A 115,343-nucleotide genomic window follows, 5' to 3' on the forward strand; every position below is an offset into this window, starting at 1 on the left:
AGATGCAAAGGTTTGTTCTTTTCAACTTGATATTCGCAACCAGCAACGTATTAAAGACGTGTTAGCAGAAGTGCATCGTGACTTAGGTTCCATTGATATTTTAGTTAATAACGCCGGAACATGTTCAAGACTTGATTTAGAAGAAATGACAGAAGAAATGTGGGACCGTGATCTTGATACGAATTTAAAAGCGACATTTTTTCTAACACAAGCTGCCATTTATCCTTATATGAAACAGCAACAATACGGTCGAATTATTAATATAAGCTCCATCTCTGGATTAAATGGAGGGCATATTTCCGGTCTAGAAGAAGGCAGCACAAAAGGACGATCAGGTCCAGGGTACGCAGCTTCCAAGGGAGGCGTCATTGCGTTCACAAAATGGGTCGCCAAAGAAGTTGGTGAACTGGGTATTACATGCAATAGCGTGGCACCTGGTGCAGTAGAAACAGCGATTACAAAAGGTGTGACGTATTCCCTTAACAATCAAGTGGTGAAGAGAATGGGAACACCAGACGATATTGCAGAAGCCGTTTTATATTTAGCATCGAAAGAGTCAGGTTACACAACCGGGCAAGTGTTAAAAGTATGTGGAGGAGCGGTCATTGCATAATCAGAAAAAGAGGGAGGAAGGTCAATGAACCAACGAAATTCTCAGTCAGTGTTTGATTCAAAGCGAGGAATCGTGATGGGGTTTCTTGGGCCAGGAGAAGATTTAATTACTGGATTAAAAAAAGAATTGAAAAAACACGGCATCACAGCTGGAAGTATTTCGTGTATTGGTTCATTGTCTAAACTTTCAATCGTTCAACTTGATTATGATGACAATCAAATGTCCTACTCAAAGCCTATTCGTTGGGATTCTCCAGTAGAGCTTTTATCTGGAAACGGAATCGTTGGAAAAAATGAACAAGAGGAATTAGATATCCACTTTCATGGGGTATTCGTGGATCATAAGAAAAATATATCAGGAGGTCATTTTTTAGAAGGCGGGAACATCGTAGCTATTACGTTAGAATTTACAGTGATAACGTCGGAATTTATTCAGCCAAAGAGAGAAATAGAGGGGTCATTAGGATTCCCGCTCTTTAACTTTTATGAACGTGAAAGTAAATCATATAAATTGTCAGACAAGTAGGCAAAAGGAGGTTATATGATGCAAACTATTGCTCACTTAGCCAAAAAAACATTTAAACAATACCCCAAAAAAATAGCTGTGAAGGATATGAACCGGAGTGTAACGTATGAAGAATTACAAAAAAGGGTGTATCAGTTACACGCTGCGTTGGTTGATGCTGGATTAAAAAAAGGAGATCGCCTTGCTGTTTTAATGTCGAATCGAATGGAACATGTGGAGTTAGATCTAGCTGCAGCTATTGGTGGGTTTGTGAAAGTGCCGTTAAATTATCGGCTTCATCCAAAAGAAATTCAATATATTTTAGATCATGCGGAAGCAAAAATTGTGATCGGTGAACAATCTCTTATCGAACAAGTCGAGCAAACTTGTCAAACCATTTTCATCGGTCAAGATTATGAAGAGTGGATAAGTAGTAAGTCGTTTGCTGAGCCTGTTCTTTTAGTAGAGGAAGATGATCTTTTTACCATCATGTATACGTCAGGAACAACAGGAAAGCCAAAAGGTGTCATGTTGACGCATCGAAACGTCATGTCCAGTGCCATTTCACTAGCACTTGCCTGTGAAATTACACCAGAGGATGTTGTAGGTCATGTCGCTCCATTAACACATGGAAGCAACTTTTTATCTCACATTTCCTGGCTGTTTGGGTTAACGCAAGTGGTTTTTAATACGTTTAACCCAGCGGACTTTTTACACGATGTGGAACAAGAAAAAGTATCAGTTATCTTTATGGTACCAACAATGGTGAATTTAATGATTCAAGATTCACAATTTGATGCAAAGAGACTCCGGTATATTAAATCGATTAATATGGCAGGCTCTCCAATTGCAGCAAGTAAATTAAAGCAAGCAATCGAAAAGGCAGGACCAAAATTCATCGAAACATATGGGCTTGTAGAAGCTCCAATGGCGATTACGATGATGCCACGACTCGAGCTTCCCAGTCGATTAGAATCTTGTGGTGCGACAGGTCCATTTGTCGAGATGAGGCTTGTTGATGATGAGGGGAACGAAGTGAAACAAGGTGACATAGGAGAAGTAACCTGTAAAGGCCCGCTTGTTATGCAGGGGTATTGGCGTAATGAAGAAGCGACCGCTGATACGATTCGAGACGGTTGGCTGTATACCGGAGATTTAGGTTGGATAGACGAATACGGCTATTTACACTTAGTCGATCGGAAAAAAGATGTGATTATTAGTGGTGGTATGAACATTTATCCACGTGAAATTGAAGAAGTTTTAAACAAGCATGAAGGAATAAAAGAAACATCAGTCATTGGAAAGCCAGATGATAAATGGGGTGAAGTAGTCGCTGCGTATTGCGTATTAAATGAAGGTTATCATGTCGATAAAGAAGAGCTTATTACGCTATGTAAAAATTATCTAGCAAGCTATAAAAAACCAAAAGAGGTGTACATTGTACAAGAGCTACCAAAGAGCGGCTATGGGAAAATCTTGAAACGTGAATTAAAAGAGATAAATGGAGGAGTGGTGAAATGAGTCAAGTTGCCGTTTCAGGGATTGGCATGACATCGTTTGGAAAACACGAAGATGCTTCACTTAAAACGTTATTGATGGACGCATGCGTAGAAGCATTACGTGAAGCAAACTTTCCAAAAGTAGATGCAGTTTATATTGGAAACTTTATGTCAGGATCACTTGTCAATCAAGAGATTTTAGGGGCGATTGTGGCAAACGATCTCGGATTAGGGCCCATTCCTACACTTAAAGTAGAAGGTGCATGTGCATCAGGAGGAATCGCATTTCGTCAAGCTTATTTAAATGTACAAATGGGGCTTTACGAGACGGTGTTAGTAGCTGGGGTTGAAAAAATGAAACATGCTTCAACGGAAGATGCGACAAAAGCGATTAACGCTGCGATGGATAATGATTCAAATGAAAAGCATGCGGGTCTTACGTTTCCTGCTTTTTTCGGCACACTTGCGACTCGTTACTTTTATGAAACGGGTGCTTCTAAAAAGCATTTAGCCATGGTGGCACTAAAAAATCGTGAATATGCGATGAATAATCCAAAAGCACAGTTTAGAAAAGCGACGAGTTTAGAAGAAGTGATGAATGCCCGTATCATTACCGATCCGTTAGGGCTATTTGATTGCTCTCCAACAACCGATGGCGCTGTTGCGATCGTGTTATCAAAAGGTGAAAAAGGGGTTGTGGTAAGAGCTTCTTCTCAAGCATCAGGTACGACTCAAATGCAAGAAGCAGAAGAATTATTAAGCATCCCGGCGATTCGTGAATCTGCAACAAAAGCGTATGAACAAGCTGGGATTGGACCTGATGATGTTGATGTGGTCGAATTACACGATTGTTTTTCCATGACCGAAATGTTGGCGATTGAAGAGTTAGGTTTCTTTGAAAAAGGGACCGGATGGGAAGCGCTAGAGAAAGGGTTAACGAAGCATGGAGGAAAGGTGCCAGTGAATACGAGTGGGGGACTGTTATCAAAAGGTCATCCTATTGGTGCAACAGGACTTGCTCAAATCTATGAAATTGTTTCACAACTACGAGGTACAAGTAGTAATCAAGTAGAAAGCGCTCGTATCGGTCTCGCACAAAATTTAGGAGGAACAGGAGCGTATTCAACTGTTCATCTATTCGAAAGGGTGAATAGCTAATGGCAGAGATTTTAGTGTATGAATGTGTAAATTGTGAAAAAAAGTTTGTACAACGAAAATGGGTATGCTCAAATTGTAAGCAGACGGAGTTTCAAACAAAAGAAATAGCCGGAGAAGGAATTGTTTACTCACATACGACTGTCCATATTTCATCGACTGAATTTGCGCACCTTACCCCTTATACGATTGCACCCATCGAACTTGCACCAGGATTGAGGGTGACCGGTCGATTAACCGATTCTGTAAACATTGATGATGAAGTAACGTGTGTGAGCAATGACGAAAACCAATATGTGTTTGTAAGAAAGTAAAAATATACGATCTTATTAGGTAGTAAAGGGAAGAAAAAAGGATTGATAGGTAACATTCTTTGTCTTAGCCATCAATCGTACTAGATTAGAAGACAAGGCATAATAAAGACTGAGTAAAAATGAACGTTACTTATTCATTTTTACTCAGTCTATTTGTTTTCTTCTATCCCTACTTCTTTAAAATCACAAACGATTTCGCGTCTAACAAGTGTGTGTTAGAGACGATGTGATCGTTCCATATGTTAGTGGCACCTACAAAGTCACTAGGAATGGTTGCTTCGTATGGTTCATTTCTATAATTGATTAGAATCAATAACTGTTCATTTTTCGTTGTTTTTGTATAGCTTACAATGGGTTGTTCTGTCGGATAAAACGCGAATTGCCCATTGCCTCCGAATGCCTCGTGTTGTTTACGAAGAGAAATAAGTTTTTGGATAAAAGAGAACAAATCACGGTCTTGTTTCGTTTCATCCCATTCCATGCATTTACGACATAATGGATCATCCCCACCTGTTAAGCCGATTTCATCACCGTAGTAAATACACGGTGTACCTGTAAAGGACAATTGAAATAAATAAAGTAGTTTCAATCGATTGGAATCTTCTTCACACACTGTTAAAATTCGCGGTGTGTCGTGACTACCAAGTAGGTTAAATGCAACCTCATTTACATGTTGAGGGTATGATTGGATGACTTGTGTTAATTCATTTTGAAATTGTTCAAGCGTTATGTGTTCTTTTGCGAAAAAGTCAACCGCTGCATTTGTGAAACGGTAGTTCATGACGGCGTCGAATTGATCACCTTGTAGCCAAGGCATCGAGTCATGCCAGATTTCACCTAGAATATAGACATCTCGTTTAATTGACTTTACGCGCTTACGAAATAGACGCCAAAAATGATGATCGACTTCATTCGCTACATCTAATCGCCAACCATCAATATCAAACTCTTTAATCCAATACTCAGCCACATGAAGCAAGTAATCTTGGACGTCTTTATTTTCCGTGTTTAATTTGGGCATAATCGATTCAAATGCAAATGTAGAGTAGTGTAATCCCTCTTCCGTTTGAAGTGGGAATTTTTCAATGTGAAACCAATCATGGTATGGTGACTTTTCACCATGCTTTATTACATCTTGAAATGGCTTAAATTCATACCCACTATGGTTAAATACAGCATCAAGCATCACTTTAATTCCACGTTTATGACACTCATTCACAAGGCGTTTAAAGGTTTCTTTGTCACCAAACTGAGGATCTATTTCTAAGTAGTCAATCGTATCGTATTTATGATTCGTCGCAGCTTTAAAAATCGGTGTGAAATAAATGCCGTTAATCCCTAAGTTCACAAGATAATCAAGCTGATTGATGATTCCTTCAAAATCTCCACCAAAGAAGTTCGTCTGAGTCGGTAGTTCTCCCCAAGGTTGAGTATTCTTTGGATTTAATCTTTCATTTCCATTTGCAAATCGTTCAGGAAAAATTTGATACCAAACTGTGTCTTTGACCCATGCTGGAGGAGAGAAGACATCGATTTTATTTAAAAATGGAAAACAGAAATAGTAGTGACAATGCGTTGGAACTTCAGTATAAAAGCCTCGTTCTGTGTAGACAAGTGTTTCCATTCCATCATCACAAATAAATCCGTAACGCAAACGAGCATGAGCAGGGGTAATGGATACTTGCCAATAGTCAAAAATGTCGTCTGATCCAACGAGTGTCATAGAAGTCTCTTCAAACACCCATTTTCCATCGTCCCATACATAAGGATCTCCATGAATCAGTGTGACTGTCTGTAAATCTCCTTTTTGAGACTGCAAGCGTATATGTAGAGTTTGTTCATCGTACGCATAAGCAAAATTGTTTTTTGGGCGATGATAAATAGCAGCTTTTAACATGATATTCGTTCCTTTCTAGTCAATTAATAATTTATTAATTTATTTAATTAATATTTGATTCTAGCATTCATGTTAGAGGGATGTGTAACGTTTGTCAATACCATGTTTTTAGTAAAAAAATCTACCTAAGCTTCATTACATGAGGTTTTTAGGTGAAAAAACCTTCTTAGAAAAGTGGTTGCAGTTTTGAAAAAGAGAATCTATAATAGGGGACATAATATAATTGATTAAATTAATTAATAAATTATAATGGTGTTACTAAAGGAGGTTTTCAACTTGAGAAGACATGTAAAACAAATAGTAGCCACACTGTCTATGATGATGATCATAAGTGGCTGTGGCATTGAAGAGAAGCGGGATGCTGAATGGAAGCAACAAGAAGAAGGAAAGCCAAAAAAATTGGTGATCTGGGAAGAAAAGGGGAAGGGTGCAGCGTTAAAACCAGCGATTAAGAGTTTTGAAGAAAAGTATAACATCAATGTTGAGTATAAAGAGTTAGAGTTATCAGCTGAAATGAAAGAGAAAATTCGATTAGATGGACCAGCAGGTACGGGTCCAGATGTTCTCAGTTTGCCACACGATCAAATTGGTCAGCTTGCATTAGAAGGAGTTATTGTACCAATTGAAGTGAAAGAAGAAACAGTCGATACATTTACTGATCAAGCCATTGAAGCACAAATGTACGATGGAAAGTTATATGGACTGCCAAAGGCGATTGAAACACCGATTTTTATCTATAACAAAGCGTTAATGAGTAAGCCACCAGAAACGATGGAAGAGCTCTATGCTTTTTCAAAAGAAAAACGAAATAAAGAAGAGTATGGGTTTTTAGCGCCGTGGGATAACTTTTATTTTGCTAATGCGGTGTTAAGTGGAATGGGCGGATATGTATTTAGTCAAGACGGTGGAAAAGCCGACCCGATGAACATTGGATTACATAATGACGCGTCTATAAGGGGTGCCACATACATTCAAAAATGGTATGAAGAAAAACTATTTCCAAAAGGAATCATCGGTGAAAACGGTGGATCAACATTAGAAGGTCTATTTTCAGAAGGAAAAGTTGCATCTGTTATGAGTGGACCGTGGGCGTTTGAAAGCTATCAAAGCGCAGGTATCGACATCGGTGCATCCGCTATGCCGTTGTTACCAAACGGAAATCCAATGAATACATTTATCGGTGTAAAAGGATTTCATGTGAACAGTTTTTCTCCTTATCAAAAATGGTCGACAAAGCTTGTGGAACATTTAACGAATGAGCAAAATGCAAAAATTCGATATGAACAGACTGAAGAAGTTCCTCCAGTAAACAATTTACTAGACGATCCAATGATTAAAGAGAATGAAAAAGCATCTGCCATCGTAGAGCAAGCAAAAACTGGAGAGCCAATGCCAAATATTCCGGAAATGACTGAAATATGGGGTCCGATGGTTACAGCTATGCAATTAGTAGCGAATGGGAAAGAAGAACCAAAGCAAGCACTAGAAGAAGCAGTTCGAACCATTAAAAGTCAAATTGAAGCCAATCATGGTAGCTAACGAGAAAGGAGCATCAGAGTATGAGTAGACTTAATAACGAAGCCACACCGACACCGATGAACACACACCGGAAAAAAGCATTACGATGGTCTATTATTCCTGGATTAGGGCAATTTTATAACCGACAATTTGTAAAAGGAATAGGGCTCTTTCTTTTGAGCTTTGCATTTGTTATCACGTTTAAAGACTTATTAAATGAAGGGATATGGGGGCTTGTTACACTTGGAACAAAGCCATTTCGTGATCATTCTATTTTTCTATTAGTACAAGGAATTATCGCATTGCTTGTATTAATAGGAGGAATCGCCATCTATAGTTTTAATTTGTATGACGCCTATCAAAATGGAAAGAAAAAAGATGAAGGACAGCACGTACACTCATTAAAAGAACAATATCACAACTTAATGGATAACGGTTTTCCGTATTTGATGATTTCACCAGGTTTTTTCTTGCTCATTTTAGTCGTCGTGTTTCCCATTATCTTTATGGTGCTGTTATCATTTACAAACTATAACCTTTATCATTCTCCGCCAGCTAGATTAGTAGAATGGAATGGATTTAACAACTTTATTGATTTGATTAAAATGGATATTTGGCGCGATACGTTTGTTTCTGTCTTCTCATGGACGATTGTTTGGACTTTTTTTGCCACTACTGGACAAATTGCAATTGGAATGTTACTAGCGATTGGGGTCAATCAAAAAGAAGTGAAGTTCAAGCGTGTGTTTCGAACCATTTTTATCTTACCATGGGCGGTACCTGCTTTTATTTCCATCCTTATTTTTAGTGGCATGTTTAACGAAACGTTTGGCGCAATTAACAATGATATTTTAGCATTCTTTGGTATTGATCCAATCCCTTGGTTAACAGAACCCGTTTGGACAAAAGTAGCTCTTGTCTTTATTCAATGGTGGATTGGTTTTCCGTTTGTATTTGCGATGATTACAGGAGTTTTACAATCGATTCCAGAAGAGTTATATGAAGCAGCGACAATTGATGGGGCATCGATGTGGGAGAAGTTTCGCTACATCACATTCCCGATAATTTTGTTTACAACAGCCCCCATTATGATTACACAGTTCACAAGTAACTTTAACAACTTTAACGTTATTTACTTATTTAATGGTGGAGGTCCAGCTGTAGCGGGACAAACAGCTGGCAGTACAGACATTTTAATTTCATGGATTTATGAGCTTACACTTTCTTCCGCTCAATATGGAAAAGCAGCAGCGATTACGATGCTTTTATCACTTATTGTCATTAGTGTAGCACTTTGGCAGTTTAAGCGAACAAAATCATTTCAAGAGGAGGATATGATGTAAGATGAATGCAAAATGGCAAAAGAGTATTCGAGTCACAATTACGTATATTGGTCTACTTACAGCGAGTGCGATTATTATTTATCCTATTTTATGGATCATTGGTTCGTCGTTAAATCCAGGAAATAGTTTATCAAACTCGTCTATGTTTCCCCAAAATGCAACGCTTGTTCATTATAAAACATTGTTTATAGGAGAAGGAACACAGTATCTCCAATGGTACTGGAATACATTGAAAATTAGTGTCATTACAATGGTACTTGCGGTCGTTCTTGTTGGATTAATGGCCTACTCTTTTTCACGCTATCGATTTGTTGGTAGAAAGAATGGCCTGATGTTGTTTTTAATTTTACAAATGGTTCCGCAATTCTCAGCGCTGATTGCCATTTACGTTTTAGCCTATTTAAGTGGTTTATTAGATACACATTTAGCTCTTATTTTGATTTACGTCGGTGGGTTGTTGCCAATGAATACATGGTTGGCAAAAGGGTACTTTGATACGATTCCAAAAGAACTCGATGAATCAGCAAGGATGGATGGAGCGGGGCATTTTCGGATTTTTTATCAAATTGTGTTGCCACTAGCTAAGCCTATTTTAGCTGTTATTGCTTTATTTAGTTTTATCACACCATTTACCGATTTTATTTTAGCAACAATTTTACTTCGTTCAGAAGAGAACTACACACTTGCGGTTGGACTATACCGAATGATTAGTGGTCAGTTTGGAAATTCCTTTACGCAGTTTGCAGCTGGATCAGTGTTAATTGCGATTCCGATAAGCTTACTCTTTTTATCACTACAAAAATATTTCGTATCAGGCTTAACAGCAGGAGGAACAAAGGGATAACCTATAATTTCGTCGTATGCATGGTATAATGATAATAAAAGTAAATACGAACGAAAATAGGAGAATAGTTGAAATGGTGTTAAAAGGTCAAAATACAACGCGAACAAAACAATTAAATCAATCGTTAGTTATGAGAGTATTGCTACAACATGGTCCATTATCTCGTCAAAAAATTGCAGAAATGACCGAGCTGACACCAGCAACGATTACATATATTACCGCTGAACTTATCCAAGAAGGTTTTATTATGGAGCGCGGTGATGTTCAAGAAAGCAAAAAGAGAGCAGGGCGAAAATCAATTGCCCTTGATTTGCAAGAGAATAGTTACTGGGTACTTGGTGTGCACATTAGTATGGAATCGCTTCAATTAGGGTTAGTCAATTTAAAAGGAACAACACGTCATCTTCAAACGATTACAGTTCCTGCATCTTTTAATCAAGAACAATATGTAGAATTTGTCGCCAGTGAACTTATTCAATACATCGAGTCACAAGACGTTAATGTTCAAAGTATTGGAATTGGAGCCCTTGGTGTTGTAGATATTGAAAATGGCCAGCTGATTGGTAACGATCGATTAGGATGGCCAGACGTTCCACTTCTTGCATATTTAAAAAAGAAGATTAATCTTCCTATTTTTTTAGATAACAATGTTAGTGCGATGGCGTTAGCTGAAAAAATGTTTGGACATGGACGAAATGTAGCGGATTTCATGTGCTTGTATGTTGGTTACCGAATTGGAGCGAGTCTTGTATTAAACGGTGAACTACATCGTAGTGGTTTAACAGGTGCAGGAGAGTTTGGTCATATGACGTATTTGCCTGACGGAAAGCCTTGTTGGTGTGGAAATAGTGGCTGTTTAAATCAATATGCCTCTGAACAAGCCATTGTAGAAGAATTACAACAAAACGATATACAATCGATTCTTCAACAGGTTAGAGATAGAGAGCCTAAAACGATTAGAGTGATTGACAAAGCAGCAGAGAGAATAGGTGTTGTATTAGCTTCTTTCGTTAATATGATTCATGTACAAAAAGTAGTTATTTGTGGAACGCTTTCACATAAAGAATTTTCGGTCACACCAACGATCGAACGAGAAGTAAATGAACGGTCTTTTTTAGCGAGAAAAGAAGCGATTGATGTGGTTCCTTCGGAATTAGGTGAACACGTTGAAATTATTGGAGCTGGTGGTCTAGCACTTTGGTACGGATTGTATCAAAAGCAAGCATAAAGGGCTTAATCAACAGCTCTTTTTTACAGAAAGAATGATTAATTAATTGAATTAATGCAAAGGAGATAAAGATAGTGAAACAGCATACGATTGTAACGATTCCAAGCTTTCAATCTACTTATTTACAGAACGAGCGAAACCTTTATATTTATTTACCTCCAAGTTATCAAGAAGAAACGAAAAAGACATATCCCGTTTTATATATGCATGACGGTCAAAATATTTTTCATTCGGCTTTTAATGGTCAATCGTGGAACATACATAAAGTAATTGATCAACTTATTAGCGAAAATAAAATGGAAGAAATTATTGTAGTGGGCATTCCAAATATGGAGGAAGAACGGCCAAACGAATATAGCTTTCATACGTTAGATGTAAAAGACTTATCCATTCCACATGCGCTATCTTGCTCGAACCCAAAAGGAGAATTGTACGAGTGCTTTCTTGTTGAGGAAGTAAAGCCCTTTATTGATGCAACGTTTCGTACGAAAAAAGAAGCAGAACATACAGCTCTCATGGGCTCTTCTCGAGGAGGAGCAATCACTTATCACATTGGATTTAGGCGACCTGACGTGTTTAGTATGTTAGGGATTTTATGTCCTTATTTTTATTATGTAGACCCTAAATCATTGCGAGAATTTCCTCAACTTACGCAACCTAACCAAAAGAAAGCGCACCGTAAAATATGGATGGATGTGGGGGAATATGAAGGGTTATTAATTCGGGTCAATCACGTAAAAGAGGCAGCCAAACATCTTCTTAAAATTGGGTATACATATGAAGAAGAATTAGTTTATTATCAAGATCCATTTGCTTCTCATACAGAGAAAGATTGGGAGGAACGCGTCCATGCACCGCTTTTATATTTCTTTGGCCAAAAAAGTGACGTGTCTTCAATTAAACTAACAGGCCGTTCTTTTTTTGGCTTGAATGAAAAAATAGCAGCATTAAATGCTATTAAAACATATAAAAATGGCATGGTTATGAATGAATTACGAGGATCGTATATCGTGAAAGACGAAGGGATTTTAGAAGTTTTAGAAGACGGTACTGTTGTTCCAAAGTCAGTCGGTCAAACGACAGTTACTTTACAAGTAGGTGAGTTAACAATCTCAAAAGATATTGAAATTGTTAACTATGTATCTGATAAAATGCTCGTTTCAATTCAAGTAGAAACAAAAGAAGCGATGAGAGGTACTTCTACTTTGTACGCAGATTTACCCCTAAAAAAGGTAAATGACCATCACTTTTACAATATGTTTATCCTTCCCATTGATACAGGGTTTCGCTTTCAAATTCATACCGATGATGGACGTGGTGAAATTGATCCATATAAGAAGAAAGTTTATCACCAAATCAAAATTGAAAAACCACTTGAGTTTACATTTGTTGTAAATGATTGGGGGTAAAAAAGGCTTGTTGCGTTTGATGAACGTAACAGGCCTTTTTTATTATTGAGCAAGGGTGCTTTTTGATGTTTTCCACTTTTTAATAATATCCTGCTCAATGTTTGTATACGTTTCTTCGTCAATCACTTTATAGATTAAAAGAGACTGTAGTGAGCTAATAAGGTGATCAGCTACTTTTGCATCAATAATAATTTCTTTTGATTGTGTAAGATCTTGAATATTTTCAACTAGATGGATGTTAAATAAATTAATACGTTCTTCTAGTGCGAGTTCTTCTGCGTACTGGATAATTTTATCTCGCTTGACTTGATACATACGTGTTCCAAAGCGTTTTGCACCCAATAATCCGGCTTTTGCATGATTTAATAACAATTGATAGTGAGCTTGTGCTTCGGCTTTATTCTCGACTTTTAGCATCTTAACGACAATACTTGCCGCTTCAGGTAGCGTAATGTAGCCTTTATCTGTTTGATACATTCGTTTCATCTATTTTGTATTCCCCTTAATGACTTGATACGTTTATTATACCAGATCTCTCCTAAAAAGGCCGATTGAGAAGTTTTTAAATGTTTGTGTATTATTTTTACAGTTTTACCATTTTTGGATGTGATAATGCTGTATGATGAAATAGGTAAGAAGTTACATAGAGAAGGAGGTAAATCATTAGCTATTAATAGAACGAGAATAGGGGGAAATGAATAATGATATTCATGAAAAAATGCACCCAGCTACTTTTGGCAAGTATTGTAAGTGTGGCGCTTGTCTTTTCACAGATTAGTCCCGCCTCGGCCGCAAGTTTTAAAGATGTACCAACGACTCATTGGGCAAATAAAGAGATGACGTACCTCGTTTCACAGGGGGTCATAAAGGGCTATTCGGATAAAACGTTTCGACCAAACCACTCCGTAACGAACGCACAAGTCGCTGTGATGATGGCTCGTGCGTTAAAATTAAATTTAAATGGCAGGGCAAACCCAGGATTTAAAGATATTCCTACTACGCATCATGCTTATAAAGAAATTGCGGCTGTGGTGGAACAAGGGATTTTTCCAAAGGGAAGTTACTTTAATCCGAACAGCCCTGTCTCAAGGGAATCAATGGCTCGAGCGCTAGCGAACGGATTCAAATTAAGCGGACAGCATCATATGAACTTTTTAGATGTTCAACCTACTTATTGGGCGTATCCTTATGTTACAAAAGTAGCAGCCAATAAAATTACAACAGGTTATGTAGATAGTACATTCAGACCGAAAGAGCGAGTGACACGTGCACAGTTTTCCGCTTTTATGGCTCGTGCGTTAAATCCACATTATCGTCAGCAAACGACAGTAACCAGAAATGTGGCATGGGGAATGAATAAGCAATGGGTTAAAAACGTTGAAAATGGTTATAGCAAGCTCATTGGTGAAACAGCAGATACGTTAGTGTTTAAGAGTAGGAAGTTTGATATCGATGTTTACATTCTTTATATGTTTGAAAGAGGTAGTGTTTCATCGATCATCGTGGATTACGCACCAGAAGATACGTATTATTATGAGGATTGGCAAAAGCAAGATATTTTTGATGGATTAATAGGCATGACGGCTCTAGAGCTTGGTTTTCCGGATGATTATGTAGAGAATTACGATGAATACGCAGCCTTTTGGGATAAAGGACACTACCATGCGATGGTATTTGTAGCGGATTATCAAGGAATGGATACAAAAGCTTCCGTTGGCTATTTTAAACCTGAAACGAGTACGTACGAAGCTAAGAAAATTGAAAGTAAGAGTCAGAGAGTGTTACGAGAAGTTTACGGAGAAGTAGAAAAGAAAGAGACTGAAGAGAAAGAAGATAAAAAGCAAGTTCAACTTCTTCGCTTACTAGAAGAATAAATTAATAGTCGGTCAAAAGAGGTGAAAAACCACACCTGTTTGGCTCGGCCCGCCACAACTCCTGCCTACAACATCCATGTTTCAACGGATAGAGAGGCAAGGGGTGTGGCATATTTACGCTTTTTTGTTTCAATGACAGATGGTCCTCATCATAGTTATTGGAAAACAAGCAGGAATGTGAAGCTATGATGGAGAATTGTACAAAATCTATTTTCTACATAGGAGATGTTCACATGAATCCATTACTATTAGACTTTCCAACTGAATTTGAAACAGATCGACTACTCATACGTATGCCGAAACCAGGTGATGAACATGGGATGTATAAAGCAATAAAAGACTCACAAGCAGATTTAAAAGAATGGATGATCTTTGCACAAAAAGAGCAAACACTTGAAGACGTTACGCTTGATATTCGTGAAGCACATATTGCTTTTTTGAAGCGAGAGGACTTACGTTTAGTGGTGTTTTTGAAAGAAACAGGGGAATTAGTCGCCTCTTCTGGTTTGCATCGCATTGATTGGTCCATTCCACGCTTTGAAATTGGCTACTGGATTAACTCAGCGTTTCGCGGGAAAGGGTATATGACAGAAGCCGTTCAAGGGATTACTGATTTTGCGATTCGTGAATTAAAGGCACGCCGAATTGAAATTCGCTGTGACTCACGCAATGTAAAAAGTCGAGGAGTAGCAGAGCGCCTCAATTTTACATTAGAAGGGATTTTAAGACAGAACGGCAAATGTGTGAAAACAGGAGAACTAATTGATACGTGTGTATATGCGAAGGTGATGGATTAAATCATCGTAAAGAAACTTCTTTACTGCATAAAAAACGCTTGGATCAAGCGTTTTTTATGTTACTTTGCAAAGTTTTTTTTGAAAATAACAACGTTTACGGCGATGAAAAAGCTAATGGTTGCGACAATAAAGACTTCATCGTATCCATTTCTTCCAATTTGATAAAAAGTTAGAAAGGGAACCGTTCCAGCGATACTTAAACTTACGATTGGTCGTTTTTTGACTAATTGAAGAGCTAATAAGATTGCAGCGACAGTTAGAAAGAAAAAAATCCAGCTCATTTGTATACCTCCAACATTTTTATGACTTTTAACATATAAACTTGCTTCATTGGCTCATTCCATTAAATTTTTATAGTAAGAGTGTGTTCTCTCCCAAATAAATTCTTTGAAATAGAAACGAAACTCCTCGATAACTTGCTCATCTAGCATATGTAGAGCATTCTGTATATGATCTGAGACACCACTTCTATTGAACTCCATGTAAAATCCTTTTTCAACTATACTCTAGTTTAACTAAATCTCTCCTCATTCTTTATGTTCATCTATTATTTTAACAAATAATGAGAATAATGAGAATATTAAACTTGAGAATTGTTAACATGAAAGGTGATAGAATTTGTATATGAACATAAAAGCAAGTCGCTCTACGTACGACTTGCTTTTACTTTAGGTTTACTCATGGCTTTATTCATTACTTCAAAAAAATAGGGCTGACCGTTCGGGTTTTGGTAAGTGAGAAGTTGAAGTGTTGCTTTCACATCGTCCATTGCTCGGTGAGCTTGTTCACGGCCAATATTGTGTGCATCAAGAAGAGTTGTTAACTTTTTAGTGAAAAACCCATACTCTTTCCATTTCACCGCTCTCATTGAGCAATGCCACTTTTTCTCAAACAGTTCTGGATAGCGTTTAATTAAAAATCCTCGATCAAACGATGCATTATGAGCAATAATCATATCGGCCTTTCTAAAAAGACTCACAACTTTTTCATCATCTAACACTTCGTTTTGCACCATGTTATTTGTAATTCCTGTTAATCTTGTAATATAAGAAGGAATAGGAGTAGCTGGCATATGAAAGCCTGCGTATTCATCCACCATCTCTAGTACTTTTCCTGTATGTGAGTCATAAGAACACAAAACAATGGCTAACTCAATAATCTCGCATTCGTAAGGGCTTAAGCCCGTTGTTTCGATATCCACAATCGCTGCAAGTTTTCTTTCTTCGTTCATTTATTTATCGCCCTCTCCATTTGCTATTATTGTAACGATATCATATTTTTCTAAGCTGTGTCTTATTTTTTGCCAATGTGCATATAAACAAAGAAAGCACGTCAAAAAACATGATGAACACACCTTTGCATCTACCCATGTATCTTTTCGGAGGAAGCGATGACCCTGTAAGTGAGTATGGAAAAGGGATCGTACATTTATCGAATACGTATCAGTCGATAGGGGTTGAAAATATCACATATAAACTGTATGAAGGCGGACGACATGAAATGTTAAATGAACGAAATCGTGATGAAGTGATTGAAGATATTATGAAGTGGATTTATCAAAACGTCAACGTGTAGAAAGCTGGCTATCTCTTTAAATAGTGTAACTTAACAGCAAATTTTTATAAGAAAGCAATTTCCTAGATCAAAAGGAAATTTAACTTACGATGTGTAATAGTATATTGAAAGCGTTATCAAAATAAAGGCATTCATCAGTCACTAAATGCTAAAAAAGTAAATGTAGATGCACTATCCCGTTCCTCTCTATCTGTTGATAGTAGTGGATTTTTTGAAAAAGGGTTGGTGTCAGCTGAGCCAAACAAGGGTGTTTTTTCCTCCATTTTGTCTTAGCCCCAAATCTCTCATCGTAGGAAAGTGTGCTAGAAGTTTTGACAAACAAGCGGTGTTACGTCATGGTTTCTGTCATAGTTATGAAAATAGCACCAAGACATGCATAACGAATCTGAACTAGTTGAGAAGGAGTGGATGAAATGCAACGACAAAAGTTATTAATCAATGGTGAACGATTAAAACAGGAGTTAGAACGATTTGCTGATTTTGGCCGCACGGAAAACAATGGAGTCACAAGGTTGGCGTTGTCACAGGAAGATCGTTTAGCGCGTGACCACTTTCGAGCTTGTTGTGAAGAGTTAGGGATGTCAGTCAATATTGATGACATGGGCTGTATGTATGCGACATTAGAAGGAACAGAGGATGTACCACCGATTGTTATGGGTTCACACATTGACTCTGTAAAAAAGGGTGGACGATTTGATGGGATTTTAGGAGTTGTAGCTGGCCTAGAAGTTGTGCGTACACTTGTTGAAAATAATGTGAAGCCTCGCATTCCAATTACAATTGTAAATATTACCAATGAAGAAGGAGCGCGTTTTGAACCGTCAATGATGGCATCTGGTGTGTTATCTGGAAAGTTTGAAAAAGAAGTCATGATGAAAAAGATAGATATAGAAGGTATTACATTTGAGGATGCGTTAAAGAAAATTGGGTATGATGGAGATAGTGAAAATCGCTTAACAGAAGCGACAGCATTTCTAGAACTACATATCGAGCAAGGTCCTGTTCTAGAGCAAGAGAAGCTTTCAATTGGGGTTGTTGAATGTGTGTTAGGTATGGTGTGCTATGACATTGAAGTAAGTGGCTTTTCAAATCATGCAGGAACAACACCTATGCCGATGCGTAAGGATGCTCTATTTGTTACCACTGATTTAATTACCGAAGCGCGTAAAAAATTAAGTGCGTTAGATGAAAAGCTTGTTTATACAATGGGTCGCATGAACGTATTACCAAATATTCATACGGTCATTCCAAATAAAGTGGTATTTTCACTTGAAGCGAGACACCAAGATGAAAAGGTGATTGAAGAGGTAGAGAACATCATTCAGTCTTTAACACAATCACCGTCTATTACAGATGGATGTAGTGTCAAAGCAACAAAGCTTTGGAATCGTGATACCGTTTGGTTTGACAAAGGTGTAGTTGAACAAGTAGAAGAAGCAACAAAGTCGCTCGGATATTCCTATAAACGAATGGTAAGCGGTGCAGGGCATGATGCGCAATTCCTACAAAGTTATATTCCAAGCGCAATGATTTTTATTCCAAGTCAAAACGGGCAAAGTCATTGTGAAGAAGAATATTCAACGTGGGAAGAATGTGAATGCGGTGTGAATGTTCTATTAGAAACTGTGATGGGATTGTTAGCAAAAGCGTAATGAACGAAAGGGAGTAGGGACGAGCCTGCTTCCTTTTTCTCTCTTCTTGTGATAGCAAGCCCTCATCTTAATGAATGTAAGCCGCATATCTCAAGAATAGGGGAGAAGTAAATCAGTATTGTTTAAAAGAATAATAAGATGAAAAAAGAGTAACACACTAATAACAAAGCTCGTTATTTTAAACAAAAAGGAGAATATGAGATGTTTCATTATACAAAAGAAGTAACAATGTCAGTTGAAGAGACGATTTTAAAACTAGAATCATCTTTAAAAACTGAACAATTTGGGGTGCTTTGGCAATTCAACATAAAAGACAAGCTCCAAGAAAAAGGATTAGAGTTTGATAAGGAATTTATCGTGTTAGAAGTGTGTAACCCAGGAGAAGCAAAGCGAGTGTTAGAAGAAGAAAGTTTAGTGAGTTATTTCTTACCTTGTAAAATAGTTGTATACAAAGATGGAAATCAAACGAAAGTCGGAATGCCAAGACCGACTGTTTTAATGGAGATGTTTGAAAATGATAAGCTTCAACAGCTCGGAGCAGATATTGAAAATCGTTTAGTTCACTGTATAGATCAGCTTTCGTAAGTAAAAATCACACTTATCTTATGAAGCGACGGTTTTTCAGACTGTTGAGAAGTTTTTTCTCAACAGTCTGAAAAGAAACAAAACGACGCTGTTTTTAAAATCTTATCATCATAGCGTTCCAAGCCTTTTAACAACTCACAGTGATTGTATGCTCGTAAAAAGCTTGCAATCGCGCATAAACGGTACTTGTTCTTCCACTTTGCGTTTTTGAAGTTCAATGAAGAGTTGTTTGTATTCGGACTTCGTTACATCTCCTTGTGTATAACAAGTTTGAAGATAACGTAATAACTCATTTGTATGAAGTGGACTTCGTTTTTTCATTAAAATAAATCGAAAAATAAAATCTTCCATTAACATCATAATCCCTCCAGTATAATTCGTATTCCGGTCGCGTTTGAAAGCGTTTACAAAATCATACCATAAAAAGATAAAAGAACAACAATAAACATTTAGACAATTTCTAACAAATATGCTAAATTTGTCAAATCATTAGTTTAGAGTATGAAGCAAGTATCTTTTTGATTGGGCATCTTGGAAATTTTTTAACGAGAGGTAGTCTTACTTTGTACGTATAAACAAGCGTATACGTGCTAAAAGAGTTACGGAAGAGGGGTGGAATGAAAAGGGTTGGTTGTTACACGTTACGTTAAGAAAGAGTGGTTCAGCTTGACGAAGATTTGATACGTTCTCATCAAGCTGAACCAACAGTCATCATCTAGTTAATGTCCGTTGAAGTTAGTTTCCACTCATAATTTCGCTCACAATCTCAAATGAACGTAGGCGAGCATCATGGTCATAAATTTGACCGTGAATCATGAATTCATCTGCTTTTGTTTCTTCAGCAAATGCTTCTAACTTACGTTTAACCGTTTCTTTGCTTCCGATAATCGATGTGCTTAATTGTTTGTGCAAAATAGCTTCTTCGTAAGGTGACATGAGGCCATCCATACTGTCAACAGGAGGCTTGAGTAAGCCAGGTGTATTTCGAATAAGATTTAGAAACTGTTGTTGTAAAGAAGTAGCTAGTCGGTTTGCTTCTTCATCTGTATCCGCTGCAACGACATTGACACCAACCATCGCATAAGACTTTTCTAAATGATCAGAAGGACGGAAATGATTGCGATAAAGTTCAAGAGCCGGCAACGTATTCTCAGGAGAGAAGTGACTGGCGAATGCAAATGGTAAACCAAGTTGTGCCGATAATCTTGCGCTAAATCCACTCGAGCCGAGCAGCCAAATCGGTACGTTTAATCCTTCACCTGGAATCGCACGAACTCGTCGGTTTTCCCCTTCTGCTAATGGTGTAAAATACGTCTGTAATTCTTCAAGTTGTTCTGGGAAATCATCCGCACCGCTTTGTAATGTACGACGCAATGCATGAGCCGTTAGTTGATCCGTTCCTGGTGCACGCCCTAACCCAAGGTCAATCCGTCCTGGAAATAACGTTTCAAGTGTTCCAAATTGCTCGGCAATAACGAGTGGAGCATGGTTTGGAAGCATAATGCCACCAGATCCCACACGAATCTTAGATGTACCAGCAGCGATATGCCCAATCACAACAGAAGTTGCTGAACTAGCGATGCCAGCCATGTTGTGATGTTCAGCTACCCAATATCGATTGTAGCCCCAATTTTCAGCATGTTGCGCTAGATCAAGGGTGTTTCGTAATGCATCAGAAGGTGCAGATCCTTCAATGACAGGCGCTAAATCTAAAATAGAAAATGCAATGTTCGTCAAGTTTGTTTCGTTTGTTGGCATAAATTCATCTTCCTTTTATCGTATAGTTCATAAACAGTACATTTTTAAATTACAGTTTTATTGTATCAAGGATCTTTCGAGGCTCAAAATGATTTGCTTTCTTTCACTCGTAACTATGTCTTAAATGTGAATATTGCAAGAAGTATAGATATTTTCCCCTACTTTATTGATTGTGAGACTTGTAACATGAGTCTAAATATCTATAAAATAAACATGTGAACAAGTCGAGAGGAGAAAAGCTTTGTGAAAACCATTAAACAAAGATTATTATTGAGCTTTTTTAGTATTGTTATGCTAATGCTATTACTAGGGGGATTTAATTACTTTGTACTTCAGAAAATAACAAATCAAACGAAAGATGTGGTGTCAGAACAACTGCCACTTCTTATTAAAGATCAACAGCTTGCATTTAATCTATCTCAGCGTATTGCCGTATCAAGAGCCTATCTTTTATTTGATGATAAAAGCTACAAAGAAGACTTTATAAGGTATACAGAAGAAAGTAAAAACATTCAAGAAGATCTTTTACAAATGGCACATTCACCAGAAGCAGAAGTATTAATTAATAAAAGTATTCAATGGAGAGAAATGATTGAAAAAGAAGTATTTGCAGCATATGAAAATGGAGATAAAGAAGCTGCGATTACGATTTTAAACGAAAAAGCCACTCCTTTAGTTAGAGAAATTATGAGAGGCTTTGAAGAAGCATCATTAAACCGAGAAACGATCATTGTAAAAGACAGTGACCGAGTGATAAAAGATAGCGAAATGATGGCTAATGTAGGTACTGGTATGTCTATCTTTATTTTAATAGTAGGTATCGTTGTGTCATTAATCGCTGCATCCCGTATTTCTCATCCATTAATAAAAGTAAAAGAGCGGCTACAATCCATTGCATCGGGAGATTTAACAACTGAGGCCGTTCAATTACACACAAAAGATGAAATTGGTCAATTAGCTAAAGCAGCTCAACAAATGCAAATAAACTTACGTACGATGATGAATAAACTGACAATTGCGTCCTTAGAACTTTCAAGGCAAAGTGACGAGTTAAAACAATCAGCTCACGAAGTAAAAGAAGGAGGAGAACAGATCGCATCTACAATGGTTGATCTGTCTATTGGTACGGAATCTCAAGCCAACCATGCAAGTGAATTAACGGAACAAACAAATCAATTCATTAAGCGAATTGAACAAACTCAGCATGACGGAGAACAAATTGCAGATGCATCAACTAACGTTTTAACCATGACTAATAAAGGAGAAACGTTAATGGGTGAGTCAATTAATCAAATGGCTACGATTCACCAAATTGTAGAAAGTGCCGTTGAATCTGTCAAGTTACTTGATAAACAATCAAATGAAATCTCAAGTCTAGTTTATGTGATTAAAGACATTGCTGAACAAACCAATTTACTAGCGTTAAATGCAGCGATTGAAGCCGCACGTGCAGGCGAACACGGAAAAGGTTTCGCTGTCGTAGCTGCAGAGGTAAGAAAGTTAGCTGAACAAGTATCTAGTTCAATTGGGAATATTACAGATATTGTGAATACGATTCAGAGTGAATCAAAAGCTGTCGTTTATTCTCTTGAAAAGGGTTATAGTGCAGTGAATGTTGGTTCTCAAAAAATTGAAACGACAGGAGAAACGTTTAAAGAAATCAACCAAGCCGTGTCTCAAATGACGGAAAGCGTTAAGAACATTTCAAAAAATATTCGTGACATTACGAATCAAAGTCATCAAATGAATCAATTTATTCAAGAAGTCTCAGCAATATCAGAAGAATCTGCAGCTGGAGTTGAAGAAGTGACAGCATCCACTCAACAAGTGAGCGCAAGTATGGAGGGAGTCTCAAAGAGTTCAGACCAACTTTCGCAACTAGCTGATCAACTAACCGAACAAGTAAAACAATTTCGAGTATAAGAGCTCGTAAAAATTGGATGGATAGTCAGAGCCATTCACTCATATAAGAGAATCAAAACATCCTTTTTCTGTACCATACCTGATAAGATATGTAGGTCGTATGGAAAGAGGATGTCATTTTAAAAACCACCAATCTATCATTTAGTAAAACACCTTGTTATCGTGCCGTTTCGGCTCCAATAATTAATTAAAGGTCCTTCTGATCCATATACAGGATCTGTACTTGGCATCATCACCTGTTTAATTTCTTGTAACACCTCTGGCCTTTCTGTTGGTTCTCCAGTTTTAATATTATAATTCATTCCATTTGGATAAGCTCCGACTACTCGGAAATCAGAAGTTGCATGTAATCGTTTATGGCCGGTTCCGGCGGGTAATACAAAGACATCTCCTCGTGATACTTCTATTCGTTCTCCTCGTTCACCGCCAAGTTGAATGGTTGAAGTTCCACTGATTACACCGAGTACTTCATGTACGTTGCTATGATAATGATGGTAATCAAAAACCCCATTTATCCAACTGTTTCGCCAATTATGAGTATTGAATATGTATTCAATTTCTTTTGGACAGTGAGCAAGCACTTGGTGATACACTAGTACAGGAAGCTCGTCGTTATTTGGGATAGTACCATCATCATTAAAATAGTAAGTCGTTATGTCACATACTTTCATCGTATCTCTCCTCTCTCATTTTACTCACTTTAACAAATAATTCCCAAATTTCTCTATTTATAAACAGCGCTTTGTCACTTCTGATAATAGTAAACCTATAAAAATGAAAGGTTGACAGAAGTTTACCTTATCTGATAATTTAGAATAAAATAACATGTTGTAAGAGGGGTAAGGAAAAATGAAACTAAAAGACATGATGTACGTATCACTATTTGCTGCCTTAGTTGCTGCACTTGGATTACTACCACCGATTGCCCTTCCATTTACACCTGTACCGATTACTGCACAAACGTTTGGTGTTATGTTAGCAGGTGCGGTATTGGGAGCGCGCCTAGGGGGAATGAGCTTAGGTCTCTTTGTTTTACTAGTTGCAATCGGTGCACCTATGTTATCAGGTGGACGAGGTGGATTAGGTGCATTACTTGGGCCGAGCGGCGGCTACGTTTTAAGCTGGCCAATTGGTGCATTTGTAATTGGATATTTAGTGGAAAAGTTATGGAATCAATTAAAGCTTTGGAAAATGATTGCCTGTAACATTATCGGAGGAGTATTAGTGGTTTATGCTGGAGGAATTACCTATTTGTCATTCGTTGCCGATTTAACATGGATGCAAGCGGCTATTTCAGCACTTGTATACATTCCAGGTGACATCGCAAAAGCAGTTTTATGTAGTGTCATTGCATTGCGAATTCAAAAAACGTATCCACTGATCAAGCCGAAATCCAAACCAACTAATTCTTACACAAAAGTGGCATAAGAATGTGAAAGGCGTATCAATCGTGATGCGTCTTTTTAACTATCTAAAAATAAATCCTTTTATAAAGGGGCTAGGACCATGATTATTGGACAAACGTTAACCATACATAAAAAGAATCGAAGTCATCATCCTGCGATTGTTACGGAACATCAAGTTATTTCCTATGCCGAGTTATATGATAGGATTCACGATATTCAGCGAAATCTTGTATTTCGGTTTGGTACAGGAAAGCAACGTAAAATCGGCATCGCTCTTGGGAATTCTTCTTCATTTATAGAGTTGTTTTTTGCTGTTACCACACTCGGTTGGGTAGCCATTCCTTTTGACCCAAAATGGAGTCACCGTGAGCGTGAACTCGTTGAAGAAGAATGTCAGGTCGATCTCATTGTCGATAACATTGAACCGATAAAAGATCAGGAAAAAGGCGAGTTCATACAATGGACGACGGAAGACGAAACGTTATTTTATATAGGCTATACATCAGGATCAACAGGGAAGCCCAAAGGATTTATGCGTCATCACCGTTCGTGGGTATCGAGTTTTCAGTCAGTAGAAGAAGCCTTTAACTTAACCATGAATGACGTGTTTTATGTTCCAGGACCACTTTGTCATTCCTTGTCTTTATTTGCAGCTGTCCATGCCATTCATATGGGTGCCACTCTTTATCTAACCTCTACGTTTGAACCAAAGCGTGTAGCGAGTTTGTTAGAGGACAAGCCAATTACAACAATGTATGTCGTCCCTACGATGATTCAAGCTCTGGTCACATTATTTCGTGAGCATGATAAGCAACTAAAGAAGCCGCTAACACTTATTTCATCAGGAGCCAAATGTTCACCCGAATTAAAAGATCGTGTAAAGAAGCAATGGCCATCTACAAATCTCATTGAATTTTATGGAGCATCAGAGCTTAGCTTTATGACCTATCTTACGAGTGAAGAGGGAGAAAAGAAGCCAAACAGTGTAGGAAAACCGTTTCCTCGTGTCGAACTCTATTTATTAGACGAAAATCAACAGGAAGTGACAACGAAGCAAGCAGGAACTCTCTATGTGAGGAGTCCATTTGTATTTAAAGGATATGTCAATGAACCGCTTGCGACAAAAGAAGTATTTCGAGGTGAATTCGCAACAGTGGGAGATGTGGCTTATCGAGATGAAGAAGGATTTATTACGTTAGTCGGGCGAGAAAAAAACATGATCATTAGTGGTGGTCTAAATATTTATCCTGAAGAAGTAGAAGAAGTAATCAAAAGGATAGAAGAGATTGATGAAGTGGTTGTGACAAGTGAACGTGACGTCTATTGGGGAGAGAAGGTAGTGGCTCTTATCAAGTGGAAAGAAGGTCAATCGCTATCAATCGATGTGTTGAAAAACCATTGTCGCAATGAATTGTCATCTTTTAAGTGTCCGAAAGCCTTTATTGAAGTGACCGAACTTCCGTACACATCAAGTGGGAAAATCGCGCGTAAAGAAGTTCAGAAACAAATCAGAGGTGAGAAGGTATGAGAGAAGCTGTTATTGTTGCAGCAAAACGAACGGCGGTCGGAAAAATAGGGGGAATGTTTAAAGACGTGCCACCAGAAGAACTAGCAGCTACGCTTATTAGACAAATCATCTTAGATTATCAGCTTCATCCTAGCTCTATTGATGAAGTAGTACTAGGGAATGCAGTTGGACCTGGCGGAAACATAGCGAGGCTCTCAGCACTTCAAGCTGGACTGCCAGTGACGGTTCCTGGTGTAACGATTGACCGTCAATGTGGATCGGGTTTAGAAGCGATTAACATCGCGATGCGTTTCGTTCAATCAGGTGCAATCGATGTTGTGTTAGCGGGAGGTGTGGAAAGTAGTAGTCTAGCACCTTGGAAACTAGCAAAACCGACATCGTTGTATCACCCAGGTGGACCGAATTTAGTGACTCGAGCTCGCTTTTCACCTGATTGTATTGGAGACCCTGATATGGGTGTGGCCGCTGAGAACGTAGCCAAACAGTTTCATATTTCACGAGATGACCAAGATACATACGCTCTTCATAGTCATCAAAAAGCCATTCATGCGCAACAAACGAGGCGATTTGAAATGGAAATAGTATCTGTTAACGGAATGATAAGAGATGAATGTCCACGTGAGCAAACAAGTAAAGAAAAGTTAGCAAAGCTCCAGCCTGTTTTTCAACAAGGGGGAACGGTTACAGCGGGAAATGCCTGTCCAATTAATGATGGAGCAGCTCTTGTACTCATCATGTCAGCGGAGAAATGCATCGAGTTAAACTTAACACCAATTGCAACACTTGTTGATGCGACAAGTGCAGGAGTCGATCCCAATATACTGGGTGTTGGTCCCATTCCAGCTGTTCAAAAATTGTTAGAGCGTACCAACCTCTCTATTTCTGATATCGATGTATTCGAATTTAATGAAGCATTTGCATCACAAGTTCTTGCATCAATTCGCGCACTACATATCCCTGAGGAAAAGTTGAACTTAGGTGGAGGGGCACTTGCGATTGGTCATCCATACGGGGCATCGGGAGCTATTTTAATCACACGATTATGTACAGAAATGCAACGAACAGGAGCAAAAAGAGGATTAGCAACACTAGGAATTGGTGGCGGATTGGGAGTTGCGACGTTACTTGAGCGAAAATGAGGGGGAGAAAAGATGACACAATTGCTAGAAGGTAGAAGGTCAGAGGTTGTAGATATAACCGTTACAGAACAAATGGTGCGCGATTATTTAGAAGTAATTGGTGCAGACATGGAACAGTTGCATATTCCAGTGACAATGCCGTTTATTTTTTGGCACAAGCTTGAGACACCTTGGCTTCATAATGCGGGAACACTTGTTCATGGCGAGCAAGCATTTATGACACACGTACCTCTTTCCATTGGTTCTACATATCAATGTCACGTAGAAGTAAAAAGAGCGCGTACAAAAGGCTCCATGCAATTTCTAGAGCATGTGTTAGAAGTAAAAGATGGTGACCAATTAATGTGTGAGAGTATTTCAACAATCATCGTGATAGGAGGCGGCTCGAAATGATGACATTCCGAGTGAATGAAGAGCTATCAACCAATTTCTCGGTAGAAGTAACAAAACAAATGGTCGAGCAATATGCACGCGTATCAGGTGATTATAATCCTATTCATCTGAAACAAGAAGCAGCCATGAAAGCCGGATTTCCTAATACAATTGCGCATGGTATGTTAGGAATGGGTATTAGTACGAGACTACTTGCGCCATATTTAAGTGAGAATAGCATCATCACCTCTTATCAAACACGCTTTACTTCGCCGCTAATTGTTGGTGAAACATTGCATGTAAGTGGAACAGTATATGAAAAATCAGACGATCATGCTGTCATTAAGTTTACCGGCAGTACAAATCAAAACGTATTTCAAGGAACGTGCATCATTCGCTTTTTAGCTTAAGGAGAGGGTACGATGAACAATCGTGTTGTCATCATTACAGGTTCGACAAGAGGAATCGGAAAAAGTATCGCTGAATTGTTAGCCTTTGAAGGTTCATCTATCGTAATCAATGGAAGAAGTGAGGAGGCTGTTCAAGATACAGTAAAAGAAATTCAATCACGTGGTGGAAAAGCAGTTGGTGTTTCTGGGGCAGTGGAGGAGTTAGCGACAGGAAAGCAGCTTGTCTCAGAAGCAGTTCATCACTTTGGAAAAGTAGACGTACTCATAAATAATGCAGGTGTTGTACATGACCGTATGACGCATAAAATGAGTGAACGAGAGTGGGATGAGGTGATGAATAGTCATCTAAAAGGAACATTTGCATCCACGCAACCGTTCATTAAACAAGTGAAGCAACAAAAAAGCGGTGGCTACTTGGTGAACATGACATCCACTGCCGGACTTGAAGGAACAGTTGGGCAAGTAAATTACAGTGCTGCAAAAGCAGGTATTCTAGGAATGACGTGGACACTTGCGAAAGAATTAGTACGAGATCATATCATTGTAAATGCGATTGCACCAGCAGCATTAACTGATATGACAAGACCGTTTGTTGAAGTCGCAAAACAAAAAGCGAAGGAAAAAGAAACCGAACTTGAAGATTATTGGGATATTGGCAGTGCAGAGGATGTGGCCGTCTTTGTTCGGGATCTTTTATGCCTTCAGGATTCCACTCTTACTGGTCAAGTTTTTAGTGTGAACGGAAAAACAATTGGACGCTGGCAAGCACCACGTTACGAATCATTTAATCTAGCAGATTATTCTCTTTAAATAAAATGAATTCCATTATTTACAACTCGTTATCCGAGATGATAATATAGTGAAAATACATGCGATGAAGAGAAGAGTACGTGAATAAGGTTTTTCATAGAGAACTCCGGTTGCTGAAAAGGAGTAAAAACCATTCACCGAACCAAGACTCAGAGCAGCACATAGGAACCGCTTTAGGGGATTGTGTGACAGAAGCTCCTGTTATCGAGCGAAGGTATAAGCCGGATAGGTCGTACCTAATAAGATTAATATGGTGACATATTAATAAACTGGGGTGGCACCGCGATTTCAAAAGCTCTCGTCCCCAAGACATTTGTCTTGGAGGTGAGAGTTTTTTTATTGTTCAAAAGCAGCAACGATTTAAAAAGGAGGACATTGAACATGAAATCGTGGAAATATCCGTTACTTCTACTAGGAAGTGTGGGCATCTCAAATCTTGGAGAATGGATTTATCTATTGGCGTTAAACGTCATGATTTTAGACATAACAGGTTCACCATCGGCAGTGGTAATCCTTTATTTGATTAAGCCTTTCGCTACGTTATGTACAAATGGATGGGCTGGTAGCTTTATTGATCGGTCACCTAAACGTCATATGATGGTAAGTTTAGATTTTGCAAGAGCAATCATGATGGCCTTACTACCTTTCTTATCATCTCTTTGGATTATCTACTTTCTTGTTTTTTTCATTAGTATGGCGAGTGCAATGTTTCGTTCAACATCTATGGTTTATGTGACAAAGTTGATTCCCAATTCAAAAAAGAAACGATTTAACTCATTTTACAGCTTTATAAACTCAAGCGGCTTTTTAATGGGACCCGCGATTGCTGGGGTACTATTTCTTATTGGCACGCCCTTACTTGCTATTTTCGTCAATGCAATCGCTCTTTTTCTATCAGGTGTTATTACGTTGTTTATGCCAAACGTGGAAGAAAGCACTCCACGAAATCACCCGACATTTTCGTTTACACTTATTAAAGAAGATTGGCATGTTGTACGTATGTTTAGTCGTTCTGCTGTTCAAGTGATGGTTAGTTATTTTTTATTTAGCTGGATTGTAATGATAATGGCAAGTGCACTTGACTCCTTAGAAGTGGCTTTTGCGAAAGAAGTATTGCACCTATCAAACAGTGAGTACGGCTTTCTTGTCAGCATTGCAGGAGCAGGGATGATGGTGGGGGCCCTTGTTAACACTTTGATTGTCACTAAATTCTCTACTTCTGTTTTAATGGCCGGGGGGACAGTGGGAGTAGCGGCAGGGTATTTGCTATTTGCCTGTTCAACGACATTTATGATGGGGAGTATAGGTTTCTTTTTATTAGCTTTTGCTCTTGCATTTGCCAATACAGGCTTTCTTACATTCTATCAAACAAACATTCCTGCTCATGTAATGGGCAGAATCGGAAGTATATATGGATTCATTGAAGCAGCTTGTATGATCGTGATGACTACGTTAGCAGGAATTATCGTATATTTTATACCGTTACAGTTCGTTGTGATGAGTGGGTCCATTTTTATGATGATAGCGGCAATTGCTCTTTGTTTCTTTCAACTACAACCGATAAAAGCTGTCAAAACAAAAGGGTCTGCCACCTAAATCATAGGTTTACATGAAACGTCACCAGTCTATCTATCTCATTAGTAGTACTGTATGTTAAGAGAAAGAAATGTTGAGGCGTGAGACAAACAGATGGATTTTTCACTCTATCTCTTGTTGGTTTAAAATAGTTATATATTACCATATGTTTTGTGGAGAATTAGATAGTTCTGGTAAACAGTTGGAGGTAAAATATAGATATGAAGTAAAATTATTTATTTACAGAACATTTGTTCGTTATTATAATAAAAGTATGAAAATAGGAAAAGATTGTGAGAGTGAAAATGATGATCACATTAACTGAAGAATATATTGATTCCGTTGCGCCTAACGCCTCAGCTGTTAAAAATGGTTGGGGGTTAGTCAAAAAGAAAAAATTTGAAAAGTTACATCAATCAGGCGATCAAATGCTTTTATTTGGAGAGTGTACAGGAAGTGGTAAGAAACCGTATATTACATCTGTTGATTTTATTAACAAAGAGCAACCTACATATCGCTGTACATGTCCAAGTCGTCAATTTCCGTGTAAACATGCACTCGGCCTTTTATATGCTTATATTGATGGTCAAGCTTTTACAGAAGCAGACATACCTAAAGACGTAATTGAAAAACGTGAAAAAATGATAAAGCGAGCAGAAAAAAAGCAAGCAGAAGCTGTAGTGCCAAAGAAAAAGAAAGTAAACAAAGCAGCGCTTCGTAAAAAGTTACAAGCACAACTAGAAGGACTTGAAATGATTGAAACGTTGTTGCATAACCTTGTTCGTGGTGGGCTAGGTGCTATCGATGCAAAGACGCTCAAGCAAGTTGAAGCGGCAGCAAAAGAAGCAGGTAATCATTATTTAAAAGAACTTCAACACGCTTTGCGCGAACTTGTGCAATTATGGAAAGCAAAGCTTCCAGAAGAACAATTGTATGGAAGAGCCATTCATGAAATTCAACGATTATCAGTTATTTGTAAAAAAGGGAAAAGCCATTTAGAAAATCGGTTAAACGATGAAGAGCTTACACTTGATACAACAACTTCTATTGAAGAGTGGATTGGTCATACGTGGCAACTAGCAGAGCTGCGAGAGTTAGGAAAGGTAAAATATGATGTGAAACTTGTTCAACTTTCGTATGCATCTTATCAAAATGATGCTAGAAAAGAATTTGTTGATGAAGGAATTTGGTTATCATTACAAGATCAACATCTGTATTATACAAGACAATATCGGCCGTTTCGAGCAGCTAAACAGCTCAAACAAGAAGATTCTACATGTTCAGTTTTACACACAGATGAGTTTGTCATCTATCCAAGTGAAGGGAATGCACGAGTTCGCTGGGAAACTTCGAAACTTGAAGAACTGTCTGAGGAGACGTATTTGTGCATTCAGCAAGCAGCGAAGCACAGTCTGTCAGATGTGGTAAAACACGTGAAGAATCAACTAAAACAACCGCTAGCCGATAAGCATCCGCTTGCGCTTATTGCCTATGACAAAATTGGCAAAGTAAATGAAAAGTGGATACTTGAAGATCAACAAGGTGAACGTCTTACACTAGCAGATGAGGATGGAGATACAATACCACTTTTAACGTTACTAAGAGCGGATCAATTATCTAATCAAGTATTGCTCGTTCAATTTCACCACAACTTACAAAGCAATGAACTAACTGCAAAGCCATTATCACTTATTACACACGAACAAATCATTCGGTTTAAATAGAAGGAGTATGAAACATGATACCTATTTTATCGAGTTTACATGATGAAACAAAACGCTTAATGATTGCTGGTAGTGATTTAGCAGTCAACGATCCAAAACTACAAAAGCTCATTCCAACCCTAAAAACAATGGGAGAAAAAGCTCCGATATTTGCTAAGCTTGCAGCACTTACAGAAGAACTAATTCAAACGAAAGAAGAAACAGCTACGAAGCTAATCGAGCTTTCCCAACTACTTACTTCTATTTTATACACACAAGGGAAAACAGGAGAAGAAGGGACACTTGTACAAAATGAAGTGTCTGTTACGTATGAAACAACGCTTTCTCACCGTCGTATCCATCCCTTGATAGAGGCTTTAACAACAACCGGTTCAGGGCGCTTGCAAATTATCCAAGAAGCTGTTGAATCAGGCTTATACAAAGATTTACGACTTGTTTTACCGTTTATTTCAGCATTAGAAGATTCGTACGCAGAAATTGGAGATTATGTGGCAACGAATGTATTACCAACACTTGACCCATCCATTTTGCCTCTCATTCAAGCACAATTTAACTTGAAAGGATCAAAAGCAGACGCTCGACGTTTAAAGGTAATTAGCTCCTTTTTAGGAAAAGAAGGCATGTCACTTTATTTAGAAGCAATCGAAAGCGGTTCAAAACAAGTAAAAATCGAAGCGATTAAATGCTTAGCATCATTCGATGAAGCAGAAGAGTGGCTTTTAACGTATGCAAAAGATAAAAAGGTAGAGGTGCGAACAGCTGCCTATGAAGCTCTTGCGAGTCGAGAATCAGAAAAGGCAGCAGCGTGTGTAGCTGATGCACTTCGCGGAAAAGACAATTATCATGTCATGTATATTGTGCAAAATAGTCAGTCCAAACGATTAGGTGAACATGTACAATCCTATGTGAAACAAGCGTACGATACCTATCTTGAAACGAAAAAAATTGATGACAAAGATCGTTTTGCAGAGAGTTTGCGTTTATTAGAAGGAAAGAAACAAGAAGATGTAAAGGCGCTTTTAACAGACATTATTTACAACGTAGAAGTTCAAGCTGCGATTGCAAGAGAAGCGTTACACCTATTAATTGAAACATACGGAATGGAGATTTTGAAAGAGTTTCCAAATGTTCATCAGCTTAGAAATCGAGCAAGCTTAGTTGATTTTTCCTTTCGGTATGGGCTCTTACACTCGTCAAAAGAAGATGTGTTTGAGCAATTTTCTCGTTATGTAAAAAGAGGTCGAAACGATTACGGAGCCCGCCTCATTCTTGAGATGATGGATCGAGGAATTTTCTTTAAAGGAAATTTACAATCGTTTGATCGAGAGTATGAAAAACAGAGCTATTATTACGATTATTATGAGGAAGAACGAGAAAATCCTTGTTTAGCAGTAGAATGGGATGCACGCTGGATTGATTTATTCATGAGCATGGAAGAAGAAAAGCTCGTATTCCGATTGGTAACAGATGGAACAAACGAAAAGCACGTACAGTATGTAATAAATAAACTCGCACTTAATCCGTACTTCTCTAGCTCGCGTGGTGTAAATGCGATGACAGCATTGCTGCAAATGAACATTGAAAACGTATTTGATGTATTAGTAGACACGTTGAAAAAAACCGACAAGTATAGCAACTCAATTAAATTTCACTTAACAACAGTGTTAGAAAATATGAGACTATTTACGGTTTTACAGACAAGGTATGCACCACAATTAGAAAGAATCGCCGTAGAAGAGATTGAAACAGAAAAAATCAAAAATCGTTTATTAACCATTGCATATGATTTACAAAAAAGTGAGGAGAGCCAATATGTCTAATCTTTTACGATTGCCAGCTGAACAGTTGTATCAAGAAGAAATTGAAGCGTTAAAAAAAGCAGAAAGAAATACAGTACCTCCCGGTTGGCAGCTCTCTCCTCGTTCTGTTTATACGTTTATCGCAGGTGGGCAGTGTGGAAAGATGGAGATTACACCAAAATACATTGGAAACAAACGACTTGTTGAAATGGCCATTGCGACATTGGTAACAGATCGTGCGCTACTGTTAATAGGGGAACCTGGTACAGCGAAGTCGACATTGTCAGAGTTACTAACAGCTGCTATTCACGGAGACTCTTCAAAAGTCATTCAAGGAACGGCTGGGACGACAGAAGAACAAGTGCGCTATTCGTGGAACTATGCGATGCTGTTAGCGAAAGGTCCTTCATTCGACGCTCTTGTTAAGAGTCCGATTTATCGTGCGATGGAGCAAGGTGGTATTGCTCGATTTGAAGAAATTTCACGTTGTTCATCAGAAGTCCAAGATGCACTGATTTCGATTTTGTCAGAAAAAAACATGTCAATTCCCGAGCTTGGTGAAGAGGTATCCGCTGTTCGTGGATTTTCAGTCATTGCAACGGCAAATACACGTGACCGCGGGGTGAACGAAATGTCATCTGCTTTAAAGCGTCGTTTTAATATTCTTGTATTGCCAACACCTGCAACGATTGAAACAGAAATAGAAATCGTAACAAAACGCGTAAATGAACTTTCCGCTCAATTTGATCTTCAAGCAGAACTGCCTTCAGAAGAGTTAGTGCGCCGTGTTGTGACTATTTTCCGCGAGCTAAGAAGTGGTATGACTCTTGATCGCAAAGAGAAAGTAAAAGCGCCAAGTGGAGTGATTTCAACAGCAGAAGCCATTTCGCTTTTAACCAATAGTATGGCTCTGTCTGGCAGCTTCGGAAGCGGTCAGCTAACTGAAGAAGATGTGGCAGCTGGTTTACAAGGAGCCATTGTAAAAGATGAGCAAAAAGATGCGATTGTATGGAAAGAGTATGTAGAAAACGTGATGAAGAAAAAAGGCTCAGCATGGCGCGAGTTGTATCACGCGTGTTGTGAGTTGAACGGACGATGATTCCCCATATTTTCGGTGTGCGTCATTTGTCACCTGCATCGGCTTATCATGTAGAAAAGTGGTTAGACGATGTGAAACCAACAGCCGTTTTAATTGAAGGTCCAGCGGATGCGACTCCACTGATTGCACATATCGCGAGAAAAGAAGTGAAACCACCACTTGCTATTATGGCATACACACAAGAAGTGCCAGTTCAAACAGTTGTGTATCCTCTAGCTTCCTATTCACCGGAGTATCGAGCCATTATATGGGCAATTCAACATGATGTTCATGTTTCGTTTATTGATTTGCCGAGTTCTATTACTCTTGCAAGAGAGAAGGAAACAGAGCGATATGAAGGGGAATCAATCTATGAAAGAATGGCTTCCATTGCTGGGGAACTAGATTATGAATCTTATTGGGAGCGTTCATATGAACACATTCAGTCATCTCAATCGTTTCAGCAAGCGATTCATACATTTTCCTCGCATTTGCGAGAGCTTGAAAGAGAAGATGATGAGAATATGCACCGTGAAGCGTTCATGAAACAGCAAATTCGACAAAAAATAGAAGAAGGTTATGATCCGAATAAGATTGCGGTGATTACAGGTGCTTTTCATGTAAAAGGGTTACAAGAAGCTCAAAATCAAGAAGTGCCAGTTGTTCAACCCGTTGCGACGAACCTAACGTTAATGCCTTATTCAAACTTCAAATTGTCTGCAAGATCTGGTTACGGAGCAGGGAATGATGCGCCAGCTTATTTCGAGATGATGTGGGAATGTATGCAAAGAGGAAAGTTACATGAACTTCCTTCCTATTATATGACATCCGTTGCTTCAGCTTTAAGAGAATCGGGTACGTTTCGTTCATCTGCTGAAGTGATTGAGGGTGTAAGACTAGCTCACTCGCTTGCTTTATTTCGGGATGGCTTTTTGCCAACGTTGCGCGATTTGCGAGATGCAGCAACTGTAAACTTAGGGCAAGGTGAGTTTTCGGTCATTGCTGAAGCCTGTGCACAAGTTGAAACAGGAATCAATATCGGATTTCTACCAGAAGGAGTTAGTCAAACCCCCATTCAAGACGATTTTTATCGTGAAGTAAAGAAGTTGAAGCTTGAAAAGTATAGGACCACTGTTAAACAAACGGTTCAACTTGACTTGCGAGAGAATCGACGAGTAAAGAGAAAGGAAGCTGCATTTTTAGATTTAAATCGTTCCTCTTTCTTTCATAAATTACAAGTGTTACAGCTTCCATTTGCGTTACCTGTCTTCTATGAACAAGATGACGCAACATGGGCAGAGCGTTGGGACATACAATGGACACCTGAAGTAGAGATGCAACTTGTTGAAACAACTTTACTCGGTGAAAGTATCGATTTAGCCGTTGCTTTTCGATTAAAAGAGCGACTTGAAAGTAGTAAGCGTGTATCTCAAGCTGCTGAAGTCGTTCATACAGCCTTTCAATGTGGCATGCTTACGATGATGAAAGTCGCTCAAGTCACAGTTCAACATTTGACAGTCGATGAAGGAGACTTCATTGAAACTGCTAGTGCAGCAACGAATATTGCACAAGTCGTTCAGTACGGAGATGTTCGTAAAGTGGATAGCACGTCGTTACAGCCTATTGTGAAGCAACTCTTTTTACGCAGCACACTGTTACTAGTCGATAGTACTCGATGTAATAACGATGCTGCGCGACTTATTATGGACGCGATGAATGAAGTGAACGCTATCGCTCTTCAACTCTACGAATTAATAGACGAAGGAGAGTGGTTACGAGTATTAAAAGAAGTAGCATTTCGAGACGATCTTAATCCTTTGCTATCAGGTTATGCTTGTACGCTTTTACTTGAACGGAATCAAATCGATGCAAAGACACTGTCAGAAGAAGTAGCGAGACGATTATCACCAGGGGTGCCAGTGGATTTAGGAGCAGGTTGGTTTGAAGGATTATGTGTTCGGAATAAATATGCGCTTTTATCACGTCCGTTCTTATGGGAACAAATTGATGACTACGTCTCCTCACTTTCAAATGAGCAGTTTTATCGTGCACTCGTCTTTTTGCGACGTGCGTTTACATCGTTTACCTCAGTTGATCGAGCAAAAGTAGCAGAGTTACTTGGTGATTTATGGGGAGGCGATTCACTGATGATAAGCGAACAATTACATGAATCGTTAACAGAGGAAGAAGAAGCGGCAATCAATGAATTAAACGACTTTGAGTTTGGAGACTTTTAATGATGACAAATTATCAAAACATGCCAAGGTGGCGTCTGATTTTAGGTGAAGGGTCAAGAGAAACATTCACATCGTATGATGAACAAATGGTTCAATTAACAGATGAACAGCAGTTAATGGATGAAGCGTTAGCTGCCATTTATGACAATACAGATGGAAGTTCAGCAAGTATGGGCTCCTCTTTAAAACTTGCAAAATGGCTTGGGGATGTTCGAACCTTTTTTCCGCAGGATGTTGTCTCCGTTATTCAACGTGACGCCATTGAACGTAAAGGCTTAACACAACTTTTATTTGAACCTGAAACGATGAAACATGTAAAGCCGAGCATTGAAATGGTTGCCACGCTGTTATCGTTAAAAGGCAAAATCCCTGAACGAACAAAAGATACTGCGCGAGAACTTGTTCAAGCTGTTGTTGAGGATATTCGGAAGCGCCTCGAGCAAGATATTCGTCAAGCGGTAAAAGGAGCTTTAAACCGTCAAAAACATTCTCCGTTATCAAGCGGATTACAGAGTGTCGATTGGCAGTCAACCATTAGGCGAAACTTGAGGCATTACAATAAAGAATATCAGATGGTTATCCCAGAAAGATTTTATTTTTTTGAACGAGCACGTCAATCCAATCATTGGACTGTTATTGTAGATATTGATCAAAGTGCATCGATGGGTGAATCGATTATTTATGCTTCAATTGTGAGTTCCATTTTCGCAAGCATACCTGCTTTAAAAACACACGTTGTGGCATTTGATACAGATGTGGTCGATTTAACAGAACAATGTGAACAAGACCCAGTTGATATGTTGTTTGGCATTCAACTAGGAGGTGGAACGGATATTAATAAATCCATTGGATATTGTGAATCGTTTATTACAGATCCAGCTAAGACGCTGTTTATATTAATTTCAGATTTAGAAGAGGGAGGAAATCGGGCAGGTATGATTCGGCGTTTACGAGAGATGCATGAAGCAGGAGTAAAGGTTATTAGCTTACTAGCACTTTCTGATGAGGGGGTTCCTTATTATGATCAATCGAACGCGAACCAACTTGCAAAAATCGGTATCCCTTGTTTTGGGTGTACACCGTCACTGCTTCCTGATTTACTTGAAGATGCTCTAAAGGGGAAAGATTTACGTGAGTGGGCGACGAAGTCGTATCACTCGTTGCGTTCATAAAGAAATCTAGATTCAAACTTAGTTGTTATGAGCTGTAGAGGGTTATTCCTCTATTGTTTATCATTTCAGTCGAGAAGACCCCCACCTCAAGGAATGAGAAGGGCCAAGCCCAATGAGTAGGTGGGGGATGAATCGTCTTCGGACAAGGGATGGCTTACTTGCCCTCTCGATTGTCCGACTGTTCGAGTGCGAGTTGCAGTAAATGAAAAATAGCTTGTGTACGAGTACCAAAACCACTTTGTATATGTCGACTCTATCTAAAAAAGTCTTGGGAAATCTTAAGACAACGGATTGTGTTTCCATATCTTCACCTCTAAATGAAATGTGATATATATCCAATATGGTATAATATGTATATCTCAACGCGCCAGGAGGTGAAAGTCATGTTAGTCAATAAAGCCTATAAGTTTCGGATCTATCCTAATAAGGAACAAGAAATCTTAATCGCTAAAACAATCGGTTGTTCTCGCTAAACGGGCTCGTCTGTTGGTGTGGATGTTGGTCTGAAAGATGTTGCGATTCTTTCAACAGGTGAAGTATTTAGTAATCCTAAATGGTTTCGGAAGCTGGAAGAAACATTAGCGAAAGCACAGTGTGTTCTTTCGAGACGACAGGAATTAGCATTCAAACGAAACTGTCAACTGGAGGAAGCAAAAAACGATCAAAAGCAAAAACGCAAAGTAGCTCGCCTCCATGAGAAAATCACGAATGCAAGAACAGACTATTTGCAAAAAATCTCTACTGAAATCATCAAAAACCACGATGTAATCGGTATTGAAGATTTGCAAGTGTCAAATCTGTTGAAGAATCATAAGTTAGCGAAAGCAATTAGTGAAGTATCGTGGTCACAATTTAGAACGATGTTAGCGTACAAAGCAAAGTGGTATGGAAAACAGGTAGTCATTGTGTCTAAAACCTTTGCAAGTTCTCAATTATGTTCAATTTGTGGCTACCAAAACAAAGCCGTTTCAAGCAATGGCGAACTTAACAGGTATGAAGTATTTGCCGACTTATACAGTACAAGGAGTGCGAACATTAACAAGGGAACAGCTACAAGAAAGTGCAGAAGAATTAGTTAGAGCCGTAACAAAGTAAAAAAGCAGGGGTTTTTGAACTGCACCCTAATTGTTAGACACTGATCTAACAATTGGAGGTGCAGTTCATTCTATTCCTGCTTTTTTACGTATAGCACGTTCATCTTTGTACGAATAAAGCCGTCTTGTAAACTATCTATATGGTGGAATTTACATTCAATAAATTTCTTTTATACCAGATAAACGAACAGAGAAAACGTTTTCATTTTCATCTTTTAGTGAAAGCGTTTGCTCACTTAAGTTTAAATGATGAACACGACCTTTAATCGTTTGAAGTAAGCCATCTTTGTAATAGTTAACCGTAATCAAACCCTCTTTACGTAATGCTTTTAAAATCATCTTATAGTCTCCTCTCTGCAGGTTATTTATAATCAAGGTTGTTTAATAAGATTTCTTATAGTAAGTATATGTTCATTATATATGAAAATAGAAAGCGTTTTCATTAACTTTTTGAACAAATTGTGAAAAATGTTCAAAGTCTCTTATTTAAACGTTCACAATAAAAAAACTCCTACCGTGAGGAGCTTTTATTACTTGGGGAGTAGACAGAGCAAGGTGTTACTCAACACTTTTTCATATTTAGCTAACCAATCTATCATCTCAACCGCTTTGTTAATTTGTTTTTTCACTGTTTCTTCATCATTAATCCCATCTAAGTAACGACCAAGAAAATGAATAAATACATCGAGACGTCGCAGTGAAATTAAAAGAGGAAGAACATCAATTTCTGCTTTTGTTAGTGTTAATATGCTTCCATAACCAGATAAGAATGCAGTAGTCTTGTTCATGATTGTGTCGATGTCTGAAGCCGGATGTATAAACTCTGATAAACATACAGCTACTTCCATTACACGAAGATCATATGTGACAAATTCAAAATCTAGCACAGCCGTAACGAACGCATCTTTATTAATTAAGATATTTGATGCATTTAAGTCTCCATGTATAAGTTGGTGTGGAAGGCTCTTTAACGTAGACACGACATCTTGAAACGATTGTATGGATCTTTGAATTTTTGTAAGGTCGGATGCTTCATTAGTAAAGATATCAGACGGATCTGCACAAAAGCAAAGAACGTCTTCTAATGAACAGCTAGGATGTGTTTGGTCAAGATTGTAGTAAGGTTGATAAACAGGCTGTCGAGATACATCTAAAAGTCGAAGAGCCTTTGTTAATTGAGCCGTTACGACTCCATAAGAGTAATAATAGTTTTCGTTTTTTTGTGGATTTTGTCCATCTGCGAAATAAAACAATGCGGCTAGCTGTCCATTTGATAATACCACGATTGATTCATCTGTAATGGTTTTGTAAGGCTCAGGCGTTTTAAATGGTAGTAATAGCGCTTTTAACCTCAATAGAACATCATGTTCAAATTGAATCTTTGCGTAGTCACGATGAGATTCGTAAATTCGCAACACATAGCCCACACCATTAAGTTCAATGAAGCGCGTTGTATTATTTGCTCCGCTTTCACTTTTCCATACTTTAGGACTTTGAAAAGGAAAGAAAAACGTAAGTGCTTCTGTAATTAATTGTTGTTTATTATGCACTGTTATCCCTCCTCCCTCGGCGATTTACATATTATTTTACTTTAATGGAAACCTAATTAGCAAAGAATAAAGGTGTCGAGAAATGAAGAAAAGTGAGGTGAGTATGGTGAGTGAAAGTAATCTGTCTATTAGCATTCCTGCAACAACGAGTCTCGAAGCGAATAAACAAGAAATTACAGCCTATTTAGATAACACAGATGATTTAGGTGAGCGCAATGTCATGTATATGGGGACGAAAGGTGTATTGTTATATTTTGTGCCACTGATGGATTCAGATAAGCTAAATCAGCATATTTTAAAACCTCTACAGGTAGCCGCAAAACAACAAATCGAAGAAGCAGTGAATATTGCGTCGATTACGAAAACGAGTAATTTATATGAAGCGATTTACATGATGTGTAAAGGAGCAGCTGTTTTAATTCTTGAAGGTAATAACATTGTCTATGCAATCGATGCTGCTGCACCAGCTTCGCGACAAATTGGTCAAGCGTTGAATGAAAAAGTCGTGCGAGGTCCGCAAGAAGGATTTATCGAAAATCTAGATAAAAACGTCAATTTGATTCGACAACGCTTTTTAGATGGCAGTTTAGTAGTAAAATACATTGAAATTGGAACCATCTCAAAAACGAAAATTGCTTTGTTGTATGTGAAAGGAATTACAAATAAACAGTTAGTTGAAGAAGTAATGAAGCGATTACAACTAATGGATGTTGATGCTGTAGATTCAGAAGGAATGATTGAAGAAGCATTAGAAGAATCACCTTACTCACCGTTCCCGCAACTACTTAGTACAGAGCGACCAGACCGAGTAATTGGAAATTTATTAGAAGGAAGAGTTGCGATAATTATGACAGGAAGCTCGTCAGCTATTATTGCGCCTGTAAACTTTTTTTCCTTTTATCAATCACCTGAAGACTATAACACAAGATCCATTTACGGATCATTTTTTCGGTTAATTCGCGTTTTTAGCTTTTTTGTCGCGATGAGTTTACCAGCTCTTTATATCGCAACCATTTCATTTCATTACGAACTCATTCCAGTCGACTTGATTTCAACCGTTAAAGGCTCTCTTGAAAACGTACCATTTCCGCCACTCATTGAAGCTTTCATCATGGTTATTATTCTTGAACTATTAAAAGAAGCTTCCCTACGGTTACCATCATCCATTGCTCAAACAATTGGTGTAGTAGGAGGGTTAGTGATTGGGACGGCTATTGTAGAAGCAAGTCTTGTTTCAAACATGATGATTATTGTCATTGCACTAACAGCCATTTCGTCATTTGTTGTGCCATCAAATGAGATGAGTACAGCATTACGGTTGTTAAGTTTTCCAATGATGCTAGGTGCAGCTTTGTTTGGGTATTTAGGAATTGTATTAGTGCTTGTTCTAATTACGATGCATCTTATCACGCTAAAATCAATTTTCACTCCTTATTTAATTCCTCTTGCACCAATGAGGCTTTCAAATTTAAAAGATGTATTCATTCGCATTCATGAGATGTATATGAATAAGCGACCATTAGGTTCGAGGCCTCAAAAACTTCGAAGACAAATGGCGATAAGGGATTGGAAACAGAATGAACCAGACAACTAATCTAATTAATAAAAGTCAATTGTTTTTCTTAATTTTACAAACGCAAATCGGTATTGGAATTCTAGCTCTTCCTTACAACATGTTTAAAATTGCAAAAACAGATGGATGGCTTTCAATTATCGTAGCAGGGGGAATTGTACAAATCCTAGCAATTACTCATTGGTTATTAACACATCGTCTGCCAAAGAAGACATTATTTGAAATGAATGTAGTATTACTTGGGCGATATGTTGGGAATGCGTTAAATGTAGGGTATGTTTTTTATTATGTGATTGTATCGAGTGTCATTACAAGTCTATATGTGAACGTACTAAAAAGGTGGGTTTATCACGTAACACCTGTCTTTATCCTTGTTTTATTATTAGCGATTGTTGCGTTGTACTTCTCAAAAGAAAATGTTCGCAATATTGCACGTTTTTTTGTATTAGTGTCTGTTTTACTTGTCATCATTTTTATCTTACTGTTAAGTGCTTATACAACAGCTGATATTCGTTATTTATTCCCACTTGGTCAGCAAGGGCTAAAGTCAATTGTGTTAGCGTCCAAAGATGGTGTCATTGCCATGCTCGGGTTTGAAATCATTTTAATTATCGCTCCGTTTGTTCAAGCAAAATCGAAAGATACATTAAAGATGGTTTCGTTAAGCAATATAGTTGTTACACTTTTATATGTCTATATTATTGTCACATGCTATTTCTTCTTTAGCCCTGATGAAATGCCCATCGTTCCAGAACCAGTTCTATATGTATTAAAAGCATCTACATTTTCATTTGTTGAGCGTGTCGATCTCGTATTTTTAACTTTATGGATTGTGTCCGTTATTACCTCTTTAATTATGTACGTGTTCATTGCGGGAATGGGTATGAAAACTTTATTAAAAAAGAAAACTCATCGTCCCTTTATTCCTTTAGTCGTGATTGGTGTCATTCTTTTATCAAATTACTTTGCTAGCACCGATGATTTGCTTGCTTTATTATCAAAGGTTGCTACAACATGTGCATATTTCTTTATTGGCGTTATACCTATTCTTTTATTGCTTGTTTCATTTATTCGAAAAGGAGTCACAAAACATGAAACAAACAAGAGTTAGTTGCCTACTTATTGTATTGTTTTTAACAGGTTGCTGGGATCAAAGGGTATTAAAAGACACCGTTTTTATGTCAACAGTAGCATATGAGAAGACGGGGGATAATCAAATTCAAGAGACCGTCTCTGTTCATTCATATGTGACAAAGGAAAACCAGCCCATTAACAAAGTGTTTACCGTTACGGGTGGTTCTCCAAGGCAAGGAAGGATGGAATTGAATCAACAAATATCCGGATCACTAATGTCAGCGAAAGTACGGGTCATTTTAGTACAAGATGAATTGGCAAGAGAGGGAATGTTAGAGATTTCAGATGTGTTATATCGGACACCAGAAAGTCCATTAAGCGCAAAGTATGCAATTGTTCAAGGAAGTCCTAGTGAGATTATTAACCTGCAAAGAGTAGGAGAAGAATTGATTGGAGAGTATTTATCTGGTATCGTTCGCACGGCTGAGCAATCTTCTGCTGTTCCAATTGAAACCATTCAAACCATTTGTACGGTTTTATTTGATCCGGGAAAAGGACTAGCACTTCCTTATCTACGCTTAAATGAGCAAAATCAATCGGCTGATATTATCGGAACGGCATTATTTGATGGCGATCAATTTTCTGGTGTTACGTTAAATACGGTTCAGTCAGCAATGCTTCTGCTTCTTGCTGATCGGAAAGCAAAATATATGATGATGAGTGATTATGTGACGGTTGATGGTCAAAAAAATGTCGTTTCTTACGATATTATAGGTTCAAAGTCGAAATTAAAAATAAAAATGGACTCAGTTAATATTATATCTGTGACGGTTCCTACAAAGGTAAAAGTTGAAATAAGTGAATTTACGCATAATCAGCTAACACAAAAAAAAGTAAAAAAAGTAGAAAAGAAATTAGAAGCCATTTTACAGAAGCGAGCTGAAAACGTAGTCAACAAACTTCAAGAAGCGAATTGTGATTTTTTAGAAATTGGTCGAGAGTTAATGGCTTACTATCCGAAGGAATGGAAACAGCTTGATTGGAAGAAAGATTACGGAGAAATATCGATTAAGCCTGAAGTGTCAGTGGAGATTATCCATAAAGGTGTGATTAATTAAACTTATGTTTATGTATCTTCAAAAGTAAATAAGAGGTTAAATCAAAAGGAATAACCTCTTGACTCAACCTCTTATTAAGAGAATGATTGATTATTTTGCATTACTTGGTGTAGCTTTTGTATATGGAGCGGTATTTGGTAGGTTATTAATGAAGCGAGTGCCGCTTTTCATGTCACTTTTGCAGAAAGGACATTGAACAGAATCCCCGATTGAGAAATTTTTTCTCATCCATCCGTTACAATCATCTTTCGTACATTCCAATGTGTCAATATGTTCTTCTGGTAAAGGTTCTACGCGTTTATTATAGTAAGACAATGCGTCACTTCCTTGTTCGGATTTATCATTCCTTTCTATTATCTCATACTTTGTGACTTTTTCCTAAGGTTATCTTTTAAAAGAGCGTATTAAATTTAATACAAAGGAATTGAATAATAATGATAATTATTATCAATAATAGTAAATGAAAAGACCACCATGTCAGTGGTGGCCTTAAGTAGAATATTAAAGTCCGCTTGGTTCAAATGTTTTGCAATCTGTTTCTTGACTTGTTTCAGCTTTATTTCCACGGTGGCTGACAACAAAAATTTCAGAAGCTCCACATTGTTTTCCATTTTTGTTATGAACGCAGTTTGCTACTTCGCATAATACATCTTGTGCCATTGTCTATTCCTCCTTTAAAAGTTGTGTGCCACTCCCTATTTACAAGAGGGCAGTTTCACTCTATTAGAATAGACAAAAATCCACTTATTCATTCACATTGACCGCACTTCTTACAGAAGACGTACGAGTAGACACAAGGATTGACAGCAAGGCTCCTAAAATAAGCGCGGAACCAGCCCAACTATTATAAAGCACGGAGCTGTTATGAATAATGATCCCTCCGATATAAGAACCGAGAGCAATTCCTAGGTGGCTAATCGATGAATTAGTACTAATTAAGATATCGGATGTGTTAGGTGCACTTTGGATAATATAATTATTTAAAGCTGGGGAAATGGCCCAGCTAAGTGAACTCCATATAACCATTACGATTAAAAATAAAAAGAATGGGAGCTTTACGCTAAATGGAATTGAGATCATGATGAGAAAGAACGCACTTGTCATCATTGTAATCGATGACTGTGGTGTCCACTTGTCAGAAGCCCAACCTCCAACACCTCCTCCAATGACTGCAGCCACTCCAAAAATAGCGTACACAATGGTAATCGTTGTTGAACTTAGCCCTAACGTTGTTTTTAGAAACGGTGTAAAGTATGCATAAAGTGTTAAGTGTCCTGCTAGTATAAAGAAAGTCGTCAAATGAATCGCGATTATTTTTGTATTTCTTAATGCTTGTAATTGTTTTTTTAGTGGAACAACAGGAGCAGGAGCTAATCGTTCCATTGAAATGATAACAGCGAGTAGAATACATGCTGTTAAGACCGCAATTACCACAAACACTTCTCGCCAGCCGAACGTGTTGCCAACATAAATCCCCATGGGTATCCCTAAAACAAGCGAAGCACTAATACCCATAAATACAATTCCAAGTGCTCGCCCTTGATATTCAGGCTTTACAATGCGAGCGGCTATCGTTGTTGACAAAACAATTAAAAACGAACCACTAATGGCAGCAAATACACGAGAAAGTAAAAGCATAGAATAAGACATACTGAATGCAGAGAGCACATTACTTAACAAAAAGAAAGTAAGTGTCCAACTATATACTTTTTTACGTTCTATTTTTGCGGTTATATTTAATAAAATTGGAGCAGCGATTGCGAATACAATCGAATAAATCGAAATCAGATAGCCTGCTTGTGAAATCGATACATCAAATGCACTTGCAATGACATCCAAAATCCCTCCGAGAATGAGTTCAACCGTTCCAACGACAAAGGAAGCAACTGCAAGTATGTATACTTTTTTATTCATATTTTAACCCCCTTTATCAAAGTTACAACTGTGATAGTAACCTATAATTATTTTCTTGACAAGGTCCTTTTTTATAAAAAGAGGGTGGTAACCTTTTCATTTTTTGTTTTATACAAAAAATAGAACATGTAACACTCTATCTAAAGAATAGATAGGGCTGTTACGTGTTCTATTTAATAACGCAAGCGCGTTAACAACCGTTTCGTTTTTTCATCTTGAAGTAGCTGTTTTTGATGTTTTTCGGTAATATGAGTCAAGGCAACATCATGGTAAAAGAAATCTGTGAAAAATTTGACGAATGGCTGTGATTCGGTTTTAATCGCTTTCCACGTATGGTTGTCAATACCTGCAAATAAAATGATGCGCTCGTCTACACTAATAAGTTGAGATGGCTCTAACTGCTTATGATCTTGATGAGGATGCAACGTATGAACGTTCTTAAGGACGGGGTGGATGTCTCCAATCACAAGTGCTTCCACATCAACACCTTCTTTTTCTTTCTGTTGTAAAAGTGGCAAAAGCCTCTCAATCTCTTCTTGCCATAAAGAGATGATAATAGATTGTTTAGCTTCGTGTATAAGTGCTTCTATTTCCGAAATAATGGATTGATAATCTTTTAATGACCAAATACGATCATCTGTTGTGACGCTTTTAGGAGTAAATGATTTGAGCTCCTCGATATCTTGTTTAAATTCAGTAGTTAATTTTTGAATAATTGTATCAAGTGGTACAGCTTTATATAATTTTTTCTTACCTGACATCGTTGTCAGTATAATCCCTTTATCGCCTAGTCGGTTCAACACTTCGTAGATTTTTGCTTTCGGCACGTTAGATGTGTGAACGATTGAACTAGCATCGAGTGGCTGAGCACTTGATAACAGCGCTTCATATACTTGACTTTCATATTGTGAAAATCCAAACTTTTGTAACATAAAACCTCCTCAAAAAGACTTAATTTGAACAAAAATGTTTAAAATCATGTACGTTGTATATATATAGTTATTATAACACGGTCAAAGTAGGGGTGTTTATTAAAGGAGAGAACGATGATTCAAATTGTAAAAATCATTACACAACGCTTTTTTGTAGAGCGCTTTTTTGACCAAGCTGCTCAAATGGCTTATTACTTTCTATTATCATTTGTTCCATTTTTAATTTTTCTTTTTTCATTACTAAGTTTTTTTCCAGTTGATACAACGCAAGTGCTGACAGTTATTGAACCATTCGCTCCAGCTAGTGCGTATCGACTCATTGAGAATTCCATTGGTTCTATTTTAAATCAAGAAGGAAAAACGGTTTTATCATTCAGCTTACTCGCAACGTTTTGGTTAGCATCTATGGCGATTCAATCACTGGTGAGGTCAATGAATGATGCGTATCAAATAAAAAGAAGCAAACCATTTTTTTATATTGTAATAAATGATCTTATTTTAACATTCGGCTTTATGGTTATTGTTGCTCTTTCACTACTTGTTCCGATTGGAGAAGAAGTGATTCGTCATTTTGTCATGGATAAAATTGATCTTCCTTCATCATGGTATCAAACATGGTTTCTTGTAAAGTGGGGGATGGGGACATTATTTTTACTACTATTTTTTATGCTCTTATATATGTTAGTACCGAGCGCTACTTTAAAATGGAGAGAGGTTATTCCGGGTGCTATTTTTGCAACGATTGGGTGGCAAGGAATCTCAACGGGCTTTTCGTATTATGTTCAGTTTGGAAGTTACTCTGAAATCTATGGACAACTTGGAAGTATCATTATCTTGATGGTTTGGTTTTATTTAACAGCCACCGTATTGTTAATTGGTGGGTTATTAAATGCTAGTGTTTATATTCAACGGCACCGTGTATCACGTTCCTAGTACGAGATGAATAAAATGACGGAATTTAATTGAATAACATGTATCGAAACTCTTGCTTACTTCTACTAGTGGTTCGTAGATGTCTAGCAAGAGTTTTATTTTCGAGAAAAATCTATCTCTAGTAGGATGGAAATTGTAGACAAAATGAGAGATTTGTTCTAGTACCAACTAAGGATCTTCTGTATATATTGATAGAGTGGCTAGAAAGAGTCATGACTAAGAAAAAGGAGATCAAGATATGTTTTATTGTTGGTACAAATCGTTGTTACATCGTATTGAACAACTGCTTTTTTCAGCAAAATTTGGAAAATGGATTCAAAAAAGAGTAAAACGGGTGGTTGAAGAGGTTTTATTTTCAGATGAATTTCGATCCTATTTAATAACAATCATTCAAGAAGCTAAGAAATCTCCATTTAAGGACATTGCAGAGCAGTACATTGGAGAGCAAGTAGAGATTAATACAACCGCTGGATTGGTACGTGGAATGATTTTAACAGTCGATGATGACTACTTAACAGTGAATGAATCAGTGAATACAACCGTCATTATTCCATTTAGAAGTATCGTCAGCATTCGAAGAGATTAAATGAAAGGAGAAGAAGAGATGTTTCAAGAAGAATTAAGGCACAATATAGGCTTGTTTACGCAAGTCGTTACACCACTAGAAATTGTAGCAGGGATTTTATTAGCTGTTACTCAAAGTGCCGTTATTGTCAGAGCATCAAGTACACCATCCTATGGACCAACTGAAGATATTACAATCGCCATTGACGCGATTTCTTACGTTCGAGTTATTGAAAATGAAGGAGAATAAAGGCATGAAAGTATCAATTATTATCCCTGCTTGCAATGAGGAGAAGGTGTTACCTTTGATTTTAGAAGAAGTGAAAAAGCTTCAACCTTACGAGATAATCGTAATCGTAAACGGCTCAACGGATCAAACGAAAGAGATTGCAGAGAAATTTGGGTGTCGCGTCATTAACTACGTAGAGCCTCTTGGGTTAAACGTTGGACGAGCCATCGGTGCAAAAGCAGCAAAAGGAGATATTCTATTATTTACTGATGGTGACATTCCTATTGCGCACACCGAATTATTGCCTTTTATACAATCAATTGAAGAGGGGAACGATCTCGCTTTAAATGATTTAACATGGACACTTCAACGGAAAATTCGCCCTCACCCTGTGGCTGTTGCGAAATATGCAATGAATCTATTTTGTAAAAGAGAAGACTTGTGTGTACAAGCATTAACGGCTATTCCCCATGCTATGAAAAAGTCAGCAGCCCAAGCCATTGGATACGAGTATTTAGTCAATCCACCACTTGCACAGATGGTAGCCATGCTTCAAGGTATGTCTATTATCGCTCCTTGTTCAGTAGATGTTATTTACACAAATCGTATTCGTAACACTCACAAAGAAATTCCTTCAAACTCTCCATTCCCTCTATCAACGACTAGTATTCTTGGTGATCATCTTGAAGCAATTGGCTATCTTGTTCAACAAAACGGTTCTCGTGGTGGTTTAACAGATGGAGCAAGAGACCGATCATTTTTACCAAGAATTCAGCCAATCATTCCTGCTAAAAAGAATATTCATTACAGCGCGGTTATTCCGTTATACAACGAAAAAGAAACAATCGAAGCCGTTATTAAAGAAGTAAAAAAAGCGGGAGTAGAAGAAATTATTGTAGTGGCAAATGGTGCTGATGAAGATACCATTAACGTAGTAAAGAAAGCAAATGCCATTCTTTTGCAGTTTCCAGATAAGCTTGGTCATAATGTACCAAGGGCACTTGGCGCGATGTATAGTTCAGGTGAGGTATGCTTATTTGTTGATGCAGACATTGTGATTGTAGCTGAGCAGCTTTTACCATTTTTACAAGCCGTAGATAATGGCGTAGATGTAGCTTTAAACGATTTAGAGGGGTTGCTAGATCAGGTTCATCCACTTCACTCCGTCAGTGCAGCGAAATACTTGTTAAATATAGCGACAAAGCGGCCAGGTTTAACGATTAACACACTAACCGCCATTCCACACGCAATGAGTCGTCGTGTTATGGAATCGGTTGGATATGACTCACTTATTGTTCCTCCACTTGCTCAAGTAAAAGCTACCTTAGAGAAGTTTACTGTCCAACCTATTCAATTTGTTGATGTCATTAAAACAAACCGAATTCGGAAGGAGCATAAAAAAGTAAATGGGTTAGCACCTTCTACAGAACGAATTTTAGGAGATTACGTAGAGGCAATTGCTTATTTAATTGAGCAAACAAATGCGCGTGGAGACTTTACAGAAAAAGAGAAAAGAATGGACATCCTTCATCAATTTCTTGCAGGTGAGCAACATGGGAATTAAAAAGAAACAAGTGACTGTGATTGGACTGGGGTATGTTGGATTACCACTAGCTCTCCTTTTTGCGAAAAAAGGGTACGATGTGATTGGAATTGATACAGATGATGAAAAGGTGACAAGTCTTCAAAACGCCATTAGCTACATTCCGGATGTTTCAACATCAGAGTTAACCACAACTACAACATTTCAAGCCGTGGTTCCATATAAAGGAATTGGTGCATTAAAAGAAAGTGAATATATCATCGTAACCGTGCCAACTCCAATCATTAACGAAGATGAACCAGACTTACGTGCGTTGATCGCAGCTTCTCATTACATTAAAAAGCACCTTCAACCAGGTCAAACTGTTATTTATGAAAGTTCAACTTACCCAGGGACATTAGAGGAGGTGGTTATGCCTATTTTAGCTCAAGGGCGATTTACTGTTGGAGTTGATTTTCACCTATCATACTCTCCTGAGAGAATTGATCCTGCAAATAAACAGTTTAACATTGAGGTAATTCCAAAAGTAGTAAGTGGTCAAACAGTTCACTGTTTAGAAAAAGTTGTTCACTTTTATGGGTCTGTTTTTCAAAAAGTAGTTCCTGTTTCATCTCCTAAAATCGCAGAGATGTGCAAGTTATTTGAAAATATTCAGCGTCTTGTCAATATCTCACTAGTAAACGAAACTTCTATATTGTGTAAAAAGATGAATATTGACTTTTATGAGGTGTTAAAAGCGGCAGAGACAAAACCGTTTGGCTTTACCGCTTATTGGCCGGGCCCTGGAATCGGGGGTCACTGCATACCTGTTGATCCTATCTATTTCTTATGGAAACTGAAACAACATGGATTAACAAGTGAGTTGATTGAAGTTGCTCATTCTATTAACAAGCAGATGCCTCATGAAATTGTCGATGAAGTAAAAGCGAAAATCATAAAAGGAAAAGTGTTAGTAATTGGCTTGACGTATAAAAAAGATGTAAACGACATTCGGGAGTCTCCAGCGATCGAAATTTGTGAACAACTCATTCATGAAGGTTACTTCCTTACGTATCACGATCCGCTTGTTAACTATGCAAAGTTAAACAATAAAACGTATCATTCAGTCGACTTAACAGAAGAAGTAATCAAACAACACGATCTTGTGTTGATTTTAACCGATCATACATCAGTCGATTGGGACCTTGTTAAATTATCTCCTGTAACAATTGACCCTCGAAATGTGTTGAAGCAGTAATGAAAAAACTATCTGTTCTTCTTTTCGCTCCGAACGAACATATCTCTCAAGAGTTGCTTCTCCATGTACGTGCATTACATTCAGTTGAAGTAAAGGTGATAACGAATGATAGTCGTCTTACTTTTGTAGATGAAGATGAAATGGTTAGAAAGGACGGACTGAGTGAGCATGAAGCGTTCATGCAAACCATTTCCACAACTAGCGGAGAAGTGCTTTTATTCCTAGATGCAACTATGTATATGTCATTGTCTCAGCTTCAACAATTTCTAAATCCAGTGTTGTATGGTGGAAGTGATGTAGCATTGAATAAGTGGTCTCAAAAAGTCGATGATTCATTAAAAGTCGAGTATGTATGGAGTTATGTTTTTCATGACATGATGAAACGACCTGTTCATGAAACAAATGCTTATTTGTCCGTTCCCTTTGCATGTAAGCGAGATGTATTAGTCTCCTTGCCTCATTATGTTCTCTGTAACCCTGTCGCTGTTTATCACTCTTTTTACGAAAAGAAGTGGAAAGTGAGTTGTTATCTTTCAATCGATCCTTGTTCTTCTTTGTGCTATAAAAAACATGGAGAACACCGTTTTAAGCAATCTAGTTATGAACAGCAAATGGTAACGGATTATTTTCGTTTTCTCCAACCTCAATTTTTCACTGGCGGTGCCCGTCTTCACTATCAACATCCAAACAGAAAGATGCAGTTATTAGAGGATGAACAAAAATTCACTGTTCATTATGGGTGGGGGAAGCGTACTACTCGATACGGAGGAAAACAAGTTTCTGTGATTATTCCAGCTAAAAACGAAGAAAAACTCATTTCATCACTCATACAAGAATTACGCAGACTCGAACCGCTTGAAATTATTGTCGTGGTAAATGGTTCAAGAGATCAAACAGAGCTATATGCAAAAGAAGGTGGCGCAACCACTGTTGTATTCGAAGAAGCACTAGGTCATGATGTAGGTAGAGCGATAGGAGCGCAGCATGCCAAAGGTGATATTTTGTTATTTGTAGATGGCGATCTGTTTTTATATGCACAACAATTACTTCCTTTTATTAAAGCAATAGAGTCTGGAGTAGATGTAGCGCTTAACGACTTAAATGATTTAATGGACACGTCCATTCAAGATCATATTGTTAGCGCTTGGAAGTATGCATTAAATAGTGCATTAAATAGAAAAGATTTAAAGATGAGTTCATTAACAGCCGTTCCTCACGCAATAAGTCGAACGTGTCTTGAAAAGATAGGCTGGAAAACACTTGCTATACCTTGTGTTGCGTATGCAAAAGCTGTACAGCAAGGTTTTGACGTTGAAGTAGTGAGACGTATTGATGTTGATCGCATGAATAAAATACGGCCTCATCTTCATTTTTCTCAAACAGGGCACGCGCCGCTTACTGAGCTCATTATTGGAGATCATCTTGAGGCAATTCATTATCTTATGCACTCCGTTTCGCTGTTTATTGAATGAGCAATTTAGTATTCAGTCTCATCTTTGCTATGCTACACTGAGACATATCTACTAACATAAATGAGGTGTCGAAGTGAAAATTGAAATTTGGTCTGACTATGCTTGTCCGTTTTGTTACATTGGAAAGCGTCGATTAGAAGAAGCATTGTCTCAGTTTCCGCATAAGGAAGATGTAGAAGTGGTATTTAAAGCATTTGAACTAGATCCCAATGCACCAAGAGATACAGATCTAACTATCCACGAATTATTAGCAAAAAAATATGGTACCTCCGTTGAAGAGGCAAAAAAAATGAGTGAAAGTGTTGGTGCACAAGCAACATCAGTCGGCTTAGATTTTAAGTTTGACACGGTTGTGCCAACTAATACGTTAGATGCTCATCGCCTTGCTAAGTTTTCTGAAACAAAAGGAAAAGAGAAAGAAACGACTGAGCGACTATTGAGAGCTTATTTTACAGAATCAAAACATATTGGAGACCGCGAGACACTTGCTGATTTAGCGGTAGAAGCAGGACTTAACCGAAATGAAGTCTTAGACCTATTAAATAGCGATGCTTTTACAGAAGAAGTACGTGTAGATGAGAGTGAAGCACAAGCAATTGGTGTACAAGGTGTACCGTTTTTTGTTGTTAATCGCAAATATGCTATTTCAGGAGCCCAACCAGCGGATGTGTTTGCGGGTGCATTACAAAAAGTTTGGGAAGAAGAGAAAGCTGAATCTGTGTTGCAGCCGTTAGGAGAACAAGGTACAACATGTACCGATGAGCAATGTGACATTCCAGAGTCTAAGTGAAAACTTATAAAGGAAACCATCCATCTTCTCTTAGTGGACGGTTTCTTTTTTTTGTGACTAAAGAGGGTTAGACAGTGTAGTCAACCGCTTTTTTTATAGATAACCTAATTAATAATTGTTATTATATGGAATGTATTCGTGAGTATCTTCCTCTTTTTTTAGAACTTTCATTTATTTACAAAAAATTAAAATAATAGATACATTTTTACGATATGATGAAGCGGAAAGAAGCGATCATGAAAGTCGCTTCGACAAACGGATGAAGATCCTAACAACTCTAACAATGTACTGTTGTTATACACAGGTCGTTCTCAAAGTAAGTTTACAAATGGTGGCACGGTGAATGATTGGAATCGCGAACATGTTTGGGCAAAATCACACGGTGATTTCGGAACAGTACGTGGTCCAGGAACAGATCTTCATCATTTGCGCCCAACAGATGTATCTGTAAACAGTTCAAGAGGGAATTTAGATTTTGACAATGGTGGAACTCAGCATACAGAAGCGTTGGGAATTTATTATGATTCTGATTCTTGGGAGCCTCGTGACGAAGTAAAAGGCGACGTTGCACGTATGTTGTTTTACATGGCTGTTCGTTATGAAGGAGACGGTGGTGAAGTAGATTTAGAACTTAATAACTACGTGAATAACGGTACGGCTCCTTATCATGGGAAGTTATCCGTTTTACTTGAATGGCATCGCCAAGACCCTGTCGATAACTTTGAACGTCGACGAAATGACATTATTTATCAACAGTATCAATTCAACCGTAATCCATTTATTGATCATCCTGAGTGGGTAGAAGCAATCTGGCAATAAGAAATGATAAAATAAGTAAATGGATATCTATTCATTACTATTACTATTACTATTACTAGATTTTGTAGACAAGGAATCATAGTCTCTGAGTCAAAGAGAGGCTAGGATATAAGTGTTTCAGTTGATAAGATATCCGAACTATTTTGAGTTATATACTCTTGATAATTTAGATATTTATGGTTAATAAACCAAGCTTAAAAGAATAGTGGAATGGAGCGTAGGACACTCGACTCCTGCGGGAAATAGAGGAAAGGATGAAGCCCTGCAAGTACGAGGAGACTCAGGTTCCTCTCCGCGGAAAGCAAGTGGCTGGAGCACAATGGAGTGAACTTGTTGTTGTAACTTAACGATTATAGAAATGGCATTGTTCGTTTTTGAGAAGGAATCATTTCGTTATGTCCCATCCTCTTTTGTCTCAGTATCGTTGCATTGTATCACTTATAGAAAAAATATCCAAATATGACTTGTATCTAAATGAATCATCGATTACTATAATAGTAAGCTTTTCCTCTCATTTTTCTCTGCGGTTCGATCCCCATTCTAATCCACAAAGGAGCTTGTTAAATGACCGGTACCACTACTTCCACACAAACCGATATCCACATTCAAGTAACGAAAGAACAATATTACAACCTTCTTAATCTCATTCATTTAGGAAATTGGATGGTGAATGCATTATCAGATACGGTTGATCAAGAGCAAGTCGCAAAATATGAAGAATTAGAACAGAAATTATTTTCTTATGCTCGTCCATTTCTCAAGGATTCCCGCTTTTACTCATTAAGTCCATTTATTGTGTTTAGTGCTAAGTATGAAAAAGTGCTGCAAGAGATGATTATGGAATATGATAATGAAGTGTTTTGGGAGAGTTTAGCTCTTAGTTTAGCAAAACGAGATGTGATGAACGGAATAGGTCCTGTTTCAAAGATGACAGATGATCACGTCGCAAGTATTTTAAAGAAAGAATCATTTTATTTAGACGAATTTGAAAAATATGGCGTAAGTCGTTTAGTCATTCGTAAGTAAACGTGAAAAAGAGAGGGAAAGTAAATGAAAAAGGTGATTCATGTAGAGGCTATCTCTCTTATGAATCACCTTTTCTTTAGTGGGTTTGTTTTTTGAATTGTTGAACTTTTCTATACGTCATCGTTCTCCATAGCCATTCGAATGGACCAAAACGGTACATTTGGAGCCACTTCCTACTAATGAATACTTGTAAACTATAAATAATGAAGCAAAGAATCGTTCCTGTTGTCAGACTAATTTGACCATATAAATTAAAACCAAGAAATAAAATGACGCAAAGAATGGTTTGAAGTAAATAGTTTGTCAACGCCATTTGACCAACATAACCAAGTGGGCGAAGCCTTTTTTGCCAGTTTTCTGCTTGTAATAATAAGGTCAATGTAGAGATATAGAAGAAGCATAACCCCACTCCACTTAAGCTCGTAAATAGCTGAATAACGCTATCTTCATATGCGCCTACATTCCATCCTTTTGTTTTGACTAGTCCGAGTAAAATCGCAAAGATAACCCCGATTAGAAAAGAGAACACTTGAACTTTTCTTAAAAGATTTCGCTGTTCTTCTACTCGTTCAAACAGGCCAATTTTCCCTGCATATAACCCAAACAAGAATAGTGATAAAACAGGCATTAATGTAATGGGCAAGTTAGCTAAGATTGACGGAATTTCTATGTCGATTCGATATAAAACCCAATCGATGTAACTAGCTTGTTCATAAACAGCTACATAATTATTTAGTTTCTCGTCGTAACCTTCTTGCATATCCGCTTGCATGTCTTCTAACATGGTTTCTGGCACTAAAAAAGTTAAACTTATCAGTGCGTGGAATAAGAAGAGAATGCTAAATGCCCATATGAGAATCGTTTTTGGTTTCCGTTTATAAAAGAATAAAAGGAGAAAGCCTGTAATGGCATACAAGTGTAAAATGTCACCAAACCATAAAAAGATGAGGTGAAGAGCACCAAACAATAGTAAACCTAACAATCTTCGACTAAATAAACGTTTAACGTTAAATCCTTTTTGTTCAGCACGACTCATGAAAATATAAAAGCCTAATCCAAATAAAAATGAAAAGATCGTAAAAAATTTCATCTGCACAAACATTTGGAGAAATAAATCAACCCAGTAATCTATTCCTGTATATTCTACATGCATGCCGCTTATTTGAACTTTAAAATCAGGTGAATGAAATGCAGGCATGTTGACAAGGAAGATCCCAAAAAGGGCAAAACCACGAATAATGTCAATCGTGACAATCCTGTCTCTTGTAGATATGGGTGATACATTCATAAAAACGCTCCTCTCTCGTTCCAAACTCTTCATATTAAAGTATAAATGTGCATACATAGTGATAATATCATATATATTCCTAAAAATTCCTATATTTATAAAATATAGCTTTTTATATGTGATTGTATTAATGTTATAGATAATAGTAAAGGAGGAGTGTCTCATGAAAACGGCTTTAGTTTTAGGAGGAACACGCTTTTTTGGTGTGAATTTAGTCGAATCGTTGTTAGCAAAAGGTATACAAGTGACCATTGGAACGCGAGGAGAAACACAAGATCCTTTTGGTGATCAAGTACAGCGCATTAAATTAAATCGCTTTGACAAGATGTCTCTTATTGAAAAAACGTATGGAAAAACGTGGGACGTTGTCTTTGATCAAATTTGCTACGCCTCTCATGATGCATCCATTGCCATTGAAGCATTTAAAGATAAAGTGAAGCACTATGTGTTTACCTCAACGTTATCGGTATACGGATTTCTTGATCATACGTGTCGAGAAGAAGATTTCGACCCGTACACGTATCCAATCTCGTACGTTAATAGAGAAAACCTATCGTATCAAGAAGGCAAGCGACAAGCCGAAGCGGTCTTTTTCCAACACGCTCCTTTTTCGGTAACTGCTGTTCGGATTCCAATTGTATTAGGAGAGCAAGATTATACAAATCGATTGCTTTTTCATGTTGATAAAATTCTGCACGAAGAAAGCATTGGTTTACAAAACAAAGAAGCTGAAATGAATTTCATTTCTCAGCAAGAAGCAGGGGACTTTCTAACTTGGTGTGGTGAAAATCAATTAAAAGGTCCTGTAAATGCTTGTGCAAATGGTTCCATTTCTCTTCAAGAGCTTATTCAAACAATCGAAAAAGAAACAGAGAAAACAGCAAACATCACTACCACAATTACGGATGAAAACGGATCTCCATATGGAGTCGAACAATCATGGACAATGAGTAATGAACGAGCAACGGCATGGGGATATCCATTTACAGATTTACGTAGTTGGTTACCATCTTTAATCAACCATTTTGTACATGAAAAAAACACGACATCTAAGTAAGAAAAAGATTCACCGAGTAATCCGTTACTCGGTGAGTCTTTTTCTTGTGAATACTACTGTAATATTATTATGTAAACAGAAATAGAAAAGTTGGCTTTATTCGTTGCACTCGTTAAAATAAAATACACATAGTAAATGAAAGGAAGGATTAACGTGGCAAAACATCACTTTCACTTAAAAGCAGACTGGCCAGGAGGACGAAACGATGTTGGCAACATTGAATCCGGACAACTGCGTACATCCATTTCAATTCCAAAAGAAATGGACGGCCCGGGTATTGGAACAAATCCAGATGAAATGTTACTAGGAGCCGCAGCAACGTGCTACATTATAACACTTGCGGCGATGTTAGAAAGAAGTGGAATAAACACGATATTGTTAACCATGGATTCAGAAGCAATCGTTGATGTAACAAAAGGGGTGTTTACATACGAAAGAATCATTCATCGTCCACACATAGTGTTAGAGGAGTGGTCTGAACAACTCAATAAAAAAGCTGCAAGAATTGCAGAGAAAGCCGAATCTACATGTATGATTTCAAAAGCGGTGAAAGGGAATGTTAACATTGAAGTAGAAGCAAGAATTGAAAGTGAATAGAAAACATAAAAAGGGCCAAGACAAAAGGGGGAGAATCCCCCTGGTTGACCTATCGAGCAACCGCTTTTGCCTTAGAATTTAGTTATAGCAATAGATAAAGAGGTAAGAGCGTGTAAACTTACTTTTTTACGTTTATTTACTCATGTTCTACCCTCATTGAAAAAAAGAACACTATTTAATATGAAGAAAAGAGAAGAAAAGCTTAAAATCTGACATTGTCAAAATGAAAATACTATCCAATGTATAATGGAATTTTTTTGAAACTGATGATAGTGCCTCATTCTGTTAGAACAACTCTTAAACAGCTTGATAACAATAATTTAACACTATTTTGCTAGAGTCATTCACTTTTCTTATGAAGCGCTTCCAAAATATAGTTTGACTATTAAAAAAATAAAAAAATTTATAGAAATATAGCGATTTCATTTTGAATGAAACGCAAAAGAGTGGTAAAATGAAAACAAGGATAATTTTACAAGGTAAAGCACATAAGTAACTTGTAAACATGTCTGATAAGTAGGTTGTAACAACAAGTCTTCTTAATTCTAGAAATCTCATATGATTTCAAGTATTATGAATCGTTGGGGGTTTTTAAATGGGTAATCAAACGTCAAACAAAGGTGAACCATGGCAAGGGTTTTTAGGACCAAACTATGGTTACGTATTAGAACAGTATGAATTGTATGAACAAAATCCAGAAGAAGTTGATTCAGAATTAAAAGAACTATTTGATGTATGGGGAGCTCCACCGAGTTCGGAGGAGTTATCAGATGATCGTGTGTTATCAAAAGGGGACAACCGCACGTCTGTTGCACCGGTGAGCACCGCGAAAATTGCAGCTGCGATTAAATTTGCTGAAAACATTCGTACGTATGGTCATTTATATGCATCTATTAATCCACTAGAAGATCAGAAAAAGGATATGGTCCTTTTACATCTAGAAGACTACAACTTGACTGAGGAAGACTTAAAAGGAATTCCTGTAGAAATTTTATGTCCAGACGCACCTACCTATGTAAAAAACGGATTAGATGCGATTAACTATTTAACAGAGCTTTATACAAAAACAATTTCATTCGAGTTTCATCATGTACATAATCTTGAAGAAAACAAATGGCTTACGCAAATGGTGGAAAAAGGCGATATCTTCCGTTCGCTATCAAAAGAAAAGCGTACGAGTGTATTAAAGCGCTTAACGGAAGTAGAAGGATTTGAACAATTTTTACACCGTACATTCGTCGGTCAGAAGCGATTCTCAATTGAAGGTGTGGACATGCTTGTTCCATTATTAGATGAGATTATCGGCTGTTCTGTTCAAGATGGTCCGAAAACGGTTAACATTGGAATGGCACACCGTGGTCGCTTAAATGTATTAGCACATGTGCTAGGTAAGCCATATGAAATGATTTTCTCAGAGTTTCAACACTCACCAAATAAAGATCTCGTTCCATCAGAAGGTTCAACAGGAATCAACTATGGATGGACTGGAGATGTAAAGTACCATTTAGGTGCCGATACACAAATTAAAGATGAAAGCACAGTTCGTGCACGTTTAACATTGGCAAACAATCCGAGTCATTTAGAATTTGTGAACCCAGTTGTGGAAGGGTTTACAAGAGCAGCGCAAGATGACCGTGAAGCAATTGGCTATCCAACACAAGATGTAACAAAATCATTTGCTATTTTAATTCATGGTGATGCAGCGTTCCCTGGTGAAGGTATTGTACAAGAAACCTTAAACTTAAACCAGTTAACTGGATATCAAACAGGTGGAACGATTCATATTATCGCCAATAATATGATTGGATTTACAACCGAAAGTGTTGACTCACGTTCAACAAAATATGCGAGTGATTTAGCAAAAGGATTTGAAATCCCGATTGTCCATGTAAATGCGGATGATCCTGATGCATGTTTAGCGGCAGCGTATTTTGCTTATGAATATCGCAAGCGCTTTAATAAGGATTTCTTAATTGATTTAATTGGATACCGTCGATTTGGACATAACGAAATGGATGAGCCAATGGTGACACAACCTAAAACGTACGAAATTATCGGGAAGCGTCCGACAGTTCGTGCTTTATATGCAAAAACGTTGCAAGAACAACAAGTGTTGTCTAATGAAGAAGTCGATAGCATCCAAGAGCAAATTCAACAAAAACTAAAAGCAGCGTATGACAAAGTACCGCCAAAGGCAGATAAAAAGCATCACTTAATGGAATTGCCAGAAGCTGTGATTAATGGATTACCAAACTTAGACACATCTGTATCTAAAGATGTCCTATACGATCTAAATACTGAAATCGTTACGTGGCCTGAAAACTTTAATGTGTTCCCGAAACTTGCGCGTATTTTAGAGCGTCGTGCAAAAGCGTTAGAAGACAACGGGAAAGTAGATTGGTCATTAGGTGAAGCACTTGCATTTGCGACAATCTTACGTGATGGCACACCTATTCGTATTACAGGACAAGATTCAGAGCGTGGAACGTTTGCACATCGTCATATTGTGTTACATGATCACGTAACGGGAGATGTGTATTCACCGTTACACACATTATCTGACGTAAGCGCTTCCTTTGATATTCATAACAGTCCATTATCAGAAGGGTCTGTCATTGGATTTGAATATGGTTATAACGTATTCGCGCCAGAAACACTAGTTATTTGGGAAGCACAATTCGGTGACTTTGCAAATGCGGGTCAAGTTATTTTTGATCAATTTATCTCTGCAGGTCGCGCAAAGTGGGGACAAAAATCAGGTATGGTTCTATTGCTTCCACATGGACACGAAGGGCAAGGACCAGAGCATTCAAGTGCAAGACTAGAGCGTTTCTTACAATTAGGTGCTGAAAACAACTGGACAGTTGCCAATGTAACAAGTGCAGCTCAATATTTCCATCTGTTAAGAAGGCAGGCAGCAATCTTAAAACGTGAAGAAGTTCGTCCACTTGTGGTGATGACACCAAAGAGTTTGTTGCGTAACCCATTTAGTGTGTCGGAGATTACTGAACTAACAGAAGGGTCATTTAAACGTGTTGTTGAACAACCTGAACTAGGTCAAAATACAGATGCAGTTGAACGTATTGTTCTATGCACTGGTAAAGTATCAAGCGACTTAACTGAAAAACTTCAAAAACAAGAAGGTAACATGGATTGGTTACATGTATTACGTGTGGAAGAAATCTATCCATTCCCACGACGTATTATTGCTGAAATCTTTGCTCGATATAAAAACTTAAAAGAAATTGTGTGGATGCAAGAAGAGCCTGAAAATATGGGAGCTTGGAGCTACATTGATCCAAAACTTCGCTCTGTTGCTCCAGAAGGCGTAGCTGTGAAATATGTAGGACGCAGAAGACGTTCAAGTCCAGCTGAAGGGGACCCAACAAGCCATAAGCAAGAACAAGAACGTATTTTACAAGACGCAATCACAAATGAACATATTGCAAACGATGCAGTAACACGATAGGAAGGGGATTTAACAATGGGAGAAATCAAAGTACCGGAATTAGCAGAATCAATTACAGAAGGAACAGTTGCGCAGTGGTTGAAACAAGTTGGGGACTACGTAGAAAAAGGTGACTACGTTGTTGAACTTGAAACAGATAAAGTAAACGTCGAAATTACAGCAGAAGAGTCTGGTGTGTTAGCAGAGCTACTTGTCGGAGAAGGAGATACCGTTCAAGTAGGTGAAACAATCGCTCGCTTAAATGAGCAAGGTGCAGCAGCAAGTACTCCAGTAGAGAAGCCAAAAGCGGCACAACCTGCAAAACAAGAAGAGCCAGTACAAGCGGCTCAAGAAGCAGCGCCTGCTTTAGAAGAAAAAGCAGCAGAAGGTCAACAAAAGCAGTGGATCATTGCCTCTCCATCTGCACGTAAAGCAGCAAGAGAGCGTGGCATCAAATTAGATGAAGTTCCAACAGCTGATCCACTAGGTCGTGTACGTAAGCAAGACATCGAAGTTTACGCTGAAAACAAAGCAACTGTTCAAAAAGAAGAAGCAAAGCCAGCATCAGCCCCAGCACCGCGTGCAGCGAAACCGGTACAACCTGAAGTGACAAACGAAGGTGGCGAGAAGCCTGTACAACGTATTCGAATGTCACGTCGTCGCCAAACAATTGCAAATCGTCTTGTTCAAGTGCAACAAACAGCGGCAATGTTAACAACATTTAATGAAGTAGATATGACAGCAGTTATGGCACTACGTAAGCGTCGCAAAGATAAATTCTTTGAACAGCACGATGTTCGTCTTGGCTTTATGTCATTCTTTACAAAAGCGGTTGTAGCGGCACTTCGTAAATACCCATTATTAAACGCTGAAATTCAAGGCGACGAAATTGTGTTAAAGAAATTCTATGATATCGGAATTGCTGTTTCTGCTCCAGACGGACTTGTGGTACCTGTTGTTCGTGATGCAGACCGTAAAACATTCGCTGAAATCGAGGGGAATATCGGTGAATTAGCGAAAAAAGCACGTGATAACAAGTTAGCATTAAAAGATTTACAAGGTGGCACATTCACAATTACAAATGGTGGTGTATTCGGTTCGTTAATGTCTACACCAATCCTAAACGGTCCTCAAGTGGGAATTTTAGGGATGCATAAAGTACAACTTCGTCCAGTTGCAATCGACGAAGAACGTTCAGAAAACCGCCCAATGATGTACATTGCTCTTTCTTATGATCACCGTATTATTGATGGAAAAGAGGCAGTAAGCTTCCTTGCAACGGTTAAAGAACTGTTAGAAGATCCAGAAACACTATTATTAGAAGGATAAATCCTTCATCAAACACCAGGTAGACGTGATTGTCTACTTGGTGTTTGTATTTGTTTTGACTAAGCTTACAGAGCATTGTTGACTTAGGATGCTCTTAATACCTACTTGACAAATAGGAATAACAGGTATTAATCTTTAAGTAAGAGTAAAATAATTTGCTGATCAGACAGACTGAAGGCATTTGTATTCCATAATAAGAAACAAATGCTTTTTTTGTTTTTGAATGTAAGGTGAAGCAGTAATGGTTACATAACGAACACGATCATAAGGTTTAAAAAGTATTCGCAAAATGATTGTAAGGAGGCGTAGGGGTGAATTTTTAACAGTATGGCGTCAAACAATGCAAGGAGAACATGTTGACTTTCATGGTAAACACATTGATGTGACCGGAGCAAAAGTCCCAACGTTACCTGTTCAAAAACCTTATCCTCCTCTTTATTTTGGAGGTTCATCACCAGCTGGTAAAGAAGTAGGTGCCAAACATGCAGATGTATACCTATTATGGGGAGAGCCTCCAGCGATTATTGAAAAGAAAATAAGTGAGATGAAAGAAAAAGCAGCAGTCCAAGGAAGACAGCTAAAGTTCGGTATTCGTCTTCATGTCATTGTGCGTGATACTGAATTAGAAGCATGGAACGCTGCAGAGGAACTTATTCAATACGTTAGACCATACGTGGATTCCAAGAAAGGTTTGCTAAATTTGATTCTACAACAGCTCAAAAAACACAAACGAGCTTGCATCAAGGTTCAAAAGAGCGAAATACACTTGAAATTTCTCCTAATCTTTGGGCTGGTATTGGTTTAGCACGTGAAGGAGCTGGCACAGCAATTGTAGGAAACCCAGAAATTGTCGCAGAGCGTATTCGTGAATATAAAGCAATTGGTGTTGATACATTCATCTTATCTGGTTATCCACATTTAGAAGAGGCTTATCAGTTTGGAGAACTGGTATTACATTTGTTGAAAAATCAAAAATCAGCAGGAGTTACGTATTCATAATAAAGTAACTTATTTGATAACACGTTGTATTGTGTTTCATAGGTTTATAGTGTTGTAAAGATGAAGAGCTCAGCAGGTGGTACCGCACCTCAGAAGTTAGAGTGAAAAATCTAACTTTGTGGGGACAGTACTAACAACAGAGCTCTTTTTAAAATTCAAACGAATGGTCATGCGCTATTTTTAATAAGAACGAATAGGTAAAAAGGATGATAGAAAGAATGGGATAGTATTTAAAAACCTAGTTGACTCATAGGATTTATTGGTATATGATATTTATAATATTTAATCAGAAAATTCGAATAAGAGAGGGGAATAACGAATGGAAAACTACCCTGTTATGAGTGGAGCGGAATCTTTTTTTATTCAAGGAAATGAAATTGGGGTACTTGTATCACACGGGTTTATCGGTACACCACAAAGCATGAAGTATGTCGGGGAAGGATTAGCGAAGAATGGGTATACGGTATATGGACTTCGATTAAAAGGGCACGGAACGCATTATGAAGATTTAGAGGGATCAACATATGAAGATTGGAAACAAGATTTTTTAAATGGCTATAACAAACTAAAAGAAACATGTAAGCATGTATTTATTGTAGGACAGTCAATGGGCGGGACATTGACATTACGTACGGCGAGTGAGTTAAGAGATTTAACAGGTATCATGCTAATTAATCCTGCCATCTCTTCTATTCCATCGATGGAGCCATATCGTCATTCGTTTACCCCTCGTTATTTACCAGAAGGAGCACCAGACATTAAAGCTAGTGATGTACACGAAATTACTTATGAAAAAGCACCGATAAAATCCATCCAGCAACTTTTGTCATTGATGGATGAAACAAAAGCGCGTTTGTCACGGGTGTTGTGTCCAACGTTACTTCTCACTTCAACGGTTGACAATGTTGTTCCACCTAGCAATTCGACGAACATTTTGAATCATGTTCGTTCAGTAGATAAGCGACAACTATTCCTTCAGAATTCTTATCATGTTGCTTCTATGGACCATGACAAAGATCAAATTGTCGCAGAATGTACAACGTTTATAACGGAACAATTAGAAAAAAGAAGCTGTTTACGTGCACAATAATCCCTTTCAAGAGTTTTCTTTTAGAAGAAAGTAAGCTAAAATGAATCTATATGAGCTAAAGGAGTGTACATACATGATTCATTTAGAATGGAATGATCGTCCAACGATTAAACAAGTAAAATGTATTCATACGAATGCAGCGAAGTATATGGTAGAAAACGTATTAACGGCAGGAAAAGTATACGATGTGAAAAACGAGACAGAAGAATTTTATTTTGTAGTTGACAACACAGGTCAAGTTGGCGGGTTTTACAAAGAATACTTCGAAAACTAAGAAGAAAGAGGCTGAGACATAAGCCTTTCAGTTGATGATATACCCGAGCTATTGTGAGTTCTATACTCTTGATGGTTCGGGTATTTTTATTTGTTTGGAAAGTCTGTTCAAAGGGATAGTTGTAGCGCAATAGAACGAATTGGTTTGATAACCGAACGATGATCGAAAAGTCATTGTTTAGCTTTTAGAAGGAATCATTACATTATATCCCAGCATATTTTTTTAAAAATATATAAACCAATTAAACTATGTTCTAAGTAATCACTATAAATGTAGATGGCCATTTAGAACAAAATTAAAACGAAACTGCTTGTAATTAAGTCAGCACGAACATGATATAAATAAAAAAACAAGTAGAAAGCTTCAAAAAATGTTTATTATTCACAACCAATTTCTGTATAATAAGTGTAGGAAAAAGCTTGATGTATATACGGGGCTTGATAAAAAGATGGGAGAGAACGATAACATGTCTAATGATCAGGAAGTTTTATTTGATAAAGGCAAACAAAATGATGCAAAAGTGAAAGTAGAAAGAAAAGAAGGGGAACCTACGTCAGCGTTTAAAGGAGCTTCTTGGGCTGCGTTGCTAGTAGGCGTAGCGGCTTACCTTATTGGCTTATTTAACGCCACGATGGAATTGAATGAAAAAGGATATTATTTTGCCGTATTAGTTTTTGGACTATATGCAGCAGTTTCATTACAAAAAGCTGTACGAGATAAAGAAGAGGGAATACCTGTTACCAATATTTATTATGGTCTAAGCTGGTTTGCTTTAATTGTAGCGATTTCATTAATGGCGATTGGTTTGTACAATGCAGGGAGTATCGTTTTAAGTGAAAAAGGATTTTATGGGATGGCATTTGTGCTTAGCTTATTTGCAGCGATCACGGTTCAAAAGAATATTCGAGATACGCAGATAGCAAGAGAGAAAGATTAAGAATAATTAGTGAAAGATAAAAAGTATAAAAAAGAAGCGTGCAAGTTAGTACCAGGAACTTGTGCGCTTCTTTTTTATAGGGAATAAAAATAATCTCACCTTAAACTATGTTCTAAATAAACAATAAAAATGATATTAGCTGCTTAAGAAAAATTTCTTTTTCGTTTATTGGTCAAATTCAAAAAGCTGACGATATCATCAACTTTTTGAATTCATCTCTTTTATTAATTGTTTAAGCTCCGCCATTTCTTCTCTCATTGCAGCCATTTCTTTTTGCATTTTTGCTTCATCAGATTCTTCATCATCAAAGTTTGCTTTTTCCATATTATTAACGATGACACCAATAAAAAGATTAATAATAATGAATGTCCCTATTAAGATGAATAATACAAAGTAAATCCAAGACCATGGGTGCACAGCAAAGATAGGTCGCATAACACCACTAGCCCATGATTCAAGTGTAACTACTTGAAAAAGCGTTAAAAGAGACAACTGCAAGTTTCCGAAATACTCAGGTGCTGTGTTTGCAAACAACATCGTACCTGATACACCAAATATATAAAAGAAAATACCCATTAAAAATAAAATATTCCCCATCGCTGGAATCGTCATTAACAGTGCGTCTACTAATTTACGTAAAGATGGAATAACCGAAATTGCGCGAAGTACACGCAACACGCGTAAAACACGTAGCAAGGTGATAAAATAGGCACCAGCAAATAAATGACCACTTAAGACAATTAAAAAATCAAACCAATTCCAACTGCTTTTAAAGAAACGATACATGGGTTTCTCAGCAAACAATCGAATCACAATTTCAATCGTAAACACCCAAAGTAAAATGCGATCGGCATAATGAAAAATGTTAGCGTAAGATGTGTACAAAGAAGGGTACGTTTCAAGCCCAACTAAGATGGCATTGAGAATAATGAGGGTAAGTACAACTTGTGTAAAGCGCCTATGCGCAACAAGCTTTCGACAATAAGAATAAATAGTGGTCATGATCGCCTCCAAAAATAGTATTCATACTCGACACTCCATTCCTTATTGTACAAGAAGTACGGAGTGGATAAAAGAAAAAACATTGTGAACGTGTTACAGGTGAAAGCGTAATAGAAAAAGAAGGATAAAAGGTAGACAAAATTTTATGTTGACCAATTTTTTCATTGTAGTACAATCGGTAAAGTGTCAACTTAGTAGACAAGTTGATGTATCTTATATAAAGGAGGGTACATATGGGTTCATTTAAGTCATACCGTTTTCCATTGATTCTATTAGCTTCGATTGCATTAGGGGCGATCATTGGATTTGTGGTAGGAGAAAAAGCGGAAGTGTTAAAGCCGCTTGGCGATATGTATTTAAACTTAATGTTTATGGTCGTTGTACCACTTGTATTCTTTAGCATTTCGTCAGCTGTTGCGAATACATCAAATATGCAGCGATTTGGTAAAATCATCGGTTCGATGTTTGGTTTCTTTATTTTTACTGGTATTATTGCATCTGTTCTTATGCTTGTTGCCGTAAAAGCATTCATTCCTGTCGGCGACTCACCGATTGATATTGCTAAACCAGACGAAGTCGAAAAAGTAAACATTGCTGATCAGTTTGTACAAGCGTTTACAGCACCCGATTTTGTTGACTTATTGTCACGTCAAAATATGCTTGCACTCATCGTGTTTGCTGTGCTATTAGGTCTTTCTACAACGTTAATTGGTGAAAAAGGAAAGCCGTTTGCAACATTCTTAAAAGCAGGTTCACTTGTATTTATGAAAATGGTAACCCTTGTCATGTATGTTGCACCGATTGGACTTGCAGCTTATTTTGCGACGCTTATTGGCGTATTCGGCCCTGAATTACTCGGTACGTATGCGCGAGCTGTCGCAGTCTACTATCCAGTATCGATTCTTTATTTCTTTATTGGATTTACACTTTATGCGTTTATTGGTGGTGGAAAAGTAGGCGTCAAGAAATTTTGGAAAAACATTTTAGCACCTGCTGTCACAGCACTAGGAACGGGAAGTAGTGTGGCGAGTGTGCCTGCGAATTTAGAAGCAGCGAAGAGGACTGGTGTACCTAAAGATATTCGTGAAACGGTAATCCCAATTGGAGCAACGATTCATATGGATGGTTCTTGCTTAGCTGCGATCTTAAAGATTTCATTTGCATTTACACTATTTGGAATGGAGTTTAGTGGAGTAGAAACCTTTATTAAGGCAATTGCAGTTTCAATTTTATGTGGTGTGGTCATTGCTGGATTACCAAGTGGTGGAGCAGTTGGAGAATTATTAATCTTAACTATGTTTGGTTTGCCTGTTGAAGCACTACCAATCATGACAGCACTAGGAATGATTGTTGATCCACCAGCAACGATGGTCAACGTGACAGGTGACAATGTATCTTCAATGATGGTTGCTCGTTCTGTGGAAGGGAAAGATTGGATTCATCAATCACAAGAAGAACCAGAAGACACAGTCGCATCGTAACGATAGCCAAGAACGTAGGGAGACCCTCCTTACGTTCTTTTTATATGCCTCAGCACTAACGTTCCTCTTTGTGTAAATAGATATTATTCTTAGATAATAATAGTTTGTTCATGAGTGACGCCCGTGAAAAAGAAAAAATCTCTATTTATCAATGGTTATATTTATTATAGTGAAAACGCTTAATAAAAAAATAAATAAAAAAAGCTATTTACATTCTTTTTTATGATGCTATAATACGAATTATCAATTAAAAAACCTTCATATATGTTCGGAAATATGGTCCGAATGTTTCTACTTAATCACCGTAAACGATTAAACTATGAAGGAAGCGGCAGAAGTTTTTTCTATGTAAATATAGAAGAAAATAGATCTTTTATGTGCAGCTTTCTTCGATAGAGTAGAAACCTGTATATGGAAGATCTTTTTTTATTTTACATAAAGAACACCTAGGAGGAAAACAGATGGATATTGTATGGGGAATTTTCGGAATTATCGTAATTTTATCAATTGCATTTAGTTTATCGAAAAATCGTAAAGCGATAAATATACAGACAGTAGTAGGGGCACTAGGTTTACAGGTCTTTTTTGCTGTAATTGTTTTATACTGGGAACCAGGAAAAAGAGCGCTTGAAGCCATTTCTTCAGTTGTACTCGCTTTTTTAGGCGCATCTTCAGCAGGAATTGAATTTGTATTTGGTGAGATGATTCCAAAAGGTGCATTTACCGTAGCAGTTAACCTTTTACCAATATTAATTTACATTGCTGCTGTTACATCACTTTTATATTACCTGGGTGTTTTGCAATTGGTTGTAAAAGTAATTGGTGGTGCAATGCAAAAACTATTAAAAACGAGTAAAGCAGAATCGATGTCTGCGACAGCTAATATTTTTGTCGGCTTAACAGAAGCACCGCTTGTGATTCGTCCGTATTTAAATAAAATGACAACTTCTGAATTGTTTGCCGTCATGGTTGGGGGACTGGCAACTGTAGCTGGAACTGTTTTATCAGGGTACTATATGTTAGGCGCTAAAATTGAATATTTAATTGCAGCAAGCTTTATGGCTGCACCTGCAGGATTGTTAATTGCTAAAATAATTGTACCTGAAACAGAAGAGTCCGAAACAGGAATTGGAAAAGATACAAAAACAAGTGAGACTGAAGAAGAAGACAAACCGAAAAACATGATTGATGCTATTGCACGCGGGGCATCAGAGGGGTTAAAGTTAGCATTAAATGTGGGGGCGATGTTAATTGCTTTCATTTCCATTATTCAGTTAGCCAACTTAATCCTTGGTAAAGTTGGCACATGGATTGGGGTTGAAAATTTAACATTTGAACTGATCTTAGGATACGTATTTGCGCCAGTTATGTTTGTTATTGGTGTTCCTTGGCCAGAAGCGACAGCAGCGGGATCATACTTAGGTCAAAAAATGATTTTAAATGAATTTGTTGCATTTGCTAATTTTGCACCAATCGCTGAATCATTTACACCAAAAACAGAAGCCATTATTACATTTACGTTAACTGGGTTTGCAGGACTTGGATCATTGGCCATATTATTAGGAGGACTCGGTGCACTTATTCCCTCGCGACGAGGAGATATTGCTCAATTTGGTTTGCTAGCCATTATTGGAGGGACACTTGCAAACTTATTAAGTGCAGCGATTGCAGGGATGCTGATTGGTTAATGGATTGAAACGCAACACTCTTTGCTATTTTATCTATTGACACTACTGAGTTTTAAAATAAAAATGTTTCAGGCCGAGCCAATCAGTGGAAGTTTCCCGCTATTGTCTCGGCTTTTTTTCTTTTTACTTGATTGCTGAGCAGAATTCACTAATAATGTAGACATAGCTATATTTTTGTAACGAATATGTTTCAACTCAGAGGAGCGATAAACATGAGTGATAAATGGAGAGTTCATATTATAAAAGGTGATTGTGAACCATGGTTGTTTTTAGATGGTTGGGAACGTGATATTAAGGAAACGCTTGAATTCGATAATAAAGAAGAGGCATTGCGTCAATATGCAGCGTTAATTCATCATTATCATCAAACGTATGAAAGTGTACGAAGCAATGAATTAGCTCTTTTTAGTTTTTGGAATGAAGGAGAGAAAGAGTATTGTGAAGCCTGTGACGACGACCTACAAGTGTTTCACGGTGTACTATTTGCCAAAAACGATGAAGTGTACGATTTAGAAGAAGATGCAGAAGGCCTAAAATTTCTTCGTTCTGATTCATAAAAAACGCGGATGACCAAAAGTCATCCGCGTTTTTCTGTCTGTATTAGTTATGAAACCCTATGTTTTGTACAATTTCCTTACTTTTTTCGTAATCGAGTTCTCGTCTTTTTTCTACTCGTAATTGTTGTTCAAGTTTACGACTATACTCAGCATAACCAATTCCATGAGCTTGAAACATCGCTTTTTCCATTTCTGCTGTGTAATTCAAATCGAGATTATTGATACAAAATCAATCCTTTCAAAAAAATTTACATCATTATCCTACCATGTTAAAAGTTCTGACACAAAAAGGCTATAAGTAGCTATAGAGCTCTATTTTACGGTCACGTATTGTATACCCGTTGTAGCGCATACTAAACGTAAAATTTCTCTTGTTTTCGTATGATTATACATTGTCCTATTCATCAAGACTGATAATTCGATATAAATCGACGATCAATTTTCTGTTTCATCCTCCATGGCAGTTTTCCTTTCTTTCTGTCACTATTTCCGTTATAATGACACCAATTACAAAGAAATAGAGGGGAATACAATGAACAATAAAAATAGAGTATGGATGGACTTATTATTTTATATTGTCATTCCATACCTGATTTGGAATCAAGGAAAAGATATTATTGGAGATTATTACGCTATTCTATTGTCAACAGCACCAGCATTCTTTTATACGATTTTTACATTTGTGAAAGAAAAACAATTTAACGTAACCGGATTATTTCTAGTTATCACATTACTATTAAAAACAATTGTTGATTTGATCTCTGGCAATGCAGAGACGATGTTAATGAACCAAGTCTATTTCATGATTGCATCTGGTCTCTTTTTAATTATGACAATCTTCATCAATAAGCCTCTAACATTATACTTTTTTGTGGACACAGCGTATTTAATGGGCTATAAACGAGAAGATTCAAGAAAGTTGTTTCACGAAAAAGACATCTTTCCAATGTTTAAGTGGCTGACGCTGTTATTTGCGGCTCGTTATTTCGCACTAGCAGTCGTGAAATATTGGCTTTTACAAAAGTATGGAGTGGAAGGATACGGAACGATGATTGTGTTTCGTCAAGGTGTCACATGGGCATTCTCACTTGTTATTGGGATTGGAACTTATATGGTCTTTAAAAAGATTCAAGATAAAACAGGATTCGGGGATGCAACTGATACACCGATGGACAAGCAGTAGAAGCAGTGGATTTTTCCACTGCTTTTTTGTCACTGTATTGTCACAGAAAAAAGCCGACATTCCTTTGACAAATAATCGTGTGCTAGTAGAAAATAAACTCATAGGATAAAAAAAAGGAAGGGTGTCTAAGCTGAAACTGTTAGTATGTAAAAAGCAACCGTACGTTGCATTTGAAATGATTTTAGTTTTTTTCTCTCTCGTTTTCGTCATTTTATCATTCTTTGATTTGAGACAAATATTCTTTTTGGTTTTCACGCTCGGGTTATTATTTGGGATGAGAGGACTTGAGATGCAGGAAAGCGATCGAAAACCAGCAGGAACAAAATGGTTACTAGGAGGAGTAGGGCTGATTTTCTTAAATATCGTTCTATTCGTTGTGTACTCCATTATGAGATAAAACTCTAGTCAAACATCGATTGTCGGTGTTTTTTTATTAGAATAAAAAAGATGCTAGATAAGGGCTAAAATGGTAAAATAAAAGTCTGTAAAACTATCAGTAAAGGGGAAAGATTATGACAACTTTTGAACAAAATTTAGATAAGTACGCAGAACTTGCAGTGAAAGTTGGCGTAAATATTCAGCCAGGCCAAGTTTTACGCATTAATGCAGCCATTTCATCTGCTGACTTTGTACGTAAAGTGGCAAAGAAAGCGTATGATGCAGGAGCTAAAGATGTGTATGTGGACTGGAGTGATGATGAACTAACACGAATGAAATACGACTTGGCACCAGAAGAAGCTTTTAATGAGTTTCCACAGTGGAAAGCGAAAAGCTTAGAAGAATTAGTTGAAAGTGGCGGAGCTGTCTTATCTGTCATTTCAAGTAATCCAGATTTATTAAAGGGAGTTGATTCCACTCGAATTGCAGCGATGCAAAAAGCAAGTGGTCAAGCGTTAAAAAACTTCCGCCAAGCGATTCAATCGGATAAAATAAGCTGGTCGATTGTCGCTGTTCCTTCAAAAGACTGGGCGTCTAAAGTATTTCCAGATGTACCTGAGAACGAACAAGAAGAAAAACTTTGGGATGCCATTTTCAAATCAGTGCGTGTAGATGTCGAAAACCCAGTTCAAGCTTGGAAAGAACACGATGCATCACTACATAAAAAATCAGATTACTTAAATGAGAAAAAATATAAAAAGCTACACTATAAAGCAAGCGGAACAGACTTAACAATTGAATTACCTGAAAAACATATTTGGGTAGCTGCAAGCAGTGTAAGCGAGAGCGGCCATGAATTTATGGCAAATATGCCAACGGAAGAAGTATTTACTGTACCACATAAAACAGGTGTAAATGGTTATGTGACAAGTACAAAGCCGCTTAGTTATGGTGGAAACTTAATTGAGAATTTCACATTAACGTTTGAAAACGGAAAAATTGTAGATGTGAAAGCAGAAAAGGGCTTTGAAACATTAAAGAACCTAGTTGAAAAAGATGAAGGCTCTCACTATTTAGGTGAAGTAGCACTCGTTCCACACAACTCGCCAATTTCAAATTCAAATGTCATTTTCTACAATACGCTATTCGATGAAAATGCCTCTAATCACTTAGCGATTGGAAGTGCATATGCATTTTGTCTTGAAGGTGGCAAAGCAATGTCAAAAGAAGAGCTATCATTAAATGGAGCGAACGACAGTATCACGCACGTTGACTTCATGATTGGTGCAGCAGATATGGACATTGATGGAATTCTAGAAGATGGTACAGCAGAACCTGTATTCCGAAAAGGAAATTGGGCGTTTTAATCTACGCCTTAATGTGACGGGCTTTCTAGGACGTTAAATTTATTGTTTTGCCTTGTTGGTCACAGAATGATCATACGATTGTTTCAATATTAAAAAGATTGTCTAGTTTATCAGCCACGTCCTGTTGCATACTTGGCAAGACGTGGCTCATCTTTCCTCACACATTCGCTCATAGAGTCATTCTAAATGGGGGGAACGTATTGACCTTATAGAAAATCCTTCGACATGAGGATCTCACTATGGTATAATCCTTTGAACAATATGAATAGAGGGTAATTTAAAAAGAAGCAGGATTTCTGCTTCTTTTTTAGGCTCTGTTGTTGATTACCTTATAAAACTGATATGTCCGTTAAGTTACTGATGGCAGTCAACGATAGTTAGCTCAACGTAGAAGAATAATGGAGTGATAATATGAGTAAAGCTAAGGGTAAAGGCGGAACAGGTAGAGGAACAGGCAAGAAGGGGTGGACTCGTTGGAAAGCGAGTGCCAACAAAGCAAAAAGTGCAAAACCTTATACAAGCAAAGGTAAAAAACGGGATAGTGCAAAGGCGACCAACAGTAATAAAGGTGATACATCCCAGATGTAGGGACTACTGAAAAAATACCATTTCTTTAATGAGATTCATCGAAACGGATTATTATCAGTATGATGGTTTATATAAACGATATTTAGATGCATATAAAAAGAAGTTCCGTTCATATTTTAGGAACTTCTTTTTGCTATTAGGACGAAAAAAACATTAGGAACCTTTATTTACAAGCTTTTAAATCGTTATCTTCTATGTTTAAGCAGACGAAAAGGTGGTATACACTCATTAAGCAATAAATACAAAAATAGGAGTGATTTTCCATGAGTAACGAAAAAGTTGAGAAAAAAGTAGATGAAAAGTTAAGCAATATGGGAGACGAAAAGAAAGATGAGATTCTAACAAACTTTGATCGCTTTAAACATTATTTAGGAGACAAAGTTCATAAGGGAGAGAAACTTGGTTTAAATGAAGAACAATTAGCCAAAGGCGCAGAGAAAATTGGTGACTATTTAGCAAAATATGAAGAACCGAGAAATCGTGAAGAAAAACTACTACAAGAGCTTTGGAAAGCCGGAAATCAAGAAGAGCGTCATAAACTAGCCCATATTTTAGTCAAACTTGTTGGATAACAAACAAAAGCGGACCAAAATCGGGTCCGTTTTTACTTGTTTTTATCGTCTTTTTTTAACATATTATAATAAGTGAATCCTAAACAAATCACACCGAGAAACGTAAAGACGTACTGAAGGATGCGCATTGTATCCATAGACAAACCTCCTTTTTCTTACTGTTATTTTTCCATAATGAGACATATTTATGTGAAATAAACCCAGTGAACTACCCACCACTTACCACCCTTACGGGTTGCTTGAAGTGGGGGCTTCTTGGGTAATCGCCACTTTTACCAGCTGACGAAATGGACCAAGCTAACCCTCTTGTTCCAAGAGTTTATATTTTATGATTAGGCAATCACTAATAAGCGAATGCCTTCTTTTTTGATGTTGATTGCCGCATTGACATCTCTATCGAGATGAAGTCCACAAAAACAAACATAAGTTCGAAAGTTCATCGGCATTGGCTGCGTGTTTCCGCAGTCTGAGCAAGTTTTAGAAGATGGAAACCATTTGTCGATTTTAACAAGTTTCTTCCCTTGCTCGTTTAGTTTGTATTTCAAGAAAGAAGTGAACATTCCCCAACCGTTATCCGCAACACTCTTACCAAACTTCAAGGCCTGGGACATTCCTTTCATATCCAAATCCTCGATGATGACGGCATCATAATTCGATACCAATTCTTTTGACTTATGGTGAAGAAAGTTTTTGCGTTGATTGGCGATTTTCTCTTGAATTTTGGCAACTCGAATACGCTGTTTATTCCAATTTGAAGAACCCTTCTTCTTCCGAGAAAGTTTACGTTGTTCAGACGCTAACTTGGCGAGCATTTGACGATAAAACTTTGGATAATTGGCTTTCTTACCCTCGCTATCGACAAACAATCCATCCATCGCAAAATCTAACCCTACAACGTTTTCAATTTTTTTGCTTTCAATCTCCTTCTCGTACTCTGTCAGAATGGAAATGTAGTATTTTCCTGATGCAGTCATTGATACGGTGCAAGATTTGATGACATATTCCGTAGGAATGGCTCGATGTTGTTTAATCTTAACCATCTTTAATTTTGGCAATTTGATATGACCATCAAACAGTTGAATGTTTCCATTCACAACATTGGTTGTATAACTTTGCTTGTGCTGTTTGCTTTTGAACTTCGGAAACTGGGCGTTGCCTCTGAAAAAGGCTTTATATGCTTTATCCAAGTTTAGTTGAGCGTTCGCTAACGCTAATGAGTCTACTTCCTTCAACCACTCAAACTTACTCTTGTACTTGGCAGGAGTGGGATGTTTCACTTTCTTCAATTTTTCTTTATCATCCTTCAACAACTCATAGGTCTCTTTTCGTTCCGCTAACATTTTGTTGTACACAAAACGAACACAACCGAAGGTTTTGCGGATAATCAACGCCTGTTCATCTGTTGGATACAAACGGAATTTATATGCTTTGTTTTGTTTAGCCATATCAAATCACCTCATTTCATCCCTTGATTTTCGATATATTTTTTTGCGACTTCAATAGGCGAACCACCAGTCGTCAATAAACAAAAACTTCTTGACCAAAACATCTCTTTCCATAACTTCTTTCGGACGAGAGGAAACTCTTTTTTGATAAGCCTTGAACTAGCACTTTTGTAAGCGTTGATGAACTTGGATAATTCTGTATTTGGATGAGCTTTGAAGAGGATATGAACGTGGTCGATGTCGTGGTTCCACTCGACCAATTCAATATTATAGTTTTTGCTCAATGAGATAAATTTATTTTTCGCATAGTCTGAAATCGTGTCATCGATTGCGTTTCTTCTGTATTTTACAACCAAAACAAGATGATAATACATTAAGAACACTGAATGGTTATTACTATCTAATTTCATTGATATATCAATCCTTATTTGTTATAAGACTGATTATACCATATAGCATACAAAAACAAAAGCCTTTGGGCTGTCGCCCAACCGAAATTCATCTCCCCCTTACCGTTGGTGCTGCCGCACCTTCACACGCTTGAAGAGGGAGACTTCTTTCGGAAGTAATAGTTTTTGCTCAATGAGATAAATTTATTTTTCGCATAGTCTGAAATCGTGTCATCAATTGCGTTTCTTCTGTATTTTACAACCAAAACAAGATGATAATACATTAAGAACACTGAATGGTTATTACTATCTAATTTCATTGATATATCAATCCTTATTTGTTATAAGACTGATTATACCATATAGCATACAAAAACAAAAGCCTTTGGGCTGTCGCCCAACCGAAATTCATCTCCCCCTTACCGTTGGTGCTGCCGCACCTTCACACGCTTGAAGAGGGAGACTTCTTTCGGAAGTGCGTTAAAACAAAAAGTACCTTTGTCCAAGTGGCACAGAACTGACTGGCTGACAAGAGATTTCTTTCCCGTCTGCGAACACTTGATACGTTTTCGGATTTACTTCGATTTGTGGAAGAGCATTGTTTAATTTCATATCAAACTTGCTTAAATTTCGGATGTTGCGCACAGGTGAGATGATTTTTGATAAACCTAGCTTGTCTGCCACACCAAGGTCGATGCTTCGCTGAGACATAAATGTAATTGAAGTAGAACGATTGGCTTTGCCGTATGATGCATACATTCTACGCATAAACACTGGTTCAGGTGTTGGGATGGACGCATTTGGATCTCCCATTTGCGCTCTCGCAATCATGCCGCCTTTTAAGACAAGTTCAGGCTTCACTCCAAAGAACATCGGGTCCCATAGGACAAGGTCGGCAAGCTTGCCTTTTTCAATCGAACCCACTTCATGACTAATGCCATGCGTAATCGCTGGGTTAATTGTATATTTCGCGACATATCGTTTCACGCGTTCATTGTCGTTTCCTTGTTCACCAGGTAAATGACCTCGTTGATGTTTCATTTTATGAGCGGCTTGCCATGTGCGGATGATTACCTCTCCAACACGTCCCATCGCTTGTGAGTCAGATGACATCATACTGATGGCTCCGATGTCATGTAAAATATCTTCCGCCGCAATGGTCGCAGCTCGAATGCGCGATTGACTAAACGCTACATCTTCTGGCACATTCGCATCAAGATGATGACAAACCATCATCATATCTAAATGTTCATCCATTGTATTCGTGGTGTAAGGCATTGTTGGAGTCGTTGAAGAAGGTAAGATATTTGAGTAAGATGCTAGTTTCATAATGTCTGGAGCGTGCCCACCACCTGCGCCTTCAATGTGGTATGTATGAATGACACGGTCTCCAATTGCTTCTAATGTATTTTCTAAAAAGCCCGCTTCGTTTAACGTATCGGTATGGATGGCCACTTGAATATCAGCATCCTCTACCACTTGCATGCACGTTTCAATAGCTCGAGGTGTGGATCCCCAATCTTCATGAAGCTTTAAGCCAACTGCCCCCGCTTCTACTTGTTCGATTAAAGGAGCAGCATGCGAAGCATTTCCCTTTCCTAAAAAGCCAACATTCACAGGAAATTCTTCCGCTGCTTCAAGCATACGCGCCATGTACCAAGCGCCGGACGTACACGTTGTTGCTTTACTACCTGTAGCAGGACCTGTTCCTCCACCAATCATTGTTGTCACACCTGAAGATAGCGCGACTTCCATTTGTTGTGGACAAATAAAGTGAATATGTGTGTCGACACCACCTGCTGTTAAAATCTTTCCTTCACCTGAAATGACTTCGGTACCGGCACCAATGACTAAGTGCGGATCAACGTTATCCATAATGTCTGGGTTTCCACTTTTGCCAACGCCGACAATTCTTCCATCTTTCACTCCGACATCCGCTTTTACAATTCCAGTATGATCAATAACAATCACATTTGTAATCACTAAATCAAGCGCGCCTGTTTTACCAGTGATGCGACCATTTTGAGCCATCCCGTCACGAATGGTTTTCCCACCACCGAAAATGACTTCTTCTCCGTACACAGTAAAATCTTTTTCAATTTCAATCCATAAATCGGTATCTGCTAGACGGACTTGATCCCCTGTCGTCGGGCCAAAAAGCTCTGCGTAGTGCTGCCTTGTCATCCTCATGATAAAACCTCCTCTGTCACCAATCCCGCTTCTTTTAACTGTTTCAACGCTCGTTCTTTTCCACGTTCATCAACAAATCCTTCTGTCATCCCATTTAAACCATACACTGTTTTACGACCACCTAATTCTGCTAAACTCACCGTCTTTTCTTCCCCTGGCTCGATTCGAACAGCGGTACCAGCAGGGATATCAAGGCGCATACCAAGTGCTTGTTTACGATCAAATGAAAGGGCAGGATTGACCTCTGCAAAATGAAAGTGTGAACCTACTTGAATGGAACGAGAACCGTTATTTTTGATCACCATTTCACAAGTTTGTTTATCTTGATTAATGTCAATAAATCCTTCTTTAATTTTAAATGCACCTGGTTTCATGCTTTCACCTCCGTTGATATAGGATCGTGAATCGTCACAAGCTTTACACCATCAGGGAATGTCGCTTCTACTTGAATGCTATCTAACATGTCTGGTACACCTTCCATTAACTCATCTGCTGTTAACACATGCTTCCCTAACTCCATTACCTCTGCGACGCTTTTCCCGTCACGCGCTCTTTCCATCACAAAACACGTAATGTACGCAATCGCTTCAGGGTAATTAAGCAACACCCCACGTTCTTTTCGTTCTTTCGCTAAATTTCCAGCTACCACAATTAACAACTTCTCTTTTTCCATTTCTGTTAGCTTCAAATGATAACCTCCCTTTCATCCATGTTATAAAAACTAACATGTTATGTGACTAATTATATCTAATTTTCAAACTATTTCAACTATAAATTTTACCTAAATGATGGAAAATACTAAAATAACCTATTCTAACCTAGAAGAAAAACACCGAAAAACCTCATAATATCAATGTTTATTTGCTTATATAACCAATCTAAACTTTTTATTCCCTTCCATTTTATATCCTTTTATTTTCCAAAATAAGTTATTGTCAATAACTTGGAATCATGCTACAGTACATTTATGTTAAATTTAATAACATTTATTGTAAGATAATCTAACATTTAGTGAATGGAGGAATAAGATGTTATCAACTAGTACAGGTTATATCATGTTATTAAGCTTTGGGGTCTTTTTTACTCTTCTTACTGTGGTGATGCAACGTAAACAACGAACAACGATGACAGCGGAGCAATTCAGTACAGCTGGACGAAGTGTTGGGGTTGGATTAGCCAGCGCATCCATTATCGCCGCTTGGACGTGGGCCGCTACTCTGATGATGTCATCTTCGACTGGGTATCAGTACGGAATAAGCGGTCCTTATTGGTATGCAGCAGGCGCTTGTATTCAAGTTTTACTATTTGCCATCGTCGCAATCCATTTAAAACGAAAAGCACCAAACGCTCACACTTTTTTAGAGTTCATCGGACAACGCTTTGATAAAAAGAACCACCGACTCATGCTTGGATTTGCTTTAATGACAAACATTATCGTGACCTCTATGGTTATTCTCGGGGGAGCCATAGCATTAAACTCTCTCACAGGTATGAACATCTTCGTCGCAGCTTTTTTAATTCCATTAACGTTCACTATTTATACGATGATTGGTGGTTTAAAAGCTTCTTTTATCGCAGACTACTTCAATACTGTCATGATCTTCATTATTCTAACCATCTTTGCTGTCGCCGTTTATTACAAATTCGGCGTCACAACCATCTATGAAGGATTACAAAGTTTACCTCAATCTCAATACATGTTAACAATGGCATCCTTACCAGGTTTATTTTTCGGAATGATTAATATCATCGGGAACTTCGGAACAGTGTTTGTCGATCAATCATATTGGCAGCGTGCGATTGCAAGTACAGACAAAGCGGCATCAAGAGCCTACATTTATGGAGGCATTGCATGGTTTTCGATTCCATTTGCGATTGCAACCTTTTTAGGTGTAAGCGCAGCTGGATTAGGTATCCCTGTCCCATCTCCTGATTCAGTAGCCCCTGTCATGGCAGCTCATTTACTCGGCACAATCGGTTCTGTTTTATTTTTAGTCATGTTGTTTATGGCCGTTATTTCAACTGGAGCCGCTGAGCTTACAGCGGTCACAAACATTATTGTCACGGATATTTATCGTCACTCAATCAATCCAAACGCAACGAGCAAACAGTTACTAAGCATTTCGCGTAAAGTGATGCTCGCATTCGGTTTATCAATGGGTGTCTTCTCTATCCTTCTCTTTTACGTTGGCATTGGACTTGGTTTTGTGTATATGGCAATGGGGATTTTCGTTAGTGGAGCGGTTATTCCATTAACACTCGGCTTATTATGGAAGCGCGCGACGAATGAAGGAGCATTTTACGGAGCTTTGTGCGGCATGATTGGTGGGGTAACAGTATGGCTGACGTCTGCTTACGTGATGTATGGACAAATCAATGTAGCATCACTCGGTCAATTACAACCGATGCTGTTTGGAAATGTAACAGTCTTCGTCATTAGTGGTGTCATTTCAATTGGTCATGGCTTGCTCGCAAAACAAGAGTTCGATTTCGATTCGTTAAAAGATAAGTTTAAAAGTTTTGATGAAGAAGATCATGTTCAACCAGCAACAAATAAGGAGGCGATACCATATGGAACGACAACAGCAATTAAATAAAGATGCAAAACTGTGTACACGTTGGGCATTAGGATTAACACTTGTGTTCATTATTCTTTGGCCAGGGGTTATGTTTCTAACAGGTTATCAATATAGTTTATCTTTTTTCACAGGATGGACCTATGTTGCATTTGGGTGGTTAGTCATTGCAGGTTTAATCATCACCATTCGGCCAATTGTCGAACTGTTGAAATCTAAATAACGGAATAAGCTGAGTTGAAAAGAGCCACGAGCTCCCTACAACTCAGCTTATTTTTTGTCACAGTATAATCATTTCGTTCTAACGAATAATCGTCCAACCCAATTCACAACACGGTATACACTAATGGCCGAAAGATAGAATGCGAAACCTAAACAACCCAACATTCATTCCTCCTACTTTTCAACAAAACAATTTTATTATATAAAACCGTTCCATATATTAGTAGAACAAAAAGGAAAAATGAGTCAATCTAACTATCAAAAAAACAAAAAGCTCTCCTCTCTTTTAAAGGGAAAGCTTTTATGATGTTTGCTTAGGTGGAAATAATAGGTCCATGATCCACCAGCCGATTGCGTATAAGAGCGAAAGAATGAACATATCAAGAAATGTTCGATTTACCCAGTTAAACAAGTACATAAGCATGACATTAACAACAAAGAAAATCATAAATATGATGTAACGAGAGTGTATACATGTTATACGATTATGTTTGGAAAAAGATTCATCTTTTCAAACACTACCTTCTAAGTTGTCTTCACTCATAACTCTATCATGTTAAAGACTACTTATTGTGAAACGCGTTTAAAGTAAACAATCTCAGGATCACCTTCATCTAGATTCTCCACTACACCACTACGAACATAACCATTCGATGCAAATACGTGATGCATCGTTTCATTCGATTCATTTGTTGACGAAAACACTTTTTCAGTTGAGGCAATCTTTTCAACCTGTTGAATAAGTGCCGTCGCGTAACCGTTTCTCCGCTCATGAGGTGATACCATCACTAGAGAAATAAAGGAACAATCAAAAAAATGAGTATGGAAAAGTAAAAAGCCCACTACCTTTTCACCTTTTAATGCAACGAAGCATTTCTCTTGTTGAATGGCTTTTTCAATCTCTATCTTTCTCCCATCATGACCAATGACTTGTTTATCGACCGCAACTACTGCTTCTAAATCATGAAGATGTGCTTTTCTAATCATATTCTCTTCCCCTTTTGTATACGTTCTCCCTTTACCCTTCAGGACAAAATTGATTGATTTTCAAATTGACTCGTTTTCCTTCCACCAACTCTATCCCTTCACTCTCAAGTGATAACTTTTGAATCTGGAACAATTCGTCGTCGCGTAATGCGATTTCTCCTTTTGCATTCACGACACGATGCCACGGAAGCTTGTACTTTTCACTCATTGAATGAAGAATACGCACAACTTGTCTCGCCCCTCTTGGACTGCCGGCTAAAGCAGCAATTTGTCCATACGTCATCACTTTCCCTTCAGGAATACGCTGGATTACTTGTATCGCTCGTTCTGTAAAACGCTCCATTTTCACAGTCCTTTCACTTTTGTCTTATGTAAAATTTTGTCTCTTCTATTACCATCGTAACATATCCCAAATTGTGATACGATATCTCTTTGCAGACTCTTCTTATGAATATGAAGATGTGCTCTTGCTGTTGTAAACCCTACTACTACTACTATTCATCAACAATGATCATTGGTTAAAATAGAGATCATCTGTTAAAAATGAGTAAGGTTTTTCACACTTACTTTGAAAGTTTTACGATTTTAATCGGAGGTGATTGTTTGAATCGTGCACTAAATAGCTTAAAGAACATACGTAAAAAGCACTTGTTATTTTACATACTCGTTACCTGCTGTTTTATTAGCTCTATCTTATTTGTAAACAACAATTATGACTTTTACGAGCAGCCAATTGCTAAAGTGACGGAAGCAAAAGTAGCAAAAACAAATGAAGTTGTAGATATGTACGACAATAAAGATCAGATTTTCACTCAACACCTTATCGCTCAACTAAAAAATGGTGAAAAGAAAGGACAACTTGTTCGTTTAACAAATGACTATTCAACCTCTAAAGCTTATGACCAAGAATATCAAATCGGAGATGAACTATTTATAAGCCTTGAGTCAACTTCTAAAAAAGGTGAACAATGGACTGGCAGCATTAAAGATGTCAAACGTGATAAATATGTCTTAATGGTCTCATGGATTTTCATTTTTATCTTATTACTTGTTGGTAGAAAGCAAGGCTTATTTTCAATTGTTAGCTTAGCGATTAATGCGACGTTGCTTTCCTATGCACTAGATGTGTATTTAAAAACGGCTTCGATCAGCTTGTTAGTCGCTTGTAGCATTAGCGCTATTTTATTTACTGCGATTTCCTTGTTAATGGTGAATGGCTTTAACGAAAAAACATACGCGGCGATTATTGCGACTTTACTTGGAACCTTCGCATCTCTGTTGATTACATATGTCGTCATGTTGTTAACAAACGAAAAAGGACTTCAATATGAAGAAATGCAGTTTCTCACTCGTCCTGCTCAAGTGGTGTTTATGGCGGGAATTTTAATAGGGTCGTTAGGAGCGGTTATGGACGTGGCCATTACGATGTCTTCTTCCATTTTTGGTTTGTATGAAAAGAATAAAAATATCTCATTAAAAGCACTGAAAACATCAGGAATGGATATCGGCAAAGATATTATGGGGACGATGACGAATATTTTGTTTTTCGTCTATATAAGTGGTTCGATTCCGATGCTTCTTTTATATTTAAAAAACGGTTCTCCACTTATGTTCACTCTTTCTATGAATTTATCACTTGAAATGGCGCGTGCACTCGCTGGTGGTATCGGAATTGTGTTAACCATTCCAATTGGAGTATATACGTCTATTTTTTTCATTAATCGAAAGAGGGCGAGATCATGAATGTATTTGTATGTTTAGCAGCTATTTTATTTTTCTTCATGGTTTTAGTTGGTGGACAAAAAGGGATGCGCTCGTTTATCGCTTTATTTTTAAATTTCGGGGTGCTTTTTCTGACCATTTTTGTGATGGGAGATCCTACGACAAATCCCATCATCGTTACACTCATTGCATGTGCAGTCATTAGCTGTATCAGTTTATTTTATATTAGTGAACTGAACATAAAAACGATCTCAGCTTTCATTTCGACGATCATCTCTTTTGCGATTTTGCTATTTTTTATCCTTGTTGTAACGGACATTGCGAGTATTCAAGGATTTGGTGAAGAAGAAATCGAAGAACTAAGTATTTTCTCACCTTACATCGGAATTGATTTCGTTAAAATAGGAGCGTCCGTCATCATTATGAGCACGATTGGTGCCATTGTGGATTTAGCCATCTCCATTTCTTCTCCTATGAAAGAGATGATGCTTCACTATCCAACAAGTAGCAGAAAAGATTTAGTTAAATTCGGAATAAGCATTGGTAGAGACATACTAGGCACGAGTACCAATACTTTATTTTTCGCCTTTTTTGGGAGTTATTTAGGATTACTGATTTGGTTTAAAGACTTGTCTTATACAACCGGTGAAATTATGAATTCAAAAGTATTTAGTGCTGAAATGATTACTCTCCTTTGTTCAGGTATTGGGGTAGCGTTGACCATTCCCATTACCGCTTGGGTTACAGCTTATGTATTAGTAAAGGACCGAGCCAAACAGCAACACGTACACGATAAAACAAATTAATTTCACAATTATGCCTTGCTTGTTCCATTCCATCATACGGATGAGCAGCAAGGCATGGTTGTTTATCAACTATACTTATTTGTTACTACGCTTTATTCACGTACACAATCCAACCGTACATATGACGAAGCTTTTGTGCAGCTGCTTCAGCGTCATTTTTTTCAGCAAATGTACCCGTTATCATACGGTAACGTGTACCTCCGTCTGTTTGTTCTTCTTTTTTATATACAATCCATTGAAATTGATTTTTCACTCTGTTCATTGCTGCCGTTACCTCTTGGATTGTCTCAAATGTCCCTGTCATCAGTCGATATAACTCGACTTCAGATTGAACAGGTTGTGTAGGTGCTGGCGTTGGGGTTGGATTGTACGGAATGGCACCGGGTGGTTTCACACCTGCGCGAAGCTTAGCAGTCGTTAGTCCGAATGTATATTGAAAATGAGGTTTATCAACAAAGCTTTTCCATGCTCCCCCCCACTCTAATCCTAATGCTTGTCCTAGGCGTCCCACAATATCATAACTTGACCCGCTCCAAATCGGTTTACGATCTACATTAAAGACCGCGATATCAAACGCTAATCCGTAATTGTGCATCGAGTAACCAGGTTGAGCATTTGTAACCCGTTGAGCTTTTAGATCTCCATACTCCACTCCATTATACTTATAACTTGCACGACCTTGTCCATATAGCTTCGCTTGTTCTGTTAGTGAGCGATATCCACTCGTAACCGCAATGTAAATATCATTGGCATATGCTTGATTGACTAATTGAATCGCCTTTGACGCCACATACGGATGAACACCTTCTAATGCTTTTTTTGACCTTTCTAGTAAATAAACTAATAGTGTACTCAAAGATAAATCCCTCCTATTCTAGTATATGAAAAGAAGAGAGAAAGGTTTGGGGAAATTGCCTATAGTGCTTAACTACTTGTTCGTTTTAATCACCCTTCTTGCACTATCTTTGCTTCGCGATGCCATTTTAATAAGTCGAGTGTGAAATCTTGATGATGTTTATATGTGTTTTTTACGACCTTCACTACGTGTCCACTATCTAAAAACAATACACGACTAGCAAGTTCAGCCGCTACATCCATCATATGAGTAGAGAAAATGACAATGCTTCCTTCCCTTTTAATTTGTTGGATAATTTCTATAAATCTTGTAATCCAATACGGATCTAATCCATTTGTTGGCTCATCTAATAAGATTACGTTAGATTTTGGTAAAAGAGCTTGTCCTAAAAGCAACCTTTGCTTCATCCCTTTAGAAAGCTGGTGCACAAGCACGTCTTGTTTATCTTTAAGACCGACAATATGCAACACTTCTTCTACCCTTTCCTTTGATATTTTTCGAATTTTTGCATAAAAAGATAAAAATTCTTTTACCTTTAAATAGCCCTGAGCATGAAAATCATCTGGCATAAACGAAACGCGTTGTAAATACTGATGACGATTTTTCTCTAGTGAAATATCATCTAACCTAATCTGACCGCTAGACAACGATGCACTCCCCGACAGCAAACTTAGCAATGTGCTTTTACCTGCGCCGTTTCCTCCACAAAGAACGATACACTCTCCACTAGTTGCGGTAAATGTTAAAGGAGTTAACGCGTGATGATGCTTATAGCTTTTTGATACAGAATCGACAACATACATTACTTTAGCCTCCTTTTCGTTAATTGTTTATCAGCTACTAACACACTAATGAATAACGCAACAATCATATAATAAAGAAGACTAAATGAGGAAAGAATGGGCTGCTGAAATTGTTCTACTAAACCGTCGTATGCTTGTCCAAATACAGCCCCTCCACCTAACTGTACCACAAACATTAGGCGCAAAAATTCCGCTGGATTTATAAATAAAAGAGCCTTTACTATGACACCTAACCAGGAGTATGGAACAAAATTTAACGTGCTGACTAATACAGTCGGCCAAAGCATAATGAGAAAGAACCAAACAAAAACGCAAAAGGAAAGCGCCTGCCACTTTGAAGAAACAAATGTTCCAATCACAATCCCTATGAGTAAAAAGAACAGCAATAAGCCAATCGAAAACAAATACAGCATGATCATCCATTTAACTGAAAGAGATATCCCCATTACTAATCCAATCAATAAGCTCAATCCATAGCTAAATGTAAATATAAGCGTTTGAGCAAGGATTTGACCCATGATTTTTCCTACAACATAAAAAATCGGCGAAAGAGGATACGTGCTTACTAATCGAAACTGTCCATTTTCCATTTCATTCGCAATAGAGAAAGCCCCGTTAATGAGCATAAATAATGGGATAATGTAAAGAAGTAGATTCATAACAGTCCCTGTGATATGCGTATATCCACTTATTGAAGGAGATGTACTCTGTAGTAAAAATAGAAAAAACGTAATAACCGTCCACATACTGATAAAAGCATAATAGGTTCGTTGCCTAAGCACTAAACGAATTTCTGCTTGTGCTATATTCCACATAACGCGCCTCCCATTAAACTTCATTTCTGGAACTGCTCCCACTTAACACTGTTATGAGCTGTTTGAAGTGGGAGCTTCCTAAGAACACCAACCTAAACAGTTAGGTATAGATTAGGCGATTCATCCCCCGCCTACTCATTCGGCTTGATCTTTCTCATTCCTTGAGCTAAGGGGTCTTCTCGCCTAAAATGATAAAAAAGCAAGCACCCAATATTGGATTGGGCACTTCTGCTTTTTATTATTTATGGCTATGACTATCTTCTTCTTTGTCTTTATGTTCATGACTATGTTTATGATCTCCATGAGCTTTGTTCATTTTCCATTCATGATCATGTAAATCGTCAAATGATAATACCTTTGTATCATATTTCTCAGCAAAATCCTCTGCTTCTTTTTTATTTTTAAACGAAACAACATGGTAAGACATTGGTGTTTCAATCTTTTCATCGTAAACATACATTGCTTTTTCTCGTTCAATCCATTCTTTGTCATGGTAATCTCGCACAAAGCTACCAGCTATTTTTTCATCTTTGTTTTCATTTATCCATCTATACATGCAACCAATATCGTCAAAGACAAGAGATTGTTTGTTTTCTAACACAATTTGTGTAGCAAATTGATTATCCATCACAGCCATGTTACACACTTCACATACATCTGTTTTCTCATTAATCGCTCTCGGCTTCACAGTCGATCCGCATGCACTTACAACCAATAACATCAGGCTTACCATCATCATTATCACTATTTTTTTCACAGTTAATTCCTCCATTTCCTGAAACCAATCATACTAACAGCCATCATACTCAAGCTTACAAATAAAATAGTAAGAAGATGCTGTTTAGAATGGCTGTCTTTATTTGTTGTCATTGTAGTCATTAAAGGCTCATCATCTGATAGCACAAGGTGATCAGGGCTCTTTAACATCGATTGTAAAATTGTCATACCAGGAGATTGAAAGAACAGTTGATATTCAGGAACTCGATTCGTCAGCAAAAGAAAAAAAGGATCTGCTTTAAATGCCAAATCATTCATACCATCCTGATTCAAGTCTACCTTTGCCCCTTCATCCCAATAGTTTCTCTTTAAATCATTGCCGTTACTATTAATCTCTTGAACACCGCTTACATTTCCTAAAAAAGTATTCATATGAATCTCATTGTCCACCGCATTTTGCAGCTGTAGACCTATAAAATTAGACGTAACTACATTATTAGACATGTAATTATGGTTGGATTTTTCAATCTTTATACCAATTCGATTACTTGAAAATACATTGTGTTGAACAGTGGTATCATCTGCATTGAATAACTGTAAACCATAAGAATGAACATGACTTTTATTATCATCAAACGTATTATCCGTTACAGTCGTACCTTTAGTCTCCATAATCATCGCTCCAATAACGTTATGAGTTGAATGATTACCTTTTAACGTTAAATTCTCAGAGAACATAAGATGGAAGCCATATCTAGATTGTCGAACTGTATTGTTCCTGAACATATTTTGATGACTATTTTCAATATAAAAACCATCTAACACATGAGAAATCGTATGATGCTCTAGGTGATTTGAAGAAGAGTTCGTCAGTAACACGCCATGATGTGATTCTTCCCCCTTAATCGAAACGGAAGATAACTTGTTCTCACTCGCATCGTTAAGATGAATACCTAAAGATTTAGTCTCGATGTTTACATTTTTAATACGGTGATTTATTCCCTCAACTAATATAGCTGTATCTTTCACCGCCTCTGCTTTTTGCTGTACATGTATTCCCTTTAAAGTTACACCTTGTCCTGTTACTTTTATGACATATGGACCGTTCCCTTGTATCTTTGTTCCTTCTTTACCGCGAAGTGTAATTGGTTTTGAGATTAACACAGGACCTTTATAAATTCTTCCTTTTAGTTCTATCGTTTCTCCTTCATCAGCTTGATCAATTACTTCTTGCAACTCTGTAGCTGCTTGAGCATGAAAAACAAAAAAACTCCAACATAAAGAAGTTAATATGAATACATATGTACACTTTTTCATCTATTTAAAGTTGTCATTTGCTTCATGACAATGCACCCTCCCTATCCTCGTAAATGTCATTTTATGAACCCTTCATCTCTACCGATTTGACTATAACGTCCAATTGTGAAATAAAAATGAGATTTTCTTGAAGTTTTTTAAAACATTTCTTCGCTTGTATGACAAAAAAGAGGGTAGGACGTAACGGAATGATTTCTTCCTAAAAACGAACAATGACTTTTTGATGATCGTTCGATTACAGAACAAGTTTCTTTCATTCCACTATTCTCTTAAACTTACTTTTCAAACAAATAAAAACACCCGAACGATTAAGAGTATAAAACTCACGCTCGGGTAGATGATCAACCGAAAGACTTATGACTCAGCCTCTTCCTTCAATCAATTAAAACTTCTTTCTTATAAGAAAAACCTAACGAATAGTAGTGAATCGTCACTTGATGAATTTTTTCATGATGCTGCACAGTGATTGCATATGAAGGCTCACTTTCGGTCGCGGTGTTGTTGTTAAATTTTTCTAATTGTGTAGAAGGTGCTGTCTCTGTTTTAATTGCCACATTTTGCACTTCTTGAATGCGATAAGCTTTTGCTTCTTCTTCTCCATACTCCTGTGCAATCATAAAGCCTTCTAATGGATTGCTTACTTGCATATAGAGATGCTTTGGCTCTTCATGATTATTGACAAACACATCGACCACTTGAATCTCACCAAATCGATTTTCATTTCCGACCTCAATGGCAACAACAGTTCGATCGGTATTGCTCATAATAGCTCCACTCACAAGCGGATGGTTTCCTTTTACATAAACAGCAAAACAACCTAATACACCTAAAAACACAACGATGATAATAAGGACCCACTTTTTCATGTCGTCTTCTCTTCTTTTAAAATGAAGACGATGCCAATTCCAGCTAATGCGATACTCACAAACATTGGAATAAGACTCATTTCTAAAAGAGCAGTCCCAAACTTTCCGTATCGTGAATCCCACTCATATAGCTGCGATGAGTAAGTGGCTGTTGCGACAAATGTGAAGCAGAATAAGATGATACCTCCAATTATACTAATGCCTCCAATTAGCATATTTCTCATCATTTCACTCCTTTTCGTAACGACGTTCATCCTTTACTTTCTTTGTCTTGATATTGAATCATTTGTTTTAATCGATCTACATCTTCTTCTCCAATGACTCGCACATCATATTGATGTTTCTCAAATGAAAAGCCTGTTCCCACTAGAAAAAGGGCACTATCATACTTACACTTCCCTTTCGCTATTTCTTCATGTTTACGGCCTTCACTGTTAAACTATTCCATTTGTAAATAAAGGGTTTTACCTGTTTCTCTACAACTTCTACAAAACTTTTCAAAAACTTCATTCATTTTTCACAGCTTCCTATTACGATTCATTCTTGAAAACGCTCTAATTTATACATAAAGGAGACAGCAAAATGGAAGCTTTAAACATTGACCAAGAACGACGCACTACAAAAAAACAAACGCAAACTTCTCTTTATCAGTCAGTTTGGCGCTGGCATTTTTACGCTGGTATCATATTTGCACCGTTTCTGATCATTTTAGCATTTAGCGGTGCGGTGTATCTGTTTAAACCACAAATCGAAGCAACGATGTACAAAGATTTATATTACGTAGACGAAGTGAAAACAACCATTCACTCTCCATCTAATCAAGTCGCAAATGTAAAGGCAGTATATCCAGAAGCTGTCGTGATGGCGTTGAAAGCATACGATGATCCAACGCGTACGACGGAAATAAGTATTTTAAATCAAGGAGAAATGATGTCAACATACGTCAATCCTTATAATGGTGAAGTCGTTGGCTCTTTGAAAAATAATGAAAAGTTCACAGAAATCTTTAAAAAGCTTCATAGCGAGCTACTCATTGGCGGAACGTTTGCCAATCGCTTAGTTGAATTAGCAGCATGCTGGGCAGTTATTTTAGTCGTGACAGGCCTATACATTTGGTTTCCTCGAACTAAAGCATCCATATGGGGAACGATTTTGCCAAGATTAAACGTAAAAAGCCGTACATTTTGGCGTGACATGCATGCGGTTCCTGCATTTTGGCTTTCGTTATCGATTTTAGTATTGATAGCAACAGGACTTCCGTGGTCAGGTGTTATGGGAGAACAGATCAATAAAATCGCTACCTCAACAAACACAGGATATCCTGCATTTGCATTTAGTTTTGGAGAAAAGCCAGAGTCTGTTATAAAAGCAAAAGATGTCGCAGAAGATGTACCATGGGCTTCAGAGAACGTGCCTGTTCCTGCATCAAGCACAAATGGATACGTACCAATTTCATTAGAAGATGTTACGCACATTGCTGAAACAAATCGCATTAAAAAGCCTTATACCATTTCCATGCCTCAAGGTGAAACAGGTGTATATACCATCGCTACATCACACACACGTCCTGGAGAAAATGCCACGTTGCACGTCGATCAATATTCTGGTTCAATTTTAACGGATGTACGATTTGGTGATTACGGCATCACAGCAAAAGCCATTACTATAGGGATTGCCTTGCATGAAGGTCGCTTATTTGGCCTTGCTAATCAGATTGTTGGACTTCTAGTTTGTATCGGACTTATTTTTATTACGGTTAGCTCCTTTTTCATGTGGCGAAAACGCAAACCGAATGGAAAAATAGGGGCTCCACCTAAAGCAAAAGATAAAACAGCTACAAAAGTAGTCTTTTTCATTATGATTGGGATGGGAATTGTAATGCCACTCGTTGGTCTATCCATTGTGATGGTCTTTTTGCTTGACCGTTATATCCTTCGCAATATTACACCTATTAACACGTGGCTACATTAACGATAGAAAGTCGGTGAATAAACTTTATTATTTTAGAGTGAACTAATAATTTTTTTACTCCCACATAAAGCGAAACTTTTCAAGCACAGAATCGTATGTATAGAAAGCAGACACTTACCTACGACATCTAAGACTAACCGCTGCTTCTATATATGAGTACACGTCAAGGAGGTCTCCTATTATGAACCTTGTTTTAGTATTGTCTATTCTACTCGCCTCAGGATGTGCCATTGTCGCAACTGTTGTTTTACAAGACAAAGGATTACGAAATTTCTTTCATCATCGTAAAGGCATCAATCAGGTCTCTTTGATGGTAACCTGTCCAAAGTGTGGACTTGAAAATAAAAGACAACGAATGAGCCAAATATGCAAAAAATGTTATTCGTCATTTTAATTACACATCACTAAAGCACTTATTTTATTAACATCTTCTAAAATAAAACGCAGTCTAGCCCCGAACCGTCATAGTTTGGATACACTTAATTGAATTAAAGGGGAGGATAACTCTGGGTAAAGGATTTTTTTATCCCATTCTTCAAGTTATAAGTATAGTTGGTATTTTAATTTTCACCTATTATTTTGTTTGGGATGAGCAATTGGTTAAATTTGTGACATTTACTGTTATAGTATTAGCAATACCACTTCTGGGCTATTATTTAAATAAAAAATTTAAACGAGACAATAAAAAGATATAAAGATAAAGCAGTGACTTGTGTTTGCCCTAAACACAAGTCACTACTTTATCTCGTTAACGCTGGTGAACTGAAATCAAATAATGACGTCATTTTAGAGGTAATCAATTTGCGAATTTTTATTATTTTATTTGAACAAAAAGGTTAAGGATACATCTTTATTGTAAAAAATCAAAACCCTCACCTTTGCAATCTCACTCCATAATACCAGCCTGGATAATTTTTACAGATACAGAGACTTTAATAGGTAGTTCTTTGTATTGGCTTTTCCATGACGATTCTGTAAAAATTCCCTTTTGCCTTGCTTTATCACCAATACCTAACGGATCGACATTTAGAGCTTTAAATTTGTTTAGTAATGCTTCTGCTTGTTTAGTTATTTCTTTTTCTGTTGCCTCTTCAATAATTCGAATGTTTTTCTTTTTCGTTAAATCAAGACCGCCACTTTCTGCTACACGTCCATCTAAATCGATCGTAAACTTTGCTTCGTACTTTCCTCCACGTTTTCGAATTTCATAGTCAGAATCAGAATCTAAATTTTGAATACTAACATATCGGCCCTTCCATTTCGTTTCAAGCTGCCCTTGACGAATATCTTCAGATAATATTTTAAAGATATACGAATCTTTTAACGAAATCTTATCGACGTATTTATCACCGTTAAATAAAGCAATGCCTTGAACATGAATTTGATCCTTTACTTTTTTTATAATGGGCATAAATGGATCATATCCTTTTGACTCATATTGAAATAAAAAGCGGTGTAAATCAACTTTCGGGATGGTTCGATCCATATTTTGGTCGACAATGTCCGTGATGTACTGTGGAGCAGACTCCCCTTCTAAATAGTCTGAATTTAATATTTCGTATGCACTACCTTCTGAAACAACAAGAAAGATATCACGCCCAATGTTTGGATCTCGTTGAAAGTTATCAACGATGTTTATCACGCCACCTTTGGCTAATTCCCGATTAAAAATCAGAAGACCGACACGTCCAATTTCAATAGGTTTTGAAGAGCGACTTTGTAGCTTTTGACGAATTTGTTTATTCGTATGACCAACAGCTGAAAACACAATGTTTCGAGGCATATCTCCTTCTACAGGAGGAATATAAGCAGAACCTGCTGTACCACGAAACCCTCCCTCTGCAAGGTCATACCCTGCTGCTTGAACAATTTGAATTTCTTCTATAATTTTATTTGACGGTACACATCCAGTGATGAAAATAAAGCTAAGGACAATCAATGCTTTTAACTTTTTCAACGTTTTCTCACCCTTGTCACAATAAATTGAACGATAAATAAAAACGGAATGTAAAAGTAAATCGCATAAAAGCCAGTCTTCGACATCCAATCATTCGCAAGGTCTACTTTTTGACGATCGTTCAAAAAAATAGCTGCGAAAATAATAAGGACACAGATGACCCTCAAGCTGGTTTTTTGCCTAATCGAAAACAACCGGTGCACACCGCGACTTGCGCACCATAACCCTATACAAATATTCGGCAACACTACAAAAAACCAAATGCATATCCCCACATATTCGAATCGTTCAATAAATGACAAATCGACAATTTTCCACAGAGTGAGTGTCGACCAAATGGTTGTTTTTAATTGTTCTTGGCTGAAGTAGGCGAATGACACAAAAATGGTTAATAAATAAATAACCATACTAAACAATACGCCAAACTGCGCCCATTTCTCTGATTTTGGCGCATCTTTTACAAAAGGATAAAACATAAATAATACTTCAAATCCTAAATAGTTTAGCGTCATCGCTTTTGTTGCTTCATATAACTGAGGAAAGGTAATATCAAATAGCGGAAGTAAGTTACCTACGTTTCCTTCTTTGATGGGAAAATATTTCACTAACAAAAGTGGGAACCCATAAATGACACCTAAAAAACTAATTCCTGTGACAACTCTAAATCCTCCAACGGTATAGTAATAAGCAATAAGGACAATGAGGACAATAAACACCCACGCATACACATCTGAAAATACCCACACATTAATAACTTCAACGTACGTTCGCAAAATAACGAGGACGAGCGCTGTATAATAGATCACAAATATAAAGCTAAGCGTTCCGCCAATCCACTTTCCAAATAAATCATGTTGAATAGCGACGATATCGTTATTTCCTTTATTTAAAATCCGATAAGAAATCCAGATTAAAATGAGAATGGATAATCCTGACGTGATAACGGCCATCCATGCACTATGTCCAGCTGATTTTGCGATATAACGTTCAAATCCTAAAATCCCAACTCCGACTTGCATCGTGTGAATTAAATAAAACACTAAATACGGAGAAATTTGACGATCTTTTTTTGGTAGTGGATACATGAACAGCCCTCCTTTTTAATCTTCGATGTCATGATCTCTCCATTTGTGAGACTTAAGATTAAAACGTTTAGAAACGTCCGACCTTAATTGAGTTGGTCGGTTTTTTTGCAAGTAATTCGGCAATCTAAATAGAGAATCTTTTAAGTCAACAAGTCGCAGTGGATACACCGGTGCAATATACGGACGCCCTAGCGACGTTAGTTTTAAAATATGTCCAATAAATAACGCAAAACAAAATGTCACACCCACTAATCCCCACAATTGTGCAAACAATAAAAACGGAAAGCGAATTAAACGAATGACGTTACCCATTTGATAAACAGGAGTTGTAAATGATGCAAGGGCTGCAAGGGCTACAAGAATAAGTAATACGTTACTCGTCAAACCAGCTTGAACCGCTGCTGTTCCAATTACGATACCACCCACGATACCAATTGTCTGACCAATCTTTGTCGGTAATCGTGCTCCTGCCTCTCTTAATAATTCAATCGTTAATTCTAAAATACACGCTTCAATAATAGGAGGAAACGGAATCCCACTACGTGAAGCAATAAGTGGACTTAATAAGTTTTGTGGAATCATTTCATAATGGTACGTCAATACTGCAACATAAAGCGGAGTTGAAATCACCGAGAAGAAAACGGCAAATAAACGAATAAGACGAAAAGCAGACGCAAAATGCCATGGTAAATAGTAATCTTCAAAAGCAGAGAAAAATTCTTCTAACGGTGTTGGACCTGTTAATACGTGCGGAGAACCATCGACAATAAGAGCAATCTTTCCTTCGGTTAAAACACCTACTACACGATCAGGACGCTCCGTATCAATCATTTGTGGAAATGGCGAACTACTATTATCGGAAATAAGCTGTGCTAGTATCGAACTATCAATGACTTTATCGTAGTCAAAATCTTCAATGCGTTGCATTACTGTATTTACATTTTCTTCGTTCGCAATTTTATCCATATACACAATGGCTACACGTGTTTTTGTTAATCTTCCCACCTTTAATTCTTGGACAATTAACTCGGGAACTGGAAGCCTTTTTCGCACAAGGTTTAAGTTCGCATCGATTGATTCTACAAATGCCTCTTTTGGCCCTACTACGCTATATTCAACTTCAGGTAATGAAACTGCTCGCTTTTCAATGGATACAGCCGGAACTGTAAGTACCTCTTTTAAATTCCCTTTCGTTTGAATTAGAACAGCGCCTGACATAACGGCTTCACTTATTTTCTCAACGTCCTTCACAACTTGAGTACCATCAATAGGCAATACACATTGTAAACCAAATAACGTACCTACTCGTTTTTCACCGTTCACGTAAGGCAAGATATATCTGTGTAAAACATCTGGATCAACCATACTTTTATAATAATGAATGTAGTAACCACTTTCTTCCGAATACCGAAACGATACAAAATCAGCTGACTTTTTACATAGTTGAAGAAATTCATCTAGCTGACGATCTTCAGGAGTTAGCGCATCTGTTTGGCTATTTGTCTTTTGTTCGGTTTGTTGGTCACTATTTTGTTTCTTTTTTTCACGTTTACGATGAATTTTAAAACCATCCAAATGACATACCTCCTACCTGATTTTTGTTATTCTTACCTTTTCCTATTTTTAGTATTTAATGATAACTTCACTAAAAATTTACATAAAAAAGCTACCGACATTTGTCAGTAGCTTACACTCATCAATCACTTCTACTTTTTTAGTAAAATAATGGTATGAAGATGAGTTGCATCGATATATGTGTCATTGCATGGGCGATAATCGCGTACTGCAAACCATGTTTCCAATACAAATAACCAAATGCGATTCCGCCCACTCCATTTAGTAATAAAGCCCGAACAATTACAACGGTTGTCAGTTCGCCAAAAATAGCTACATTTGCTCCAAAGTGACCAATTCCAAATAAAATACTTGTAAAAAGAATGGCAAACCAATAATAACCGCTCTGAATATTTGTTTGTTTTTTCACTTTCACGACAATGTAGATAACAAGCGTCATTAAAAACAAACGCAGCATTACTTCTTCCACAACACCGCCGTAAAATATCCCCATCAACAGACCGATAAATGAAAAAGCAGGTTCATTTTCTGTCAGTTGCGGAAGAAACGAACGAAAAATAAAATAATCACTACCTATAATAATAAGTCCAATTAGCACACCTAACGCTACCGCTAATGCAAATCCTTTTTGTTCATTCTCACTTTTACGTAGCATCAAATCTGTTCTTTTCATCAACTTTAAGCCAATTAAGCTTAAAACAAACGTGATGACACCGACTTGAATCGTACTAGCAAGTACCACAAGGTTCTCTTGCCCTTTAGGAACAACTTCTTTTAACGTCTCTAGCTGTGCGAATGTTAAAAAGAATCCACCAAGTAACCCAAACACACTAAACATAAGTGCTTTCTTTACATCTGTTTTCATCTGACTCCCCCTAGTTTCACTTTTTGTATTAATTCATTTTTTGGTACCATTAATTCAAAAAAAGAGCATGCCTCATTTCGGCATTACGATAGTCGTAAATGCTCTTCCTTTTGCATCAGGTGAAGGCTGTTTTGTCATATAGTTCATGACCACTTCGCTTAACTCCATTCCTAATTGCTGCATCTCTTCGTCATTCAGTTGCAACATCACTTGACGATAACCAACACCATCTTTTTCTAAAGATACGTTCTCACGTTCTAAATATGCATGAAAATCTTTGTACAATGTAAAAAGAAAAGTAAAAAACAAATGAAGGTGCTCTTCTTTTCCGTACGATTGAAATTCCTCAGGCGATACGTTCATGGAAGCCATATCAAGTTGATAAAACTTTTCAACCGTTCCTCTTACTGGCTGCTCTCTGACGACTTTAATCATTTCAGCTTCATGTAAAATACCGATTTGACGATAAATGCTCGTACGTGGAGTGTCTTTAATCAACTCCGACAACTCTTGAGGAGATCGCTCTTTGCCATCAAGTAAAAATTGAACGATACGCATTCGAACAGGATGCAACAGGACTTCCATCTTTTTTAATTCATCCATTCAGTTTCTCCTTTTTATCATTAATTTTATTTTTGGTATTAATACAAATAATAGTATTATAAATCAAGTGGAAAGTAAACACCTTTTACATGATTTGATAACAAAAAGGACTTTATACAAAATTGAAAATAAAAAGGCCCTTTCCTCATTGAGCCAAACTCTTCACGCTGTCTCATATATAAGCGTGCTCAGAAGATAGACGGTATACAAACAACACCCCTTGCCTCTCTATCTATCGTGGGCAAAGGGGTGTGATGGACTCTTGGTTTAGCTCTCTTGTCTGTAGTTAATGAGAAGAAAGCATTGGATAAGAGCCTGCTTCTCCTGTAATTTTCGCTATCTTTTTAACTTCATAATTTTCAAGTAAATGTTTTAATAGTGGTACATAAGAGTTAGTAGCATACTCAGTGTCTCGTTGCGTTAAGTTCTCTACACAATTTATCTCATGCATAAAACAAAATAATGGTGGAACAGTAGCTTTTTCATCAGATAAATAGGCTTCTGTATAAGCTACTTTCACATCTTTATTAGTTGTCATCTTTGTTATGAGATTTTGAAGGTGATTAGAGTACAAAACATCTCCTTCTATTAAATAAGTTACGAAGTCCCCATTGGCTAAAAAGTAAGCTGCTTTCAATCCCTTCCAAATGCTTTCGTTTCCAATTGAAATCATCTTTGTTGGATACGGAATTTTATCTAAGCATCGTTCAATCCCTTTCAACGTATTTGATTTATTAATCACAACTACTTCTACCCTTTGATACACTTGCTTGCTCAATGATTGAACTGTTTCTTGTAATAACGCTTCTTCTCCTTCTGTCACTGTTACAACAACTGTCACAAGTGGATTTCTATAAGGAACAAACAAGTCTTGAAGCGAATAGTTATTCGTTAACAGTTCTTTAATTTGTAGTTTTTGATTCACTTGCACCGCTTCAGGTAGCTGCCATTTTTGTTTGAATTTCGTCCAATTTTCATAAAAGACTTTATCGTATTCAATCTTTTCATTTTTAAACGTCATATGCCCAAAATGATGTACATACGATCCTCGTGCAACGTGACATGTAAATCCAGCTAAACGTGCACGTAAACAATAATCATCATCTTCAAAGTTCCCAATCCCAAAACGTGTATCAAAGCCGCCGATTTTCTGAATCACTTCTTGCTTAATAAGCATACAGAATCCAGACAATAGTGTCGCTTCTTCTGAACGATTCCAGTGATTCATCGCGTTTACTTTTCCGTAATTTGCAATTTCCTCTTTGGATTGTAAATTCACATTTGGTAGGCATTGTGTACTTCCTGCATAATTTGTCACTGGTCCGACTAACCCAATTGTTGAATTCGACTCTGCAATATAAAGAAGCTCCGTTAACCACGCTTCTGTTACAAACGTATCGTTATTTAACAACAGAACATACTCTCCAGTCGATACCTCTAATCCTTGATTACAAGCATATGCAAATCCTTTGTTTTCTTTATTTTCAACAACAGTTACGTACGGAAGTGTGTACAAATAGTCAATTGTCCCATCTGTAGATCCGTTATCTACAACAATTAATTCAATCTCTTCACTTGTAAATTGAAGAATCGATTGCATACATAGCTTTGTATAGTTCAATTGGTTATACGTAATAAGAATAATGGACGTTTTTTTATTCGTTTGACAAATTGGTCGTTTTTGACAAGATAAAATAAACTGTACACTTTCGTACTCTAAAATATCTTGTTCACTTAAATTTTTTAACGTAAAATCCGGCGTATCTAGATTGATGAGTGAATGACCATCTTTATTGCTAATTAAAAAGTTTGGATCTTTATTAGCTGTTACATGTCGTTGTATGTAGCCAGCATCAAACAGCATCTTTTGCATTTCTTTTAATGTAAAGAAACGAATATGTGTGTTATCAAGAATGCCAGCATATTCGTATGCCCAGTTCCCTCTCAATAACTCATTTACCGTGGAGATGTGGCGAATATTCGGAATGCTTGTGATAAGGGTGCCACCTTCTTTTAAATATTTAGATAAGATTGCAAGCACTCGGTAAGGGTTGTATAAATGTTCTAATACATCCGCACAAATAATCACATCAAATGAATAGTGAGGGATAGGCAAGTCTTCTAAATGATCTAGATTCATCACAAACACTTCATCATAATATTGCTTGGCATTTATGACAGCTAATTCATCAACTTCAATTCCATACACCTTACAGGATGGATTTTTCACTTTTACATATTTTCCGATTCCTCCGGCTGCACACCCTACATCTAAAATCATTTCACTTTCTAACGGAATTTGATCAATAATCTCTTTTCTCATGTGATTAAAATAACTTTGTGGTTTCGGAAAAGAAGTAAAAGAATGAATAGACCTTTCTGACCACATAGACAGCTCCATCGTTGTTTCATCTGTTAAATGGTCATAGTAACCTTTTTCAGCTTGAATTGGATCGTGATTGGTATAAAACGCTTTTTTCTTTTCTCGTAAAGGTGCATCTACATAACCAAAATGCTTAATTTTCACATCAATCATTTTTGATTTCCCAGTAATATTTCCGGGTATACTTCCACAGTGGAAGTTCCCTCCATGATCAGTTTTAAAAATGGCTAGTTGCTCAACATTTTGCCCCCATGTTGTAAAAAGACGATTCTCCCAAAAATGAGCATACAAGCTATTTTCCGTTCTGTAGGTGTTCTCTCCATTCCAAAAGTACAAAATGTGCAAAATGAAACTTGTATATTGAGGGTTTTGAGGATCGATTGCTGAAATTTCATGTAAAATTCGATCTCCCGCCGTCTTTTCAATCACTTCATCTCCATCTAAACATAAAATCCAGTCTGGTTTTAATGCGAGTGTCCACTTTAATAATTGGTCTCGATCACGCGACTCATCTAACGGTTTATCTTGATAATAGTATGTTACTTTCTCAAATGATTGGCAAATTTCTTTCGTTCGATCCGTTGAACCGTCGTCTAAAATGACAATGTGATCAACAATTTGACTCGTTACACTCAATGATTGCTCAAGCCATTTCTCCTCGTTTTTCACTCTCATCATGCATGCAAGTATCGGCTTCTTCACTACATCTTCATCTCCCTCTACTTCCTTCTTTTCACTAAATATATGAGCGGATGAATTAAATAATCTTTCTTTTCATAAACGCGATAGCAAAACAGGTTGTCCCCTCATATCATGAGCAGTATCAGCATTATACAGATTAGATAGAAAGGAATCATCAGAACATGCCTAACTTCGCAACCTTTAACCTAGATCCTAATGATTTGCGTACGCTTATTTTCGGATTAGATAATACAGGCACAGCAAGAGCTGTTTCAGTCGATACACTCGGTCGTTTAAATATAGGGTCTATCGATTCCGTAGCCACTCTTGAAGGTGGGACTCTGGATACACTTCTTGGCGGGACGTTGAACACCTTACTTGGTGGCACACTTACGACTCAGCTTGGTGGAACTCTTAACACCTTACTCGGCGGGACGATTACTACCCTTTTAGGCGGGACGATCAGTAGTGTTGGAACTCTAGGTGGTGGCACGATTACCACTATCGAAGGTGGAACATTAGATACACTTCTTGGCGGGACGTTGAACACCTTACTTGGTGGCACACTTACGACTCAGCTTGGCGGGACGTTGAACACCTTACTTGGTGGCACACTTACGACTCAGCTTGGTGGGACTCTTAACACCCTACTCGGTGGGACAATTACCACCCTTTTAGGCGGGACGATCAGTAGTGTTGGCACATTGGGTGGTGGCACGATTACCACTATCGAAGGCGGAACTCTAAACGTTGTTGAAACGCTTGAAGGTGGAACATTGGATACACTTCTTGGCGGGACGTTGAACACCTTACTTGGTGGCACACTTACGACTCAGCTTGGTGGGACTCTTAACACCTTACTCGGCGGGACGATTACTACCCTTTTAGGCGGGACGATCAGTAGTGTTGGAACTCTAGGTGGTGGCACGATTACCACTATCGAAGGTGGAACATTAGATACACTTCTTGGCGGGACGTTGAACACCTTACTTGGTGGCACACTTACGACTCAGCTTGGCGGGACGTTGAACACCTTACTTGGTGGCACACTTACGACTCAGCTTGGGGGGACTCTTAACACCCTACTCGGTGGGACCATTACCACCCTTTTAGGCGGGACGATCAGTAGTGTTGGCACATTGGGTGGTGGCACGATTACCACTATCGAAGGCGGAACTCTAAACGTTGTTGAAACGCTTGAAGGCGGAACATTAGATACGCTTCTTGGCGGGACGTTGAACACGTTACTTGGCGGAACACTTACGACTCAGCTTGGCGGGACGTTGAATACCTTACTTGGTGGCACACTTACGACTCAGCTTGGGGGGACTCTTAACACCCTACTCGGTGGGACCATTACCACCCTTTTAGGCGGGACGATCAGTAGTGTTGGCACATTGGGTGGTGGCACGATTACCACTATCGAAGGCGGAACTCTAAACGTTGTTGAAACGCTTGAAGGTGGAACATTGGATACACTTCTTGGCGGGACGTTGAACACCTTACTTGGTGGCACACTTACGACTCAGCTTGGTGGGACTCTTAACACCCTACTCGGTGGGACAATTACTACCCTTTTAGGCGGGACGATCAGTAGTGTTGGCACATTGGGTGGTGGCACGATTACCACTATCGAAGGCGGAACTCTAAACGTTGTTGAAACGCTTGAAGGTGGAACATTGGATACACTTCTTGGCGGGACGTTGAACACCTTACTTGGTGGCACACTTACGACTCAGCTTGGTGGGACTCTTAACACCCTACTCGGTGGGACAATTACTACCCTTTTAGGCGGGACGATCAGTAGTGTTGGCACATTGGGTGGTGGCACGATTACCACTATCGAAGGCGGAACTCTAAACGTTGTTGAAACGCTTGAAGGTGGAACATTGGATACACTTCTTGGCGGGACGTTGAACACCTTACTTGGTGGCACACTTACGACTCAGCTTGGTGGGACTCTTAACACCCTACTCGGTGGGACAATTACTACCCTTTTAGGCGGGACGATCAGTAGTGTTGGCACATTGGGTGGTGGCACGATTACCACTATCGAAGGCGGAACTCTAAACGTTGTTGAAACGCTTGAAGGTGGAACATTGGATACACTTCTTGGCGGGACGTTGAACACCTTACTTGGTGGCACACTTACGACTCAGCTTGGTGGGACATTAAACACTTTACTCGGTGGAACCATCACCACTCTTTTAGGTGGGACTGTCAATATTGCATCAGGCTCTTTAACAACTGTCGTCTCTATTTCACAACAAAACTTTGTTGAGAGCTCTGTTTTAAACGTACCTGTTACAACAGCCTATACTCCACTTGCCAACCTTCGTCGAGATACAGAGCTATTTGACACATACTCTTACTTCGTTAAAAATAACACTGCTGCTGCTTCTGTTGACATCATTATCGAAATTAGTCCAAACTCTACGGATTGGTTTGTTGATACAACCGTCACAAACATCGGGCAAACAGTTGAAGCCATTATTCCAAAAAGATTCATGAAATATACGCGCGTTTCTTATAAACTAACGAATGCCGGTACAGTCGCAACGATTGATGTTTACTTCAACGCCCAAGGATAATTCACCTTAAAAGAACAAGAGGAGGTACTAGGACAGTGCCTCCTTTTCATATTACATAAAAATAAGGAGGTGTTAGAAGTGGCCTCACCAACGATTAGTGCAAATATTATTGTCCGCAATGCCGAGCGTACCATTGAGCGCTGCCTTAATAGCATTCAAAAAGTAGTCGATGAGATTGTAATTGTTGACACAGGGTCAACCGATCAAACTCTAGAACTCTTAAAAAAGTATCACGTTAAGCTCATTCAAACCAATTGGAATGATAGCTTTAGTGAAGCACGTAATGTAGCAAAATCTCATTCTTCAAGCGAATGGATTTTAACCATTGACGCTGATGAATACCTTGCTAATCAAGAACCTCCACTGCGTGAAATGCTTGTCTCAACATGTGAAGCAGGTTGGATCACCGTGAAGAACTTTTTATCTGATGACTTTCTTCATTCTAACCAACAGCGAGCTTTACGATTATTTAAAAATAACGAGCTTTATTCATTCTCTGGACGTATTCACGAGCAAATTTTACCATCAATTCTTCAACAGCATCATAAAGTAGAAGTTCTTGAGATTCCTCTTGAAATTCATCATACTGGTTATTTACAATCTGAAGTGCTTACTCATCAAAAGTCGTTACGCAACTTATCTTTATTAAAAAAAGAGTTATCTGAACAACAATACCCTTTTCATCATTACAATATTGCAGTTGAATACGTACGTATGAATGAACATGAACAAGCACTTGAACACCTTATTACCTGCTTTCAACTTGAAAAAGAAGCAGCATCTTATTTATCATCTGCTACCTATTTAAAAGCTGTGATCTTACTAGTATTAAAAAGATACAAAGAAGCACAAGATTGGCTACTTACTTCTCTTGATCGATATAAAGATTATGCAGATCTTTATTATCTACTTGGAGAAGCTTATATGAAACAGCATTACTATGAGCAAGCAGCAAATGCTTATTTAACTGCCACAAAACAAAACGTAAACAATCAATATATGACGAATGAAGGTACAAATAGCTTTGGAGCTTACTATAAAATAGGCCGCTGCTTTCAACAAACAAAGCGGTTTAAAGACGCGTTACTTCACTTTTTACCCGTTATATCCTTACGCCCTAATGATCGTGAAGCTTACTTACGCACGGCGGAATGTTTACATGCACTTGACATACCTGTCCACCAAATCAAAGGTTACTTTGAAGATGTTATGACCCATCATCATGGACAGCCCTTACTAATTGTTCACGCTTTGTTCCATATTGGAGTCTATCAGCTTACTAAACCTTTTATAGAAATGATCAACGAAAAACAGTTAACGGCATCCTTACAAAATGAAGTTTATATGAATGAACGGCTATTATCTGACGCGATTACGATACAAAAATCTCTTCTAAGAGACTTACCTGAAGCTGAACAGTTACCGATTATAAGAGACCATTGTCTCGCTTTTTTAATAGAAGGTGTACGTTTACCACAATTTCTAAAGCGACACCTTCACACTACATTTCCACAGTTATACGAAGTTATTTACGAGAAAAAGTTAAATGAAGAGGCATGTCAACTAATTGATCGTGCGCTATCGCTTCATTATCCTGAGCTCATCAATTATTTTGCATCTATTCATTCTTCAACAGATGCACTTCTATTCTATGGAAAACAACTATTTAAGCATGGATATTTAAATCGAGCTGCGGATTACTTCATTTCCTTGCTTGAACAACAGTCTCTGTCAACGGAGGTTGCCACTTATTTAGGCGAAATTCTTTATCATAAAAATCACTTAGAAGAAGCCATTTCACTACTCGAATCTGTAGATGAATCAGCGTTAACAGATTCGCTTCGTCTTCTTTTATCTGCTTGCTACTTAAAGGAAGCAAAGCAGTGGCTAGTTCGTCTATTAGAAGAACGGCCAAATGAACGGCTACAACTTCACCTACACGATACGGAAAAAAGCTTACATCGAATTGAATTGTCCTTGTCATCAGCTGCATGGACAGTTAAACAAAGGAGGAATGGTGAAAAATGAAGCGACGCCTTTCCTTTTGTATGATTTGTAAAAATGAAGAGAAGCACCTGCCACGCTGCTTGCAAAGTGTTGCCTCAATTGCTGATGAACTGATTGTTGTGGATACAGGTTCAACTGATAAAACGATTGCAATTGCCGAACAGTTTGGTGCGTTAGTTCTTCATCACCAGTGGAATCATGATTTTGCGGAAGCTAGAAACATAGGACTATGTGCTGCTACAGGAGATTATGTATTGTTTTTAGATGCTGATGAGGAACTTCACCCTGACGATCAACTAACTCTACGAAACGTTGTTGATACAACAAACGATGAGGCCATTTTCTTAAAAATTCATAACTATGTAGGGAAAATAGAAACTGAACAAAATCGTGACATCAGTCCTGTCTTGCGACTTTTTAAACGTCATCCACATATTCAATTTGAAGGGCGTGTGCATGAACAAATCGGTTTTAGTATTTCGCGCACTTATGAGAATCCCTCCTACGCGTTCACAGATATTCGCATTTTACATTACGGATACTTAGACGAAGTTGTACAAGAAAAAGAGAAGTCAAAGCGAAATATGACGTTATTGAAAAAAGCCGTGGAAGAAGATGATAGCAATCCGTTTCATTATTATAATTTAGCGGGTGAATATATTCGCATTCATAAATACGAACCAGCCCTTCATCTTCTACGAAAAGCAAAGCAACTATGTCAAATCGAAACGATGGCGTTTGGACACCTTGTCATAAAAAAAGAAGTTTTCTGCCTTGTCATGCTAGGAAACGTGACAGAAGCCATTGAAACATGCAGAGCAGAGATTTGCAAGTTTCCTGACTACATTGACTTATATTTTTTATGGGGAAAATGTGCCATTTTATTAGGCCACATAACTGAAGCAAAAGAAGTGTTTACAAAAGGTTACGTTATTACAAGTGTCCCGTCTTATTACTCGATTGATGCTGCAAACCAAACCGCACATATTCCTTTTCACCTAGCTGTTCTTGAAGAACATGACGGAAACGTTTATAAAGCAAAACAGTGGTACGAGATACTACTCTTACATCACCCTACTTATCCACACGCCTTTTTTCGTTACATTCGCCTTTGTAAAACTTATCAATTAGACAACTGGCAACCCTTTTTACGCAACTTACAAATATGGAAGGAGAATGAACAAACGAAGACCTTTCTTCATATGTTAATGTTAGGTGGGCACTTTCAGTTCGTCCAATCCATCGTGAAAGAACATCAGCTAAAGGAAGCCATTCCACAGCTCTTTGAAATTTGCATAAATGAAGGCTCTCCGAAAGAACAGTTGTTTAAAAGGCGCAACCTTTCACAGCACTTTCAACATTTCTTATATACAGGAAACTTCCCAGATCAAGCTACCTTATCAAAAGAAGACTATGAAACACTACCTCTTTTATTCTTACTGAGCTCTGCTGATGAGCAAGCTAAATTATTAAAACTGTGGAGGTATAACATGCTACTGTACAAAGACAATGAGCACGCACCTCAATTTGCATTACATCTCGTCCAGCGAGCAAATTACTTATTAAAAGGCGCAACTGATCCAGCTATATGTTCTATTTCCTATCACCTTCCGTTACTTATTTATAATGAATAGTGCGTATAACCTTTCACTCTGTATGATTGTGAGAAATGAAGAACGACATTTAGCACGTTGTCTTTCTTCCGTGCAATCCATTGTTGAAGAAATCGTCATTGTTGACACAGGATCAACAGACAATACGGTTTCAATCGCAAAATCATTCGGCGCACAGGTATTTAAAGTAGCGTGGGAACATGACTTTAGTGCAGCTCGTAATCTAGCACTGTCAAAGTGTACACAGCCTTGGATACTCGTACTAGATGCAGATGAAACATGGGATTCCATGAACAACAAAGACCTGTCCTCTCTCCTTCAAGGAGAAGCAGTTGGCTATTATGTCAACATTCGTAATTACATCGGTCCATCTCTGAATAAACAGAGCTACACGACAGATTATACGTGCCGCCTCTTCCGACGAGATGAACGAATTCAGTTTAATGGTTATATCCATGAACAAGTCATCACATCCATTACGAAACACTTTCTAGACAATGAGCTATTATTCACATCGTTACTTATTCATCATTTCGGTTATGTAGACGATGCGGCTTCTTATGAAAAACATCAGAGAAATATGTCGTTACTCATGAAGCAATATGACTTAAACCCTACTGACTCATATACGCTTTATGCGATTGGAACGGAATATTTTCAGCAAGAGAACTATGATGAAGCACTTACATGGTATGAACGTTGTCACCTATCTATATTAAAAACAGATGGCTTTTATCTTGATTTCTTGTACAAATATAGCTATAGCCTATATGAGGTAAAGCGTCATAAAGAAGTACTTACACTTCTTCTCTCTCTAGAACATGATCAAAAAATAGCTTCTCCTGACTTACTTGAGTTGCAAGGCTTTATTTACTTAGAAAATCAACAGTTTCAACAAGCAAGTAACGCTTTTCAAGACTGCATAAACATGTGTACTATCCATCCTTATCCTTCTTTATATGCTGGAACTGGGACATTTCAAACGTTCTTTCTACAAGGAATTGCATATACGCGACTTCTTCAGTTTCAAGAAGCTGAAGAATGTTTTTTCCGTTCTTTCGCGTTCAATAATGAGAACACTTCCGCGCTTTTAAACTGGCTACGAATTAGTTTACTTTTATGGCCTCAAGCAAACGGCTGGCTTGAAGCCTTCACAAAACGATTTAAAGTGCTAACCGACAATCATGCAAAAATTCTTTTATATGAACTAGCTCTCTGGCATAAACATGAACAAGGGCTTCTCTTCTTATCAGCGATTCCACACCTAGGCAGGATCACTCCCTTTTTACACAGTGTGCTTCATGTACAAAACGGGGATTATCCAAGAGCACTTTACCTACTAAAGCGGATCGAACATGAAAAGCGAGCCATCCTTATGAAAAAGTGCCTAGCTAATGAAAAAGTAACAAAGAAAGATACAGACTTCCTTGGAATCAAGCGAAACGATTTCTTCTCACTACTAAATCAATGGTCGTTTGTTGATCAATCAATCGGTTCAATGACTCATTTATATCCGAGTCTCTATGATGCACCACTCTCTTTTTTACAACAATTAAAAGCCACAAAGGATGCAACATATGAACAGCAAGTACTTCAACTATGGATACGTGGCGTCCAACAGGAAAAGCAACAGGCACGCCAGCAATTTTATCAGCTACAGAAAATGCACCCAACTCGATTAAGCTCACTCTCTTTATATACTCAATGCTTACAAAAAGAATTAACGCCTCAATATGATTGGCTCGAAGTAACAATTCATTAAAAAGGGAGGTGACCAACTTTGAAGCGCGATGACCAAACAAAGCCCTCGAAGCCTTTACTAACCACGATTCCGACCTTAAGCTCCACTCGAAAAAACCCATCAGATGCACTGCCTGTTAGTAATCAAAAGAAATATGATTGGATAAAGTTAACACGTGTGCCCTTGTTACACGCCGAAACAGAGTCTGGAGAGAAAGTTCCTCTCCAAGTGAATAAATTCAAACGACTGAAAATAAGTGCTGTACAGTTTGTAAATGAAAAAACAACTATCCACCTAACAAGAAAACCAAAAGAAAGTTGCTCTTATAACGTCTCAGAATTCCAAACCTATACATTAGCGGTAGTCAATCATTCGTGTGAACCGATTGACGTCGTGTTACAACTAAGCCCTAATAACCGTGACTTTTATACAGAAGGTCCCACTTACCGCATTTATCCCGATGCTGTTGAATTAATTGTCCCACAGCGCTTTACAAAGTTTGTGCGTTTGCGATTAAGCGCATGTCATCCCCCTGCTTCAGCCACGATTTATTTGCAAGCTCAAATGTATTAAAAATAAAAGCACGCCTCATTGAACGAATACATCATTCAATGAGGCGTGCTTTTAGTACAATCATTTTAATAGTGAAAACAACTTCAGTACTCCAACAGAATGATGACTAACAAATCCACACTGATTGCAAATGAGCATAATTGTCGGAAAATGAATGTCATCACCCGCTGCTCCGTTCACCTTTTGCAACACAAGCTCATCCGCTAAAATCCACCCTTTATGACTGCACATCGGACAATTACTCCGAATATTCTTTTCTTCAATTACTTTTTTCACTGAATCATTACAAATTCGATTATCCATTTTTTCACCTCATTGAGAAATTAACTCCCAGTAAGTAATCGTAATTGCAAGTATATTTACTTGATTCGTATTGTTTGTCAATCTCGTATAGAGTGTTCGATCACTTGTCGTACTAGGGACAACAACTGCTCCATCGTATATTTCGGTAACTGTCCCACCCGTTTGAATAATCGAGCTAAACAACGTCCCACCAGTAGTAGGGTCGGTCGCTTGCGAAATATATTTACCTACTATAGCACTTGTATTTGTACTTCCTGAATTCGTATTTACAGGTGTAATCGCAGTACCCGCTGCTGCAAATGTCGCGTTAAATAAAAGATCCACCGTCGTATTTGTTGTGGCTCCTCCAAATACAGTTTGCACGTAAATGGTTCGATTTGAATTCGCTGGCATGGTCAATTGTATACTGAGAAAACCATTAGCCGCTACGCTTTCACGACCGGTCGTAACGGAATAAAAATTCCCTTCCATTGCTGCCATTTGAGCGACAGGTGTCACGACAGTAGGACTAGTTACAGTTGAATTCATTGAGACAAACAACGGATCTCGCTGATTGTTATAAACTAACGTACTTCCTCCAATCGACACATAGTCATCCCCTTCTCTGTCTAGTCTTATATAATCATCGTATGACGCGAGACAAGGATTATGCTCATTCATTTTATGAGTGTAGCTTCATTTTACAGAATAGAGAGCGTCTCTTTAAACGACAAAAAAGAATGAGATTATCAATCTAATTTCATTCTTTTCATTAAGAAACTAATTCCCACCAGCTAACATTGACAGATAAGATATTCGTTTGATTGGTGTTGTTAGCCAAGCGAATATAAAATGTTCGATCAGTCGTTGTACTAGGAATGATAATTCGTCCACTATAGTCAATAACAACCGGCCCTCCTGTTTGGATAATTGAGTTTACACGAGTACCACCTGTTGTAGGGTCGGTTGCTTGTGATAAATATTTCCCAGTTACCACGCTCGTAATGGCGCTTGCTAAATTAGAGTTTACAGGTGTAATCGTTGTTCCAGCAGCAGCAAACGTCGCATTAAATAAAATATCAATGGTTGTATTCGTAGTTGCTCCTCCGGATACACGTTGAATATATACGGTTCGATTAGAGTTGGCTGGAATTGTATACTGCACGACTAAGAATCCGTTAGCTGCCACTGATTGAGACCCTGTTGAACTTTCAAAGAACCGTCCTTGAAATGCGGCTGTTTCAGCAGCAGAAACGACCGTCGTTGGACTTGTAAGAGAAGAGGTCATCGACACAAACAATGGATCTGTTTGTCTATTATAAACAAGCGTACTTCCAATAGGCACATCTCTCTCTCCTTTCTCTGTTTCCATAAACTTTCCGCTGAGAAATGGCATGTTTCATCGCATCACTTGCCTTACATTTACTCGTAACGAAATAGCATTTTGTAACAGTTTATGGAGAGATAAATGAAAGGTGCTAGTTCATTAAACAACAAAAAAAGAACCAGAGCCTCTCACTCTGATTCTCCTTCATCATTTTACTTCTACAACGAATGGGTACGTATGAATGTTTCCTTCAAATTTAAACTCACCCCATATTTTATACGTACCTGGTTGTGCGAACGTCGTTTCAAATATCGTTTGATTGTCTGATGTTGGGTGAACATGTAAAAATCGTTCTCCTTTTTCATCTAAAATCACGACGTGACCGAGCGCTCCTAAATACGGTTCAGGTTTATGGCCTCTTGTATCAAACGTTAACATCACTGATTTACCAGCTTGTAGAGGCGTTGTTGTTAATTTTACTTTTTTCCCGTCAATGGTTTTCTTTCGTGTTTCATCAGGTGTTAAGTTGTTGCTTTCGTGATTATGATGGTTCTCTCCTACATGTAATTCAATAGGATTCACGTGATAAGCAAGTTGTTTAGGTTTCATATCAACAAATACTTTATACGCTCCATTTGGTAAATGGAATTCTTTGTTGTAGATTCCATCTCCTTTTTCTTCTGGATGTAAATGATAAAAATGACTTAAGTCCTGACTCACGACAATGAGATGCATCCTTTTTTCATGTGATAACACTAGTTCAGGTGCATGACCATCCTGATCTTTTACATCGATTGTAATCATGGCGTCGTTAGCGTTATATGTCATATTGGTCGTGACTTCGCTCTCACCGATTTCATTGTGATCTGAGTGGTTATCGTGTTCACTACTGCTATGTTCATGACTCGTTTTAGTCGTACTCTCATGATTGACTTCATGGGCATGCTGGTTGTTATTTTCGTTCGTTTTATCGTAAAGGGTATACACTCCAATGACAATGGCTAAAAACAATACGGCTGACATTCCCCACATAAAGATGATCTTACTCACTCAAACTCCCCCTCATTTACAACTTTACTCGTTGCAATCGTAATGCATTTAGTACAACCGACACAGAACTAAACGCCATCGCCGCTCCCGCAAGCCACGGAGCTAAGAACCCTAATGCCGCTACTGGAATACCTAGCGTATTGTAAGCAAATGCCCAGAATAAGTTTTGTTTTATGTTTCGGATTGTCACTCTACTCATAAAGATTGCATCTGCTATCCCGTTTAAATCTCCGCGTATTAATGTAAGGTCAGCCGCTTCCATTGCCACATCTGTTCCCGTTCCAATTGCCATTCCAATATCGGCTGTAGCAAGTGCGGGTGCGTCGTTAATGCCATCCCCAACCATCGCCACTTTCTTACCTTCACGTTGAAGCTTCTTCACTTCTTCTGCTTTTCCTTCAGGTAACACTTCAGCAAGGACATGCGTAATACCGACTTCTCTCGCAATGGCTTCTGCAGTCTGCTTGTTATCGCCGGTCATCATGATAACTTCAAGTCCCATCGCTTTTAAGCGCTCCACCGCTTCTTTCGATGTTTCTTTAATCGTATCAGCAACGGCTATCAGACCTGCTAATTGGCCATTAATTGCGATTAACATCGCTGTTTTCCCTTGGCTTTCTAATCGATTCATTGGGTCTAACATTGAACTTACTTCAACGTTATATTTCCCCATTAAGCGACGTGTTCCAATAAGAAGGGATTTTCCTTCTACTTCTGCTTGAATACCGTAACCAGGAATTACCTCGAATGCTTCTGAATCGCTTAATTGAATACCTCTCTCTTTAATACCTGTAACGATTGCTTCTGCAAGTGGATGCTCTGACTGACGTTCAGCTGTTCCAACAAGCGTTAATAGCTCTTTTTCTTTATACATATTTGTTACGACAACATCCGTTAACACGGGCTTTCCGTTTGTCACCGTTCCTGTTTTATCAAGAACGACGGTATCTAATTGATGTGTTGTTTCAAGGTGTTCGCCACCTTTAAATAAAATACCAAATTCAGCAGCACGCCCAGACCCCGCCATAATCGAGGTTGGTGTTGCTAGCCCTAAAGCACAAGGACACGCTATAACAAGCACTGCAATTAACTTCTCTAATGCCACTGCAAATTCACCAGGACTGACAATGAAAAACCAAACAAGAAACGTAATAATTGCGATCCCAACAACAATCGGAACAAAAATTCCCGAGATGACGTCTGCTAGTCGTTGAATCGGCGCTTTTGACCCTTGCGCTTCTTCCACTACTTTAATGATTTGAGCAAGTGCGGTTTCTTTCCCGACTTTTGTTGCTTTTACTTTTAAAAAGCCACTTTTATTAATGGTTGAACCAATAACTTTATCACCGATTACTTTATCAACCGGAATGCTTTCACCTGTAATCATGGATTCATCTAATGCAGAACGACCTTCCACAATTTCACCATCTACCGGTACTTTTTCACCTGGTTTTACATACACAATATCACCAGCGATGACCTCTTCAATCGGTAATTGTTTTTCTTCACCATCTCGTAAAACCATCGCCGTTTTCGCTTGTAACCCCATTAACTTTTTAATCGCTTCCGATGAGCGTCCTTTTGCTTTTGCTTCAAATAACTTTCCTAATAAAATGAGCGTAATTAACACAGCACTTGTTTCAAAGTACAGTTCAACCATTTGCTCTCCTGATCCAATCGATTGAATACTGACATACAAACTGTAAAAATAAGCAGCCGACGTTCCAAGCGCCACTAACACATCCATATTGGCACTTTTATTCCGTAATGCTTTGTATGCTCCTACATAAAACTGACTTCCAATCACAAACTGAACCGGTGTCGCAAGCGCTAGTTGTACCCAAGGATTCATAAACATATCAGGAAGCCAAATAAAAGATGTAAATT

106 protein-coding genes, 5 pseudogenes, 1 riboswitch and 1 other annotated feature (2 of these 113 cut by a window edge) are annotated in these 115,343 nt (G+C 37.9%); of the genes and pseudogenes, 69 read left to right on the forward strand and 42 right to left on the reverse strand.

Translation table 11 applies throughout. The features are described 5' to 3' along the window. The 5 genes in view from DIS06_RS09740 to DIS06_RS09760 are tightly spaced (at most 24 nt apart) and all read left to right on the forward strand, a layout consistent with a single transcriptional unit that may run on beyond the window. On the forward strand, nt 1-613 hold the 3' portion of the coding sequence (locus DIS06_RS09740; protein WP_110113075.1) for an SDR family NAD(P)-dependent oxidoreductase. The gene continues 155 nt to the left of window position 1, outside the view; only the last 613 of its 768 coding nucleotides appear in the window; its start codon lies off the left edge, out of view; its stop codon occupies nt 611-613. 24 nt (nt 614-637) lie between these two features. Continuing rightward, the gene (locus DIS06_RS09745) at nt 638-1,138 is read left to right on the forward strand and encodes a PPC domain-containing DNA-binding protein (protein WP_110113076.1); all 501 of its coding nucleotides are present in this window, start codon (nt 638-640) and stop codon (nt 1,136-1,138) included. Between the two features lie 18 nt (nt 1,139-1,156). After that, nucleotides 1,157-2,638 (forward strand): class I adenylate-forming enzyme family protein, encoded by a 1,482-nt coding sequence (locus DIS06_RS09750; RefSeq protein ID WP_110113077.1) that lies wholly within the window; start codon nt 1,157-1,159, stop codon nt 2,636-2,638. Next, nucleotides 2,635-3,774 carry a thiolase domain-containing protein gene (locus tag DIS06_RS09755; RefSeq protein ID WP_110113078.1) on the forward strand — a complete coding sequence of 380 codons (1,140 nt, stop codon included), beginning with the start codon at nt 2,635-2,637 and terminating at the stop codon, nt 3,772-3,774. The genes DIS06_RS09750 and DIS06_RS09755 overlap by 4 nt, the downstream gene beginning before the upstream one ends. Continuing rightward, entirely contained in the window at nt 3,774-4,085 is a 312-nt protein-coding gene (locus DIS06_RS09760; protein ID WP_110113079.1) for a Zn-ribbon domain-containing OB-fold protein, read from the forward strand. The genes DIS06_RS09755 and DIS06_RS09760 overlap by 1 nt, the downstream gene beginning before the upstream one ends. 169 nt (nt 4,086-4,254) lie before the next feature. Here DIS06_RS09760 and DIS06_RS09765 read toward each other — a convergent pair whose 3' ends face one another. Further along, nucleotides 4,255-5,982: a glycoside hydrolase family 13 protein gene (locus DIS06_RS09765; protein ID WP_110113080.1), complete on the reverse strand. Its 1,728-nt coding sequence runs from the start codon at nt 5,980-5,982 to the stop codon at nt 4,255-4,257. A gap of 315 nt (nt 5,983-6,297) precedes the next feature. Here DIS06_RS09765 and DIS06_RS09770 point away from each other — a divergent pair, with 315 nt between their 5' ends. From DIS06_RS09770 to DIS06_RS09790, 5 genes are all read left to right on the forward strand, one after another. Further along, the gene (locus DIS06_RS09770; RefSeq protein WP_481746856.1) at nt 6,298-7,521 is read left to right on the forward strand and encodes an extracellular solute-binding protein; all 1,224 of its coding nucleotides are present in this window, start codon (nt 6,298-6,300) and stop codon (nt 7,519-7,521) included. Between the two features lie 20 nt (nt 7,522-7,541). Beyond that, nucleotides 7,542-8,843, forward strand: a complete 1,302-nt coding sequence (locus tag DIS06_RS09775) for a sugar ABC transporter permease (RefSeq protein WP_110113082.1) — start codon at nt 7,542-7,544, stop codon at nt 8,841-8,843. A 1-nt stretch (nt 8,844) separates the two neighbouring features. Then, nucleotides 8,845-9,687 carry a sugar ABC transporter permease gene (locus DIS06_RS09780; RefSeq protein WP_110113083.1) on the forward strand — a complete coding sequence of 281 codons (843 nt, stop codon included), beginning with the start codon at nt 8,845-8,847 and terminating at the stop codon, nt 9,685-9,687. A gap of 73 nt (nt 9,688-9,760) precedes the next feature. Beyond that, nucleotides 9,761-10,915 (forward strand): ROK family transcriptional regulator, encoded by a 1,155-nt coding sequence (locus DIS06_RS09785; protein ID WP_162595931.1) that lies wholly within the window; start codon nt 9,761-9,763, stop codon nt 10,913-10,915. A gap of 74 nt (nt 10,916-10,989) precedes the next feature. Next, nucleotides 10,990-12,324, forward strand: coding sequence for an alpha/beta hydrolase (locus DIS06_RS09790; RefSeq protein WP_162595932.1), 1,335 nt, complete (start codon nt 10,990-10,992; stop codon nt 12,322-12,324). Nucleotides 12,325-12,366: 42 nt separating this feature from the next. Here DIS06_RS09790 and DIS06_RS09795 read toward each other — a convergent pair whose 3' ends face one another. Next, nucleotides 12,367-12,810, reverse strand: a complete 444-nt coding sequence (locus DIS06_RS09795) for a hypothetical protein (protein ID WP_110113086.1) — start codon at nt 12,808-12,810, stop codon at nt 12,367-12,369. A 215-nt stretch (nt 12,811-13,025) separates the two neighbouring features. Between DIS06_RS09795 and DIS06_RS09800 the strand changes: the two genes are divergently transcribed. Both DIS06_RS09800 and DIS06_RS09805 read left to right on the forward strand, forming a co-directional pair. Continuing rightward, nucleotides 13,026-14,198, forward strand: a complete 1,173-nt coding sequence (locus DIS06_RS09800) for an S-layer homology domain-containing protein (protein WP_110113087.1) — start codon at nt 13,026-13,028, stop codon at nt 14,196-14,198. A gap of 233 nt (nt 14,199-14,431) precedes the next feature. Continuing rightward, nucleotides 14,432-14,995, forward strand: a complete 564-nt coding sequence (locus DIS06_RS09805; protein ID WP_110113088.1) for a GNAT family N-acetyltransferase — start codon at nt 14,432-14,434, stop codon at nt 14,993-14,995. Nucleotides 14,996-15,054: 59 nt separating this feature from the next. On the opposite strand, the gene DIS06_RS09810 is transcribed toward DIS06_RS09805, so the two are convergent. Together DIS06_RS09810 and DIS06_RS09815 are read right to left on the reverse strand one after the other, a co-directional pair. Continuing rightward, nucleotides 15,055-15,276, reverse strand: coding sequence for a hypothetical protein (locus tag DIS06_RS09810; RefSeq protein ID WP_110113089.1), 222 nt, complete (start codon nt 15,274-15,276; stop codon nt 15,055-15,057). A 365-nt stretch (nt 15,277-15,641) separates the two neighbouring features. After that, complete coding sequence (locus tag DIS06_RS09815; RefSeq protein ID WP_110113090.1) at nt 15,642-16,226, reverse strand: exonuclease domain-containing protein; 585 nt, start codon at nt 16,224-16,226, stop codon at nt 15,642-15,644. A 110-nt stretch (nt 16,227-16,336) separates the two neighbouring features. Here DIS06_RS09815 and DIS06_RS09820 point away from each other — a divergent pair, with 110 nt between their 5' ends. The 3 genes from DIS06_RS09820 (at nt 16,337) to DIS06_RS09830 (ending at nt 18,807) form a co-directional block, all read left to right on the forward strand. Beyond that, a complete protein-coding gene (locus DIS06_RS09820) occupies nt 16,337-16,570 on the forward strand; it encodes an alpha/beta hydrolase (protein WP_110113091.1) in 234 nt (77 codons plus the stop codon). Between the two features lie 413 nt (nt 16,571-16,983). Further along, complete coding sequence (locus DIS06_RS09825) at nt 16,984-18,222, forward strand: Zn-dependent hydrolase (protein ID WP_110113092.1); 1,239 nt, start codon at nt 16,984-16,986, stop codon at nt 18,220-18,222. A 201-nt stretch (nt 18,223-18,423) separates the two neighbouring features. Next, nucleotides 18,424-18,807, forward strand: coding sequence for a DUF302 domain-containing protein (locus DIS06_RS09830; protein ID WP_110113093.1), 384 nt, complete (start codon nt 18,424-18,426; stop codon nt 18,805-18,807). A 135-nt stretch (nt 18,808-18,942) separates the two neighbouring features. On the opposite strand, the gene yppF is transcribed toward DIS06_RS09830, so the two are convergent. Both yppF and DIS06_RS09840 read right to left on the reverse strand, forming a co-directional pair. After that, nucleotides 18,943-19,164: a YppF family protein gene (gene yppF / locus DIS06_RS09835; RefSeq protein ID WP_162595933.1), complete on the reverse strand. Its 222-nt coding sequence runs from the start codon at nt 19,162-19,164 to the stop codon at nt 18,943-18,945. Nucleotides 19,165-19,542: 378 nt separating this feature from the next. Beyond that, complete coding sequence (locus DIS06_RS09840; RefSeq protein ID WP_110113095.1) at nt 19,543-20,565, reverse strand: LLM class flavin-dependent oxidoreductase; 1,023 nt, start codon at nt 20,563-20,565, stop codon at nt 19,543-19,545. Nucleotides 20,566-21,357: 792 nt separating this feature from the next. On the opposite strand from DIS06_RS09840, the pseudogene DIS06_RS20945 reads away from it, so the two are divergent. Further along, a pseudogene (locus DIS06_RS20945) lies at nt 21,358-21,546 on the forward strand (HAMP domain-containing protein); the annotation flags it as partial. 123 nt (nt 21,547-21,669) lie between these two features. Next, complete coding sequence (locus DIS06_RS20950; RefSeq protein WP_481746857.1) at nt 21,670-22,488, forward strand: methyl-accepting chemotaxis protein; 819 nt, start codon at nt 21,670-21,672, stop codon at nt 22,486-22,488. 137 nt (nt 22,489-22,625) lie between these two features. On the opposite strand, the gene DIS06_RS09850 is transcribed toward DIS06_RS20950, so the two are convergent. After that, on the reverse strand, nt 22,626-23,159 hold the full coding sequence (locus tag DIS06_RS09850; RefSeq protein ID WP_110113097.1) for a cupin domain-containing protein: 534 nt from the start codon (nt 23,157-23,159) through the stop codon (nt 22,626-22,628). A gap of 178 nt (nt 23,160-23,337) precedes the next feature. Here DIS06_RS09850 and DIS06_RS09855 point away from each other — a divergent pair, with 178 nt between their 5' ends. From DIS06_RS09855 to DIS06_RS09925, 14 genes and pseudogenes are all read left to right on the forward strand, one after another. Next, entirely contained in the window at nt 23,338-23,916 is a 579-nt protein-coding gene (locus tag DIS06_RS09855; protein WP_110113098.1) for a biotin transporter BioY, read from the forward strand. 78 nt (nt 23,917-23,994) lie between these two features. Continuing rightward, nucleotides 23,995-25,422, forward strand: a complete 1,428-nt coding sequence (locus DIS06_RS09860; RefSeq protein WP_110113099.1) for an AMP-binding protein — start codon at nt 23,995-23,997, stop codon at nt 25,420-25,422. Further along, entirely contained in the window at nt 25,419-26,561 is a 1,143-nt protein-coding gene (locus DIS06_RS09865) for a thiolase family protein (protein WP_110113100.1), read from the forward strand. The genes DIS06_RS09860 and DIS06_RS09865 overlap by 4 nt, the downstream gene beginning before the upstream one ends. A gap of 12 nt (nt 26,562-26,573) precedes the next feature. Continuing rightward, on the forward strand, nt 26,574-26,954 hold the full coding sequence (locus tag DIS06_RS09870) for an FAS1-like dehydratase domain-containing protein (RefSeq protein ID WP_110113101.1): 381 nt from the start codon (nt 26,574-26,576) through the stop codon (nt 26,952-26,954). After that, a complete protein-coding gene (locus tag DIS06_RS09875) occupies nt 26,951-27,343 on the forward strand; it encodes a MaoC family dehydratase (protein ID WP_110113102.1) in 393 nt (130 codons plus the stop codon). Before DIS06_RS09870 ends, DIS06_RS09875 begins: the two co-directional genes overlap by 4 nt. Before the next feature lie 12 nt (nt 27,344-27,355). Then, nucleotides 27,356-28,153: an SDR family NAD(P)-dependent oxidoreductase gene (locus DIS06_RS09880; protein WP_110113103.1), complete on the forward strand. Its 798-nt coding sequence runs from the start codon at nt 27,356-27,358 to the stop codon at nt 28,151-28,153. A 55-nt stretch (nt 28,154-28,208) separates the two neighbouring features. After that, nucleotides 28,209-28,462: a binding site (T-box leader), on the forward strand. A 72-nt stretch (nt 28,463-28,534) separates the two neighbouring features. Beyond that, nucleotides 28,535-29,749 (forward strand): MFS transporter, encoded by a 1,215-nt coding sequence (locus DIS06_RS09885; protein ID WP_110113104.1) that lies wholly within the window; start codon nt 28,535-28,537, stop codon nt 29,747-29,749. A gap of 284 nt (nt 29,750-30,033) precedes the next feature. Beyond that, nucleotides 30,034-31,452 (forward strand): SWIM zinc finger family protein, encoded by a 1,419-nt coding sequence (locus DIS06_RS09895; RefSeq protein WP_239422014.1) that lies wholly within the window; start codon nt 30,034-30,036, stop codon nt 31,450-31,452. Between the two features lie 14 nt (nt 31,453-31,466). After that, entirely contained in the window at nt 31,467-33,272 is a 1,806-nt protein-coding gene (locus DIS06_RS09900) for a HEAT repeat domain-containing protein (RefSeq protein WP_110113107.1), read from the forward strand. Continuing rightward, nucleotides 33,265-34,350 (forward strand): ATP-binding protein, encoded by a 1,086-nt coding sequence (locus DIS06_RS09905; protein WP_110113108.1) that lies wholly within the window; start codon nt 33,265-33,267, stop codon nt 34,348-34,350. Before DIS06_RS09900 ends, DIS06_RS09905 begins: the two co-directional genes overlap by 8 nt. Further along, the gene (locus DIS06_RS09910) at nt 34,347-36,566 is read left to right on the forward strand and encodes a DUF5682 family protein (RefSeq protein ID WP_110113109.1); all 2,220 of its coding nucleotides are present in this window, start codon (nt 34,347-34,349) and stop codon (nt 36,564-36,566) included. The genes DIS06_RS09905 and DIS06_RS09910 overlap by 4 nt, the downstream gene beginning before the upstream one ends. After that, nucleotides 36,566-37,738 carry a VWA domain-containing protein gene (locus DIS06_RS09915; RefSeq protein WP_481746853.1) on the forward strand — a complete coding sequence of 391 codons (1,173 nt, stop codon included), beginning with the start codon at nt 36,566-36,568 and terminating at the stop codon, nt 37,736-37,738. The genes DIS06_RS09910 and DIS06_RS09915 overlap by 1 nt, the downstream gene beginning before the upstream one ends. Nucleotides 37,739-38,121: 383 nt before the next feature. Further along, a complete protein-coding gene (locus DIS06_RS20955; RefSeq protein ID WP_239421823.1) occupies nt 38,122-38,211 on the forward strand; it encodes a helix-turn-helix domain-containing protein in 90 nt (29 codons plus the stop codon). Further along, nucleotides 38,212-38,712, forward strand: a pseudogene (locus DIS06_RS09925) (RNA-guided endonuclease TnpB family protein); the annotation flags it as partial. It abuts the gene before it with no gap. A gap of 276 nt (nt 38,713-38,988) precedes the next feature. Here the strand turns inward: DIS06_RS09925 and DIS06_RS09935 are convergent. Both DIS06_RS09935 and DIS06_RS09940 read right to left on the reverse strand, forming a co-directional pair. Continuing rightward, nucleotides 38,989-39,171, reverse strand: coding sequence for a YolD-like family protein (locus tag DIS06_RS09935; protein WP_110113111.1), 183 nt, complete (start codon nt 39,169-39,171; stop codon nt 38,989-38,991). A gap of 191 nt (nt 39,172-39,362) precedes the next feature. Continuing rightward, nucleotides 39,363-40,382 (reverse strand): phosphotransferase, encoded by a 1,020-nt coding sequence (locus tag DIS06_RS09940; protein ID WP_162595934.1) that lies wholly within the window; start codon nt 40,380-40,382, stop codon nt 39,363-39,365. Between the two features lie 82 nt (nt 40,383-40,464). Between DIS06_RS09940 and DIS06_RS09945 the strand changes: the two genes are divergently transcribed. Genes DIS06_RS09945 through DIS06_RS09955 form a run of 3 tightly spaced genes read left to right on the forward strand, consistent with a single transcriptional unit; the run spans nt 40,465 to nt 44,147 of the window. Then, a complete protein-coding gene (locus DIS06_RS09945; RefSeq protein WP_110113113.1) occupies nt 40,465-41,976 on the forward strand; it encodes a spore germination protein in 1,512 nt (503 codons plus the stop codon). Next, nucleotides 41,960-43,066, forward strand: a complete 1,107-nt coding sequence (locus DIS06_RS09950) for a GerAB/ArcD/ProY family transporter (RefSeq protein ID WP_110113114.1) — start codon at nt 41,960-41,962, stop codon at nt 43,064-43,066. The genes DIS06_RS09945 and DIS06_RS09950 overlap by 17 nt, the downstream gene beginning before the upstream one ends. Then, a complete protein-coding gene (locus DIS06_RS09955) occupies nt 43,047-44,147 on the forward strand; it encodes a Ger(x)C family spore germination protein (protein WP_162595935.1) in 1,101 nt (366 codons plus the stop codon). The genes DIS06_RS09950 and DIS06_RS09955 overlap by 20 nt, the downstream gene beginning before the upstream one ends. A gap of 90 nt (nt 44,148-44,237) precedes the next feature. Here the strand turns inward: DIS06_RS09955 and DIS06_RS09960 are convergent, their stop codons facing one another. From DIS06_RS09960 to DIS06_RS09975, 4 genes are all read right to left on the reverse strand, one after another. After that, nucleotides 44,238-44,462, reverse strand: coding sequence for a cold-inducible protein YdjO-related protein (locus DIS06_RS09960; RefSeq protein WP_110113116.1), 225 nt, complete (start codon nt 44,460-44,462; stop codon nt 44,238-44,240). A gap of 186 nt (nt 44,463-44,648) precedes the next feature. Continuing rightward, nucleotides 44,649-44,807, reverse strand: coding sequence for a DUF1540 domain-containing protein (locus DIS06_RS09965; protein WP_110113117.1), 159 nt, complete (start codon nt 44,805-44,807; stop codon nt 44,649-44,651). 84 nt (nt 44,808-44,891) lie between these two features. Then, nucleotides 44,892-46,061 carry an MFS transporter gene (locus DIS06_RS09970; RefSeq protein ID WP_110113118.1) on the reverse strand — a complete coding sequence of 390 codons (1,170 nt, stop codon included), beginning with the start codon at nt 46,059-46,061 and terminating at the stop codon, nt 44,892-44,894. Nucleotides 46,062-46,234: 173 nt separating this feature from the next. After that, nucleotides 46,235-46,993 (reverse strand): TrmB family transcriptional regulator, encoded by a 759-nt coding sequence (locus DIS06_RS09975; RefSeq protein ID WP_110113119.1) that lies wholly within the window; start codon nt 46,991-46,993, stop codon nt 46,235-46,237. A 114-nt stretch (nt 46,994-47,107) separates the two neighbouring features. On the opposite strand from DIS06_RS09975, the gene DIS06_RS09980 reads away from it, so the two are divergent. The 9 genes and pseudogenes from DIS06_RS09980 (at nt 47,108) to DIS06_RS10020 (ending at nt 55,606) form a co-directional block, all read left to right on the forward strand. After that, complete coding sequence (locus tag DIS06_RS09980; RefSeq protein ID WP_110113120.1) at nt 47,108-47,926, forward strand: YihY/virulence factor BrkB family protein; 819 nt, start codon at nt 47,108-47,110, stop codon at nt 47,924-47,926. A 238-nt stretch (nt 47,927-48,164) separates the two neighbouring features. Further along, the gene (locus tag DIS06_RS09985; RefSeq protein ID WP_110113121.1) at nt 48,165-48,512 is read left to right on the forward strand and encodes a DUF2642 domain-containing protein; all 348 of its coding nucleotides are present in this window, start codon (nt 48,165-48,167) and stop codon (nt 48,510-48,512) included. Nucleotides 48,513-48,530: 18 nt separating this feature from the next. Continuing rightward, on the forward strand, nt 48,531-48,740 hold the full coding sequence (locus DIS06_RS09990) for a hypothetical protein (protein ID WP_110113201.1): 210 nt from the start codon (nt 48,531-48,533) through the stop codon (nt 48,738-48,740). 4 nt (nt 48,741-48,744) lie between these two features. Continuing rightward, nucleotides 48,745-50,283: a glycosyltransferase family 2 protein gene (locus DIS06_RS09995; protein ID WP_110113122.1), complete on the forward strand. Its 1,539-nt coding sequence runs from the start codon at nt 48,745-48,747 to the stop codon at nt 50,281-50,283. Next, nucleotides 50,273-51,499, forward strand: coding sequence for a nucleotide sugar dehydrogenase (locus tag DIS06_RS10000; RefSeq protein WP_110113123.1), 1,227 nt, complete (start codon nt 50,273-50,275; stop codon nt 51,497-51,499). The genes DIS06_RS09995 and DIS06_RS10000 overlap by 11 nt, the downstream gene beginning before the upstream one ends. After that, nucleotides 51,499-52,971, forward strand: a complete 1,473-nt coding sequence (locus tag DIS06_RS10005) for a glycosyltransferase family 2 protein (protein ID WP_110113124.1) — start codon at nt 51,499-51,501, stop codon at nt 52,969-52,971. The genes DIS06_RS10000 and DIS06_RS10005 overlap by 1 nt, the downstream gene beginning before the upstream one ends. A gap of 73 nt (nt 52,972-53,044) precedes the next feature. Further along, a complete protein-coding gene (locus DIS06_RS10010; RefSeq protein ID WP_110113125.1) occupies nt 53,045-53,761 on the forward strand; it encodes a DsbA family oxidoreductase in 717 nt (238 codons plus the stop codon). Between the two features lie 240 nt (nt 53,762-54,001). After that, nucleotides 54,002-54,580 (forward strand): annotated as a pseudogene (locus DIS06_RS10015) (endonuclease I family protein); the annotation flags it as partial. A gap of 564 nt (nt 54,581-55,144) precedes the next feature. Beyond that, on the forward strand, nt 55,145-55,606 hold the full coding sequence (locus DIS06_RS10020) for a hypothetical protein (protein ID WP_110113126.1): 462 nt from the start codon (nt 55,145-55,147) through the stop codon (nt 55,604-55,606). A gap of 76 nt (nt 55,607-55,682) precedes the next feature. On the opposite strand, the gene DIS06_RS10025 is transcribed toward DIS06_RS10020, so the two are convergent. After that, the gene (locus tag DIS06_RS10025) at nt 55,683-56,894 is read right to left on the reverse strand and encodes a DUF418 domain-containing protein (RefSeq protein ID WP_110113127.1); all 1,212 of its coding nucleotides are present in this window, start codon (nt 56,892-56,894) and stop codon (nt 55,683-55,685) included. A gap of 163 nt (nt 56,895-57,057) precedes the next feature. Between DIS06_RS10025 and DIS06_RS10030 the strand changes: the two genes are divergently transcribed. The 8 genes and pseudogenes from DIS06_RS10030 (at nt 57,058) to yiaA (ending at nt 66,625) form a co-directional block, all read left to right on the forward strand. Further along, complete coding sequence (locus DIS06_RS10030; protein ID WP_110113128.1) at nt 57,058-57,951, forward strand: NAD-dependent epimerase/dehydratase family protein; 894 nt, start codon at nt 57,058-57,060, stop codon at nt 57,949-57,951. 153 nt (nt 57,952-58,104) lie between these two features. After that, nucleotides 58,105-58,548 carry an OsmC family protein gene (locus DIS06_RS10035; protein ID WP_110113129.1) on the forward strand — a complete coding sequence of 148 codons (444 nt, stop codon included), beginning with the start codon at nt 58,105-58,107 and terminating at the stop codon, nt 58,546-58,548. A 595-nt stretch (nt 58,549-59,143) separates the two neighbouring features. Then, nucleotides 59,144-62,017, forward strand: a complete 2,874-nt coding sequence (gene sucA, locus DIS06_RS10040; RefSeq protein ID WP_110113130.1) for a 2-oxoglutarate dehydrogenase E1 component — start codon at nt 59,144-59,146, stop codon at nt 62,015-62,017. 15 nt (nt 62,018-62,032) lie between these two features. After that, nucleotides 62,033-63,325 (forward strand): 2-oxoglutarate dehydrogenase complex dihydrolipoyllysine-residue succinyltransferase, encoded by a 1,293-nt coding sequence (gene odhB, locus DIS06_RS10045; protein ID WP_110113131.1) that lies wholly within the window; start codon nt 62,033-62,035, stop codon nt 63,323-63,325. A 313-nt stretch (nt 63,326-63,638) separates the two neighbouring features. Next, nucleotides 63,639-64,324: pseudogene (locus tag DIS06_RS10050) on the forward strand (LLM class flavin-dependent oxidoreductase); the annotation flags it as partial. A gap of 319 nt (nt 64,325-64,643) precedes the next feature. After that, nucleotides 64,644-65,414, forward strand: coding sequence for an alpha/beta hydrolase (locus tag DIS06_RS10055; protein WP_110113132.1), 771 nt, complete (start codon nt 64,644-64,646; stop codon nt 65,412-65,414). A gap of 73 nt (nt 65,415-65,487) precedes the next feature. Further along, a complete protein-coding gene (locus DIS06_RS10060) occupies nt 65,488-65,688 on the forward strand; it encodes a DUF6501 family protein (protein ID WP_110113133.1) in 201 nt (66 codons plus the stop codon). Nucleotides 65,689-66,154: 466 nt separating this feature from the next. Next, nucleotides 66,155-66,625: an inner membrane protein YiaA gene (yiaA, locus tag DIS06_RS10065; protein WP_110113134.1), complete on the forward strand. Its 471-nt coding sequence runs from the start codon at nt 66,155-66,157 to the stop codon at nt 66,623-66,625. Between the two features lie 198 nt (nt 66,626-66,823). On the opposite strand, the gene DIS06_RS10070 is transcribed toward yiaA, so the two are convergent. Beyond that, complete coding sequence (locus DIS06_RS10070; protein WP_110113135.1) at nt 66,824-67,627, reverse strand: ion transporter; 804 nt, start codon at nt 67,625-67,627, stop codon at nt 66,824-66,826. A 233-nt stretch (nt 67,628-67,860) separates the two neighbouring features. Between DIS06_RS10070 and DIS06_RS10075 the strand changes: the two genes are divergently transcribed. The 3 genes from DIS06_RS10075 to DIS06_RS10085 all read left to right on the forward strand — a co-directional run bounded on the left by DIS06_RS10075 (nt 67,861) and on the right by DIS06_RS10085 (nt 71,353). Continuing rightward, entirely contained in the window at nt 67,861-69,108 is a 1,248-nt protein-coding gene (locus tag DIS06_RS10075) for a dicarboxylate/amino acid:cation symporter (RefSeq protein WP_110113136.1), read from the forward strand. Nucleotides 69,109-69,346: 238 nt separating this feature from the next. Next, nucleotides 69,347-69,448: riboswitch (purine riboswitch) on the forward strand. Nucleotides 69,449-69,569: 121 nt separating this feature from the next. After that, nucleotides 69,570-70,796 carry a NupC/NupG family nucleoside CNT transporter gene (locus tag DIS06_RS10080; protein ID WP_110113137.1) on the forward strand — a complete coding sequence of 409 codons (1,227 nt, stop codon included), beginning with the start codon at nt 69,570-69,572 and terminating at the stop codon, nt 70,794-70,796. Nucleotides 70,797-71,008: 212 nt separating this feature from the next. After that, nucleotides 71,009-71,353: a DUF1033 family protein gene (locus DIS06_RS10085; protein WP_110113138.1), complete on the forward strand. Its 345-nt coding sequence runs from the start codon at nt 71,009-71,011 to the stop codon at nt 71,351-71,353. A gap of 43 nt (nt 71,354-71,396) precedes the next feature. Here DIS06_RS10085 and DIS06_RS20600 read toward each other — a convergent pair whose 3' ends face one another. Continuing rightward, complete coding sequence (locus DIS06_RS20600; RefSeq protein ID WP_481746854.1) at nt 71,397-71,531, reverse strand: YuzK family famiily protein; 135 nt, start codon at nt 71,529-71,531, stop codon at nt 71,397-71,399. A 354-nt stretch (nt 71,532-71,885) separates the two neighbouring features. On the opposite strand from DIS06_RS20600, the gene DIS06_RS10090 reads away from it, so the two are divergent. The 4 genes from DIS06_RS10090 (at nt 71,886) to DIS06_RS10110 (ending at nt 75,441) form a co-directional block, all read left to right on the forward strand. Beyond that, nucleotides 71,886-72,536: a VC0807 family protein gene (locus tag DIS06_RS10090; protein ID WP_110113139.1), complete on the forward strand. Its 651-nt coding sequence runs from the start codon at nt 71,886-71,888 to the stop codon at nt 72,534-72,536. 512 nt (nt 72,537-73,048) lie between these two features. After that, nucleotides 73,049-74,281: an aminopeptidase gene (locus DIS06_RS10100; RefSeq protein WP_110113141.1), complete on the forward strand. Its 1,233-nt coding sequence runs from the start codon at nt 73,049-73,051 to the stop codon at nt 74,279-74,281. A 411-nt stretch (nt 74,282-74,692) separates the two neighbouring features. Further along, nucleotides 74,693-74,869, forward strand: a complete 177-nt coding sequence (locus DIS06_RS10105) for a DUF3934 family protein (protein WP_110113142.1) — start codon at nt 74,693-74,695, stop codon at nt 74,867-74,869. 263 nt (nt 74,870-75,132) lie between these two features. Beyond that, nucleotides 75,133-75,441: a DUF3243 domain-containing protein gene (locus DIS06_RS10110; protein WP_110113143.1), complete on the forward strand. Its 309-nt coding sequence runs from the start codon at nt 75,133-75,135 to the stop codon at nt 75,439-75,441. Nucleotides 75,442-75,773: 332 nt separating this feature from the next. Here the strand turns inward: DIS06_RS10110 and DIS06_RS10115 are convergent, their stop codons facing one another. The 6 genes and pseudogenes from DIS06_RS10115 to ureA form a co-directional block, all read right to left on the reverse strand. Further along, nucleotides 75,774-76,886 (reverse strand): RNA-guided endonuclease TnpB family protein, encoded by a 1,113-nt coding sequence (locus tag DIS06_RS10115; RefSeq protein ID WP_110113144.1) that lies wholly within the window; start codon nt 76,884-76,886, stop codon nt 75,774-75,776. A gap of 11 nt (nt 76,887-76,897) precedes the next feature. Further along, entirely contained in the window at nt 76,898-77,296 is a 399-nt protein-coding gene (gene tnpA, locus DIS06_RS10120) for an IS200/IS605 family transposase (RefSeq protein ID WP_110113145.1), read from the reverse strand. A 158-nt stretch (nt 77,297-77,454) separates the two neighbouring features. Further along, a pseudogene (locus DIS06_RS10125) lies at nt 77,455-77,595 on the reverse strand (transposase); the annotation flags it as partial. A 160-nt stretch (nt 77,596-77,755) separates the two neighbouring features. Next, on the reverse strand, nt 77,756-79,465 hold the full coding sequence (ureC, locus tag DIS06_RS10130) for an urease subunit alpha (protein WP_110113146.1): 1,710 nt from the start codon (nt 79,463-79,465) through the stop codon (nt 77,756-77,758). Then, nucleotides 79,462-79,839 carry an urease subunit beta gene (gene ureB / locus DIS06_RS10135; protein WP_110113147.1) on the reverse strand — a complete coding sequence of 126 codons (378 nt, stop codon included), beginning with the start codon at nt 79,837-79,839 and terminating at the stop codon, nt 79,462-79,464. Before ureB ends, ureC begins: the two co-directional genes overlap by 4 nt. Beyond that, entirely contained in the window at nt 79,836-80,153 is a 318-nt protein-coding gene (gene ureA / locus DIS06_RS10140; RefSeq protein ID WP_110113148.1) for an urease subunit gamma, read from the reverse strand. Before ureA ends, ureB begins: the two co-directional genes overlap by 4 nt. A gap of 340 nt (nt 80,154-80,493) precedes the next feature. On the opposite strand from ureA, the gene DIS06_RS10145 reads away from it, so the two are divergent. Beyond that, complete coding sequence (locus DIS06_RS10145; RefSeq protein ID WP_110113149.1) at nt 80,494-82,062, forward strand: sodium:solute symporter family protein; 1,569 nt, start codon at nt 80,494-80,496, stop codon at nt 82,060-82,062. After that, on the forward strand, nt 82,037-82,264 hold the full coding sequence (locus DIS06_RS10150; protein ID WP_110113150.1) for a hypothetical protein: 228 nt from the start codon (nt 82,037-82,039) through the stop codon (nt 82,262-82,264). Before DIS06_RS10145 ends, DIS06_RS10150 begins: the two co-directional genes overlap by 26 nt. Before the next feature lie 566 nt (nt 82,265-82,830). Here the strand turns inward: DIS06_RS10150 and DIS06_RS10155 are convergent. Then, nucleotides 82,831-83,250 carry a GNAT family N-acetyltransferase gene (locus tag DIS06_RS10155; protein ID WP_110113151.1) on the reverse strand — a complete coding sequence of 140 codons (420 nt, stop codon included), beginning with the start codon at nt 83,248-83,250 and terminating at the stop codon, nt 82,831-82,833. Nucleotides 83,251-83,281: 31 nt separating this feature from the next. Beyond that, on the reverse strand, nt 83,282-83,593 hold the full coding sequence (locus DIS06_RS10160) for an MGMT family protein (RefSeq protein WP_110113152.1): 312 nt from the start codon (nt 83,591-83,593) through the stop codon (nt 83,282-83,284). A gap of 260 nt (nt 83,594-83,853) precedes the next feature. Here DIS06_RS10160 and DIS06_RS10165 point away from each other — a divergent pair, with 260 nt between their 5' ends. Both DIS06_RS10165 and DIS06_RS10170 read left to right on the forward strand, forming a co-directional pair. Then, nucleotides 83,854-84,993, forward strand: coding sequence for a YibE/F family protein (locus tag DIS06_RS10165; RefSeq protein ID WP_239421998.1), 1,140 nt, complete (start codon nt 83,854-83,856; stop codon nt 84,991-84,993). After that, the gene (locus tag DIS06_RS10170; RefSeq protein WP_110113154.1) at nt 84,990-85,778 is read left to right on the forward strand and encodes a YibE/F family protein; all 789 of its coding nucleotides are present in this window, start codon (nt 84,990-84,992) and stop codon (nt 85,776-85,778) included. Before DIS06_RS10165 ends, DIS06_RS10170 begins: the two co-directional genes overlap by 4 nt. Nucleotides 85,779-85,863: 85 nt before the next feature. Here the strand turns inward: DIS06_RS10170 and DIS06_RS10175 are convergent, their stop codons facing one another. From DIS06_RS10175 to DIS06_RS10205, 7 genes are all read right to left on the reverse strand, one after another. Beyond that, nucleotides 85,864-86,634: a M15 family metallopeptidase gene (locus tag DIS06_RS10175; protein WP_110113155.1), complete on the reverse strand. Its 771-nt coding sequence runs from the start codon at nt 86,632-86,634 to the stop codon at nt 85,864-85,866. 89 nt (nt 86,635-86,723) lie between these two features. Further along, nucleotides 86,724-87,437, reverse strand: coding sequence for an ABC transporter ATP-binding protein (locus DIS06_RS10180; protein ID WP_110113156.1), 714 nt, complete (start codon nt 87,435-87,437; stop codon nt 86,724-86,726). After that, nucleotides 87,437-88,252: an ABC transporter permease gene (locus DIS06_RS10185; protein ID WP_110113157.1), complete on the reverse strand. Its 816-nt coding sequence runs from the start codon at nt 88,250-88,252 to the stop codon at nt 87,437-87,439. Before DIS06_RS10185 ends, DIS06_RS10180 begins: the two co-directional genes overlap by 1 nt. Nucleotides 88,253-88,490: 238 nt before the next feature. After that, nucleotides 88,491-89,024: a nitrous oxide reductase accessory protein NosL gene (locus DIS06_RS10190; protein ID WP_481746855.1), complete on the reverse strand. Its 534-nt coding sequence runs from the start codon at nt 89,022-89,024 to the stop codon at nt 88,491-88,493. Next, nucleotides 89,012-90,205 (reverse strand): right-handed parallel beta-helix repeat-containing protein, encoded by a 1,194-nt coding sequence (locus tag DIS06_RS10195; RefSeq protein WP_162595936.1) that lies wholly within the window; start codon nt 90,203-90,205, stop codon nt 89,012-89,014. The genes DIS06_RS10190 and DIS06_RS10195 overlap by 13 nt, the downstream gene beginning before the upstream one ends. Nucleotides 90,206-90,660: 455 nt before the next feature. Continuing rightward, nucleotides 90,661-91,152 carry a hypothetical protein gene (locus tag DIS06_RS10200; RefSeq protein ID WP_110113159.1) on the reverse strand — a complete coding sequence of 164 codons (492 nt, stop codon included), beginning with the start codon at nt 91,150-91,152 and terminating at the stop codon, nt 90,661-90,663. Beyond that, nucleotides 91,149-91,376 (reverse strand): hypothetical protein, encoded by a 228-nt coding sequence (locus tag DIS06_RS10205; protein ID WP_110113160.1) that lies wholly within the window; start codon nt 91,374-91,376, stop codon nt 91,149-91,151. The genes DIS06_RS10200 and DIS06_RS10205 overlap by 4 nt, the downstream gene beginning before the upstream one ends. A 358-nt stretch (nt 91,377-91,734) precedes the next feature. Here DIS06_RS10205 and DIS06_RS10210 point away from each other — a divergent pair, with 358 nt between their 5' ends. Beyond that, nucleotides 91,735-93,123: a PepSY-associated TM helix domain-containing protein gene (locus tag DIS06_RS10210; protein ID WP_110113161.1), complete on the forward strand. Its 1,389-nt coding sequence runs from the start codon at nt 91,735-91,737 to the stop codon at nt 93,121-93,123. Nucleotides 93,124-93,304: 181 nt separating this feature from the next. Then, nucleotides 93,305-93,517: a hypothetical protein gene (locus DIS06_RS10215; protein ID WP_110113162.1), complete on the forward strand. Its 213-nt coding sequence runs from the start codon at nt 93,305-93,307 to the stop codon at nt 93,515-93,517. A gap of 492 nt (nt 93,518-94,009) precedes the next feature. Here the strand turns inward: DIS06_RS10215 and DIS06_RS10220 are convergent, their stop codons facing one another. The 6 genes from DIS06_RS10220 to DIS06_RS10245 form a co-directional block, all read right to left on the reverse strand. Beyond that, complete coding sequence (locus DIS06_RS10220) at nt 94,010-95,080, reverse strand: Ger(x)C family spore germination protein (protein ID WP_162595937.1); 1,071 nt, start codon at nt 95,078-95,080, stop codon at nt 94,010-94,012. Then, nucleotides 95,077-96,165, reverse strand: coding sequence for a GerAB/ArcD/ProY family transporter (locus DIS06_RS10225; RefSeq protein ID WP_110113164.1), 1,089 nt, complete (start codon nt 96,163-96,165; stop codon nt 95,077-95,079). The genes DIS06_RS10220 and DIS06_RS10225 overlap by 4 nt, the downstream gene beginning before the upstream one ends. A 15-nt stretch (nt 96,166-96,180) precedes the next feature. Beyond that, nucleotides 96,181-97,740 carry a spore germination protein gene (locus tag DIS06_RS10230; protein ID WP_239422002.1) on the reverse strand — a complete coding sequence of 520 codons (1,560 nt, stop codon included), beginning with the start codon at nt 97,738-97,740 and terminating at the stop codon, nt 96,181-96,183. A gap of 139 nt (nt 97,741-97,879) precedes the next feature. After that, complete coding sequence (locus DIS06_RS10235) at nt 97,880-98,605, reverse strand: CPBP family intramembrane glutamic endopeptidase (RefSeq protein WP_110113165.1); 726 nt, start codon at nt 98,603-98,605, stop codon at nt 97,880-97,882. A gap of 72 nt (nt 98,606-98,677) precedes the next feature. Beyond that, nucleotides 98,678-99,208, reverse strand: a complete 531-nt coding sequence (locus tag DIS06_RS10240) for a helix-turn-helix domain-containing protein (RefSeq protein WP_110113166.1) — start codon at nt 99,206-99,208, stop codon at nt 98,678-98,680. A 286-nt stretch (nt 99,209-99,494) separates the two neighbouring features. After that, on the reverse strand, nt 99,495-102,293 hold the full coding sequence (locus DIS06_RS10245) for a glycosyltransferase (RefSeq protein WP_110113167.1): 2,799 nt from the start codon (nt 102,291-102,293) through the stop codon (nt 99,495-99,497). 161 nt (nt 102,294-102,454) lie between these two features. Between DIS06_RS10245 and DIS06_RS20605 the strand changes: the two genes are divergently transcribed. From DIS06_RS20605 to DIS06_RS10270, 5 genes are all read left to right on the forward strand, one after another. Beyond that, nucleotides 102,455-104,863 (forward strand): DUF6385 domain-containing protein, encoded by a 2,409-nt coding sequence (locus DIS06_RS20605; RefSeq protein WP_239422004.1) that lies wholly within the window; start codon nt 102,455-102,457, stop codon nt 104,861-104,863. Between the two features lie 78 nt (nt 104,864-104,941). Next, on the forward strand, nt 104,942-106,891 hold the full coding sequence (locus tag DIS06_RS10255; protein ID WP_162595938.1) for a glycosyltransferase: 1,950 nt from the start codon (nt 104,942-104,944) through the stop codon (nt 106,889-106,891). After that, nucleotides 106,888-108,504 carry a glycosyltransferase family 2 protein gene (locus DIS06_RS10260; protein ID WP_110113169.1) on the forward strand — a complete coding sequence of 539 codons (1,617 nt, stop codon included), beginning with the start codon at nt 106,888-106,890 and terminating at the stop codon, nt 108,502-108,504. Before DIS06_RS10255 ends, DIS06_RS10260 begins: the two co-directional genes overlap by 4 nt. 22 nt (nt 108,505-108,526) lie before the next feature. Beyond that, complete coding sequence (locus DIS06_RS10265) at nt 108,527-110,245, forward strand: glycosyltransferase (protein ID WP_275425426.1); 1,719 nt, start codon at nt 108,527-108,529, stop codon at nt 110,243-110,245. A gap of 18 nt (nt 110,246-110,263) precedes the next feature. Then, nucleotides 110,264-110,797 (forward strand): DUF6385 domain-containing protein, encoded by a 534-nt coding sequence (locus tag DIS06_RS10270; RefSeq protein WP_110113171.1) that lies wholly within the window; start codon nt 110,264-110,266, stop codon nt 110,795-110,797. 60 nt (nt 110,798-110,857) lie between these two features. On the opposite strand, the gene DIS06_RS10275 is transcribed toward DIS06_RS10270, so the two are convergent. From DIS06_RS10275 to DIS06_RS10295, 5 genes are all read right to left on the reverse strand, one after another. After that, nucleotides 110,858-111,100 carry a hypothetical protein gene (locus tag DIS06_RS10275; protein WP_110113172.1) on the reverse strand — a complete coding sequence of 81 codons (243 nt, stop codon included), beginning with the start codon at nt 111,098-111,100 and terminating at the stop codon, nt 110,858-110,860. 9 nt (nt 111,101-111,109) lie between these two features. Further along, nucleotides 111,110-111,688, reverse strand: coding sequence for a hypothetical protein (locus tag DIS06_RS10280; protein WP_110113173.1), 579 nt, complete (start codon nt 111,686-111,688; stop codon nt 111,110-111,112). Between the two features lie 163 nt (nt 111,689-111,851). Further along, nucleotides 111,852-112,424 carry a hypothetical protein gene (locus DIS06_RS10285; protein ID WP_110113174.1) on the reverse strand — a complete coding sequence of 191 codons (573 nt, stop codon included), beginning with the start codon at nt 112,422-112,424 and terminating at the stop codon, nt 111,852-111,854. Nucleotides 112,425-112,613: 189 nt separating this feature from the next. Continuing rightward, nucleotides 112,614-113,456: a hypothetical protein gene (locus DIS06_RS10290; protein ID WP_110113175.1), complete on the reverse strand. Its 843-nt coding sequence runs from the start codon at nt 113,454-113,456 to the stop codon at nt 112,614-112,616. Between the two features lie 16 nt (nt 113,457-113,472). After that, nucleotides 113,473-115,343, reverse strand: partial view of a heavy metal translocating P-type ATPase gene (locus tag DIS06_RS10295; RefSeq protein WP_110113176.1) — the 3' portion only. The gene runs 535 nt beyond the window's last position; 1,871 of the gene's 2,406 nt are visible here — the last part of the coding sequence; its start codon lies off the right edge, out of view; its stop codon occupies nt 113,473-113,475.

Source organism: Bacillus sp. CGMCC 1.16541, assembly GCF_003184905.1.
Taxonomy (GTDB): Bacteria; Bacillota; Bacilli; order Bacillales; family Bacillaceae_H; genus Priestia.

What these genes read in the sequence shown, in the direction of transcription:
- DIS06_RS09745 (WP_110113076.1), top strand. Translation starts at nt 638, where the DNA reads ATGAACCAACGAAATTCTCAGTCAGTGTTTGATTCAAAGCGAGGAATC.
- DIS06_RS09750 (WP_110113077.1), top strand. Translation starts at nt 1,157, where the DNA reads ATGCAAACTATTGCTCACTTAGCCAAAAAAACATTTAAACAATACCCC.
- DIS06_RS09755 (WP_110113078.1), top strand. Translation starts at nt 2,635, where the DNA reads ATGAGTCAAGTTGCCGTTTCAGGGATTGGCATGACATCGTTTGGAAAA.
- DIS06_RS09760 (WP_110113079.1), top strand. Translation starts at nt 3,774, where the DNA reads ATGGCAGAGATTTTAGTGTATGAATGTGTAAATTGTGAAAAAAAGTTT.
- DIS06_RS09765 (WP_110113080.1), bottom strand. Translation starts at nt 5,982, where the DNA reads ATGTTAAAAGCTGCTATTTATCATCGCCCAAAAAACAATTTTGCTTAT.
- DIS06_RS09770 (WP_481746856.1), top strand. Translation starts at nt 6,298, where the DNA reads ATGATGATGATCATAAGTGGCTGTGGCATTGAAGAGAAGCGGGATGCT.
- DIS06_RS09775 (WP_110113082.1), top strand. Translation starts at nt 7,542, where the DNA reads ATGAGTAGACTTAATAACGAAGCCACACCGACACCGATGAACACACAC.
- DIS06_RS09780 (WP_110113083.1), top strand. Translation starts at nt 8,845, where the DNA reads ATGAATGCAAAATGGCAAAAGAGTATTCGAGTCACAATTACGTATATT.
- DIS06_RS09785 (WP_162595931.1), top strand. Translation starts at nt 9,761, where the DNA reads ATGGTGTTAAAAGGTCAAAATACAACGCGAACAAAACAATTAAATCAA.
- DIS06_RS09795 (WP_110113086.1), bottom strand. Translation starts at nt 12,810, where the DNA reads ATGAAACGAATGTATCAAACAGATAAAGGCTACATTACGCTACCTGAA.
- DIS06_RS09800 (WP_110113087.1), top strand. Translation starts at nt 13,026, where the DNA reads ATGATATTCATGAAAAAATGCACCCAGCTACTTTTGGCAAGTATTGTA.
- DIS06_RS09805 (WP_110113088.1), top strand. Translation starts at nt 14,432, where the DNA reads ATGAATCCATTACTATTAGACTTTCCAACTGAATTTGAAACAGATCGA.
- DIS06_RS09810 (WP_110113089.1), bottom strand. Translation starts at nt 15,276, where the DNA reads ATGAGCTGGATTTTTTTCTTTCTAACTGTCGCTGCAATCTTATTAGCT.
- DIS06_RS09815 (WP_110113090.1), bottom strand. Translation starts at nt 16,226, where the DNA reads ATGAACGAAGAAAGAAAACTTGCAGCGATTGTGGATATCGAAACAACG.
- DIS06_RS09820 (WP_110113091.1), top strand. Translation starts at nt 16,337, where the DNA reads ATGATGAACACACCTTTGCATCTACCCATGTATCTTTTCGGAGGAAGC.
- DIS06_RS09825 (WP_110113092.1), top strand. Translation starts at nt 16,984, where the DNA reads ATGCAACGACAAAAGTTATTAATCAATGGTGAACGATTAAAACAGGAG.
- DIS06_RS09830 (WP_110113093.1), top strand. Translation starts at nt 18,424, where the DNA reads ATGTTTCATTATACAAAAGAAGTAACAATGTCAGTTGAAGAGACGATT.
- yppF (WP_162595933.1), bottom strand. Translation starts at nt 19,164, where the DNA reads ATGTTAATGGAAGATTTTATTTTTCGATTTATTTTAATGAAAAAACGA.
- DIS06_RS09840 (WP_110113095.1), bottom strand. Translation starts at nt 20,565, where the DNA reads ATGCCAACAAACGAAACAAACTTGACGAACATTGCATTTTCTATTTTA.
- DIS06_RS20950 (WP_481746857.1), top strand. Translation starts at nt 21,670, where the DNA reads ATGGTTGATCTGTCTATTGGTACGGAATCTCAAGCCAACCATGCAAGT.
- DIS06_RS09850 (WP_110113097.1), bottom strand. Translation starts at nt 23,159, where the DNA reads ATGAAAGTATGTGACATAACGACTTACTATTTTAATGATGATGGTACT.
- DIS06_RS09855 (WP_110113098.1), top strand. Translation starts at nt 23,338, where the DNA reads ATGAAACTAAAAGACATGATGTACGTATCACTATTTGCTGCCTTAGTT.
- DIS06_RS09860 (WP_110113099.1), top strand. Translation starts at nt 23,995, where the DNA reads ATGATTATTGGACAAACGTTAACCATACATAAAAAGAATCGAAGTCAT.
- DIS06_RS09865 (WP_110113100.1), top strand. Translation starts at nt 25,419, where the DNA reads ATGAGAGAAGCTGTTATTGTTGCAGCAAAACGAACGGCGGTCGGAAAA.
- DIS06_RS09870 (WP_110113101.1), top strand. Translation starts at nt 26,574, where the DNA reads ATGACACAATTGCTAGAAGGTAGAAGGTCAGAGGTTGTAGATATAACC.
- DIS06_RS09875 (WP_110113102.1), top strand. Translation starts at nt 26,951, where the DNA reads ATGATGACATTCCGAGTGAATGAAGAGCTATCAACCAATTTCTCGGTA.
- DIS06_RS09880 (WP_110113103.1), top strand. Translation starts at nt 27,356, where the DNA reads ATGAACAATCGTGTTGTCATCATTACAGGTTCGACAAGAGGAATCGGA.
- DIS06_RS09885 (WP_110113104.1), top strand. Translation starts at nt 28,535, where the DNA reads ATGAAATCGTGGAAATATCCGTTACTTCTACTAGGAAGTGTGGGCATC.
- DIS06_RS09895 (WP_239422014.1), top strand. Translation starts at nt 30,034, where the DNA reads ATGATGATCACATTAACTGAAGAATATATTGATTCCGTTGCGCCTAAC.
- DIS06_RS09900 (WP_110113107.1), top strand. Translation starts at nt 31,467, where the DNA reads ATGATACCTATTTTATCGAGTTTACATGATGAAACAAAACGCTTAATG.
- DIS06_RS09905 (WP_110113108.1), top strand. Translation starts at nt 33,265, where the DNA reads ATGTCTAATCTTTTACGATTGCCAGCTGAACAGTTGTATCAAGAAGAA.
- DIS06_RS09910 (WP_110113109.1), top strand. Translation starts at nt 34,347, where the DNA reads ATGATTCCCCATATTTTCGGTGTGCGTCATTTGTCACCTGCATCGGCT.
- DIS06_RS09915 (WP_481746853.1), top strand. Translation starts at nt 36,566, where the DNA reads ATGATGACAAATTATCAAAACATGCCAAGGTGGCGTCTGATTTTAGGT.
- DIS06_RS20955 (WP_239421823.1), top strand. Translation starts at nt 38,122, where the DNA reads ATGTTAGTCAATAAAGCCTATAAGTTTCGGATCTATCCTAATAAGGAA.
- DIS06_RS09935 (WP_110113111.1), bottom strand. Translation starts at nt 39,171, where the DNA reads ATGATTTTAAAAGCATTACGTAAAGAGGGTTTGATTACGGTTAACTAT.
- DIS06_RS09945 (WP_110113113.1), top strand. Translation starts at nt 40,465, where the DNA reads ATGAAGAAAAGTGAGGTGAGTATGGTGAGTGAAAGTAATCTGTCTATT.
- DIS06_RS09950 (WP_110113114.1), top strand. Translation starts at nt 41,960, where the DNA reads ATGAACCAGACAACTAATCTAATTAATAAAAGTCAATTGTTTTTCTTA.
- DIS06_RS09955 (WP_162595935.1), top strand. Translation starts at nt 43,047, where the DNA reads ATGAAACAAACAAGAGTTAGTTGCCTACTTATTGTATTGTTTTTAACA.
- DIS06_RS09965 (WP_110113117.1), bottom strand. Translation starts at nt 44,807, where the DNA reads ATGGCACAAGATGTATTATGCGAAGTAGCAAACTGCGTTCATAACAAA.
- DIS06_RS09970 (WP_110113118.1), bottom strand. Translation starts at nt 46,061, where the DNA reads ATGAATAAAAAAGTATACATACTTGCAGTTGCTTCCTTTGTCGTTGGA.
- DIS06_RS09975 (WP_110113119.1), bottom strand. Translation starts at nt 46,993, where the DNA reads ATGTTACAAAAGTTTGGATTTTCACAATATGAAAGTCAAGTATATGAA.
- DIS06_RS09980 (WP_110113120.1), top strand. Translation starts at nt 47,108, where the DNA reads ATGATTCAAATTGTAAAAATCATTACACAACGCTTTTTTGTAGAGCGC.
- DIS06_RS09985 (WP_110113121.1), top strand. Translation starts at nt 48,165, where the DNA reads ATGTTTTATTGTTGGTACAAATCGTTGTTACATCGTATTGAACAACTG.
- DIS06_RS09990 (WP_110113201.1), top strand. Translation starts at nt 48,531, where the DNA reads ATGTTTCAAGAAGAATTAAGGCACAATATAGGCTTGTTTACGCAAGTC.
- DIS06_RS09995 (WP_110113122.1), top strand. Translation starts at nt 48,745, where the DNA reads ATGAAAGTATCAATTATTATCCCTGCTTGCAATGAGGAGAAGGTGTTA.
- DIS06_RS10000 (WP_110113123.1), top strand. Translation starts at nt 50,273, where the DNA reads ATGGGAATTAAAAAGAAACAAGTGACTGTGATTGGACTGGGGTATGTT.
- DIS06_RS10005 (WP_110113124.1), top strand. Translation starts at nt 51,499, where the DNA reads ATGAAAAAACTATCTGTTCTTCTTTTCGCTCCGAACGAACATATCTCT.
- DIS06_RS10020 (WP_110113126.1), top strand. Translation starts at nt 55,145, where the DNA reads ATGACCGGTACCACTACTTCCACACAAACCGATATCCACATTCAAGTA.
- DIS06_RS10025 (WP_110113127.1), bottom strand. Translation starts at nt 56,894, where the DNA reads ATGAATGTATCACCCATATCTACAAGAGACAGGATTGTCACGATTGAC.
- DIS06_RS10030 (WP_110113128.1), top strand. Translation starts at nt 57,058, where the DNA reads ATGAAAACGGCTTTAGTTTTAGGAGGAACACGCTTTTTTGGTGTGAAT.
- sucA (WP_110113130.1), top strand. Translation starts at nt 59,144, where the DNA reads ATGGGTAATCAAACGTCAAACAAAGGTGAACCATGGCAAGGGTTTTTA.
- odhB (WP_110113131.1), top strand. Translation starts at nt 62,033, where the DNA reads ATGGGAGAAATCAAAGTACCGGAATTAGCAGAATCAATTACAGAAGGA.
- DIS06_RS10055 (WP_110113132.1), top strand. Translation starts at nt 64,644, where the DNA reads ATGGAAAACTACCCTGTTATGAGTGGAGCGGAATCTTTTTTTATTCAA.
- DIS06_RS10060 (WP_110113133.1), top strand. Translation starts at nt 65,488, where the DNA reads ATGATTCATTTAGAATGGAATGATCGTCCAACGATTAAACAAGTAAAA.
- yiaA (WP_110113134.1), top strand. Translation starts at nt 66,155, where the DNA reads ATGTCTAATGATCAGGAAGTTTTATTTGATAAAGGCAAACAAAATGAT.
- DIS06_RS10070 (WP_110113135.1), bottom strand. Translation starts at nt 67,627, where the DNA reads ATGACCACTATTTATTCTTATTGTCGAAAGCTTGTTGCGCATAGGCGC.
- DIS06_RS10075 (WP_110113136.1), top strand. Translation starts at nt 67,861, where the DNA reads ATGGGTTCATTTAAGTCATACCGTTTTCCATTGATTCTATTAGCTTCG.
- DIS06_RS10080 (WP_110113137.1), top strand. Translation starts at nt 69,570, where the DNA reads ATGGATATTGTATGGGGAATTTTCGGAATTATCGTAATTTTATCAATT.
- DIS06_RS10085 (WP_110113138.1), top strand. Translation starts at nt 71,009, where the DNA reads ATGAGTGATAAATGGAGAGTTCATATTATAAAAGGTGATTGTGAACCA.
- DIS06_RS20600 (WP_481746854.1), bottom strand. Translation starts at nt 71,531, where the DNA reads ATGTTTCAAGCTCATGGAATTGGTTATGCTGAGTATAGTCGTAAACTT.
- DIS06_RS10090 (WP_110113139.1), top strand. Translation starts at nt 71,886, where the DNA reads ATGAACAATAAAAATAGAGTATGGATGGACTTATTATTTTATATTGTC.
- DIS06_RS10100 (WP_110113141.1), top strand. Translation starts at nt 73,049, where the DNA reads ATGACAACTTTTGAACAAAATTTAGATAAGTACGCAGAACTTGCAGTG.
- DIS06_RS10105 (WP_110113142.1), top strand. Translation starts at nt 74,693, where the DNA reads ATGAGTAAAGCTAAGGGTAAAGGCGGAACAGGTAGAGGAACAGGCAAG.
- DIS06_RS10110 (WP_110113143.1), top strand. Translation starts at nt 75,133, where the DNA reads ATGAGTAACGAAAAAGTTGAGAAAAAAGTAGATGAAAAGTTAAGCAAT.
- DIS06_RS10115 (WP_110113144.1), bottom strand. Translation starts at nt 76,886, where the DNA reads ATGGCTAAACAAAACAAAGCATATAAATTCCGTTTGTATCCAACAGAT.
- tnpA (WP_110113145.1), bottom strand. Translation starts at nt 77,296, where the DNA reads ATGAAATTAGATAGTAATAACCATTCAGTGTTCTTAATGTATTATCAT.
- ureC (WP_110113146.1), bottom strand. Translation starts at nt 79,465, where the DNA reads ATGAGGATGACAAGGCAGCACTACGCAGAGCTTTTTGGCCCGACGACA.
- ureB (WP_110113147.1), bottom strand. Translation starts at nt 79,839, where the DNA reads ATGAAACCAGGTGCATTTAAAATTAAAGAAGGATTTATTGACATTAAT.
- DIS06_RS10145 (WP_110113149.1), top strand. Translation starts at nt 80,494, where the DNA reads ATGTTATCAACTAGTACAGGTTATATCATGTTATTAAGCTTTGGGGTC.
- DIS06_RS10150 (WP_110113150.1), top strand. Translation starts at nt 82,037, where the DNA reads ATGGAACGACAACAGCAATTAAATAAAGATGCAAAACTGTGTACACGT.
- DIS06_RS10155 (WP_110113151.1), bottom strand. Translation starts at nt 83,250, where the DNA reads ATGATTAGAAAAGCACATCTTCATGATTTAGAAGCAGTAGTTGCGGTC.
- DIS06_RS10160 (WP_110113152.1), bottom strand. Translation starts at nt 83,593, where the DNA reads ATGGAGCGTTTTACAGAACGAGCGATACAAGTAATCCAGCGTATTCCT.
- DIS06_RS10170 (WP_110113154.1), top strand. Translation starts at nt 84,990, where the DNA reads ATGAATGTATTTGTATGTTTAGCAGCTATTTTATTTTTCTTCATGGTT.
- DIS06_RS10180 (WP_110113156.1), bottom strand. Translation starts at nt 87,437, where the DNA reads ATGTATGTTGTCGATTCTGTATCAAAAAGCTATAAGCATCATCACGCG.
- DIS06_RS10185 (WP_110113157.1), bottom strand. Translation starts at nt 88,252, where the DNA reads ATGTGGAATATAGCACAAGCAGAAATTCGTTTAGTGCTTAGGCAACGA.
- DIS06_RS10190 (WP_481746855.1), bottom strand. Translation starts at nt 89,024, where the DNA reads ATGGAGGAATTAACTGTGAAAAAAATAGTGATAATGATGATGGTAAGC.
- DIS06_RS10200 (WP_110113159.1), bottom strand. Translation starts at nt 91,152, where the DNA reads ATGAAAAAGTGGGTCCTTATTATCATCGTTGTGTTTTTAGGTGTATTA.
- DIS06_RS10205 (WP_110113160.1), bottom strand. Translation starts at nt 91,376, where the DNA reads ATGAGAAATATGCTAATTGGAGGCATTAGTATAATTGGAGGTATCATC.
- DIS06_RS10210 (WP_110113161.1), top strand. Translation starts at nt 91,735, where the DNA reads ATGGAAGCTTTAAACATTGACCAAGAACGACGCACTACAAAAAAACAA.
- DIS06_RS10215 (WP_110113162.1), top strand. Translation starts at nt 93,305, where the DNA reads ATGAACCTTGTTTTAGTATTGTCTATTCTACTCGCCTCAGGATGTGCC.
- DIS06_RS10225 (WP_110113164.1), bottom strand. Translation starts at nt 96,165, where the DNA reads ATGTATCCACTACCAAAAAAAGATCGTCAAATTTCTCCGTATTTAGTG.
- DIS06_RS10235 (WP_110113165.1), bottom strand. Translation starts at nt 98,605, where the DNA reads ATGAAAACAGATGTAAAGAAAGCACTTATGTTTAGTGTGTTTGGGTTA.
- DIS06_RS10240 (WP_110113166.1), bottom strand. Translation starts at nt 99,208, where the DNA reads ATGGATGAATTAAAAAAGATGGAAGTCCTGTTGCATCCTGTTCGAATG.
- DIS06_RS20605 (WP_239422004.1), top strand. Translation starts at nt 102,455, where the DNA reads ATGCCTAACTTCGCAACCTTTAACCTAGATCCTAATGATTTGCGTACG.
- DIS06_RS10260 (WP_110113169.1), top strand. Translation starts at nt 106,888, where the DNA reads ATGAAGCGACGCCTTTCCTTTTGTATGATTTGTAAAAATGAAGAGAAG.
- DIS06_RS10265 (WP_275425426.1), top strand. Translation starts at nt 108,527, where the DNA reads ATGATTGTGAGAAATGAAGAACGACATTTAGCACGTTGTCTTTCTTCC.
- DIS06_RS10275 (WP_110113172.1), bottom strand. Translation starts at nt 111,100, where the DNA reads ATGGATAATCGAATTTGTAATGATTCAGTGAAAAAAGTAATTGAAGAA.